The organism is Cytobacillus firmus (assembly GCF_023657595.1).
Lineage (GTDB): Bacteria > Bacillota > Bacilli > Bacillales > Cytobacillaceae > Cytobacillus > Cytobacillus firmus_B.
This window is the reverse complement of record NZ_CP098323.1, coordinates 2,472,031-2,587,373: the sequence shown is the minus strand read 5'-3', so window position 1 is coordinate 2,587,373 and position 115,343 is coordinate 2,472,031. Positions and strand designations below refer to the sequence as shown.

Here is a 115,343-nt window from a genome sequence, read left to right as displayed (position 1 = left end):
GAGGGGCATGCAGCTGCCCTTTCGCGGCTGAAGGAGAAGGGGCATGAAGTTATTTTAATTTCATCCGGAGCCGTTGCTGCAGGGTTTGCGGATCTTGGCTATCCTTCACGCCCGGTGACCATAGCCGGAAAACAGGCAGCCGCCGCAGTGGGCCAGGGGTTATTAATGCAGGGATATACGGAAGCATTCAAAAAGCATGGCATCGTTGCAGCGCAGTTGCTGCTGACTAGGCAAAACTTCCTTCACAAGGAGCAATATCAAAATGCACATGCCACATTGTCTGAACTATTGAAGCGGAATGTACTTCCGATCATTAACGAAAATGATTCTGTATCAATTGAGGAGCTGGCCTTTGGTGATAACGATATGCTGTCAGCACTTGTCTGCGGGCTGGTACAGGCACACCGCCTGATCATCCTGACAGATGTGAATGGAATTTATGATTCCAATCCCCGCACAAATTCAGAAGCAAAAAAGTTCAATTTTATTTCAGAAATAACCGAGGAATTGATGAATGCTGCTGCAGGGTCAGGCTCAAAGGTGGGAACCGGCGGAATGGTGACAAAGCTTGCGGCGGCAAGGACAGCTCTTGCACTGGGTGTGCAGGTTTTCATAGGTGTGGGGCATGGTGAGGAAAAGCTGATTGAGATCCTTGAAGGCAAAGGGGATGGGACTTATATCGGTACGGGGTCACAGCCGAGTGTCAAAACCTCCAAGCAGTGGCTTGCGCTGCATTCTGTTCCGAATGGGAAAATTGAAGTGGATCACGGTGCTGCACAGGCCATAGTAACTCAGGGAAAAAGCCTTCTGCCTGCAGGTGTGACCAGCATAACAGGCCATTTTCATATTCAGGATGTAGTGGAAGTGATTGGCCCAAAAGGGGATTTGATCGGCAAGGGGCAGGTTAACTTCTCATCCGATGAGCTTCGGGCCATTAAAGGGCTATCCAGTGCGGAAGCCATGCAGCTGGCCGGGAGTGACAGCCGGGTTGTCATTCACCGGGATCACTGGGTAACCCAGAAAAGAAAGGAGAAAAGTTCATGGAGTTAATTCATAAAGGCCAAAAAGCGAAAAAGGCAGCGGCAGAGCTGGCGAAAAAGACAACACAGCAAAAAAATCGTGCGCTCGAACTGATCTCAGGACAGCTGATGCAGGAAAAGAATTTTATTTTAACAGAAAATAATAAGGACCTGGACGAAGGAAGGAAAAATGGAATGAGCGATGCTTTATTGGACCGTCTGCGGTTAAATGAAGCCCGCATTGAGGATATGGCAGACGCACTTCTCCAGCTTGCCCGGCTGGAAGATCCAGTTGGGGAGATTATTTCCGATTGGGAACGCCCGAACGGGCTTGAGATAACACAGGTCCGGGTCCCGCTTGGAGTTGTCGGCATGATCTATGAAGCGCGTCCCAATGTAACGGTCGATGCATCCAGCTTATGCTTGAAGACAGGCAATGCTGTTATGCTGCGAGGAAGTTCTACTGCTATTCATTCCAATAAAGCGATTGTGCAAGTGATTCATCATGCTTTGGATAAGAGTGACCTGCCGCGTGAAGCGGTTCAGCTTATTGAAGATACAAGCCGGGAAACTGCATCAGCTATGTTCAGGCTGAACGATTACCTGGATGTCCTGATCCCGCGGGGAGGAGCAAAGCTGATTCAGACAGTTGTTGAACAGTCCACAGTCCCGGTGCTTGAAACTGGTGCCGGCAATTGCCATATCTATATTGATGAAAGTGCTGCTAAGGAAATGGCGGTTAGCATAGCGGTTAATGCCAAAACGCAGCGTCCGTCCGTTTGCAATGCCTGCGAAACAATCCTTGTTCACAGAGAGTGGGAGGGGCTGACCGATCTTGTGAATGCACTAATGGAAAAAGGGGTTGTGATTCATGGGGGGGAAGGTGTCAGCGGGGAAGGAATTATCCCGGCCGTGGAAGAGGATTGGGCCGCTGAATATTTAGGGTTGGAAGTCGCAATGAAAGTGACGGAAAGCTTGGACGAGGCCATTACTCATATCAACCGCTTTGGGACAAAACATTCTGAAGCGATTATTTCATCAAACCCGGAAAATGTGCAAAAATTCCTGAATGAAGTCGATGCAGCGGCAGTTTACCATAATGCATCCATCCGTTTCACAGATGGCTTCGAGTTTGGGTTCGGAGCTGAAATCGGCATCAGCACCCAAAAGCTCCATGCCCGTGGTCCGATGGGGCTGCCGGCACTGACATCGACGAAATATATTGTGAAAGGGAATGGGCAGGTGAAGAAATAAGCTGCCATAACTTTTTAAAACTCTTGACCTATTTTCCTATTTATTGGTGCCGCTTAGAAATGAATGGTAAGATACATTTAGGTGAATGCGATGAAAATAAAGACATTATTTATTGCTCCTTATCCTGCTATGCTTCCATTAATTGAGGAATGCAGGAAAGAGGAAAAAGAACTGGACATTAAAATAGCAACTGGAAATCTGGGGCAGGCACTCCCCCATGTGTATAATGCCGAATCTGAAGGTATTGATATGATCATCAGCAGAGGTGGAACCGCAAAGCTGATCCAACAGGAAACAAATATCCCTGTTATCGATATTCAGGTATCCGGGTATGATATGCTTCGGGTGTTAACCCTTGCCAATGATTTTCCAGGTAAGAAAGCGATTGTGGGCTTTTCCAACCTAACGCTTGGCGCCAAAACGATTACTGACATATTGGATATAGGTATAGAGGTTTTTACGATTCAAAAGGAAGAGGAAGTAGAAACCCTTGTCCTGGAACTGAAATTCAAGGGCTTTGAATTGATCATGGGTGACGTTGTAACCATGGAAGCTGCCGCTAAAGCAGGTCTCGAGGGAATCCTGATACAATCCGGCCGTGAAGCAATCTTTGATTCGTTCCAAAAAGTGAAATCCGTGTATCATTCTTTTCGCAGAAAACAGCAGGAAAACGACCTGCTTCGGGCAATCATAAAGAAGAATACTGATAATATTATCATTTTGGACAGTAATGCTGAATGTGTCTTTGAACAATGGAATACTTTTTCCTCTCCTCCCATTCTCGTAAGTGATATACAGAGTCTTGTACACCGGAAGGGAAATGCAGAGTCTGTTGAAATGATAGAAGGTATTAAGGGAGATATGCTTAAAGTTCAGGTTTCGAACCTTGAAATTGCGAATGAAATCTATACTCAATTCATTATTAAAGAGCTTAATCATATGAAGAGTTCTTCAGAAGATCTTAACGTGGAAACAGTGTCACAGCTGCCGATGATCATCAATGAGAGTGAAGCAATGAAAGATTGTCTGGCTGCTATTTCTGCAGGAATAAACCGAAATTTATGGCTTTTAATTGGTGCTGCCGGCACTGGAAAAGGATTATTAGCGCGCTATATCCATTACTTAAAGCATCAGGGGGCCGGTTTGCTGCTTTCTATACATGCAAAGGAAACAAGAAGAGGTTTGGATTCCTATGATGACGACGTCCGATCTATATATGTTTACGGCGCTGAGGACATATCAGCAGAAGAGAAGCCCCATCTGTTAAAGCAGTGTCAAAGCTGGGCAGAATCAGGGAAAGAAGTAATTCTGTCCCTGCCCAGTGAAATGCAGGAGTACTATTCCCTTCTTTATAACGAAGAAGCTGTTCGCATCTATATCCCCTCTTTATTAGAACGCAAGGATGATATAAGAGCTTTAACAGCTTACTTTATTGCCCATTTTCATCAGCAGTATGGAACCTCTGCTGTGAAAATCAGGGAGGATGCGATGGAGCTGCTGGAGCAATATAAATGGCCTGGAAATACGGCTGAGCTGAAATCATTCCTTTTTGATGTCTTAGCAGCTGAGAAAGGTTATACCATCAGTAAAGAGACTGTTTCAAGACAGCTGAATCTGAAGCACAGGCCAGTTCAAATTGAAGACAGTCTGTTAAATGGAACATTGGATCAGATTGAAAAACGAATTATCGAAGCAGTTATGGAAGAGGAAAACCAAAATCAAACAAAGGTGTCCAAACGGTTAGGCATTAATCGGTCGACATTGTGGAGGAAGCTGAAGCAGTAGTATTCAGCTTCTTTTTTTATTATCAAGTGTTTAAAAATGCAACAAATAATATAAATCTAGAAAATACCAAACTATTTTTCTGTAAAAAATGTTGTATTTTGCAGTGAAAGCGTTTAATATAAACCTGTAATCGTTTTCATTTGTGTTTAAAATTGAAACATATATAAAGGGGATGTTAAAATTATGAAGATCAAAGCAACTCTTGAACGAATTCCAGGCGGGATGATGGTAGTTCCGTTGCTAATTGCAGCAATACTTAATACTTTTGCGCCTGATTTACTCCGTATCGGAAATTTTACTCAAGCATTGTTTGTTGACGGTGCATCAGCTTTAATCGCTTTATTCCTGCTATGTACAGGTGCTCAAATTAACGTAAAATCATTTGGTGTTTCAATAGGAAAAGGGGCAACCCTTTTAGCTACGAAGTGGGTAGTAGGTGCGGCATTCGGGTTAATCGCTTACATGTTTGCAGGTGAAAATGGCCTTTGGCTGGGTTTGGCTCCAATTGCAATTATTGCAGCTATGACGAACAGTAATGGCGGCCTATTCGTCGCACTTGTCGGCCAGTATGGGAGCAAGGAAGACCGTGCAGCTTATTCATTGCTGGCACTAAATGACGGTCCGTTTCTAACAATGGTGGCCCTATCCATATTTGGTGCTATGGGCTTTGTTGATGGCATGTTCTCACTGCAATCCTTCATTGCCGTACTGCTTCCAATCCTGGTTGGTATGGTATTGGGTAACCTGGATGAAGAAATGCGCGGATTCCTTGATAATGGAAGCTCCATGCTCATTCCATTTTTCGCTTTCGCCCTTGGAATGGGGATTGACTTCGGTGCCATTGTAGAAGGTGGTCTATCAGGTATTATCCTTGGCCTGTTAACAGTATTCGTAACGGGTACAGCTGGGTATCTAGTGTTCAAAGCCTTTAAGTGGAATCCAATTGTAGGTGCTGCTGAAGGTTCAACGGCCGGAAATGCTGTAGCAACACCAGCTGCCATTGCAGCCGCAAGCGCCGGGTTTGCGCAGTATGCTGAATTGGCGACAGTTCAGGTTGCTGCATCTACTGTGACAACCGCAATTCTGCTTCCGCTCTATATAGCGTTTTTGGTTAAGCGTCTAGAGAGAAAAGGTTATGAGTTTAATGAAGGAAAACTGAAGAAAGTTAATGGTTAAGGATGTGGTTCTTGTGTCTGAAAAAATTGGCATTATCGCGGATGATTTGACTGGCGCTAATGATTCAGGAGTGCAGCTGGCGAAAAAAGGGCTGACTGCCACTGTTATGATGGATCTTACCGGGAAAAACATTCAATCTGACCCTGATGTCTTAATTGTGGATACGGACAGCCGTGCAAAAACACAAGAAGAAGCATATGAAGCAGTAGAAAAAGCTGCTTCTCTTCTTTTTGAAAAAGGCTATGCTCATGTCTATAAAAAAGTGGATTCAACTTTGAGAGGAAATATATCAGCTGAACTGGCAGCGCTTGAAAAGGTATATCAGCCGGAAATCGTTGTTATTGCCCCAGCATTTCCCAAAATGAATCGTACAACGGTATCTGGACATCATTATGTAAATGGTGAACTGATCACAGAAACAGAGTTTGGAAGGGATCCAAAGACACCTGTAACGGAAAGCTTTCTTCCTCACATGTTAAAAAAGGATGCAGGAATGGATATTGCATTGCTTGATCTGGCTTTGATCCGCGGGGACAAAGCAAAACTCCTTAAATTCATTGAAGAAGTTTTAGCGGCGGGTAAGAACTGGATTGTATGCGACAGTGAAAGAGAAGAGGATCTGCAGGTAATTGCCGAGATTTTCACAAGCCTTCAGAAAAAAACGGTTTGGACTGGTTCTGGTGCTCTAGTTGAATATTTACCCGAAGCATTAAAGCTTAAATCTCATAATGAAAATGCTCATGAGGAAAATAACATCAGGAAAACACTCACAGTTTCAGGGAGTCTGTCACAGGTTACAAGAAAACAGCTTTCCCGGATTAGAGAAATTGATCAATCTTATTTCGCAGAAATCAATCCTATCCAATTGGTTGATCAGTCAATAGATTTTGAAGAAGTCATTGAGAAAATTGGACAAAATCAGGATAATACCCATTTTGTTGTTTATGTAGATTCTTCCGATCAGAATCGGGATGCAGCCCGTATAGCGGGAGAGGCAATAGGATTATCAGGGAATGAGATTGGCGAACGGATTGCCATGGGACTGGGGAAAATTGCAAACAGACTTGTAAATAAGTTCCCGGAACTCGACGGCTTGATTTTAACAGGCGGGGACATTGCAAAAGCTGCTTGTTCAGAATTGGGTATACAGGAAATGGAGCTCTATGCAGAAATAGAGCCGGGTCTCCCTTTTGGCCGGCTGCGCAGCAGGAAAAAAGGCTATTGGGCTGTAACAAAAGCAGGGGGATTCGGCAATGAGCAATCCCTGGTGAATGCAATACATTATATGACAAGAAAGGTTGAGTGCAATGAGTCAAACTAAACCAGTAGTAGGCATTACAATGGGGGATGCAGCGGGGGTAGGACCGGAAATAATTTTAAAAAGCCTTGCCGATGCTGAAATGTATGAAATAAGCAACCCGCTTGTCATTGGTGATAAAAAAATTTTAGAGCGGGCCAAATCATTTGTTAACAGCGGGCTTGTTATTGAAGCGGTAAGCGCAGAGCAATTACGCGAGATCCCATATAAGCATGGGGTAGTACATTGCCTTGATTTGGACCTTCTGCCGGAAGACCTCCCAATTGGGCAGGTGTCTCCGGAGGCTGGGAACGCAGCATTTCAATACTTAGCCAAAGCGATCGAAATGGCAAAAGAAAATCGGATTGATGCGATCTGTACTGCACCTTTAAACAAGGAAGCATTACAAAAGGGCGGCCATATGTATCCAGGCCATACAGAGATTTTAGCGGATTTGACCAATACGAAAGATTATTCCATGATGTTATCCGCACCAAACTTAAGAGTTATCCACGTGACAACACATGTCGGAATTATTGATGCAGTAAAAATGATCAACCCGGAAAGAGTGTATCACGTACTGAAGCTGGCTCATGACACATTGAAAAAAGCCGGCATCGAATCACCTAAAATCGCTGTTTGCGGAATCAATCCTCATGCAGGCGAAAATGGATTATTCGGATATGGCGAAGAGGAAGAAAAAGTCGTTCCTGGAGTAGAGAAAGCACAGGCAGAGGGGATTAATGCTATAGGGCCGCTGCCGGCTGACACATTATTTTTCAGAGCTGTGCGAGGCGACTTTGATATTGTCGTAGCCATGTATCATGATCAGGGGCATGGGCCAGTTAAGGTATTAGGGCTGGATGCCGGGGTTAATATCACAGTCGGCCTTCCCATCATCCGTACAAGCGTTGATCATGGTACAGCCTTTGATATTGCCGGAAAAGGCATAGCTGACGAGAAAAGCTTAATGGAGGCAATGCGTCAGGCAGTAGAGCTTGCTCCAAAGAATAAATAGGCTTAATTTAACCTGCCCGGGGATTATCAGGCTTCCCTAGGCAGGTTTTTTTAATCGAATAATGCTGATTCTATTATTAATAAATTTTAAAAATTGATATCGTTACCCTCCCGCTTAATGCTAAAATAATAGAAAAACACAAAAATGAGGACTATATGAGTAAACGGACAGGTCAAATTTCACTTGTGATTATTTCGGTTCTATTTACCTCTTATCAAACCATTTTCTCGCATGAAACGTTTTTTACTTTTGATTTTTTTCTATTTACAGGTATTGCCTGGTTTGTAGGCTGGCAGTTTGACAAAAGCAGGTACTATGCAGAAAAAGCGCGGGCCAGCGAGGAAAGCTATAAAATGCTTCTGGAATCACTTCCCGTTTCCGTGCTCATACATAAGGACTTTGAGATCTTGTATGCAAACTCCGCTGCAGTCACCGAATTGTCGGCAACAAATAAAGCTGCATTAATTGGCAGGTCGCTACTTGATTTTATTGAGATGGACTATAAAGGCCGTTTGCAGGAACGTTATCAGTACATAAAGGCAGAGAAGCAGCTTTTAAACAATATAGAATATAAAATAAAACGTTTTGATGGAACCACTAGATTTTTCGAGATTTCATCGCTTTGTGTCGGATTTGAAGGAAAAGAGGCCGTACTTTCGATAGGAACAGATATTTCGGATAAAAAAGAAGAACAGGAAAAGCTCCTGCGAAAATCAGAAAAATTGGCACTTCTGGGGCAAATGGCAGCCGGAATCGCACATGAAATCCGTAATCCTCTTACCTCGATCAAAGGGTTTGTTCAGCTTTTTAAATCCAGCAGCCAAAAAGAAGAGTATTTTGATATTGTGCTTTCGGAACTGGATCGCATTAATGGAATTGTCGGTGAATTTTTAGTGCTGGCCAAGCCGACTGCAGACATTTTTGAAAAGCAGGACCTGACAAAATTAATCAGTGAAGTGATTCTCCTGAGCAATACCCAGTCTATATTAAATAACGTCGAGATAATAGTAGAAAATAATTTTCATGCCCCAATGATTTATTGTGAAAAAAACCAATTGAAGCAGGTATTCCTGAATATTATTAAGAATGCGATTGAAGCAATGCCAGACGGCGGCCAATTAAGGATTAAAGTCATGAAAAAGACCGGCAATACAATTTCCGTTCAATTCATAGATCAAGGGGTAGGCATTTCGGAAGACCGGATTCCAAGCCTCGGGGAACCCTTCTATACAACAAAGGAAAAAGGAACCGGGCTGGGTCTAATGATTTGCTATAAAATTATCGAAAACCATAATGGCCGCTTAACCATCGAAAGCAAAGTTGGGGAAGGCACGAAGATTGAGATAGAACTCCCATATGAGGGGGATTCGATACAGGCAGAAGGTAATCAAAACCGGAACAGCGTTTTGATTTAAATAGTTGAGCGGGGGCTGACAGTGCATGGAAATGCGCTGTTTTTTTTATCCCCACCGAAAGGGTCACTTGCATAAGATGTTATAATTATAATAAATTCATTTTAACGGTGATTATAGTGTTTTATTTAATTTTGCTCGGCCTTCTGTTTATCGGGGCTGTTTTGGTTATCATTCGCAAAAAAGTTAATATCCATACGGCTGCAATGGCGGCTGTGATGGCGCTTGGCATTGTAACACAGGGAGTTTTGCTGAATTTCTTCGGTTTGTCCTTCTTTTTGGGAAGCTTCGGCAAGATTTTGAGTATAGCAGATTTAGCCTTATGGATGGCCATTCTGGTATCGATCGGAATGACCATTTATAGAGGAGAGTTTAAGAAGCTGCATTACACTAATCCCATTAACCGTTTTGGCATTGGTACCTGGGTGGCAGGAACGTCGATTTGTGGAATCATGTTCTTCAAGCAATTTGGAGCTGGTGCGGAAGCCCAGGCGCTGGCCATTCTCAATGCGGGATTATGGATCATATATATTTGGATTAGTTTAATAGGCTTCAAGGAGCTCAAGGATATATCCTTTGGACAGCAGTCACATGGAGTTTTGCTGCTGCCGACGGTCAGCACACAATCTCTTGTGCTTCTATTCAATACTGTCTTTGCAGATGTACCTGGCATTCTGAATGTTGCTCTTATTTTTTTCGGGCTGCTTTTTTATTCCGTCAGTGCGTGGTTTATTCTTAAACGTTATGCCGTTCGCGGCTGGAACATTGCGAAGGATTGGAATAATACCAATTGCATTTTTCACGGTGCCCTGTCCATCAGCGGGCTCGCCATGTATAAATCCGGCGTTGTAGCCCATCAGGCGGCTGCCTGGTTTTGGCTTGCCGTTTTCCTGGTCTTTATTGTGGTGGAGACAATAGAAATAGTAAGACTGGTAAGTCGCATTCGAATATATGGCTTGAAGGAAGGCATCTTCACATATGATGTGACACAGTGGAGCCGAATCTTCACTTTTGCGATGTTCTTTACGTTTACCTTTTTCATAGAAAGCCCGGTGCAGGCAGTAATCTTAAATACAGGCATTTGGATCATTTTAATGTTATTGATTGTTGAATTATATTTAAGTGCTGATTCATTAAGAAGGAAACATGTGAAGGTTCCGCTGGCACTTGGAAAAGAAAGTTCGGGATAAGTGCTAAACGCACATAAATTTTTCTATCCGCAAGTAAAAATCGCTTATCCGCAAATAAATTTAGCTATCCGCAAGTAAATTTGGAAAGCATATATAAATTCAAGCTTTGCACAAATAAATCTGAATAAAACGCGCATAAAAGTGGGGAATTTTTGAGGATAGCTTAAGAAAATAGGGGATTTTCACAAAAAAGAGCCAGTCACATGCAATTTTGCAATGCGGCTGGCTCTTTTTAGGCCTTTTGGACGGATTTTCAAATGGGCACTTATCCTGAGTATAGGACAAGTTTGGTTCCGGGAAGGCTGAAGATAAGGAGGCGATGTATAAATGGGTACCTTTGAAGTGTTGTCTTTGATGATCAGTTTCGGTATGTTTGTTATCGCCATGCTCCAGTTCACAGATAGAGACAGGGATTCATGAACACGCTCTCAAGCGTGTTTTTTTTGTCTTTAGTTGGAAAGCTCCTCAAATTCTTTCTTTATGTCTTCTGCAGTTGTATCGATTTCTTCTCCCCAATGGTCATTGACCTTATTGAGCACAATTTTGCCTTTTGCATCCATAATTGCATAGCCTCTGTAGGCAGTGTCGCCATTTTTCATGCCAGCCTGTTCAATGAGCTTCATATCCGGATCAGAAATAAAAGGGAGGCTTTGGCCCATCTTTTCCTCCAGAGCCTGATAAAGCTCAAGCTGCTGCTCAGGCTGATCATTGCTGACGATGTACATATTCGCATCCAGATCTTCTAATTTATCCATATTCTGATGCAGCTCGACCAGCTGCTGCTGACAGAGTCCTCAGGTGTATGTTGTGATAAAGAAGAAGACACTTGGCTTGTCCTGCGGGAAGGCAACTTCATTGCCGCTTTGGTCCTTTAAAGTAATCGGTTCCTGTGCCTGATCTTTACCGCAGGCTGTCAGAACAAGAAGTACGATTGCTAATAGGAACATGAACTTTTTCTTCATATGATCTCCATTTCTTGTAGTTATTATCTTTTCATTATGGCGGACTTTTTCGTTTTTCTCAATAAAAATGCACGATTGAGCGTTTAATCATAAAACAAACACACTCCTTTTTACAAGAGTGTGCGTTTTTTTGAAATATGGAGGGTTGTTCTAATGGATGAGCTTGCTTCGCTGCACTTTATAGATGAGCTTATCGAGCTCTTCTGAGTACATGAGCGTTTCAGGGTGTGACAATCCCTTGTTTTTTCCAACAGAAATCATCTTTTTGCGCAGGACATCGATGTCGTTGTGAAGTTTTTTTATAGCAGTCGAAGGTGTGTTCATTGATTCGGCTCCTAATCCGGGGATGAAATATTATATTCTATTATCGACAAATTAACCGGCAAATAAACAGATTCGACAAAACTTATAAAAAGATTACAAGTTTCTACAATGGTGAATGTGACCCATTCAGAAAGGCTTGTATTAATATTCCTGTAATCTATTATTCTCCCAGGTTTTACATAATATTAGAACAGGGTTAATATTTCGTCACTATTCTTAATGTGTAAACCATTATAGATAGGGGACGGAGACATTGAAGAAGAAAATGATTTCGGTTATTGGTGCGGCAGTTATTGGGCTAAATGCGTTTGGAGGAGGTGCGGCGCTGGCTAAAGACATGCATAGGGACATTGTAAATGTGTCACATCGCGGGGCTTCTGCTTATGCACCTGAGCATACAATCGCTGCATATGACATGGGCGAGAAAATGCATGGGGATTATATTGAATTGGATTTGCAGATGACAAAGGATGGGCATCTCATTGCGATGCACGACGTGACGCTAGACCGGACGACAGATGGAACAGGATCCGTAAAGGATTATACTTTAAACGAAATAAAGCAGCTTGATGCAGGCAGCTGGTTTAACGAGAAGTACCCGTATGCTTCAAAAGCGGAATACGAAGGCTTAAAGGTGCCGACACTTGAAGAGGTTTTCAAGAAGTTTGGAAAAAACAACAGCTATTACATTGAAACAAAATCACCGGATGTTTATCCCGGCATGGAAAAAGAACTGCTCCGTCTGGTTGAAAAGTATAAGATTAATAAAGATAAACTGCTCGTCCAGTCATTCAGCCCTCAAAGTCTTAAAGTGATGAATGAATTGGACCCTGCTATTAAACTTGTACAATTAATTTCATATAAAGCAAACGCAGAAATAACTGATGAAGAGATTATGGAAATAAAGCAGTACGCGATGGGCATTGGTCCTAACCATACGTATTTAAATGAGGAATATGTTCAAAAGGTTGTGAACAGCGGTCTTGAACTGCATCCGTATACTGTCAACGACAAGGAAAGAATGAAGCAGCTGATTAATTGGGGAGTAACCGGTATGTTCACAAACCATCCGGATTTGCTTCATGATGTGAAAAAAGGGAGATAAATAGAAGAACACCGGGACCTGCTATTAGTATTTAAACCAACACCAGCATAGTGAAAAATTGCTAAAAGGGCTTGAACATGTTATTTCAAAGTGATATGATTTTTATTAGTTCAAAAATCTGTCACATTTTGATTTGAGATAGCGAACCTGTCGTCGGTTAAAATGCCATCAGATTCTATTAGATTAACAGTTGGTCCTTTAAGCAGCGCATCCTGCTTGATACTAACCGTCAATCCTTCTTCAGCATACCCCAATACGGGAATGCGGGAGAGATTGGCGGTTTTTTTGTTTCAGGAAACCATCTTGAAACCGCTTTACAAAGGTACAAGTATTACGAGGGGGAAAAAGAGTGAAAAAGACAAAAAATCGGTGGCTGATTGCCGCCTCGGCCGTAGGGATTCATATCTCCATCGGTTCGGTTTACGCCTGGAGCAACTTTACCAATCCATTGATTGAGCAGTTTGGCTGGTCATCAAAGGAAGTACAGCTGACCTTCAGTTTGGCGATTCTATTTCTGGGATTGTCAGCAGCATTTCTTGGCCACTTTGTTGAAAAGCATGGACCAAAAAAGGCTGGTCTTCTGGCAGCAGGATTTTTCGGGGCCGGCATGCTTGGAGCCGGATTGGCCGTAAATCTGGGTTCATTGCCATTTTTGTACATAACCTATGGCGTTCTTGGGGGAATTGGTTTAGGGGTAGGCTATATTGCACCTGTATCCACACTGGTAAAATGGTTCCCTGACCGCCGCGGATTTGCAACTGGCCTGGCCATCATGGGATTTGGCTTTGCTGCAGCGGTAGCGAGCCCTGTCATGGATGGTCTGATTAAATCTGTTGGTACTGCTAACACGTTCTTTATTTTAGGTGCAGCATACTTGATTATTATGACATTATCATCTTTATACCTAGAAAAGCCGCCTGAAGGCTGGGCACCTGAAGGCATGAAGGAAAAAGCTGCAGCCGGAAAAATCAAAATTAAACAGGATTTAGCACAGTTAACGGCGAATGAAGCAGTAAAGACAACCCGATTCTATTATTTATGGTTCATGCTGTTCATTAATGTAACGTGCGGAATTGCGATTTTATCTGCTGCAAAGCCGCTGGCACAGGAAAGCATAGGCCTGACAACGGCAGAAGCAGCCACTCTTGTCGGAGTGCTTGGCATCTTTAATGGACTGGGCCGTCTTGCATGGGCATCCATTTCTGACTATATTGGCCGCCCGAACACGTATACGATTTTCTTCGTATCACAGATCGCCCTATTCCTTTTGCTGCCGATCACAAAAGAAGCGATTCTTTTCCAGATTATGCTTGCTGTTGTGTACACCATGTATGGCGGAGGATTCTCATCCATCCCGGCATTTATCGGCGACGTTTTTGGAACGAAGCAGCTTGGCGCCATTCACGGCTACATCCTTACAGCCTGGGCAGCAGCTGGTCTTGCAGGCCCGATGTTTGCAGCATGGATGAAGGATTCAACAGGAAGCTATGCTTCAAGTCTGACAAGCTTTGCCGGACTTTTTGTGTTGGCACTCATTGTGTCTATCCTAATCCGTTTTGATATGAAAAAATTGCGCAGGCAAAATGAAGCAAATGATCGTTTGGCAAGTTAAATTTTAATAATAACAGCATTCAAGATAGATAGTGTCTAGCTCCAGCGCCTAGCCCCTCGGGTCATAAGCCAAATCACTCCAGAAATCAGGACAAGGAACGCTTCGTCAGCGATACATCGCCCGACCCAAGCTTGCTTAGGGAGGTTTCCTGCGTGATTCGTCTTATGCCTGTCGGACTTGTACAGGATGTGCTGGCTTCAACGTTCGCCACAGGACGTGGCGGTTTTTAGTTGAAGTTCATCTCAGCAAGGCGCTTCCGCTTTTCTATTGGTATGGCACTTGGCAGCGACCCTGCTAAAGACTAACCGCCGCAGAAATCAGCATCTAGTATTTAGAGGCTTTTTGCGGCGGTTTTTTATGAAAAAAGGGAAAATTTAATCCATTTACCCATATACAATAATAAATGCAACTTAACCATTGAGAATTAAGAGATTCAGGATCTCTATTAAATAGAAAAAGATAAAGGAGTGTTTCAGATGGGAAAAACAAAACATCCAGGACCTCAGAATAAAAAGGCCATGCCGGATCCAAAGCATTGGGTGAGTCCGATTCCGTTCGGGCTTGGCAAAATAAAGCCAAAGCATATGAGGGATACAGCAAAAATCCTATGGGAAAACAAAGATAATATTGGCTATGCCACAAATATACTGACAAAGGGTGTCTGCGACGGCTGTGCGCTTGGCGTTTCCGGCCTTTATGACCAGACGCTTAAAGGACCTCATGTTTGTACAACACGTTTAAATGTTCTTCGTTTAAACACAGCCGGTGCGATTAAACCGGACATTTTGCATGCTGATATTGATGAGCTTCGCAAATATGACAGCACGGAGCTTCGCAAGCTCGGCCGCATCCCTTATCCGATGATCCGCAGAAAAGGGGAGCGCAAATTCTCCCGGATCACTTGGGATGATGCGATGAACATGATTGCTGAAAAAATGAAGGTGCTCGATCCAAAGCAGTATGCGTTCTACCTGACGAGCCGTGGAATTACGAATGAATCCTATTATGTGGCCGGCAAAGCAGCCCGCTTCCTGGGAACGAATCATATCGATAATGCAAGCCGCATTTGCCATTCTCCTTCTAAAACCGCGTTAAAGCGTTCTATTGGAGTAGGTGCTTCCACAGCCAACTACCTTGACTGGATCGGAACGGATGTCCTTTTATTCTGGGGAAGCGTAGCATCCAACAGCTCACCAGTATCATCCAAATATATGCTTGAAGCGAAAAAGAACGGCACAAAAATTATCGTCGTTAATCCATATAAAGAGCCGGCGATGGACAAATACTGGATTCCATCAAACCCTGAATCAGCTTTATTCGGCACAAAAATCGCTGATGACTTTTATCAGGTCAACATCGGCGGAGACATTGCTTTTATGCACGGCATCATGAAGCATTGGTTCGACATGGAGAAAGCGGAGCGCGGTTCTGCCATCAACCATAATTTTGTAAACGAGCATGTGAATGGCTACGAGGATTTGAAAAAGAAAGTGAAAGAGCAGTCATGGGAAGATATTATTAAATCTTCCGGTGTAACGAAAGATCGTATCATTGAGCTTGCGGAACTGCTTGCGAACAGCAAAAATGCTGTCTATGCATGGGCTCTTGGCCTGACCATGCATTCCTTTGCGACAGATAATATCTCACAGGTTGCGAATCTTGCGCTGCTTCGCGGCCATCTGGGCCGAAAGCATAATGGTTTGATGCCATTCCGCGGCCATTCATCTGTACAGGGAAGCGGTGAAATGGGTGCCGATCCATTCGTATTGCCTGGCGGTGACTTTTATGGAGACAATTTTACCCGCATTCAAAATCTTTGGGGCTTTGAGCTTGAGAAATGGCAGGGTGATATTGTCGGGGTGACACTGGAGAATATTCTGCTGCCTGAAGACCATGAACGGAAAATCAAGCTTTACTATCTATCAGGCGGTAACTTCCTTGAGACAATGCCAGATCCTGATTTTATCGAAAAAGCTCTTTCTGAACTGGATATCCGCGTTCACCAGGATATTATTTTAAATACGTCTACCCTTGTTGATGCAAAAGAAGCGGTAATCGTGCTGCCTGCTAAAACAAGGTACGAGCAGGAGGGCGGCGGTACCTCCACTTCAACGGAGAGAATGGTGTACTTCAGTCCTGAAATTGAAGGAAATAAAAACAAGATTGAAGAGGCACGCGAAGAGTGGAAAATTTATATCGATCTGGCGAAACGCGTTAAGCCTGAAACTGCCCATCTTGTTGATTTTAAAGATGCACAGGAAATCCGGGATGAAATTGCAGTGGCGAATCCTAATTATGATGGCATCCAGCATCTGAAAAAAGCAGGGGATGTCTTCCAATGGGGCGGAGCATGGCTTTGCGAGGACGGCATTTGCCCGACTCCGGATGGAAAAGGCACACTGATTACGGTCGATATTCCTGACCTTGGCAAAAAAGAAGGCCAGTTCATCGTCACATCCCGCCGCGGCAAGCAGTTCAATTCCATGGTCTACAAAGAAGTGGACCCGCTGAATGGTGCCGGTAGATATGATGTATTAATGAATGCTGAAGATGGAAAAGACTTAAGTATTGCAGAAGGTGAAGGCATCGTCCTTTACAACGGATTCGGTGTCTTCCAGGGCAGAGCTAAATTCGTCGATATCGCCCGCGGCAACGTCGAAGTCCATTTTCCTGAAGGAAACTTCCTATTACCAAGAGGCCGCTACGAAAAATTCGCTGGTATCCCTGACTATAACATCACAGTTACCCTCGAAAAAGCGGACCGCTACAATGCCCGCAAAGACGTGGAATATAACGAAAAACACATCGCTGAAGATGAAATTGATGCACCAGCATAAAAGGAGGGAGATGGCTTTTGGGCCATCTCTTTTCTATGATTGAAAGAGTGATTTTGAGAGGATATGGGGATTAACGGCCAAATTGAATATCATTCAACGAAATTAGGATTGAATCCGGATGAATAACGCCGAAAAGAGACCTGTCTCAGGAAGAATGGTAGTTAATCAGAAGGAATAATACCGAAAAGAGCGTGGTCTCTGAGAAAATGGTAGTTAATTAGAGGGAATAACGCCGAAAATGAGCGAGCCACCAGGAAAATGGGAGTTAATCTGAAGGAATAAAGCCGAAAATGAGCGAGCCACCAGGAAAATGGGAGTTAATCCAAAGGAATAAAGCCGAAAATGAGCGAGCCACCAGGAAAATGGGAGTTAATCCGAAGGAATAAAGCCGAAAATGAGCGAGCCACCAGGAAAATGGTAGTTAATCCGAAGGAATAAAGCCGAAAATGAGCGAGCCACTAGGAAAATAGGAGTTAATCCGAAAAGTGAACAGCCCCAAGAAACGTCTGCCCAATTTCTAAAATAGGCTCGTCCCTCTGCGACATCCATTATTTCCCTTCGTCATATATAATGAGGTGAAAATAATGAAGAAAATTAAACAGGCAATTGCAGCAGGCGTCATATCTCTGGCAGTTATTTTTTCAGGGGGATCAGTTTTAGCGGACCACAGCGGAGATAAAGAAATAGCTGTGGTGAAAAAAGGGGATACAATCTATTCCCTGTCTAAGAAGCATCATCTGAATGTGACGCAGATTAAGGAGCTGAATGATTTAACAGGTACGACCATCTATCCCGGTCAGCGTCTCATTTTATCCGGGGAGGAAGCTGGATACCATAAGATTATTGCCGGTTCTTTCAGTAAAAAAGAGAATGCGGAAAAGCGGGCAGCATTGCTGAAGAAAAAAGAAATCCCTGCCGCAATTAGCACGGCTGTCATTGATGGCAAAACCTATTACCGTGTGCAGGCAGGTGCTTTTAAGGACAGGAGGAATGCTGTGAATGGGCTGGAGACAGTCAAAAAAGAAGGAATTAAAGATGCCTTCATTCTTTCCAGCGGTGAGCTTCAAATTTTTGGCTTAAAGCCTGGAGATGCCTATGATGACATCATTTCGAGAATGGGAAAGCCAAAAAAGACTGAGACTCAGCTCAATATTAAAACGCTTTACTACCAGGCTGATGGTGGAGGTGTAAGGGCAACCTTAAATATGAAGGATGGTACAATTGGCAGTCTTGCTGTATATCCGGAATATTTAAGCCCGCGTATGTTACCTGCTCTTCCCTTTACGAAGGCCGAAGTTGTTAAAATGTATGGAGATGCTAACAAGACAAAAACGGTCACTTGTTACGAATCAGCCAAGTGTGAAGAGTTAACCTACCAGCTTGATCATTTCGAACTCAAAGTACGGATTGACAGGGATCAAACCACTGTTCAGTTTCTTGAAATAACCGATCTATCTTATCGATAATTCTATTTGGAGGCCTCCTGAGCCTCCGTTCTTTTTTTGAAGGAATATTCTTCCTTTTGAAGAATACCTATATATCTGGGTATTATTTACCAAATCAGGAGGGAAGGTTATGGAACAAAGAAAATGGATACCGATAAAGGAAATGGACGGATCAAATACGCTTGTTTGGGGTGATAAGCCGGAAGTGATGCCTGAACAGGCATTTATCTCACTGACAAGAGGGGAAGGATTAAATCTCATTCAATTGTTTATTAATCAGGTGCTGACATTATTGGTAATGAATCAGATGAAAAAAACCCCGGGTCTACTCTATGCTGAACTGAATGGAGAACTAAAGAAATGGAAGGGAACCGGGCATACCATGACCGTATGGGACGGAAAGCTGATGCCGAAATTCCGTAATCACAATACACATGGTTTTGCGATGAAATTTTTTACTTGGATCATCCATCGGAAAAATACAAAAAACTACTATCTTACATATTCTGCAAATGAGACAATCCCCACCGTTCCTGAGGTGAGAGAAATCTTAAGAAAATACGGCAAGTTTTATGATGGAGGTGTTCTTGCCAGGAAGGCTTGACCGCCAAAATTTGAGAAAGATAAGAAGTCTTCATAAAGAAACCAGCTCCAATTATTGTTTTGGAGCCGGAATTTTTTGCTTTTCTGAAGAATTACTAATCAATCCCATTATTCCGCGCGTCATCAGGAAAGTCGCCAATATAGATACGAAGCTATAATAGGAATTCCATGATTTCTTATATTTGATTAACTGTGTGTGTTTTTCAAGAAAATGCTCTGCGATTGCCGATGGAACACTAAAAATCAGGGATTTCAGCAGGATGCCCTTTAGTCCGCTATTTTGGGTCTGCTGATTAAAATAAACACACGTGACAGGAAAAATGATATAGCTGAATAGTACACTGACATCAAACGTTTTAAACAGATTAACCGGGTACTTGAGATAGCCTTTTCGCACTAAGAGATTATCTAAGAAGGTGGCAATATAGCTTTTCAAAAAGAACACGATAAGCCAGTCTTTTATAGGAGGCTTTCTGACCAGATGAAAAAAAGCCCCAATTCCGAAAATAAACAGGCTGCGCAGCAGATTTCGTTCAAACTTTCGTCCCAATTGCAATTTCTCCTTTGTAACCTGGTGTAACTAAAAAATCAGGTTAAGGCTTTAGTATAACTTTAATGCATTCCTCTGTTTTCGGATCAAATGCTTCCTAACCATGCTTTCAGCATCTCATGTGTTTCCATTGTTTCATGGTAGCCAAGGCCTAACTCGTCCATAATTACGCCCTCCTTTTAACTGTTAATGTTTCTTCTTTCAGCTGCTTTATGCGTAATTCACAGTGCCTGGCAGAAGAAATAAATACCACAGGTTTCGAAAGTGGGAAATGAGCAAAATGAGTATATAAATGTATGGGAGGATTATTTATGATGAGTGAAATGGGTTTGCATGAAACATTGGAGCTTCATGAGCTTCTGGTTTTTAAAAACCTGTGTCTCATTAAATCGGTAGCTATGGGCGGAATGTCTGATCAGGTAATTGCAACGGATTTTTTCTCCGCGAAAGCGGGCATCCGGAATATTGCATTTGCCCTTACAGGTAGAAACTCATGAAAAAATAACTAATTACATGATCAGCAGGGGACCTATTATCCGCATAATTTGAAAAAAAAGCTGGAAACGGATATGAAAATTACTGAACGGCATTGAAGCTAAGTGAAAAGAGTTAATAGGTCCAGACAGGAAAAAACTTCTATTGAATCGTCGTGTAAATTATATTATTATAATAAAACAAGCTGCATTGTACGTAATCATACTAAAGTTTTAACCTTTAAGCTGAAATAGGGAGTTTAACATCGGAACAGGAATGACAAGCCTCTGTCTATAAGACAAGGAGGACAGGCAGGAATGTTTCTGCGAACACCCACTTTGAGGAGTGGTGGTTTAAAACTTTCTTATCACAGTTACGGCAAAAGCGGCTACATACTTATGTTATCAAACCAGTTTCCAATCGGGGGCTGGTTTTTTTACATATTTAAATTATAATTACTCTGTAACTAAAGCATCAGGAGGAAAAATGAAAAAACTGCTTAAAATTATTTTATGGATAATCTTGCTATTAGGAATTGCCTTTTTGCTCTTTGAAGTATCGAAGTCCAGGAACTTTCAGTTTTTCGGCGGCCTTGTTAATAAAGCAGAAACTGAGGACAAAGTCGCAGCCATGACTTTTGATGATGGGCCTGGCGTTAATACCGATGAAATCTTAACGATTTTACGGGAAGAGGATGTTAAAGCCACTTTCTATTTAACAGGAAAAGAGATTGAACAACATATGGAAGATGCGAAAAAAATTGTGGGAGAAGGGCATGAAATCGGCAATCATTCCTACTCTCATTCCCGTATGGTATTAAAATCTCCCACTTTTATCAAAGAGGAAATTGAGAAAACAGATGATTTAATCAGGCAGACAGGCTATGAAGGAGAAATTCATTTTCGCCCTCCATACGGGAAAAAGTTATTTCTCCTGCCTTACTACTTGTCTAAACAGGAGCGAAAGACGGTTTTGTGGAATATCGAGCCTGAAAGTTTTCCGGACATAGAAGGGGATGCAGATAAAATCACGGAGTATGTGGCGGAAAATATAGAACCAGGCTCCATCATTCTTCTTCATGTCATGTATGAAAGCCGGGAAGAGTCTCTGAAATCTGTTAAGAAAATAATTGCTTCATTAAAAGAGCAAGGATACCAAATGACCACCGTTTCGGACTTGCTGAAACATCAAAAATAGAGCTGTCTATACAGCTCTATCTCCCTTTTACCCCATACAGAATGCAGCCAACCCCGCAAAGCACCCATAAGATCTTGCTTAATGAAACTTTATCCGCCATTCCGGTCAATCCAATGACTGTCGTCAAGAGAAGCACAGGCGGTCCAATAAGGGCCAGTGAACTATTCATAACTAATGCTTTTTCGATATCATTCATTTTTAAGATTAATAGTGCAACAAAAATTTCAATGCTCCCGGAAATAAGGCGCAGAATGGCCATACCTAGAATCGCTTTATCAAGAAAAAGAAACATCACGTACCTCCTAAACCTTCTTGTCGTCATTATATGAGAGCTGACCGAAATGAAGGACAAGTTTTCAAAAGAAAATATTTCATAAGTATTACAAATATTACGAATCGCGATGATTGGATGTTTTTCCAGAATCCTCAGAATGCTCCTGGAAGTATTTCTCTTTGCTTTAAGACTTAGGTATTTCTTAGACTATAAAACTTAAAAATACCCCCTTGCAGGATTTCTAGATGGAAGAATAATGCAAAATCAGCTGATCGTTTTTACTTAAATAATCTATTCTTAACGCAGCTGTAATCCTTTTCCATAAGGGATTCAGTAAAATAAAAGTAAGGGGGAATGGCTATGGAAAAAGCTATTTTAAATCATATTGACTTATTGGAAATGCTGGATGGATTGTTAAGAGAACCAAAATTATTCTGGGAAAATTTCTACGAAGACCGGGATAAAGAGATTCCATTTTTCAAAGTGAAAGGGCCGGATGAAAATCTGTCTGAGTATATTCAAAATGGCCTGCAGGCGGGGAAGGCACTCGAAATTGGATGCGGCCCAGGAAGGAATGCCATTTTTCTGGCGAAGAATGGGGTACAGGTGGATGCTATCGATTTTTCCGAAAGGGCGGTCAAATGGGCAGGTGAAAGAGCAAATGAAGCACAGGTAAAAATTAATTTTGAATGTGTATCTCTATTCGACTTTCATTTTGAACCTCAAAGCTATGATTTTATTTATGACAGCGGCATGTTTCATCACCTTCCGCCCCACAGAAGGCTTACATACCTGGAAATAATCAAAGCGGCACTCAATCCTGGTGGAAAATTTGGATTGGTATGTTTTAATCCGGATGGAGCACTTCCCACGCAGGACTGGGAGGTGTATCGTATCGGCAGCCTAAAGGGAGGCATCGGATACACGGAGGAACGATTGAAAGAGATCTTTCAAGATGACTTTCATTTTCTGGAGCTTAGAACGATGAAAAAAATACAGCAGCCCAGTGATCTATTTGGGGAAGATTTTTTATGGACGTGTTTGATGAGCTTAAAATAAATTCAGGAGGAGAACATGACAAGGAAAGTGACTGTTACCTGCTATAATCCTGATTGGAAATTTAAATTTCAAAGTGAGTCAGAGTTAATCAAGACCATTTTTCAAGAAGAAATTCTGGCCATTCACCATATTGGGAGCACATCGGTTCCTGGTCTGGCAGCTAAGCCCGTCATTGATATATTGCCTGTCGTAATAGATATTGAGAGGGTTGACCGCTTTAATACGGAAATGATTTCACTGGGTTTTGAGCCCCGTGGAGAAAACGGACTGCCTGGCCGGCGGTATTTTCAGAAAGGGGGAAATCTGCGGACACACCATGTCCATATCTATGAAAAAGGGAGTCCTGAAATCACGCGCCATCTTGCTTTTCGTGATTACCTAAGAGCAAACGGAGAAGACGCAAAACAATATGGAACCTTAAAATTGGAGTTAGCGAAACAGTTTCCCTTTGACATAGATTCCTATATAAAAGGGAAGGAAGCACTTGTGCAGGAAATTGAGATGAAGGCAATGGAGTGGTATAAAAAGAGGCATTCATTCTAGGTTGAATAGTTAATTTTATACTTTCTTTGGACTGAAAGAGGTAATTTGTTTTTAATAGATTGCAGACCCGGGGCAACTTTGGACTCAGGAAAAGGAAATCGTCCCCTTAGAGTCCGAACCAAGGTCAACTTCGGACACAGAAAAGGGAAAACGCACACGTAGAGTCCCAACCCGGGTCAGCTTCGGACACAGAAAAGGGAAAACGCACACGTAGAGTCCGAACCAAGGTCAACTCCGGACACAGAAAAGGGAAAACGCACACGTAGAGTCCGAACCCGGGGCAACTTCGGACACAGAAAAGGAAAAATGTGCCCGTAGAGTCCGAACCCGGGACAACTTCGGACACAAAAAAGGAAAAGGGCCCCGCAGAGTCCGAACCCAGGTCAACTTCGGACTCTAAAAAGAGAAAACGCCCTCTTAGAGTCCGAACCCGGGACAACTTCAGACACAAAAAAGGAAATCGCCTTCATAGAGTCCGAACCCGCCGCTGCAAAAACCAGAAGAAGCAAAAATCTACCCCCTAGCCCTAATCCCAGGTAACAGCACCATAGTGCAGCCCCAACCTAAGCAGCTAGCATTAACAATCCCTTATTCATAATTCCGTTCAATAATAAAATGAGCATAATCCCCGCGGAACATCGTTTTGGAATACTCGATTAAGCTTCCGTCTTCAATATGGGCATAGGTCTCAAGAGAGAAACACGGTGTTTCAGGTTTGATGTTTAGCAGTTCACTAATTTCTTTTTCAGGGAACCCTATTTCTAAATGCTCCACTGTCTTTTGGATTTTTAATCTGTATTGATTCTGCAGCAAATGGTATAAGGATTTTTCACAGGCCTCCCGGTTCAAGCTGGGGGTCTTTTTCCACGGCAGGAAGGCTTTTTCATATTGAAGTGGCTCTTCATCAGCAAACCTGATTCGTTCGAGAACATTAACCGGGTCGCCTTCTGACAGGTCAAAGACTTCTGCTAAGAAGGAGTCGGCAGGGATGACTTCCAGGTTTATGACTTTTATGAGCGGGTTCTTTCCCTGCATCGCCATTTGCTTTGAAAAGTTTTCCACTGTAGAGGTCAGGCGCTGCTTCACTTTATTGCTTGATACAAATGTGCCTCTGCCTTGCTGGCGATAAATATGGCCTTCTATGCTCAGCTGCTGGAGTGCTGTTCTAATAGTCGTCCGGCTGACTCCGTATTTTTCACAAAACTCCGCTTCTGTCGGCAATTTGGTATCCGGTTTGTATTCACCGTTTCTGATAAGTTCAAGAATGCTTTCTTTAACCTTTAAGTGCAGGGCACTTTCCTCGGCAAAACCGTCTTTCATTCCCGTTCCTCCTACTCTGTTCTTCTATCTATTATTCCATAGAATATATTGTCATATCAATTATAAAATAATTTGTAATAACAAATTTTAAAAATGTATTGAAAAATAGAATATTTGTAATTACAATTAATTTCAAGCATAAGGTATTAAAAGGAGGTGATGACTTCAAAAAAGAAATATCTTTGTATTAAATTGACTGAATAATCTGTTTTATTGATGGTACTATTAAGTTAAGCAATTATTTTATTTTTTTGAGATCGCTTACAGAAAAAAAAGGGGGGTAATCATGAATATTTTGTTGTGCTGTTCGGCTGGAATGTCTACAAGTCTCCTGGTGACAAAGATGAAAGCTAGCGCTGAAAGCCAGGGGATCGACTGTAAAATCTGGGCTGTTGGCAACGGGGAGGTTCAAAGCCATATTGATTCGGCAGATGTCCTGCTGCTGGGACCGCAGATTCGGTTTATGACCGAGCAATTAAAGAAGGAGGCAGGAGGCAGAATTCCTGTAGCTCCCATAAACCCGATGCATTACGGCTTATGTAATGGCGAGGAAGTATTAAAGCAGGCTATCTCATTGATAAAGGGTGAATAGTGATGATGACGTTTATTGAGAAATATATCATGCCTTATGCTGTGAAATTCGGCAATAACAGGCATTTGCTTGCTATCCGGGATGCCTTGATCGGTATGATCGCCATCACAATGGTGGGATCGTTTGCTGTTCTATTTAATAATTTGGGGGAAATCATTAAGCCGTACGGCAGACTCATGGAAAGTATTTTCGGCGAATCCTGGAAAACACTTGGCGGAGATATCTGGTGGGGCACCTTTGCCTTCTTAACCATATTCGCTGTATTTGGCATATCCCACAGGCTTGCCAAATCGTATGGGGATGATGGATTCGAGGCGATGCTGGTTGCCGCAGCCTGCTTCTTCCTCTTAATCCCTCAAGTAGGCCAGGTCCCGGATACGGAAGGTGCCTGGGGCTTCATTGGCTATGGATACTTTAATGCAACGGCTTTATTTACAGGAATTGTAGTGGCACTTCTTGCGACCGAATTATTTATCCGTTTGACCAGGGTAAAAGCCTTCATTATCAAACTGCCGGACGGAGTTCCACCAGCCGTTGCAGGGGCTTTTGCCAAACTGGTGCCGGGCATGCTGACGATTTTCCTATTTGGAGTGGCAGGCCTTCTGTTCAGAAAAATGACAAATGGTGAATTTTTGAATGACTGGCTGAATACAACCCTTGTAGCACCTTTGACAAATGCTGCCGATTCACTGCCATTTGCGATCCTTATAGTCTTTCTGGTCCATGGTTTTTGGTCGGTTGGCCTTCATGGACCAAATATTCTTGGGGGTGTTACAACGCCTTTATTTACATCTCTCGGAACCAAAAATACAGATTTATATGCTCAGGGAGTGACGGATCTTGATAAGTATGCAATTCTCGCAGGGCCATTTCTGGATGCCTTCGTATATCTGGGCGGCTCAGGAGCAACTCTCGGACTTATCATTTCCATGTTTATTGCAGGACGTAAGCGGCATAAGCAGCTGCTTGCATTAGGAACGCCGCCTGGTATTTTTCAAATCAATGAACCATTATTATTCGGGCTTCCAATTGTGTTAAATCCAATCTGGCTGATTCCGTTTATTTCAGCACCAGTCATCATGACGGCAGTGGCGTATCTGGCTATTAAATGGGGCCTTGTTTATCCAGTGGTTGTGGCAAGCATCCCTTGGGTGACGCCTGCAGGAATTGGCGGCTATCTTGCAACAGGAGGACATATCTCCGGTGCAGTGCTGGCACTTGTGAATTTAGCCATTTCCATTGTCATTTACCTGCCATTTGTCTATATAACAGGGAAAATGGATGAAAAGAAACTGAAGCAGGTGCAGCCGGAACAAACACCAACAATTCAAGGTTAGGCGGGTTAAAGAATGGAGAAAGAAAAGCTTTATCAAATTTCATTTCAGCTTATTTTGCACAGCGGGAATGCCAGAAGTCTCGCTATGGAATCCATCCGGGAAGCAAAGGCAGGCAAGTTCGATGCGGCGGAAGCTAAAATCCGGGAAGCCGAGGAGGAATTTGTGCTGGCACACAGACATCAAACGGAGTTAATTCAGGGCGAAGCTTCCGGAGCTCAATTCGATCTGCCCATCATTCTTGTCCATGCCCAGGATCATTTGATGAATGCACTCACTGTCAAAGACATGGCACAGGAATTCATCGACCTATACAAGAAACTAGACTAAGAGAGGTAACAGAATGGCACAGCAACCAGATAGTATAAAGATTGCCGTGATCGGCGGAGGTTCAAGCTATACACCTGAATTAATTGAAGGATTTATCAAAAGACATCAGGAATTGCCTGTCAGGGAAATTTGGCTTGTGGATGTGGAGGAAGGACGAAATAAGCTCGAGATTGTAGGGCAATTAGCGAAACGGATGGTTGAAAAAGCCGGTGTTCCCATAGAGATTCAGCTTACATTGGATAGGAAAAAAGCGCTTAAGGGTGCAGACTTTGTTACAACCCAATTCCGTGTAGGACTTTTGGCTGCAAGAGCGAAGGACGAGAGAATTCCGCTGAAATATGGAGTGCTGGGCCAGGAAACCAATGGACCGGGGGGGTTTTTCAAGGCCCTCCGAACCATTCCAGTCATTATGGAGATCTGCCGTGAAATGGAAGAGTTGTGTCCAAATGCATGGCTCATCAATTTTACCAATCCAGCAGGGATAATTACAGAAGCAGTCTTGCGATATAGCAGCATCAAAAAAGTGGTTGGTTTATGCAATGTGCCGATTGGAATGGAGATGGGGGCAGCACAGTTAATGAATGTGGACCACAGCAGAGTAAGGATTGATTTTGCCGGACTCAATCACCTTGTCTATGGACTTGATGTCTATGTCGATGGAGTGAGCGTCAAGGAAGAGCTGCTGAAAAAGCTTACAGACAAAGAAAAATCAATCACAATGAAGAACATCCATGCGATGGGATGGGAACCGGAATTCCTGCAGGCATTAAATGTGCTTCCTTGTCCTTACCATAATTACTACTATAAGACCCGTGAAATGGTGGAAGAAGAAATTAAAGCAGCTTCAGAAGGCGGTACACGGGCTGAAGTGGTTAAAATGCTGGAGGATGAGCTGTTTCAGTTATATCAGAATCCAGATCTTGCTGAAAAGCCTTCCCAGCTTGAAAAAAGGGGAGGCGCTTATTATAGTGATGCGGCATGCAGACTCATTCATTCGATATATACAGATAAAAGGGATATACAGCCGGTTAACACCCGGAATAATGGTGCTATTGCAGGCCTTCCGTCAGATTCAGCCGTGGAAGTCAGCTGCATTATAACGAAGGATGGGCCAAAGCCGTTAGCGATCGGAGAACTTCCAGTTTCAGTCAGGGGACTGGTTCAATCTATTAAATCCTTTGAAAGGGTGACCATAGAAGCGGCCTTGACTGGTGATTATAATACTGCTCTGCTGGCACTGACAATAAATCCTCTGGTGAGTTCCGACAAGATAGCGAAAAAAATACTTGATGAAATGCTCGAAGCCCATCGTTTCTATTTGCCGCAATTTCAATAAAATTTTGCAGGGCAGCATTATTTTCAGGCTGCCTTGCATCTATTTAACCGGAGGCCTCTAAATATGATAAAACTCATCGTCAATGCAGATGATTTTGGATATAGTCCCGGCGTGAATTATGGAATTTTGCACAGCTATTTATATGGAATTGTCAATTCCGCCACCATGATGATGAACATGGCCGGAACCAGGCAGGCCCTGGCTATGGCTAAACAATTTCCGGGGTTACGAACTGGCGTTCATTTAGTCCTCACAAGCGGGAAGCCGTTATTAACAGATTTAGTGACCTTAACTAATAAAGATGGGTACTTTAGATCTCAGGGGGATTTAGAGGGAATCTCTCTTGAAGAATTGGAACTGGAGTGGTCTGCACAAATTGACCGTTTTATCGGGGCTGGTCTTACGCCTTCCCATTTGGATAGCCATCATCACGTTCATACACGCGAAGAGTTTCTCCCAGTAGTTCAGAGCCTGTCCAATAAATACGGTCTCCCCTTCAGAGTCAATGGCAATTTTGCGCTTGAAGGGGTCAAAAGCCATACGGACAGGTGCTTATTCGATTTTTACGGAGATGGCATTCAGGAAGACTATTTCAGCACGCTGGCAGAAAAGGCTGAAGACGGGGAAACAGTGGAAGTCATGTGCCATCCGGCATTTGCAGATCAATTGCTTATGGAGGGGTCTTCTTATAATTTAATGCGCTTACAGGAACTCGGAATACTATGCTCTGCAAAACTTCCGCCTAATATAAAGCTGATATATTAAAAAAACAGTGTCCGTCTCGGGACACTGTTTTTTAGTCAATTACTTCTTTATTTTCTTCATCTCATCTGCAACAAACTCAACGTCTGTTCCAACAATGATCTGCAGATTCGTTTTGCTTAATTTCATGATTCCTTTAGCACCATGTGCCTTCAGTGCGCTTTCCTTCACTTTTTCCATATCCGCAATGTTTAAGCGCAGGCGTGTCGCACAGTTATCAATAGAAGTAATGTTGTCAGCACCGCCAATATCTTTAATAAAATGGCTTGCCATAACTTCATACTTGCTGTTGCCTGTTGAGACTGGTTCATCTTCATCTTCCACGATATCTTCGTCCTCTTCACGGCCTGGCGTTTTCAGGTCTAATGCTTTAATTAGTGCATAGAAGATAACGAAGTACAGAATAGCGTAGATGACGCCAATTCCCAACAGCAGCAGCGGCTTTTCAGCGATATTAAAGTTCAGTGCAAAATCGAGTGCGCCTGCTGAGAATGTGAAGCCATCTCGTATGCCCAGTAAGGATGTTACCCACATGGAAACCCCGGTTAAGATGGCATGCACTCCATATAAAAGAGGTGCGATGAACATAAAGGAGAACTCGATCGGCTCTGTAATACCAGTCAGGAATGAAGTCAGCGCAAGACCGATGAACATTCCGGATACCGCTTTTCTTTTTTCAGGCTTAGCAGTTGCAATGATCGCAAAAGCTGCAGCCGGCAGACCGAACATCATCACAGGGAAGAATCCAGTCATGTAAGCTCCTGCTGAGGGATCTCCTGCAAAGAAGCGGGCAATATCTCCATTAACTCCTTCAAATTCGCCGAACTGGAACCAGAATAAACTGTTCAATACATGGTGCAGACCCAAAGGTATTAAAAGACGGTTCATAAAGCCGAATAGTCCTGAACCTAAAGCGCCAAGACCAATAATCCAATTGCCCAGTGCATCGATTGCGCCCTGGATAGGAGGCCAGGCAAAACCAGCAATTGCAGCCAGAAGAATCATAGTGACGGAAGTGATAATCGGAACGAAGCGTCGTCCGCTAAAGAATCCGAGCCAGTCCGGAAGCTTAATATCATGGAAGCGGTTATACAATAAACCAGCAATAATACCGGCAATAATTCCGCCCAGTACTCCCATATTTATATTTTCATCGATGGCAATTGCACCCTCGGTCAGCACCAGAAAACCGATGGCGCCGGAAAGGGCAGCAGCCCCATTATTATCCTTCGCAAATCCCATCGCAACCCCAATGGCAAAAATAAGTGCCAGGTTCGCGAAAATAGCATTGCCGGCATTCGCGATGAACGGAATACCCAATAAATCATCCTGTCCAAAGCGAAGCAATAGACCAGCGGCAGGCAGGACGGCAATCGGAAGCATTAATGCCTTACCAATTCTCTGTAGGAATCCTAACATATTGATCTCTCCTTAATAAAAATAAATGAGTAAGAAAGCGTTTTACTAAACTGTCGTAATCATACCAAAATATAAATATAGTTGTCTATACCATTTTTAAAAGAAAAAATTTATATGCTTTTTAAAAATTAGGTTTAACAGAGACTAAATTGGTATAGACAACTATACTTTAAGGTGTTACGATATGAAGTATAAATGGGTTTATTTTATTCCAATATTTTGCCTTCTATAGTGCAAATATATACTTAATCAGCTTATTGCAGGGAGGAACTCATGATGGAGATTATTAAAGTAAACAACTATGAAGAAATGAGTAAAACCGCAGCAGAATACATCACCAGGAAGGTATGCCAATTTCCTGAAGCTACACTCGGATTGGCAACCGGGAGTACACCTGTGGGAACATATAAACGTTTGATTGAAGATCACCGGGATAACGGAACATCATATAAAAAGGTGACAACCTTTAATTTGGATGAGTATATCGGCCTTTCTGGAGAAAACCCGCAAAGCTACCGATATTTTATGGATTCTCAATTGTTTAACCATCTCGATATTCTTAAGAAAAACACTTTTGTCCCAAGCGGTACGGCCGAGGATATGGAAGCAGAATGCCGAAATTATGAAAGTAAGCTTAAAAACCATGGCGGCATTGATTTGCAAATTTTGGGCATCGGCAATAATGGGCACATTGGCTTTAATGAGCCAGGCACGCCGTTTTCATCTAAAACTCATATTGTTGATTTAGCAGATTCCACTATTAAAGCCAATGCAAGGTTTTTTAATACGATCGGAGAGGTGCCGACCCAAGCCATTACCATGGGAATCGCTACGATCTTACAGAGCAGGGAGATCCTCCTGCTTGCTTCAGGTGAAGCTAAAGCCGATGCGATTGGGCAGCTTCTTGGAAATGGACTTAATGAGCAGTTTCCTGCATCAGTATTAAGGAATCATCCGAATGTAAAAGTGATTGCAGATGAAGCAGCACTAAGCGCATCCAAAGTCAGGGTATAAATGGGGTAGGAAGTATGCTGGAGAATTATCTGAATGACATAAAAGATTTATTGTCCCTTGTGGAAAAAGAGGAGGGACAAAAACTGAAGAAAGCAGCCCGTGCAGTGGCTGAATGTATCCAAAACCATGGAATTATTCACGTGTTTGGCTGCGGGCATTCTCATATGCTCGGAGAAGAGCTGTTTTACCGTGCAGGGGGTCTTGCCCCCATTAAACCCATTTTTGTGGAGGACTTAATGCTGCATAAGGGTGCAGTCCGTTCTTCTTCCTTGGAAAAGGAAAATGATTATGCCGGGGGATTTATGGAGAATGCTGATATCCGGCCGAATGATGTTGTGATTGTGGCATCCACTTCAGGCCGGAATCCAGTACCGGTGGATGTAGCTGAAATTTCAAAAGCCAGCGGGGCATTCGTGATAGGAATTACTTCCCCGCGCTATGCTGAAACTCAATTCTCCCGCCATAAACACGGAAAGTATCTGTTTTCATCAGTGGACCTGGCGATTGACAACCATATCGAGCCAGGAGACGCATTGATGCAGCATTCATCAATGGGGATAAGTTTCGGCTCCGCCTCATCTATTATTGGCTTTGCGATTGTAAACAGCCTGATGGTGGAAGCAGTGGAAGTGATGGTTGAAAGCGGGTTCGAACCGCCTATTTTTAAAAGTGGAAATGTAGATGGAGCAGATCAGCATAACCGCGAGCTGGTGAAAAGATATAAATCCCGAATTCCGCTTCTGGAAGGATAACGGAATGGATTTAACAAAGGCGATTGAACTGACCAGGCAGGCAATGATTCAAAGCATATATTCTAAGGGGCTAACTGATGTAGATACTTTGAAATTAAGCCAGGAACTGGATAAGTTAATTGTTGAATCACAGCGATTGAAACGAGAGGCTAAAAAATTGGACCCTTATGAGGTTATTTGCAAATAGATATGAAGAAATTGCAAATAAATAAGATAATTTGCAAACAGCCTGGGCAAACCTGCAAATAGAATGGAAAACTTGCAAATAGAATGGGAAGACTGCAAATAAAAAGAAATTCTAAAAACAAGCAGAGACCATTTTGCAACTAAATGCTGTAATTTGCAAATAAACTAGGAAAACTTGCAAATAGACGCAGAAAACCCGCAAATAGCCTCTGCCAATCGATAACGAAGCCAAACTCCAACACATAAAAACCGCTCAGGCCATCATACCTGAGCGGTTTTTCCTTCCTATAGTGCATCTTTTATCACTTTTTTCGAATAGATCACAGACAAAATTCCGAAAATCGAATAAAGAACGGTGTAAAGCGCCATTACCAGGATCATCGGCATCCAAAGCTCGCTGCCGAAGAAGAACCATCCGGATTTTACAGCAAAATAGCTGTGGATAAGGCCGACCACCAGCGGAATTCCAAAGTTGAATGCCATTTTGGATCGTATTCCGCGCAGCAGGTCTCCCTGTGTAAAACCTAGTTTCCGCAGGATTGTGTAATTTGGCTTTTCATCCTCACTCTGATCCATTTGCTTGAAATAAAGGATGCAGCCCGAAGTGACCAAGAAGGTCAAGCCAAGAAAACCGACAATAAACATAACAAGCCCCATATTCATTTTCTGCCTTGTGCTCATCTCTTGCTGCGAATCGGCTCTGCCGCTGAACTCCATCTCATTAAAGAGTGTATTAGCTTTTTCAATATCGCTTTCATTCTTCATATCCACCCCTATTAAAAGCGAATCCTCCAGCTGAATTTCAGGATCAAGGTCAGCTTTTAGCACTTCATACACATTCTCATCCACAATGGCCACGGGCAATCCGCCTGATGTAAAATAAAACGGGATGACAAAGTCTTTATTCAATCCTAAATATTTTTGTTCAATGGTTTTTGTTTTTCCTTTGAACTCAAGCTTTCCTGAGTCCTTGAGCGTCATGAACTTCTGCAATGCATCGTTATATCCTGTCAGAACAGTTTCTTTCGGGGAAAGCTCCACGCCGGAAATGGCCTTTTCGCTTACAACAGGCAGATGCATGTTTGGGGAATCAAAACCCATTTCGTCCAGATTAACATCCAGGATGTCCTTCATATCGGCTTCCACCTGTAATACTTCAATGGTTTGATCCTTATAGTCTAATCCATTTTCTTCAAGCCTATCCGCAAACTTATCTGCATCCTCCCGGCTTGTAAATGAAAAGTGGGAAGGAAGACTGTCCTGTGCTGATTTTTCCGCTGAGTAGTAGGAAATATAGCTTAATGACAGCAGCCCGATCGCAAGGGCGGATACAGTTGTAATTATCGTTAAAAGCAGGGCACTCGACTTCATGCGGAACATGATGGAGGACAATGAAAGAACTTCATTAACATTCAGGTATCCATCTTTCCTTTTGCGGATCAGGCTCGCGATAAAGCTTACCGATCCTTTGTAGAAAAGATAGGTTCCAATGATAACGGAAGCAAGAATGACCACCATCGCGAAGAACAGCTCGTTCATGGAGGTGAAATCCCCGCCAAATAATAGGGAAGAGATGTAATAGCCGGCAATGATCAAGGCTAAACCAAGCACCCCCATGATCATTTCCCAAATGGACAGCTTTTTCACTTTTCCCTCGGCAACCGAAACCACTCTGAATAAAGATAGAATGGTTTGCCTCTTGATAAAAACAAAGTTCATCAGCATGATGAAAATATAAATAACCGTAAAGACGATGACAGTCTGCAAAAGCGCCTCACTTGAAAAGTGCAAGGAAGCAATTCCTTCAACACCTGTCAATTTAAAAAGGACCATCAGTATTAACTTCGAAACCGAAAAGCCAACAAAGATCCCAATGATCAAGGACCCAAAATACAGCATAAGATTTTCCAGGCTAAGCAATCTGAAAATCTCATTCTTGGTCATTCCGATCAGCTGAAACAGCCCGATTTCCTTGCTTCGCCTTTTAATAAAAATCGTGTTGGCGTACAGAAGAAAGATAGAAACAATCGCCACAAGCAGGATGGAGGCCGTTTTGATGGCAGCCGCACCTTTAATCGAACCCTTTGCTTCAGACATGGATGGATCATATTGCAGTGTGACAAAGGCAAAATAGAGCGCGACACTGAAAATGAGCGCGAAAACATAGAGATAATAATGTTTCAGGTTCTTTTTCAGATTGCGGAGGATGATGGTATTAATGCTCATGCTGCACACCGCCTAAAACGCCTTGTGTCTTCATAATATCATTGAAAAAAGCCTGTCTTGATTGATCACCTTTATTCAGCTGCGTATAAACCTGGCCATCCTTGATGAAAATAACACGGCTGCAGAAGCTTGCTGCTACAGGATCATGGGTGACCATGATAATCGTTGCTTTCCTTTTCTGATTTAAATCACTTAGCTTATTTAATAAGTCTGAGGCTGACTTTGAATCCAGCGCACCTGTCGGCTCATCAGCGAAAATAATGCTTGGCTCATGAATAAACGCACGAGCTGCAGAAGTCCGCTGCTTTTGCCCGCCGGAAATTTCGTTCGGATATTTATCCTTTAACTCTAAAATACCAAGCTCAGCCGCAACAGCTGCAAACTTCCCATCTGCCTCTTTTTTGGGTGTTTTGCTGATGGAAAGCGGAAGAAGGATATTTTCCTTCACTGTCAATGTATCCAGGAGATTATATTCCTGAAAAATAAATCCGAGATGCTTCTTGCGGAACTCAGCGAGCTGTTTTTCCTTCAGTCTTGTCATTTCCTTTCCTTCAATGTTTATTTCTCCTCCGCTTGCACTGTCAATAGACGAGAGCACATTGAGAAGTGTGGTCTTCCCTGAACCGGAAGCGCCCATAATGCTTACAAATTCACCTGTTTCAATTTTCATATCAATTCCTTTTAATACTTCCTGCCTATTAAATTTATTGCCGTAGCTTTTATGGATTTTTTTTGCTTCAAGTACTGTCATGTGTAACCATCCTTTCTTTGATAGCTATATTATAGAAGGTTACGTTTATGTAATTCCTTCGATTGAACGAACAAACAGCAAAAGCATGTGACATTTTTGTCACATGCCTGTTATGCTGACGAAATCATTTCTGGTAGGGAAGACAAGGGTCATGATGGTGCCTTTGCCTAAAACAGACTCCACAAGGAATTTTATTTTCAGCTGGTCTGCGGCTTTTTTGGCTAAATACAACCCCATGCCTGTTGCTGCGTTTTCATGATGATTGGCAGTAGAAGTGAACCCCTTCTCAAAGATCCTCGGCAAGTCCCTCTGATCAATGCCTCTGCCAAAATCCTGAATCCTCAAGGATATTTTACCGTCAGATCTGGAGCTTGAAATCATAATATCTGATTCCTCACTATACTTCACAGCATTGGTTAAAAGCTGGCGAATGATAAAGCTCAGCCATTTCGCGTCGCTCAGAGCTTCTGTTTCTTCCATTTCCATTTCAAAGCCAAGGCCTTTTTGCATGCACCAGGACTGAAGAACTTTAATCTCATTGAAGAGGATATCTTCAAGATTAACTATTTCAATATACAGGTCATTTTCCATAAAAGGAATCCGCTTTTGATGCAGCTGCTGATCCAGAAGAAGGTGGATGCGCAGCCATTCATATGTAAGGGCAGATTTAAGATTTTGATCCTCGATCCGGTCAATCATAAGATGCATGGCCGTCAAGGGTGTTTTAACTTCATGAATCCAGGAGAGCAATTCATCTTTTTCCTGCTCGAGCTGTGTCCAGTTCTGGGTGTACTCCTGTTTAAACCGCTCGGTTTGGCTGACCAGGCCTGACTCTATTATTTTTTCAAAAGGACTTTCAGACTCCGGTATGCTCGACAGATCTAAATTATCTTCCCGCTCAGCTATTTCTCTGTAAAACTTTGTTTCCTTTTGATAACGAATTAAAAAGAATCCAGTAAAAATGATCAAAGACAAGAAGACGTAATAAAGGAAAGGTTTTAGGGACAGGGCTGAATCGATATATACTACAAAGGCAGCAAGCACCTGAAGGAAGCCAAACAGCAGGATCCAGCTTAACCGTTCCCTGATATATTTCCTAAACATGCGAGGCATCCTCTTCAATTGCTATATATCCCTGGCCGACCTTTGTTTCAATCCTTGAGCCAAGCCCAAGTTCATCAAGCTTTTTCCGCAGTCTGTTAACATTGACTGTCAGAGTATTGTCACTAATGAACCGTTTGTCATCCCATAGGCTATTAATGATCTCATCCCTGCTGACTATTTGATTTTTTCTTTCTATCAGAAGCTTTAATATGTAGATTTCATTTTTCGTTAATTCTATAGAACCACTCTCATTTGAAACGGTATTCTTTTCGAAATCAACTGCCGCACCGCACCAGGTCTTGAGATTATTCTGAACGGCACTATAGTTATAGACCCGCCTCAGGATTGCCTGTATTTTGGCAATCAGGACTTCGAAGTGAAAGGGTTTTTGGACAAAATCGTCCGCGCCAAGCTGCATGGACATGACCATATCTGTTGGGTGATCGCGGGATGACAGGAAAATGATCGGCACATTCGAATGTGAACGGATCATCCGGCACCAATGAAACCCGTCGAACTTAGGAAGCTGGATATCAATAATGACCAAATCTGGCTGAATGCCGGCAAATTCCTTCATAACATCACTGAAATCCTGAATTCCATGAACTTCATAAGACCACTGGGAAAGCCGGTCTTTGATTTCAGTAAAAAGGGAGGCATCATCCTCAATTAAAAGCACTTTAAACAATCAACTCACCACACTTTTGCATTTTCCTTCCATTATTGTATAGGAAAAGGACAAGGTCTGCCAGAATAATTCCGAGCTGTGTTAAAATAAGGTAAAAAGCAGGTTTTTTGCATGGAAATCTTTATTTACATCCTCATTATTTTAATTGCATCCATTTTACAGACAAGCACGGGATTTGGCTTCTCAATCCTGGCCACACCGTTTTTGCTTCTTCTTTTTGAACCTAAAGAAGCCATTCAAATCAATTTAATTTTATCTTTAATTATTTCTGCTGCCTTATTTTCAAAAATCAAGAAGGATACAGACTTTGGAGTTCTGAAAAGGTTCGCAATTGGCAGTGCAGCAGGGCTGCCTATCGGTATTGGAATTTTTTTATTTTTGGACATTTCCCGGCTGAAATTAGCTGTCAGTTTCATTATTTTGCTTTTAACACTCCTTTTGATGGCGAACTTCCGTGTGAAAGTAACAAGCTGGAGGGATTATTCAGTGGGGGGATTGTCAGGAATCATGACAACCAGCATTGGCATGCCCGGCCCGCCGCTCCTGTTGTATTTTTCAGGAACGGATACTGAAAAAGAGCGGCTTAGGGGAACTACTTTGGCTTTTTACTTGTTTATCTACTCGGCCAGTTTGGTAATTCAGATTATCTTTGCAGGGACCAATAAAACAATTTGGCTTTCAAGCTTGTATGCTTTGCCGCTGGTGCTGCTGGGTCTATACCTGGGACAAATTTTATTTGTTAAAATCAATCAGCGTTTTTTTAAGATTTTTACATATATTATATTGATTTTCACGGGGGTTTACCTGCTGGCTGCGAGTGTGGAGTAGGAAGTAAACATGAAAAAAAGTCGGGCTAATTAGTATTAATCAAATCACGAAAAGGGTGTCTGCTCTTGAGTAAAAAAATGATCTTTTGGATCCTGTGCTTCCTGTTTTCATTCTTTGGTTTTTACCTTATAGAACATGTTTTTACGGTAAAGCCGCATGTGATTTCCGGCAATGGAAATTTAGGCATCCTCGTAATTTTACTTTTTACACCTGTCTTTATTTTCAGTTGGATCTATACTTTTAAACTGGTAAAAGCAAAAATTGTGATAGATAGTAAAATGACTATAGGTATTTTACTTTTTGCACTTGCCGGCTGTGCTTTGCTGATTTTTGCAATTAATCATTACACAAATGAGCTGATCATGGCTCTTGGAGGTACGCCTGATAATCCTGCCTCAAGAATTTACCGTTTTGGCTGGTTCAATCAATACACGAATAGTCTTTATTTTAATGTTTATACCTTTTTCTTATCGCATATCATAACCGTCATGTTAGGCATCCTGTCAGCTATGAAGAGGACAAAGAAATATTAGAAAAACTCACCACAGCAGTCATGTGGCGAGTTTCTCTTTATTTTAAAAGGTCATTTTATTGAACACCAACAGCATCATATGCTGCCATGACGGCCTTTACCTCAGCTGAAGTCTGTCCGTTTCGATCCGGATGCAGGTCTCTTGCTGCCTGGATTGCTGCCTGGCGCATTTGGCTGAAGTCGGAGCTTGCTGTCAGGTAATGAGTAAGAGCTCTGAAGAAAATCTTCTCGGCTTTTGTTTTTCCGATGCCTGTAACCGAAACACCGTAATGAGTGCCTCCATCTGTAATCAGGTGGGCAGCTTTGTTGTTGATGCTGCTGTTGATATGGACACCGCCTTTATCAAGCTCTCCTATATAACGTTTGCTGTAGTGATCAGGGTAGTAGCCTGATTCTGTATAGCCGCCAATATAGACGGAACCCGGGTCACTCATAGAACGAAGACCGTCACCTGGTGTATTTGGCGTCCAAATATCTTCACCTAATAACCAAAGATCTTCGCCTGTTTTATTTTCAGCGAAAGCCCCTAAAATATCTGCAATGGATTCATTGATCGCACCGGATTCATTTTCATAAATTAAATCTGCCGTATTGGTGATCACACCGTGTGTCATTTCATGCCCGATCACATCAAGACCGCCAGAGAGCGATATCATGCGAGTCCCGTCACCATCACCGTATAGCATCTGCTTGCCATTCCATGCAGCATTATTCCACTTCGAACCGATATGGACAGTTGAAACTAATTTCATCCCTTCGCCATCAAGGGAATCCCGGCCATGAACCTTTTTATAATAGTCATAAACTTTTCCTGCGTTCACATGGGCAGACACTGCAGAAGGATCATAGAAGAAGTTGTTTCTGCTTTCCACCTCGAATCCTGTCATTCCAAGCAGTCCTGAAAGGATAATAAACGCGTTTTCAGGCATGCGGTTCGCTTTGAATGTATGGACACCTTCAGATCTTGTCCCATCGAATAAATAGTGCGTTCCTGTTTCCGGGTCTTTAACCGCCTGGAATGATTGCAGTGTCCCGAAAATATCCATTCCTCTTGCCTGAACAGGTTCTGAAACATTCGGAAGTGCTTTCGGTGCAGGCTGAGAAGAAGCCGTCTGCTGTGCCTCAGGTTGTTCAGGTGAAGATGGAGTCAGTTCTGCGATGGCATTATAGCTATGAATAATGTTTCCAGTTGCAGCATCTACAAAATAATGCCAATACCCCGGTGCAGGTGCTGAGGTGGATGCTGTTACATAATAAGCCAGAAGCTTTTGCCCATTATGCGGATAAATAACAAGTTCTCCTTCTATACCATCATAGCTCTTTACTTCTCCGATTTTATCTTCAATGCTTTCCTTTACCTTTTCCAGTGCTTCATCTTCGGCCAGTTTTGCATCAGTTGGAATAATGGAACGTGCCAGATTTGGTGTAACCTTACCGAAGAAGGCTGTCACATTATTACTTTCGTCCAAAGCAATGGTCTGCTGTGATCCGTATACAGGTATTCCGTTGTATTGCTCTACTGTTCTGAAATGGTGTGTGTTCGTTTGCTTATCATTAAATTGATCCATGATTTTGAATTGGTCCTTGGCCTCGTAGCCCGCATTTTTAAATAAGTTTGCCTTTGATTGAAGGAACTCATATACAGCTTCTTCCTTACTAAGTCCTTCAGGAGCTTGCCAGGTCCCAATTATGTAGGAAGGCGTCTTTAATTCCTGATGATACTTAACGATTTCTTCATTTGCCAGCACATTTTTTGCTGGCAGTGATAGTCCCGAGATGGCAAACGAAGCTGCCAGAACAGCAGGGAGGACTTTCTTTTTTAGCTGATTTCTTTTCAAACTGATCACCTCTTAGTTTGGATTGGTATTTCAAGGTCTATTATTCTGAAAATTCCACAAATGGTCAATTGGGATATAGGGATCAGCGATATGGCTGTCTTTCGTGAATTCGGAAATCAAAATAGCCTGTATTTTACCTTGGAATAGCGCAAAATAACCCAATTTACTTTGCACATGGCCTCTCGTATGCTTGTTCCACAGACACCTTTTCGAGAGGAGAGCAGGGGATGAAGAAGGGATTGAATAAACTCATTTTGCCTTGTCTATGCTGTCTGAGTTTTTATACGGGCACTCAGCTTGTCGGGAAAACAGAAGCTGCCTTTACAAGCCAGGCAGAGGCAAAGCCTATTATAATCTCCACTGCTTTTGTTTTCCCATCCTATATTCACGGGCTTGAAGAGAAAGCGAGGATAAGCAGTGATCAAATAGTAAAAGAGCAGGCGGATTTAGAAACATCTGTGAAGAACGGGCTCTTAAATGGGACCGCAGATCCGCCCTCTGAATTTTTGAGAAAAAAAGAACAGATCACAGCCAGCTTGGAGGAACTTCATAGAATAAGAGATGAACTGGAAAAACTGGACCGGCATGCAGAAAAAAAGGAAGGATATGAGTTTGTAAGTGAAGGTTTTCTAAAAGTAGACAAGCTTCTTATGAGAATGAATGATTCTCTTTATCTTCAGGAGCTGGAACAGCTTTTTAACCAAAAATGGCAAGAGCTGAAAAAAGAGCAGCAAGAAGAGGATCATAAAACAATCAAAATGGGTGAGGGTGGAAAAATAGAAATGACTATCAGCGAGTTGGAAAAACAGAAAATTGAACACAAACAGCCATTGGAGGAAAAAGCCAATCCAGCGGAAGAACAGACTGTCAGCAAGGACAAAACGCAGAAGGTTGATGAGGAGGAAACAGCCATTGAAGAAAACCCTGAAAATACTGAGTAAATGTATCAGTGCAGCAGGATTGATGCTCCTGTGCCTGCTTGCTGTTTGGGTAATATCCTCAAAAGCATCCGGAGGAGAACCGTCCCTTATTGGTTATCAGGCAAAAGCTGTTTTATCGGGATCGATGGAACCGACTTTCATGACAGGATCCATCATTGTAGTGAAACAGCCGGACAGTAAAGAACATTTAAAAACGGAAGATATTATTACATTTAAATCAGGAGATAAATTAATTACCCATAGAATTGTCGAAGTAAAGAAAACGAAAGCCGGGGTTTTATATCAAACGAAAGGCGACAACAATGACGCACCGGATATGGAATATGTGCAGCATGAAAATATAACCGGTAAATATGCGGGTTTTACCATCCCATATGCAGGCTATGCGGCTGAATTTGCAGCATCCAAGGAAGGAGCCGCACTCCTGCTGTTTATCCCGGGACTGCTCCTGCTGCTATCTGCAGGGAGGACTATTTTTCTGGCTCTTAAAGAATACGAAACTAAAAACGCTTAATATTTCGGTTATGCCTCTTATCTGCCACAGGTAAATAAGAGTTAAATAAATTTATAGTATTCAAAGGAGGAAGTAACACATGGGATTTGCAAAAAAGGTAAGTAAAGGACTTTTGACAGCTGCTTTAGGTTTTTCATTAATGGGTGGGGGTACATACGCTTATTTCAGCGATACCGAGGTTACAAATAACACGTTTGCAGCAGGTACACTCGATTTGGCGGTAAACCCTGAAACAATCGTCAATATTGGCGATTTAAAACCAGGTGACGAGGTTTCACGTGAATTTACCATTACAAATAGCGGGACTCTTGATATTTTCAAGATCTTGCTGCATACAAACTATCAGGTGGAAGATGCAAAATTAAATGGGGCTGCAAATGCAGATGATTTCGGCAAGCATATTAAAGTCACAATCTTATACAATCAGGCTAACGCAACCGTACAGGTTGCAGAGACGACTTTACATGACCTTCAGACACAAACTCCGGATTTAACAGCCATTGATAATTTTGTAGGCGGTGGAACAGTGCCGGATGGCCTGGCCCCTGGGGAAACCGATAAAATTATAGTGCTGTTCGAATTTGTGGATAACGGAGAGGACCAAAACGAATTCCAGGGAGATGCACTGCAGGTGGAATGGAAATTCAATGCAGAACAGGCTGAAGGAACAGTAAAATAGAAAGGACGGAAAATCCCTTGAAGGAAGATTCAAGGGATTTTTCTACACATTAATTAATTCTTTGCCTTCAAGCTGCCTGTTCAGATGAATGGCTTTTTCATGATTTCCTGTCTCGATGTAATATTCATAAAGCTTTTTGCCATACCTGCGCATGAGAATCATATGCTTAATTTTAATAAATTCAGGAAAGGCCTTTTCTTCCAAATACTTAAAATATTTCTCACGCTGGTGGTAAAGCTGATACTTAGAAAGTTTAAATAATGATAAGTATAAAGTGCTTTTAAGCTCCTTTGACACCTGAATTCCTTTACAAGCTTTTTTAAGAAGGGCTGTTTTACCGGATAATTTGCCTTCTATACAGGAATTAAGGTAAGAATATAATCGCTGAAGATAAATGATTGTATTCCTGTCAGCTAAACGCAGGGCCTGTTTGTAGCAATCCTTTGCCTCCGCATATTGTTCCCTATTGAAATACTCAAATCCTAAATTATTGTATAACAGGCCTTTAAAATCATGAAAACCAATTCGTTCACAGTCCCAAATTAGTTGATTATATCGTTCTGCCAGTTTATCCATGTCGGTCAAGATATCACTGCTGATCTGCAGGAGGATAATGGATTCCGCTTTTATCGCCATCGTGTAGTTGTTCGTGTTTTTGAAATGCTGCAATGATTTTTCCGCTAACATGTAAGCCATGATTTTTGAATCGATATAATGATAGGCAATTGCCAGGTGATAAAAGTATTCTTCATTGCCATATTCATCAATATCGATGTTTTTTAATACCTGAAGCGCTTTTTGCTGATCCGGATTATCAGGTTTTATTGCTTGGTTAATATAATACATCCCTTGAACATGGAAAAATAAATTTCTCTCAAAAGGGGAGAGGTTTGGAAACTCATTGCTTATTTTCTTAATGATCCGGGATGTTTCCTCTAATTCCTGATGCAGTAAATGATATCTTGCCTTTAAAAGAAGATAGTGGGCTGCATATTTAGAAGATTGAATAAAAGGCGAGCTTTCCAATTCATTTTTGATTTCCTCCGCCCTGGCTACTCTATACATGATGATGGCTTTATGCCATTCCTGCAGGCGCTTGTCCAGATCCCGGAAGTATTCAATTTCCTTTTGAATGTCAATATTTAAAACGGCAGAGAAAAGTGAAATAATTTCCGGTGAATACGCAGTTTTCCCTCTTTCAATTTTGCTTACATGGGTAGGAGTACAAATTCCTTCACCTAACATGGCTTGTGTGAGCCCTGATTTTTCCCGGTAGTATCTAATAATTTCCCCTTCAAGCATGTGATCCTCTCCTTATCTATTAATAATCCAGGTGAATATGCCAGGCAGCTGTCTCTTGAATACTTAATTGTCTTTAATCTAAGATTTTCCTTTTTGGGGGAATTTTTAGGGTCAGAAGACATAGCTCCTTTTGGGGGGTGAACCAAAAATAAGGCCAAAAGGCTTAACTGTGAAAGAGCGGAAAAATAGGACAAAAAGAAAAATCTTCTATGGGATTATAGAAGAATTTCCTCTCGCAATAATGTTTAATGAACTTGGGGTTCGAAGTATTTGGCTGCAAGTCCGCTTGCTTTTTCATGCTGTGACGACTTCCTGTAATAATGAAACAGTTCTTTTTCATAGAGAGTGATTAATGTGCTATTCCCTAATTCATAAAGGTGGGGAAGGAATGTGTTTTCTAAAAAGAAATAGTAATCATTTATGTCTTTATCTTCTAAAAGGATATCGAGCATATAAAAAACATATTGATAGGTTTTATTTTGAAATTGTTCAGCTAGCCTGCGGCCATCGTCCAGCAAGGATCTGAGATTTTGTTTATTATAATGATCCAAATTAAGGCAGCTATGAACATAACCTCTTATAGCACTTAATTTTAAAGGCGGGTTTGGATTAACCTCCCATTGTTCCAATAGCTTTTTGTATACTTCGCTTGCTTCTGAATAAAAGCCTTTTGCAAAGTATTCAACGGCAAGATTATGCCAAAGGTTCATTTCCCTGGCTTCTTCTTTATGAGTCCGGCAGGATTTGATTAATGTATGATACTGCTTTACGGTTTCTTCAAATTGGCAAAGGTCGTATGTACCCATTTGTATCAGTAAAACGGTTTCTGTATCAAGAATTCTTTTAAAATTATTGGTTTCCCGAAAATGGGATAGTGCAAGAGTACCATAGTGATAGGCTTTTACTTTGTCATTCATCAAATGGGAAGAGGTTGCGAGGTGAAAATAAAATTCATGGTTATTATAATCTTTAGGATTAATATTCTTTAAGTGGGCGATGGCTTCTTTGCAATTCTGTAAGTTAAGAAAATAAATGCTCCAAGTATGTTCTAGAAGATTCCGTTCAAAACGATCAAGAGTGTTCCAAGCTTTTTGGCAGCTGTCTAACAGCGATTTGCCTTTATCGTGCTCTCCTTGCATGAGGTGGTAGCGAGCCAAAAGGATTGAGTGAAAAGATTTTGTTTCCGAAAAATGCAGGTAAGGATTTTGGGCTAATTCCTCTTTAATCAATTCTATATCTTCTTTTTGCTGTTTAACCATGGCATCCAGCCATTCATGAAGTTTAGTCTCCAGCATATTAAACTTTTCAAGCTCACTTATAAGATCTATATTCAGCCGTTTACAGATCAGATTTGTGATTTCAGACGAATATTGTGTATGCCCCCGCTCTATTTTGCTTATATGAGTCACTGAACAAATCCCTTCGCCCAGCTGCGTTTGGGTCAATCCAGCCCGTTCCCGGTAATATTTTATAATTAAACCTTCCTTCAAAACAGCATCCCCCCTGTGGTTCTGAATAGTATCGTAGCATACCTTATCAGTTAGAAAAAGATAGCCAGGAAATGTCAGATGTCTGTTTTTTCCAATGTCTAATGGGATTTTATTCCTAAAAGGTTTTTAAAGATTTCAGTTTGGGGTAATTCGAAAAAGCCTTTTTTACCAGAAAGTGAGAAAGCTAATTGAAAATAGGTTAGGGAACATGTCTTTTGTGCTATTTTAATAAGAGTAGATCCTGAGATCTGGATATAAAGTTCTGAAATTAAACAGTTGCTCTTTTTAAATTCCCCCAATTTACATCTCTCAGCCCCGGTCCTACAATTAATTATGTGAAAAGTTAAAAAATATAGACTTTTCATTAGGAAAGGGCGGTAGAGAGAAATGAAAGTGAAAAAAGGGGTACCCTATAAGGTGCTGGCTTCTGCATTGGCAGCAGCAATGCTATTCGGGGGAACTGTCTCGGCACAAGGAGCTCAGGATGATGAGATCAAGGCTCCAAGTGTTGAGGACATTGTCAAACAGGGGCAGAAAATATTTTTGGACCAGCAATACCAGGCTGAAGCAAATGCAGTGGACAAGCTGGGATATAAAGATCTGAAAGAAAAAGGGTTAACGAAACCATATGAGCCTAATGAAGTTTTACGTGTAATTGTTGAAGTCGAACAGCCGGCTGATATTGAAAAAACGAAACAAAGCAAAAAAAGTAAAATGAAAGCAAAACAAGACGAGGTAATTTCAGCCCTTTCCAAGAAAAAATCCTTCAAGAAAGTGAAGCATCGCTTTTTTGAAGGGTTTAATGGGTTCAGTTTGGAAACCGAGTTTCGCAATGTAAAAGAAATTCAGGATATTCCTGGTGTCACCAACGTACATATCGCGAGAACATTCCAGCCATCCATGGGTGCCAGCAAGGAATTAGTACAGGCACAGAAAGTCTGGGAGCGGCATGGCTATGAAGGAGAAGGGCTGCTTGTTGCTGTCGTTGACTCAGGATTGGATTATACTCACCGGGATATGACATTGACGGATGAAGGGAAAGACCAGCAGAAATGGTCTGAGGGAGGAATCCAGGCAAAACTCTCTGAAACGGCAATTAATGATGTTTGGTATAGTGACAAAGTGCCGACAGGCTATGACTGGGCCGATGAGGATACGGATGTCATCCCCCGCGGACAATATGGAAGCCCGCATGGCATGCATGTCGCCGGTACAGTAGGTGCTAATGGCAATGAAGAAAATGATGGGGTCAAGGGGATTGCTCCCGGTGTCCAGTTATTAGCTGAAAAAGTCTTTTCCGATAACGGCGGGGGAGCTTATGAAGATGATATTATTGCCGGAATTGAACACGCTGTTACTATGGGGGCAGATGTCATTAACATGAGTCTTGGGTCAGATGCCGGCTTTGTTGGAGAAGAAAATGACCCCATCCAAAAGTCAATCCGGGAAGCAACTGAGCAGGGTACCCTGGTAGTAGTAGCTGGAGGAAATTCTTCTTACAGTACTAAAAATAATATTTTGGAGTCCTCTGCTAAGCCATATGCGGAAAATCCGGATATTGGCACAGTCGGCGAACCTTCTGTCAGCCCGTTTGCGCTATCTGTTGCTTCCTATGAAAATAGTAAACTGTATAGGAACGTCCTTTCGGATGAAAATGGTTTCAAGCTTCCATACCAGGATCAGACCCATGTGGATTTAAAGCTTTCAAAGGTATTAACTCCTGGTGAGAGCTATGAATTTGTGTATGTGGGGGAAGGCAAAAGAGAAGATTTTACAGGCAAAGATGTAGCAGGGAAAATTGTTATAGCAAAACCAACACTTAACTATTTTTCCTATTCACATGTTCAATCTGAAGCAGGAAAAAATGGAGCCAAGGCAGTTATCCTTGTTCCTCCGCCTGAAAAAGCGGACTATTCTTTCTTGTATTTTAGTCCTTACTTTATCCCTGCAGCAACAACCGGCAAAGAGGCAGGGGAGGCCTTAATTTCCAAGCTTACAGAGGGACAAACAGTAAAAATGCAGATGAGCAAAGGTATTTGGCTGGAAAATGCGGAAAAGGATAACATGTCAGACTTTTCTTCCTTTGGAACACCGCACACGCTGGACTTCAAACCTGAGCTTTCCGCACCTGGCGGCGGAATTTATTCGACTGTTCCCGGCAATGAATATGAAATCATGAGCGGAACATCCATGGCAGCACCCCATGTTGCAGGAGGGTCAGCACTGCTGCTTCAGGCACTATATGAAAAAGGATTAGCACAATCAAAAGAAACAGCTCTAAAAGCAAAAATTGCCTTAATGAATACATCAAAAGTCGTCGAGGATCCTCGTACAAATAACCAGGTTCCATACTCACCGCGAGTTCAGGGGTCCGGCTTAATGCAAATACAAAATGCGATTAATACGCCTGTACTCGTAACAAATAAAAATGCTCCTTTGGAACAGGGAGGAGCGGTTGCTCTCAAAGAGATTACTGGCAATAAAGCACATTTCAAACTGAATGTTGAAGCATTGCGTGATTCTGATGTTAAAGATTTGGAATACACCGTATACGTTGATGTCTTGACAGACAACAGCGAAACAAAAGAGTATGATCTCGACAATGACGGCAAGTTAGATTCTAAAGAATATTTAACGATGACAAGCAAGAGAATATCAGGTGCTGCTGCCATCGTTAACGGTGATAAAGTAACGGAATCCAAAGGAAAAAAGCTGAAAATTAAGCCAGGACAAATCAAGAGTTTGGATGTACAGATTCAATTGCCGAATAATGTAAAGAAGGGCTCATTTGTAGAAGGCTTTGTCCGTCTTGTGCCATCCGGTAAAAATAGCGATGAAGCTGTTCCGCTAACCGTGCCTTATATGGGTTACTATGGAGAATGGGACAAGCCGCAAAACCTGGATCCTGCTGCATGGGAGAAAGATGCATTCTTAGGATATACCGTGCTTTGGAACGATGAAGGCGCACGTTTTCCAATGGGATATGACCCGTATACCGGAACCTTTAATATGGACCGCATTGTGATTTCTCCTAATGCTGTTTTGCCGGGTGTTTTCCCAACTTTTACAGCTCTCCGCAACTTGCAAAAAACAGAAATGTACGTGGAGAATGATAAAGGGGAAATGATCAACTATTTAGGCGACTTTAGTGAATATACCGGCAAGCCATGGAAGTTCAGAAAAAACATTATGGCATTCGGAGATTATATGATTAACGGATATTTATGGGATGTAAAGAATCAAAATGGGCAATTCGTTGAGGATGGAACCTATCAGTATGTAATCAAAACAACACTTGATTACAAGGATAGCAAGCCTCAGGAAGTAAGGCTTCCGGTTCATGTAGATTCAGTGGCACCAATCGTCTCGGATATTCAAGTACAGCCAAAGGAAGGCCAATATGAGATTTCCTTCAAGTCAGAAGATAACAAAGGGGGAAGCGGCTATAATGGTGCAATCATCTGGTACAACGGGAAGTATATGCCACTCGAACCTGGAAAAACTTCAGCACTTGTAAAAGAAGAACCAGAGAGCGTTGTCGTAATGGGTGTCGACCATGCCTTTAACCAGAGCTATGCTGTATGGGGGGATCCTTCCTATATTAATGAAGGAATGCTGGTAAGCTACTTCAGTGTTTATCCTAATAAAAATGTGAATGCAAACACACCTGCCGGCATCAATGCATTTGCAAATAACCGCGTAAACTGGAAAGTGAACATTAAAGATGAAGCTGGGAAAACCGTTGATACAATCACTGTGGAAAATGAACATGAAATTCATTTAAAGTGGACTCCGGACGCAGAATTGCCGAACGGGACTTACACCATTAGTGCGGATGTAACAAATAAACAGGGCTTTAAAGTGAGCACAAGTCCTAAAACGGTTACAGTATTTCAGAATTAAACGATTAAAAGCCATGGGCGGCAAGGCTCCATGGCTTTTAATTATTTTGATTTAAGCTGAAACAGATGTGTTTATCTTCTTTAAAGCTGCAGATTCCTTCTTCCCATGCAGGAAATAATATAAAATAGCTGACAATAATACAAACACGGCCATCATTCCATAGAGTTTGCCATAGCCTGTAACCGGAATAATGAACCCAAGCAAATAGGGCCCAAATCCCAGGCCTGCATCAAGAAAAATGAAGAACGTTGACGTTGCCAATCCCATCCGATGTGCCGGTGTCAGCTTGACGGCCACGGCCTGGGTGCAGGACTGCATGTTTCCAAAGCCAAGCCCAATAAGCGCACCAGCCAAAAGCAGTGTGAAACTGCTGTTCGCCATGCTGAGCACAAACATGCCTGCCGCAAAAAAGATAAAAGCGGGGTACATCACATAATTTGCTCCTTTAAGATCCATCAGCCGCCCGGTAAATGGACGTGAAACCAGGACTGCGGCAGAGTATATCAGAAAGAAAAAGCTTGCAGCCTTTACTAAATCGACCTCTATCGCGTAAAAGTTGATAAAAGAGAGGACGCCGGAATAAGCAAATGCAATCGCGAGCGTGATAAATGCGATCTTAATCGCTTTTGGCTCAATAAAGCTGGAAAGCTGAAAACCGGGCTTCTTTCCATCTGAGGTTTCAACGTTCGGAACATATAAAAAGAAGGATGTTATTAGGGCAATTATGCCGATGGCCAGGCAGAAGGCAAAAATCACTTGGAAAGAAACTTTTTGCATCATCAATAAGCCAATAAATGGCCCAACAGCTGTCGCCAGTGTTGTACTCATGCTGAAGTAGCCAATTCCTTCCCCCTTGCGTGCTGCAGGAATAATTTGTGCCGCAATGGTTCCAGTCGCGGTGCTTGCCACTCCTAAAGCAATGCCGTGTATAAACCTGGTAATCAGCAGAAAAGCAATTCCAATGTTTACGAAATACAAAAGAGTCGTCAGCGTAAAAAAGATCAACCCGATAAAAAGTGTTTTCTTGCGTCCAATTTTATCAATGGCCCTCCCGATATAAAGCCTGCCAATGAGCGTTCCAATAATAAAGATGCCCGTAACAAGCCCGGCCTGGCTGGTTGTGGCACTATAGTAATCCACTGCAAAGACAGCAATGGTCACCATCAGCAGATAGAAAATCAATGTTAAGAAAAAATTAACCGATGAAACAATAATAAAATCCTTTGTCCAAAGCTTCGAATTCAATTTATAACTCTCCCTGCATTAAATTTTTGCGGATTAGGCTCATCATACGAATTCCCTCCAGCTGTTCCTCCTCTGAAATTCCTTTTAAAATTTCCTGTTCGAATTCATCGATTGTGGCTCGGACTTCCTGATAAACCTTTCTGCCGGCATCGGTCAGCTGCATTCTTTTTTCCCGTTTGTCTTTAGTCGGAACAGGTTCTAAATAGCCCATTTCCTCCAATTTTGCAATCGTCCTTGTCACCGTTGGTTTTTCAACACCAAGGTAATGGGAAAGCTCCACCAATGTAACGGAACCATCATTATACATGTAATACATGATGGACCATTGAGCCCGGTATAATTGATGCTTGCTTAACTCAGTATTCAGCCTATTTTCAAATGGTCGATACAATAGTACAAGCTGATGAAAAAAACGCTGGAATGTTTCGATCTTAATAACCTCCTAAATAGTTACTTTGAGTAATAGTTATCTAGAGTAACTAATTATCTATCCATTATACAGCTCAAAGTGATGACATGTAAATAGGCTGAGCTTTGTTTCTAAAAGAGCTATCCATTAATTCAAAAGAAGGCAAATTTGTGACATTGTGTCATATCCGGTTGACGTATGACACGATGTCATATACAATTCAATTGTAATGATGACACATTGTCACATCGAGGTGAAAGCATTGTCCAAAATTCAATTGCTTATTGCTGAATTGCAGAAACAGGGAGTAAATGCATCAATGTGCAAAAAGCCATCCAATATTAAGCCTCTGAAAAATAAGGCGAAAATTCAAAGGAGCCCATATGGTCACCAATATGCCTGAGCAAATCTCACTAAAAGAACTAAGGACAGATTTAGTGCGTTTTATGATGTCCTACAAGTTCGCATTGGAAGAAATAAACACCAAAATAAATATCCTGAAAGAAGAATTTCAGTATGTGCATGACTATAATCCGATTGAGCATGTAAAATCACGAATTAAATCACCAGAAAGTATGTTTAAAAAGCTGCAAAGAAAAAAATTGGAGATTTCCTTAGAATCCATTCAGCAAAATATTCGGGATATTGCGGGCGTCCGCATTACATGTTCGTTTGTGTCCGATATCTATAAAATCAAAGCCATGCTTGAAAGCCAGAAAGATATAACCGTGCTCGAATGCAGGGATTATATTCAGCATCCTAAGCCAAATGGCTACCAAAGCCTTCATCTGATTGTCCAGATCCCCATTTTTATGTCTGACAGGGAAGAGCTGGTTCCTGTGGAGATTCAAATACGGACGATTGCGATGGATTTCTGGGCGAGCCTCGAGCACAAGATTTACTACAAGTACAATAAAGAAATTCCGCAAAGAATAGTGATAGAACTGAAAGAGGCAGCTGACACAGCTTCACGCCTCGATCGGAAAATGGAGAATCTCCATGATGAAATGATTGCTTTAAAACAGCTTGATGATGACGAAGCCATGACTTTTTCGCCTGAAAGCCTGCAATTTCTTCTGGGCCATAAAGGGATTAAAACTTAAAGGAGACGAAATAAATGCAAGTGTGGACAGATATGCCGAATTTCGTAAAAAGAGAGCTTGAGCAGCTTGAAGAAATAGTATCTCCCATCATGAAAAAAGCTTCCAGATATATTTTTTGGTCTACACCCTTGATTATTCTGTCACTAATCAATCTCATGACCTTGTTTTTCACCGTTCAGGATGAGAAAACATCGCCGGCAGCCATTCTGATTTACGCGATTATTGGTGCGCTCGGTTTCGCACTTTCTAAAGAAGGGAAGCATCAGCAGCTGGAAATTCAAAAACTGAGCTTACAGTACATGAAAGAACGGATTTCTAAAAGCCAGTGGGCTTCTGACCCTATTAAAACGAGATATCAAGCATTGATCAATGAGAACCCCAGAAAGGCTGTCCCTTATTTTATCCAATTCTTAAAGGAGGAAAAAAGAGACTGGCAATAAGGAGGAACAAAATTTGCCGAAAATTACTTTTTTCAATTTGCCTGAAGACAAACGGGAAAACTTAGTTCTAGCGGCCAAAAAGGAATTTGCCCGCGTCCCGCTTTATCAGGCATCCATATCCAATATCATAAAAGATGCCAAAATCCCGCGTGGCAGCTTTTACCAGTATTTTGACGACAAAGAAGATGCGTTTTTCTACTTATTAAATAGCCATGTGTCTGCTTATAAGATGCACTTTCTTGAAATGCTCCAAAAAAATAATGGTAATATTTTTGATGCGATGATTGATTTTTATACAGCCATTATTACAGAAGAAAAAGAAAATCTGCAGTTTTTGAGGAATTTGTTTCTTAATATGACGCACCGGATCGAAAATGTTATGGCAAGAAGCTTCGGGGAAAATGACCTGAATGAAAATTTTAAGAAAATCAGCAATCTGATTAATAAGGATCGGCTGAATATTCAGGACGAGCAGGAGCTTTTTCATATGATGCAGATTATTTCTTCTGTAACGTTTCATAATATCGTTAAAAAATTTGCGGGGGAGCTGCCATTCGACGAAGCTGTCCAAAATTACAAAAAAGAAATCTATTTACTGAAAAAAGGGTTCGTATCAGAATGATTTTCAGAAAGCCTGTCTCTAAAAGGATTAGAGACAGGCTTTTTTGGGAAGGTAAAAAATAGCATGGAGCTTATTCCTTATTAGGGGAATAAATAAAACAATATTCAGGGAAAGGGGTTATTTATGACGAACAAGAACAGATGGCTGATTGCCCTTTCAGCCGTCGCCATTCATTTATCAATTGGTTCGGTCTATGCATACAGCGTTTATCAAAATCCATTGAAAGAAACGCTAGGCTGGGAAAAGACCGATATCTCACTGGCATTTACCATTGCCATTTTTATTCTGGGAATTGCGGCAGCCTTTTTTGGCCGGTTTGTAGAAAAGCGGGGGCCAAGAGTGTCAGCAATGATTGCTGCTGTCTTCTTTGGAATTGGGATTATTGGATCCGGGTTTGCCATTCAATTGGAGAACTATATCCTATTCCTGATTTTCTTCGGTGTCATTGGGGGGCTGGGTCTCGGCTTTGGCTATATTGCACCTGTCTCTACACTGGTAAAATGGTTTCCTGACAGAAGGGGACTTGCCACAGGGATGGCAGTTATGGGCTTCGGTGCAGGGGCCCTCATTACAAGCCCGATTGCCAGCAGATTAATGATTGCCACATCAATTCCGACAACCTTCTACATCCTTGGAATCAGTTATTTTGTACTGATGATTTTAGGAGCGCTTTACATCGCTAAGCCGCCTGAAGGATGGGCACCTGAAGGAATGGAAGAGAACAAGGAAGAGAGGCCGGTAAAAGCGGACCTGGCACAGATGACTGCCAATGAAGCAATTAAGACGAAGCGTTTCTGGCTGCTTTGGTTTATGATGTTCATCAATATTTCTGCAGGCATCATGATTCTCTCCGTTGCCGCACCAATGGCACAGGAAATCACTGGAGCCAGCGCCATCACCGCAGCTAGCATTGTAGGCATTATGGGCCTCTTTAATGGAGGCGGAAGAATTGGCTGGGCGTCTGCATCCGATTATCTTGGAAGAGGAAATACATATATGACCTTCTTCCTGATCCAGGTTGCTGCATTCTTCATTCTTCCATTCATCACAAACTCGTTTGTCTTTTCTGTTTTCCTCTATATCATTGTTTCATGCTATGGGGGCGGATTTGCATCGCTTCCGGCCTTTATCGGAGACCTGTTTGGAACCAAACAGCTTGGCGCGATTCATGGCTATCTGCTTACATCGTGGTCGATCGCCGGTGTGGTCGGACCTATGCTTGTCTCGAGCATCTATGAAAATACGCAAAGCTATACGATTACCTTCTATGTATTTGGCACCATGCTTGCCATCGGCTTCATTGTTTCCCTGCTGATGAAGCGCGACATCAAGAAAATCAGAACGGCTAAGAAAGAAAAAAGAACAAGCGGCCAGCTTGTGACTGAATAAAGAGAAAAGCTCCTGCCGGGTCAGCTGGCAGGAGTTCTTTTTTATTTTTCGAATGAAAATGGATGAACGCGGTCATTAGAGCAATCCGGGCAGATAACCAGCATATCAAGACTGTATTCCTCTTCTTCCGTTTCCTCTATGTGCCCGCAGATTTCACAGACCTTTGCCAAAGTAAAACCCCCTTAATCATCACTTGATAGAATATTATATCCGCAGTCTTTAATAGCCTGTTCAAAATCCATGAAGGAAGCAGCATCTTCATCAAATGAAATAACTGCTTCACCACTCATGGAATTCAGCTTAATCTTCCGTACACCCCAGACATCATACAGAGCTTTGCTTAGTTTTTCTTCATCCGTCTGATTCATGTTTTCAATAGATACTGTTCGAGTAATCATTAAAAATCACTCTCCTGTTTTATAATGACTGTGCTCTTTGCCCATTTCCCTGCCCATCCCTTTGAGAAAACCGAGCATAGAATTGATGGCCAGATTAATATCAGGATCACGCAGCGCTTTCATAAGCCCGAGCACACCGGTCTTTTCATTCCTTTTCATCACTTCTGCCGATTCATCAAGGCCTTTTGTGACAGCACTCATCATGATATTCATCTGCTGCGGATCGAGGGAGCCCAGAAAATCGACGGTATTAAAACCGTTGCGGATGATATTGTGCATGTTCGGCTGGTTAACCTGGTCAATCGCAATGGCAGCCACTTTTTCTTTCGAATGCAGAAATCCCTGGATAATATCAAGTATTCCAGACTTTTGCAGCTGTCCGATGATATCGATGGCACTTGAGAGGGCCTCACGATTCTGGCTGAGCTGTGTTAAAAGACCCGCTATATCCTGTGTTTGCTCTTCCTCGGCTGAAGGCTGAACCAGTTCAATTTGCTTGATCGCTTTCGCCATCGTAGATACCCTCCTTTTTCAGCATTTCCGGAATGGAGATGAAGTCGTCCCGGCTCCATTTTTTCTCTGTTTCGACGCCAATATGCGGCTGCGGGTTGCCAAACCTGAAGTTGTGATGAGGAAGCGGTGAATCGCCGTCCCGTTCCAGCACTTCCATTTTCACCTGCATTTCCTTGTAGTTCGGCGTATGGGTAATTTTGTCATGATAGCTGCTGGTTAGCTTGTTGACTGCTCCCATTCCTTCAGTTGAATGCATCGGCAAATACAGTTCTTTCCCCTTAACCTGATCTGTCACCCATACTTTTACTTTGACATGGCCGTAAGGGGAGGTGAGTCGCACAAGACTGCCGGTTTTGATGTTCCGCTCGTCTGCCAGTTCAGGAGAAACCTCCAGCCATAGCTCCGGCACCTTATAGGAAATTCCTTCGGATTGATAGGTCATATTGCCTTCATGGAAATGCTCCAGGATTCTTCCATTGTTCAAATGAAGGTCATATTCCTCTCCGGCTTCAAAAGGAGGAGTCCAATCCACAGTAATTAAGCGGGCTTTTCCATCCGGAAAATGAAATTGATCCTTGTAGAGTAAAGGTGTATCCGTTCCATCCGGAGCAACAGGCCAAACAAGACTTTCCCAGTTTTCAAGTCGCTTGTAGCTGACACCGGCAAAAACAGGCGAAAGCTTAGCGGCTTCATCCATAATTTCACCTGGATCGTTATAATGCCAGTTTGCCCCAAGCTTGTTGGCCAGCTCCTGAAAAATGAGCCAATCCGGTTTGCTGTCTCCGAGCGGCTCGAAAACTTTATTAAATCGCTGGATCCGCCGCTCTGTATTCGTGAAGGTGCCGTCTTTTTCAAGGCTTGGCGCTGCCGGCAGAATCACATCCGCAAATTGGGCCGTCTTGGAAAAGAAAATATCCTGCACGACAAAGAAATCCAGTTTTTCAAAGGCTTGGTGAACATAATTGATATTCGAATCCACAAGGCCCATTTCTTCGCCAAAAAGATACATTGCCTTTACTTTGCCAGCCTGGATGGCTTCTACAATCTGATGATTGTTGAGACCAGGGTTTATTGGAAGTTCTGTGCCCCAGGCTTGTTCAAAGCGGGTGCGTATTTCGTCATTTTCTATTGGCTGATATCCCGGAAGCCAGGTAGGCATTGTCCCAAAATCACTCGCACCCTGCACGTTATTGTGGCCGCGCAGAGGGTAGGCGCCCGCACCCGGCTTGCCAAAATTGCCTGTAACTAAAAGCAGGTTGCAAATCGCGGTGCTTGTATCCGTGCCGCCTAAGTGCTGGGTAACACCCATGGCCCATAAAATGCATGTGCCTTTAGCATCATGAATCATTTCAGCCATTTTGATTAGTGTTTCTTTTGCGATCCCGGTTGTTTCTTCCGCATAATCCAGCGTGAATTTTTCAAGGGACTTTTTGTATTCATCCACTTGATTCACACGCGTGTTAAGAAATTCACGGTCTTCCCATCCCTGGTCAAAAAAGTATTTCGTTACAGCTGAAAGCCATACAAGATCCGTGCCCGGTTTCGGATGGATATGCAAATCAGCCCGGTCCGCCAGATCATTTTTCCGAAGGTCAGCTACAATCAGCTTCTGGTCTGCCAATTTATGCGACCGTTTGATTCGGGTTGCCAGAACAGGATGTGATTCTGCCGGGTTCGCCCCGACAACAATAATTAAATCCGAGCTGGCAATATCCTTCATCGTACCTGAGTCCCCGCCAATGCCAACTGTGCGGATGAGCCCCATCGAGGCAGGTGTCTGACAGTATCTTGAACAATTATCGATGTTATTCGTTTTAAAAATGGCCCTGGCAAGCTTCTGGAACAGATAGTTTTCCTCGTTGGAACACTTGGAAGATGCGATAAAGCCGAGGGCATCCGGCCCAGTTTCTTCTTTGATGCCTGTGAATTTCTCCGCAATTAAAGAAAGAGCCTCATCCCATGTCGCTTCATAGAATTTTTCGCCTTTTCTGATTAGGGGCTTGGTGAGGCGCTCTTTGCTGTTTACAAAGCTCCAGCCGAATTTTCCCTTCACACAAGTTGAAATCCCATTAACAGGGGCTTCAGGTGAAGGCTGGATTTTGAGAATCTCCCGGTCTTTCGTCCAAACCTCGAAGCTGCAGCCGACTCCGCAATAGGTGCAGACTGTTTTGGTGCGCTTAATACGGGCTTCCCGCATTGCTGCCTCTACATTGGATATAGCAAAAATCTCTTTATAGCCTGGCTCAACTTCTTTTGTTAAATCAATCATCGGCTCAAGAAGCGGCTTTGGAATATTCGTAAGATAGCCTGCTTTGCCGAGCATCGATTTCTCCATTAATGCATTGCATGGGCACACCGTCACACAATGCCCGCAGGATACACAAGAGGATTCATTAATCGGCACATCATTATCCCAAATCACACGCGGCTGCTCCCGGTCCCAGGCAATGCTCAGCACCTCGCTCACCTGCAGATCCTGGCACGCTTCCACACAAAGACCGCAAAGAATGCATTGATCAGGCTCATAGCGGTAAAAAGGATTCGAATTATCCTGCGGGTACGGCTTTGGCTTAAATTCATATTTCTGATGCTCAATCTTAAAATGCTCGGCAGTGTTATGCACCACACAGTTTCCATTATTGTTATCACAAACCGTGCAGTATAGCTCATGATTTTTTAATATGCGGGACATTCCTTCAAGCTGTGCTTCCTTTGCCAGCTCCGACACCGAACTTACTCCTAGATCCGGTTCGGCTTTAGTCGCACAGGACCTTCTCAATTCGCCATCAATCTCCACGTAGCAGGTATCGCACGTCTGAATGACGCCAACCCCTAAATCCGGCTGGGAAGAACAAATCCCCGGGAGAAAGTGTTTATGATCCCGCGCCGCCTCAAAAATCGACTGTCCCGGCTTTGCTTGGATTTCTTTTTCATCCAGGTAAAAGGTGAATTTTTCTCCGTCCATAATACACCACCGCCTATTCATTTCGTTCTATTTAAAAAGTATTTGTTAAAAGTGGGAAATGTATTACAAAATGGGCTGAATTGGCAGTGGGATATACTTATGTAGAACACTATTGAAGAGTGAGGAGAAAACGGTCGCTATAGAGGATTTATGTCGACCAATATAGGAGAGGCAAGGAGGAAATGGTCGTTCTAGAGAGATTATGACGTCCAAAATAGGAGAGACGCAGATAAAATGGTCGCTACAGAGGGTTCATGACGCCCAAATTAGGAAGACGAATACAAAATGGACATCATAGAGCAATCATGACGCCTAAAATAGGAGCGCTGCGTAGGAAACGGTCGCCATAGAGGAGTTATGACGTCCAAAATAGGAGAGGCGAGGAGAAAATAGTCGTCCTAGAGCAGTCATGAAGCCCAAAAAGAGTAAGACCCGGAAAAAACGCTCCCCAAAAGGATTAATACAGCACTAAGCAGAAACAAAACTAAAATACACATCTGCTTTTCAGTTATTATTTAGGAGTTCTCTAAGGGCTTGGCCATTTTTTTTGTCTAAGGTTCCTAATGTATTTTTTTCTCTGTGAAAAATTGCTGCAGATCCGTCTTTCTCACTGAACCATATGGAATACTCAGTCAATCTCTCTGGCATATTTTTATCATAAGTAAAGAATACAGTGGCTATCATATCTTCTTTTTCAGCCATCTGGGGCTTTATGTCCCGCTCCCATTCAATTCTTGAGATTATCTTTCTTAGGGATATAATCTTCTCTTTTTCTGTAATGATGAATTCTTTTTCACTTTTTTCTTCTGAAATATCAACTCTAGTCAGCTGCTTCAGGTCAAATTCATTGGAGGCATCTTTAGAACATCCGATTAATAGTAAGATGGTCATAATAGATAAAATAATTGGGTTTTGTTTCATTTAATATCCTTCGTTCAACAATAATTTCTTAACCCCTTTTCATACAATAAAAAACCTGAGCATGCCCATTGAAAAATTACTCCGTATCCGTTAATATATAAATACAAGCTGCATTGTGCGTAATCATAATAAAGTTTTAACCTTTAAGCTGTAATAGGGAGTTTTACATTGAAACGGGAATGACAGGCCTCCGTCTATAAGACAAGGAGGACAGGCAGGAATGTTTCTGCGAACACCCACTTTGAGGAGTGGTGGTTTAAAACTTTCTTATCATTATTTACGGCAATGGCGGCTGTACATACTGTAATCAAACCAGTTCCCAATGGGAGCTGGTTTTTTTTTGCGTTTAGAAATTAAAATTATGGTTAAACCAAGATAAAGTGAAACTTCACTCAGTGGGGGTTTTCCTTATTCCCCACTGAGTGTTAGTTGAACCAATCGGGCCTTTACGGGCAGTTTGACCCCCACTTATCCTCTTTTAATTCCTCTGAGTCTTGAAGTGGGGGTCTTACTGCCCGTTAGACTGCGATAAACGGCACATGAACAGGAGATGGAATAATGAAGGAAGTTACGGAAAAAAGATATTGCGAAGTCTGCGGGAAAGAAACGGTCCACATCGCCAGGGAAGATGCACTGGAAATCGAATACATCTGCAAGGAATGCAATCATGAGGAAGACATTATTAAATCCTTTTTCTAAGGCCCCAGGTAATATTGACACCAGCAATATACCGTGATAAAGTAAAATTATCTCGAATTAAAGATATTTTATTTTAAGATAGATAACAAAGGGGAGGAAGTCCACTTGAATCAATTAAAAGGCATTCACCATGTTACAGCCATCACCAGCAGTGCAGAAAAAAATTATGAGTTTTTCACATATACATTAGGAATGCGTTTAGTAAAGAAGACCGTCAATCAGGATGATATTCAAACCTATCACTTATTTTTTGCAGATGATACAGGAAGTCCCGGAACGGATATGACATTTTTTGATTTTCCAGGGATTCCGAAGGGCTCTCACGGAACAGATGAAATATCGAAAACGTCCTTCCGGGTTCCGACAGATGAAGCGCTCGATTATTGGGTAAAGCGATTTGACCGCTTAGAGGTTCCCCATTCCGGCATCCAGGAGCAGTTCGGTAAGAAGACTCTGTCATTCACAGATTTTGATGATCAAAAATATCAATTGATCTCGGATGAAGCCAATAAAGGAGTACCATCAGGAACGCCATGGCAGAAAGGGCCAATCCCGCTGGAGTACGCGATCACAGGTCTGGGGCCGCTTTTTGTAAGGGTTGCTCAATTTGATTATTTTAAGGAAATGATGGAAAAAGTGCTGCACTTTAAGGAAATCGCTGAAGAAGGAGATTTCCATTTGTTTGAAGTTGGCGAAGGCGGAAATGGGGCACAGGTGGTTGTGGAATATAATCCATCTCTTCCGCAAGCACGCCAGGGTTACGGAACCGTCCATCATGCTGCATTCCGCGTGGAAGATAAATCTGTTCTTGAGGAATGGGATCAGCATTTGAGAGGCTTTGGTTTCCAGACTTCAGGTTTTGTCGACCGCTTCTTCTTCGGTTCTTTATATTCCCGGGTTGCTCCGCAGATTTTATTTGAATTCGCAACGGATGGACCTGGGTTCATGGGGGACGAGCCTTATGAAACACTTGGTGAAAAGCTGTCACTGCCGCCATTCCTTGAGCCGAAAAGGGACCAGATCGAAAGCTATGTCCGTCCGATCGATACAGTAAGAAGCACGAAGGATTTTGTAAAAGAATAACCAGGCCAAAGGCACCTGTCAGTCCACCGCTTTAACGCAGTGGGGGACAGCTGCCTTTTTTTAGGGTATAATGGAGGGTATTCTTTATAAAATTAGGAGCAGAGTGAAGTGGAGAAACATAACAGCAAATACAGGTGGCTCGTCTTTGGCGCGGTTTTATTTGCATACTTTTTGATCGTGAGCCAAAGGACAGCCCCTGGTTTAATTACTGATCAATTAATGAAGGAATTTGGCGTGACAGCTGCGGCCATTGGGCTTCTGACGAGCATCCAATTTTTTGCCTATGCCAGCCTCCAGGTTCCGATTGGGATATTATCCGACCGTTTTGGCCCTAATGTATTTTTAATCGCCGGAACTCTTCTGAATGGAATAGGGACGTTATTTTTCAGCTTTGCCGCAAATGAGTACATTCTCTTCGCGGCAAGGATGCTGGTTGGAATAGGTGATGCAACGATTTGGATTAATATTGTCATCATTTTAGGCAGATGGTTTAAGGTAAATGAATTTGTGAAGCTGCTTGGCTTTGCAGGCATGTCGGGCAGCTTTGGATTTTTGCTCGCGACTGTCCCATTTTCCATTTGGATTTCAATATGGGGCTGGCGTATTCCGTTTTTGGCAGTCGGCATTATTTTGACCATTCTTGCCGTATTGCTGTATATCATATTAATCTGGCAGCCTTCCCGAATGGGCATAGAGCGTAAAAAACCTAAAGATAAGAAACAGCCAAAAGAAAAAACAGCAAGCATATTAAAGAGAATTTTTTCTGATCGCCAGGCATGGGCCACGTTCTTCTGCCATTTTGGCCTGGTCGGCACTTATGTCGGTTTCATCGGGTCGTGGGCTGTTCCGTATGGCATGGACATGTATAATCTGAGCCGTTCCGATTCCAGCCAGCTGGTTATGATCGGATTGTTTGGTGCCATCATTGGTGCACCGTTAATGAGCTTTCTATCAGGCCGGATGGGCAGCATCAAACGTCCTTATCTTTTTGCCCACACAATCGCCGTCCTTGGCTGGGCAACTTTTCTGTTATTTCAGGGTAAGCCTCCATATCCGCTCCTGATCGTTCTTTTCCTGATTATGGGTTATGGTAATGGGGCAAGTACGCTGACGTTTGCGATTGTCAGAAAATCATTTGACATTCGGGATGTAGGTGTCGTTTCAGGATTTGCCAACACCGGCGGATTTCTGAGCGCAGTTCTGCTGCCATTTATCTTCGGAAAGGTTTTGGATACATTTGAAGCAGGCTACCAGTATGGATTTATTATACCGGTCATCTTCTCACTGATGGGACTGATGGGCGCTGGGTTAATAAAGGAAAAAGTACGCCAATTGGCTAAAGGATAAAATAAGGGGACAAATTGTTACAGAATAATTATAGTTTATGCTTATCAAAAAATTCGCTGTATAGGCTTATTTAACTATCATGGTAGTAATCTGCAAACAGTTTGTTGAATAATTCTGTGAAGAGCACATGATCTCAAGGAGGTATTAGATATGAAGATTAATAGAATAGATCATGTCAGTATAAACGTAAATGATCTTTCAGAGGCTAAAGCGTTTTTTCTTGATTTAGGACTTGAAGTACAAGCGGAATGGGAATTGGATGGAAAACAGTTGGACAGAATAGTTGGGCTTAATGAAGTTAAAACGGCATGTGTTGGATTAGGGATGCCGGATGGTCAGGCATGGATAGAGTTGGTCAAATTTTATACGCCTTCAGATGAAAGAGATATTCAGCAGCCTTTTGCAAATACGCTGGGTATCCGACATATTTGCTTTGCTGTTGAAGATATTGAAGCTATTGTTGCAAAACTAAAACAGAAGGGCACGGAAACCTTTAGTGAGATACAGCAATATGAAGAAAGTTATAAGTTATGCTACGTTCGTGGTCCAGAGGGAATTATTTTAGAGTTGGCGGAGAAAATTAAATAGACAGACGATATACTGACATATATAGAGAAACACTTTCACTTATCTAAACACGCTGAAATTTCAGATGGGACGACTGTCTTTTTAGAAACAGTCGTTCTGTCTCCTAGTTGGACAAACGGGGGCATTAGCTGAAAAAAAAGGGAACCTCGACAAATGATGGTTCCCCAAATTTATTACATATTAATCAACATCTGAATTTAACAGAACCATTTAAAAAAGTAATCAATGGGCTATACTGCTGTCTTTGAAGGACAGCTGAAACATCCCATGGAAGCTGACAAATCCGTCAGCCTCTTATTCTTTATTTCAAAAATGGTTTCATATTTGATTTCTTCGGATCAATGGTAAAACGGTATATCGGCAATTCCTTCCCAACTTCAGAAGGGATATAGCCAAATGTCGTATAACTGTCTACAGATTCAGGCTCGAGCGAGAGGGAAAGCAGATTGGTTTGAGGCTGAGCAGTTAAAAATACATAGCTGCCTTTCGGAAATGTGACGTCCTTCTTCGTCAGCTCAGTTTCAACTTCTGCCAGATTCCTGCCTTCATATTCCCCTGCACCTTCCTTGGAAGTAACTGTAAAGGCTTCAGCAGGAAGGCTGACATTTTTCGGAAGTTTAAAGGCCTTTAACCCTTGAGCCTTTAATTTTTCAGCTACATCCTCATATCCTGGCATTATTAGATAAGCAGTAGGTCTTTCCCTTACCAATGTTGGTTCAGCATCGGTAGCACTTAAGTAATTTACAGGAATATCCTGAACAGTGCCGGTTGCGATGTCTACCATTTCAAGTGTTTCATTCTCCAGTTCTTTGTTTTCACTATCAATGATGATTGGATCATTGTCATTTGGCAGTAAGCCTTTTTTGATCAGATTAAGTCTTTCAAATGCGACCAGATTTTCTATTTGTTTTGCATGACTTGCCGTTTGCTTAAGAATACTCTCGTGAGTGGCGATTTGGGCGCTCACTCTGCGCTCAAAATCCTCACGTCCAATGCCAATGCCCCTGCTTTCTACGAGGAAGGAGAATGCAGGCTGAAGTCCGAATGCATTGCGGCCAATCCTTGGTTCAGTGGAGCCCTCGATAATTTCAATTTTACCCTGGTCATCCAGGCCGGCTGTATAGTAAATTTCCGCGGAGATGCCGTTATTCTCTAGCTCTTCCATGGTTGGTCCCACGAATAAACTGTCGGAAGCCTGACGGATTTTTTCCGGAATATTGAGGTTTCGGCCTGACTGGATCAGAATATCGTGGTACTTCAACGCTCCCTGTTCTCCAACTTGATTAAAAGCGCTGCTGTACACGGAATATTCATGAGCATCAATCACGACCTCCGGTAAATACTTATTGAATTCCTTATGAATGGCCTGGACCTCAGGTGATTCAAGTTTGATATGATCCCGGTTACCGTCCAGGCCGTTGGCAAGCTGCCGTTTAAAATCAAAGGAGCCATCAGGATTTACCCTTGGAATGACGATAATATTGATATCATCCAGCAGCTCTTTGCCCAAATCACCTGTAAGCCTATTGGCCAGGGCCAGGATGGATTCACCGCTGGCAGGCTCGTTGCCATGGATCTGGCTCTGAACCCATACAATCGGCTTTTTTGATAAATAGCCTGACCTGATCTGCTTGTCCTTTGTAAAATAAAGAGCTGGTATTTCACGGCCTTCCTGGGATGTTCCGATTGTTTTAACAGTGAGGTAAGGACTTTTAGCTTCGAGCTGTTTTATGTAAGACATCATTTCTTCTTGAGAAGTAAACGCTGCTTCACCTTCCCTTGAAAAGGCAGGAGTATTGTCCTTCACTTCAATGGCAGGAAAAAGGTGTCTGACTTGTTCAGGCTGGCTGTAGGATTTCCCGTAGTAGGGAGTTTCAGCCTGAACGGCAGGTGCAGCCAGCAAGGCTACAGACAGAATTACCGGTATAGTGCGTTTCTTTACTAGTTTTTTCATCTGCTAAGTTCCTCCTCATCTAATTTCAAATCAATAATAGAGTAAGAGAGTTGAATGTGTCAAAAAATTTAGAATAGTATAAATTGAGGAGTTTAAAGTTGGAAAAGCTGAAAAAGAAGTCATTGTAGGACTAAAGTAGTTCGGGGAGCGAACTAGAATAATAGGAGACTAGCAAAAAAAAAAAAATAAATTTTCAGAAAATTAGTTGATTAATTTCAGAGATTGTTTATACTAAACTTGTAACATACCGACCGGTCAGTTAGTGGAGGAGGGACAGGAATTTGGATTTCTCATACTCACCAAAAGTTCAGGAGCTCATAGGGAAATTAAATGTGTTTATGGAAGAGAACGTTTATCCGAACGAAGCTTCATATGAACAGCAATTGAATGAACAGGAAAATCGATGGAGTGCTATTCCGCCGATTATGGAAGAGCTGAAACGCAAGGCGAAAGCTGCAGGGTTATGGAACTTATTTTTACCGGAGAGCGAGTATGGCGCAGGACTCACGAACGTGGAATATGCCCCGCTTTGTGAGATTATGGGGCGATCAATGATTGCACCGGAAATCTTCAACTGCAATGCACCTGATACCGGCAACATGGAAGTGCTCGCAAGATACGGCACGGAGCAGCAGAAGAATGATTGGTTAAAGCCGCTGTTAGAAGGGGACATCCGATCCTGCTTTTCGATGACAGAGCCGGATGTGGCCTCCTCTGATGCCACAAATATTGAAGCGCGGATTGAAAAGCAGGGTACAGAATATGTCATCAATGGACGGAAGTGGTGGTCTTCAGGTGCGGGAGATCCGAGGTGCCGTATAGCGATCTTTATGGGAAAAACCGATCCGGACGCAAACCGTCATGAACAGCAATCCATGATTCTTGTTCCTATGGATACCCCCGGAGTAAAAATAGAGAGGATGCTTCCGGTGTTTGGCTATGATCACGCTCCACATGGCCATGCTGAAATTACATACGACAATGTCAGAGTTCCTGCTGAAAATATCATTTGGGGTGAAGGGAAAGGGTTCGCCATTGCACAGGGCAGGCTGGGTCCGGGACGCATCCATCATTGCATGAGGCTGATCGGGGCAGCAGAGCGCGCTCTTGAGGAATTATGTAAGCGTGTACAAAATCGAACTGCTTTTGGCAAAACGCTCGCAAGCCAGGGTGTCATCCGTGAATGGATAGCGGATTCCCGGATTGAAATTGAGCAGGCAAGACTATTAACGCTTAAAGCTGCCCATATGATGGATACTGCCGGCAACAAAGTGGCGAAAACCGAGATTGCTATGATCAAGGTCGTGGCGCCATCCATGGCCCTTAAGGTAATTGACCGGGCAATCCAGGCGTTTGGAGCAGCTGGAGTGAGTGAGGATGTCCCGCTTGCCGCACTGTGGGCAAATGCCAGAACGCTGAGATTGGCAGACGGTCCAGATGAAGTCCACCGGGCACAGATTGCTAAGCTTGAATTGAAAAATTACCAATAGGAGCTGAAAAATCATGAAGGTAATGGAACTATTTGACCTAACCGGAAAGACTGCACTGATTACTGGAGGCGGGCGAGGGCTGGGTGCTCAGATTGCCGAAGGATTAGCCGAAGCAGGGGCAAATGTTGTGCTTTGTTCAAGAAAAGTGGAGGCATGTCAGGAAACCGCTGACCGCCTTGCAGCACTTGGTGTGAACACATTAGCGCTTTCCTGTGACATCAGTATACAGGAGGATGTCCAAAAAGTGGTTGAAGAGACGGTTCAGGAATTTGGGGCTATCGATATTCTGGTCAACAACAGCGGGGCTACCTGGGGAGCTCCCGCGGAAGAAATGCCGCTTGAAGCCTGGCAAAAAGTCATCAATGTAAATGTGACAGGGACATTTTTAATGAGCCAGGCTGCAGGCAAGGTCATGATCGAACAGGGATCAGGAAAAATCATTAATATTGCCTCTGTTGCCGGCCTTGGAGGCACGGACCCCAGGGTGATGGATACAATCGGCTATAACACCAGCAAAGGGGCAGTCATTACGATGACAAAGGACCTGGCTGTAAAATGGGGCAGGTATGGCATCAATGTGAATGCCATTGCTCCAGGTTTTTTCCCTACAAAAATGTCCTCGGCGATTATGGAGCAGGGACGAAACCCCATCCTGGACGCAACACCGCTCAGTCGCTTCGGCTCTGAGGATGATTTGAAAGGCGCCGCATTGTTCCTGGCTTCCAATGCTTCAAATTATGTGACGGGAGACGTATTAATTGTTGATGGCGGAACACATGCAATGTAAAATGGCAAATTATGTTGGAGGGATTTCAAATGACCGATAAGAAAACCTGGCATGCACACTATCCTGAATCCATTGCAGCTGAAGTAACCATTCCAAGTAAATCGATGCCTGAGATGCTTCAGGAAGTGACAGCGATGTATCCGCAGAATATGGCACTATCTTTTTATGGACGAAAGATGAATTACGCGGAACTTCAAAAAGCCGTCTATGGATTTGCCGCATCCCTGCAGAAAAATGGTGTTCAAAAAGGCGACCGTGTTGCCATCATGCTTCCTAATTGCCCGCAATATGTGATTGCTTATTATGGAATACTTGCAGCAGGAGCGATTGTTACTCAAGTAAACCCGATGCTGGTTGAGCGCGAGATCGAGCATATCATGAATGACTCTGGTTCTGAAACTCTTGTCGTGTTTGATGCCCTATATCCCCGGGTTAAGGGTGTTCAAGACAGAACGAAGGTTAGAAATATAGTCATTGTCAGTCTGCAGCCAACAGAAGCAGATTTTTCACCTGACAAAACATTCGAAGGTTTTATACAGGAAGCCAGTGGACAATACACCCCGGTCAACATTGAGCCCCAGCAGGATATTGCCGTTCTTCAATATACGGGCGGAACAACCGGACGGTCAAAAGGAGCCATGCTGACTCATTACAATGTTCTCGCAAATGTGGTACAGTCTTATGAATTTTTTAAAGATAGAACGGAAATAGGCGGGGAAAAATTCTTAACCGTCATTCCGCTGTTCCATGTTTTTGGCATGACTGCCTGCATGAACTTTGCCATTTATACGGCCAATGAATCGATTTTATTGCCGCGCTTTGATGTGGAGGAAGTGTTAAATACAATTAAAAATGAGCAGCCATCTGTATTTCCTGGTGTTCCAACTATGTATGTGGCCATCACCAATCATCCGCATGCAGAGGAATATGGCATTGACAGCATTGAAACCTGCAATAGCGGCAGCGCGCCTATGCCTGTCGAACTGCTGCGGGATTTTGAAAAAAAGACGGGAGCAAAAATTCTTGAAGGTTATGGTTTATCAGAAGCTTCCCCGGTAACACACTGCAATCCGCCATTTTCAGAAAGAAAGCCTGGAAGCGTCGGAATCGGTTTTCCTTCAACTGATTATAAAGTAGTCGATTTGGCCACAGGAACAGAAGAAGTTCCGAATGGAGAACTCGGTGAGGTCATCATAAAGGGACCGCAGATCATGAAAGGATATTGGAATATGCCTGAGGAGACGGCCGTTACATTACGGGATGGATGGCTCTACACCGGTGATATTGCGAGAATGGATGATGACGGCTTCCTTTATATTGTCGACCGTAAGAAAGACCTGATCATTGCGAGCGGGTATAATATTTATCCTCGCGATATTGAGGAAGTGCTCTATGAGCATCCTGCAGTTCAGGAGGCTGTCGTCATTGGTGTCCCGGATCCTTACCGGGGTGAAACAGTTAAAGCTTTCGTCGTGCTGAAAGCCGGTAAAACGGCGGCCCAAGAAGAAATCATTTCATACTGCAGGCAGAACCTGGCTGCCTATAAAATTCCATCGGCTGTAGAATTCCGAGAGGAGCTTCCAAAAACCAATGTCGGAAAAATCCTTCGAAGAGCTCTGCGGGATGAAGTCCGGAGTTAATCGTTTTGTGATATAATGCTGTCGATATTTTCTAACAGAAGCGGGGACTGACATTGAAAGAAAAAATTACTGAAAAGAGCATCCGGCTATTTGATCAGAAAGGTTTCAGCGAAACATCGATTCAGGATATCGTCGACAGCCTCGGTGTCACGAAAGGCACGTTTTATTACTATTTCTCGAGCAAAGAACAACTGCTGATGGACATCCATCTTCGCTATATAGATGACATGCTGGCCAATCAGCAGGAAATCCTCGGGGAAGAGTCAAAATCCTGCAAAGACAAACTCCTTTCGATTGTCCAAATGCTGCTGGGCAATATCAAAACCCAGGGAGCGAGCGCGAAAGTCTTTTTCAGGGAAATGCGCAACCTTAGTGAAGAAAGCTTATCGGAAATCATTCCAAAAAGGGATCAGTTCAGGCTGAATATCGAAAAATTAATAGAAGAAGGCAAGCAGAACGGAGAGTTCCGTGCAAACCTCCACTCTCCGATTATCGCCTTTGGAATCTTAGGCGTCACCAACTGGAGCTACCAGTGGTTCAATCCGGAGGGAAGCATATCCGACAGGGAAGTGGCAGAGATCTTTACGGAAATGATATTAAAGGGGATAGAGATGTAGCTAGATATTGGTGAGTTTTTCAATTTATCGGCGAAAATTTAATATTTATCAGCGAATTTTTAAATAAATCGGCGAAAATTTAATATTTATCAGCGAATTTTTAAATATATCGGCGAAATTTAAATTTTATCAGCGAATTCTTGAAAAACCTGAGAAATTTTGATTTTCCCGCAAAACATACCAACTGGTCAGTATAAGGAGGATAAACGATGAATGCAAAGGATGTTAAGCAAATTACCGTTATAGGTGCCGGACAAATGGGCCACCAGATCGGAATGCTCTGTGCTCTTGGAGGCTATGAGACGATTATCCAGGATTTGAGCGAAGCCGCATTGCAGGATGCCGAGGCTAAGCTGCAGATGATTATGTCAAAATGGGTTGCCAAGGGGAAGCTGGATGAAGATGCGAAAGCCGCTGCTTTCGGAAAGCTTCGTTTCTCCAGCAGCCTTCAGGAAAGTGTCCTAAACTCCGACTTAATCATTGAAGCCGTAACGGAAAAGCTTGATGTGAAAAAAGAGGTATTCAGAAAACTGGAAGAGTACGCGCCTCCTCATGCCATCTTTGCAACCAATAGCTCCACAATCGTTAATAGTTTAATAGCCGGTGAAACTGAGCGGCCTGAAAAAGTCGTTAATATGCATTTCTTCTTTCCACCTCTTGTGATGGACTGTGTGGAAGTAGTCATGAGTGAACAGACGTCTGAAGAAACCGCACAAATAGCGATGGAAGTCTGTGAAAAGATTAATAGAACAGCTGTCCTTTTGAAAAAAGAAATTTCCGGCTTCGTCGCAAACCGCATTCTCGGTGCACTCCAAAAAGAGGCAGTGGCTCTGTATGAACAGGGGATTGCCGACTATAAAGATATCGATATCATCTGCCGGAAAGCCTTGAACCACCCAATCGGCCCGTTTGAACTCATGGATTTATCCGGACTTGATGTGGCCTATTATGTAATGGATCAGCGTTATCGGGAGACAGGAGATCCTGCAGATAAGCCATTTGACTGTGTTGCCGAAAAAGTGGCAAAGGGAGAATTGGGGAGAAAGACAGGTAAGGGCTGGTATGAGTATTCTTCCAATAAGGTGAAGAGTTAAGGGGTGCCATCATGCATGAAATGCAGGTAACAGTAAGGTTTTGCGAAACTGATGCTCTTGGCCATATCAACAATACAAGTTATTTTATTTACCTTGAAGAAGCACGGGTGAAATACTTCGAGACACTTGGCTACAGCATGGATGTGAAAAAATGGAGTTTTATCCTGGCCTCCACAAAATGCGACTTTCTAAGCCAGGGATATTTTAACCAAATCCTAACGGTGAAAACCTGGGTATCAAGGATTGGCAGCAAAAGCTTTCAGCTCGATCATGAAATTGTATGCACTCAGACAGGAAACCTTATTGCCAAAGGGAGCGCCGTAATCGTCTATTTTAATTTCGCCAAACAGGAAAGTGCTGTTATACCTGATCTTCTAAGGGAAGGTCTAAACCAAAATGTAAGAGAAACATAATTTAATTTTCCTTTAAAAAGGAGGACCACATGCCGAAGCAAATGAGCCAGGATACCATTCCCGTTAGAAAAGGAGAGCAATTGAATACCGCTGAATTGGAAAAATTCCTGCGGAACGAGATGGCTAATCTTCCAAATCAACCGCTTAAGATTCTTCAGTTCCATGCTGGGCACTCCAATCTTACCTATCAGCTGAAAATGGGAGAGTGGGAAGCCGTGCTGCGCAGGCCTCCGCTTGGACCTGTCGCACCAAAAGCTCATGACATGGAGAGGGAATACAGGGTGATTTCTGAGATACACCCCTTTTTCAAAGAAGCCCCGAAGCCGATCCTGTTTACGAATAATAGTGAAATCACAGGAGCACCATTTTTCATTATGGAACGGCGGCATGGAATTGTTTTAGATACCTCATTCCCTGAAGGAATGGAACGGGACGAGGAAATTTGCAGAAGACTGTCTCAAATTATGGTTGATAAGCTGGCAGAACTTCATTCCATTGACTATAAAAGGACAGGTCTAGCGGAAATCAGCAATCCCGATGGATTTATGAAAAGGCAGGTGCATGGCTGGATTGGCCGGTATGAGCGGGCAAAGACAGATGAAGTTTCTGAAGCGGATACGCTGAAAAAGTGGATGACCCATCATATCCCGGTTAGCCCTGAGCCATCCGTCATCCATTATGATTACAAGCTGAACAATGTAATGTTCAATGAGGATTTAACAGAAATGACGGGCCTTTTCGACTGGGAGATGGCAACGGCAGGTGATCCGCTGGCAGATCTTGGTGCCGCGATGAGCTATTGGATTCAGGGAGACGATCCCGATCTGCTCAAGTTTGGATTAGGAAAACCCCCGGTAACAGTTCTAAATGGCTTTTACTCCCGCAGAGAATTTATGGAGGCCTATGCTGGAAAAACAGGCCGTGATCTCAGCAGAATGAATTTTTATTTAACATTTGCCTATTTTAAGCTGGCCGTCATTTGCCAGCAAATCTATTACCGCTACAAGAAAGGCCAAACAGCAGATCCGCGGTTTTCACAATTCAATAGATTCGTTAAAGTGCTTCTGAAACATGCTGTACAGGCGGCAGATGAAAAAATCTGAGATGAAGAAATGCTGAGGAGAGTGAATCCGTAAATGGAAAAAGTAAACACAGCCAATCGCGGTGCGAGTTTCTTGTTCACAAAGCTAAATCCTGAAACACTTTTCACACCCGAGAATTTTTCAGATGAGCATATCTTAATCGGAAGAACAGCTAAACAATTTACTGAAAAAATGGTTCACCCTGAAAAGGACCGGATCGAAAACCAGGAATTCGAGCTGGTAACGGATTTACTTAGGAAGGCGGGCGAACTGGGCTTGCTTGCCCATAGCATTCCCGAAAATTATGGCGGCCTTGGCCTGGATAAAATCAGCAAGGGGATCGTCGGAGAAAACATTGCCTCATCAGGCGGTTACGGGGTAGCCCACTCGAACCATACTTGCATTGCAACCCTGCCGATCACTTACTTCGGAACTCCTGAGCAAAAAGAAAAGTACTTGCCGAAGCTTGCTTCAGGGGAGTACATAGGCGCTTACTGCCTGACAGAGCCGAACGCAGGATCTGATGCTCTATCCTCCCAGACTACCGCCGTTTTGAATGAGGATGGGACCCATTACATTTTAGATGGCACGAAAATTTATATTACGAATGCTGTATTTTCAGATACATTCATTGTATATGCCAAAGTGGACGGCCGGCATTTTACCGCATTTATCGTCGAACGGGACACACCAGGATTATCCCTTGGCCCGGAAGAAAATAAGATGGGCATTAAAGGATCGTCAACCAGATCGGTCATTTTTGAGGATTGTCCTGTGCCAGCAGAAAATCTGCTTGGGGAAGTGGGCAAAGGCCATATCATTGCTTTGAACGTCTTGAATTTGGGCCGTTTCAATTTAGGTTCAGCCTGCATGGGGGCAGCAAAAACCGGCTTGAAGAAAACACTCCAATTTACAGGGGAAAGAAAGCAGTTTGGGAAGTCGATCGCTGATTTTCCGGCTACCAAGGAAAAAACGGCGAAGATGGCAGGAAGAATCTACGCCGCTGAATCACTGCAATACCGCACCGCAAGCCTGCTGGAGGAATCATTGGGAGACTTATATGAATCAACTGATGTAAAACTTATTGGAAAAAGAATGAGCGAATATGCCACAGAATGTGCGATCTGCAAGGTGTTTGGCTCGGAAACACTGGATTATACGGCAGATGAAGCACTGCAGCTTCATGGCGGAGCGGGATTCATCAAGGAATACGGTGTGGAACAAATGTATCGGGATTCCCGCATTAACCGTATTTTTGAAGGTACAAATGAGATTAATAGATTGCTGATTCCTACTCACCTTTTCCGAAAAGCGCTGAAGGGTGAAATCGATTTAGCAGCAAGAGTGGAGGAAGCGATTGTTCGCTTGAGCAAACCTGCACCAATCGGGCAGGCGATTTTTGAGAAAGAGAGAGCAGCGGTTGATACTATAAGAAACCTATTCCTGCTGAATGCCGGACTCGCCTATGAAGCATTTGGCGATACCCTTGTTCATGAACAGGAAGCCCTAATGAAGCTTGCGGATCTCGCCATTGCCCTGTATGCAGCAGAATCAGCAGTTTATCGGACATACAAAGCCATTCAGAAAAATGGTGAAGAAAAAGAAGAATTGAAGATTCACCTGACCAGGACTTTTCTGGAAGGTGCAATATGGGAAGCTGAAAGGCTATCCCGCCAATTAGTGTCCGAATTGTCTTCAGATGAGAAAAAGGATGCGCTGATCGGATTAATCATCCGGGAATGCAGCAGGTTCAGCTCCTTTGGGAAAGAAAGTGCAAGGAACCGGAGAATAGCTGAGCTCATGTATGAAAAAGGCGAATATTGCTGCTAGAAATATAGAAAAGGAGTGTTTGAAAATGAAAGCCATTCAATTCAAAGAATATGGGGGACCTGAAGTCCTTGATGTAATCGAACTGGATCGGCCGCAGCCGACCGGACGGGAAGTTTTAATCGAAGTGCATGCGATCGGAGTGAACTATGCCGATACCGCAAGAAGAGAAGGGCAATATGTTGTGCCGACACCTCTGCCGTTCATTCCCGGTGCAGAGGTGGCAGGTGTTGTCGCAGCCGCGGGTGAAGAGGCGAGTATTCCGGTTGGCACAAGAGTGGTGACGCTAATAGAATCAGGAGGCTACTCAGAGTATGTCACAGCCGATGAAAGGGGTTTGATTCCGCTGCCGGAAGGACTGGATTTCAATCTTGCTGCGGCACTGCCCCTGCAAGGACTGAGTGCCTATCATATTTTGAAAACGATGGGCCGGCTTGAAGCGGGTGAAAGCGTCCTGGTCCATGCAGCTGCGGGAGGAGTGGGAACACTTGCCGTTCAGCTTGCAAAATTATTCGGGGCCGGGACTGTCATTGCTACCGCCAGCACTGCTGAAAAACTGCAGCTTGCAAAAGAAATGGGAGCCGATGTCCTCGTCAACTATACAAATGAAGGCTGGGAAAATGAAGTACTCGAAGCAACAGGCGGAAAAGGTGTAAATGTGGCACTCGAAATGGCAGGCGGCGAAATTTTTAATAAAACCCTGAAATGCCTTGCCACCTTTGGCCGCCTTGTTATTTATGGTGTGGCAAGCGGGGAGCAGAGCCGGTTTTATCCTTCTTCCTTAATGGGGCGGAATCAATCGGTCATCGGATTTTTCCTGCCGCAAATAATGAGGAAACCGGAATTGCTGCAGCCGAGCATGAAGGAATTATTATCCTATACAGCCCAAGGGAAGCTGAAGCTGACTATTGGTGAAGTCCATCCTCTTGAGGACGCTGCCAAAGTACATGAGCGAATGCAGTCTAGGCAAACAAAAGGGAAGCTAATTCTTGTGCCTGCCAGATAAACAGCAGCCTGCCATTTCACCAAGTGGCAGGCTCTTTTTCTATTAATCTGACAGGATTATAGGGATTTGTATAGAAACTAAATAGTATAGGTGAATTTTTGATGGTGGTGATTACATATGGAAAAGGAAGAAATAAAAAAAAAGGTACAAAATACATTCGGTAAAAACGCAGAAAAATATGTGACAAGCAAAATTCATGGAGATGCGGCAGAATTACATCAGCTTGTTCAAACCCTGAATCCGCAGAAGGATTGGGTGGTGCTGGATATCGCGACAGGCGGCGGGCATGTGGCCAAAAGTCTGGCACCCTTTGTTTCCCAGGTCTTCGCAGCTGATTTGACAAAAGAAATGCTGGCGAATACCGCACGCCATCTGGAAAGCTATAAAAATATCTGGTATATCGTTGCAGACGCGGAAACTTTGCCTTTTCTGGATGAGTCCTTTGATGCTGTCACGTGCCGGATCGCGCCACACCATTTTCCCCATCCGGAAAAGTTCATTGCTGAAGCTGGCAGGGTTTTAAAATCAGGGGGAAGATTTCTGTTAGTTGATAATGTATCACCCGATGAAAAAGAGCTCGCAGACTATATGAACACAGTTGAGAAAATGCGGGATGACAGCCATTACCGGTGTTTGTCAACGGCAGAGTGGAGAAAGCTATTTGCTGCTTCCGGACTAAATGAAACAAACGCAAAGAGCAGGAAGAAAACCTTCGAATTCCCTTCCTGGGTGAGACGAACGGCTGAAAGTGAAGAACAGATTAAGGCAGTCGAAGAGTATATTCTGCAGGCTGATCAGGCTGCTGCGGATTATTTTCAAATTGAACTACATGAAGGCAAGGTCCAATCCTTTAAAGTGGATGAATGGATGGCGCTTTGCGTTAAAAAATAGGAGGAAACGATCATGGATTTAAAACTGAAAAATAAAAAAGCGCTTGTCGTGGCTTCAAGCCAGGGCCTCGGAAAAGCCATTGCAGCACAGCTTGCAAAAGAAGGCACCAAGGTCATGATAACAAGCAGGGACGAAGCAAAACTAAAGAGCGTTCAAAAGGAATTCCGTGACCAATTCAATGCCGATGTTGAGTATTACCGCGCAGATGTTACGGACCCTGAGGATATAAAGAACCTGATTCAGCATACAGCTGAAACCCTTGGGGGAATTGATATATTAATCAATAACGCCGGAGGGCCACCCGGGGGGACGTTTGAAAACCTGACAGATGAAGACTGGGAAAAAGCGTTTCAGCTAAATCTATTAAGCCATGTCAGGCTGATCCGCGAGGCACTTCCTGAATTAAAGAAAAATGGCGGCAGGATCATTAATATAGCATCATCAAGCATAAAGCAGCCGATTCCGGGCCTGCTCTTATCCAATACATTCCGGCTTGGGATTGTCGGACTGACCAAAACACTCTCAGAGGAATTGGCAGCTTATAATATCTTAATTAATACAGTAGCTCCGGGAAGAATTGCGACCGACCGCGTTGATTATCTGGATCAGCATAACGCAGACCGGCAGAATATCACCAAAGAAGAAGTTGCTGAAAGAGCCAAAAGCAAAATTCCGCTGGGCAGATACGGAACCCCGGAAGAATTTGCGAACGTCGTCACCTTCCTTGCATCTGATGCCAGCAGCTACGTGACCGGAAGCTCCATTTTAGTCGATGGCGGGATGGTGAAAGCTTTATAAGAGGAATTACTGTTCCGGCAGTTAGAGTATGAGATCGAATTTGGTGCAGCTTCGGACAGAGAAATTGGAAAAACTAAAGTGTAAGGCCGAAACTGGCGCAACTTCGGACACAAAAAGCAGAGAAACCATGATCTGAGTCCGAATTCGGTGCAACTTCGGGCAGAGAAAGCAGAGAAACCATGATTTGAGTCCGAATACGGGTCAACTTCGGACAGAGAAGTCGGAAAGCCAGTAGTGTAAGTCCGAACCTGGTGTAACTTCGGACACAAAAAGCAGAGAAACCATGATCTGAGTCCGAACCCAGCCCAACTTCGGACACTGACCGCGAAAATCACAAGCTCAAAGTCCGAACCCACCGCACCACCTGAAAACTCACCCAAAATAAAAAGACGATTTTCCGCATCTCCCGGAAAATCGTCTTTCGCATTAACCCCTTTTTGTCACCAGAATCCAGATATACAGTAGAATTGAAATCACTACCGATCCGGCTGCTGTCAAATAAATGGTGCTATACCCAAACAAATGAGCGATCTGCCCAAACACGATGGCGCCAATCCCTACTCCAAGGTCAAAGAAGGAAAAGAACGTAGCATTGGCCATCCCGCGCCGATTGGCAGGCGCTTCTTTTACAGACCAGGCTTGAAGGGCAGGCTGGACTGAACCAAATCCGAGACCATAAAGAATCGCAGCTATATACATAATCATGCTGCTCGGAAGCCACGCCAGCAGGAACATGGCTGCCAAAATCAGCACCGCTCCTGGTAAGAATACAGCCTGGTGACCTCTTTGATCATATAATCTGCCGGCAAAAGCCCGGGAAAGCATTAAAGCTATGGCAAACAGCAGAAAGTACCAGTGGATGCCGCCTATCCCTTTTTGGGCTGAATATATAGGAAGAAATGATGCGATGCCCCCGAAGGTGACGGTGATGAAAAATAAAAGAAATGAAGGCCTTAAAGCACTTTTTTCATAGATGTCCCAGCGCTTCTGGGGAACAGTTTGTTTTTCAGCCTGCTTGTAGTTGATCCTCGATGACAACACCAGTGCGGCTAAACCCAGCAGAGCACAAATTAAGAATAAGAGTTTGAAAGAGATGACTCCGGCGAGCGCCAGTCCGAGGGTGGGGCCGAATGCAAGGGCAATGTTCCCGGAAAGCCCGAAATATCCCATTCCTTCTCCCCGCCGCTTTGCAGGAATTAAATCCGTGGCAATGGTTCCCGAGGCTGTAGTGGAGAAACCCCAGCCAAATCCCTGGATAATCCTTAAAACAAATAAGAAGATTAAACTATTAATAAAACCAAATGACCCAACCGAGAGCACGAAAATTGCCAGGCCTGTTAAATAGACAAAGCGCCTGCCTTTGGTCTCCAGCGTATGCCCTGCATAAGGACGCAATAGCAGAGCCGAAAATGTAAAGATCCCGACCACTATCCCGATCAGCTGGTCATTCCCGCCCAATTTTTCCACAAAAAGAGGGATCGTGGGCAATGTCATTTGAAATCCGAGAAAAATAAAAAAGTTGGAAATCAAGATCAGAACAAAATCCCTGGACCATATCTTTTCGGAACCTGCAGTCTGTTTTTTTGCTTCTCCTGATAAAGTATCAGCCATATAATTCCTCCCAGAATGGTGTAAAATGATTAGGTAATCTAAATATTTTACTATTATAAAGGAAAACAAAGGGAAATTCTATTTTAAGGAGCGTCAAGATGAAGATTAGAGAAAGAGGAGTAACAATTGGAACACTGAGACCTGGAAAAAAGAATTGCATTACAGATATAGATGGAGTCATGGCAGGCCACATCACTCTGGACTATCCTCTGGATAATGACCAATATGTCTGTACGGGCGTAACGGCCGTTTTACCGCATGGAGGAAATCTCTTTCGTGAAAAAGTCCCGGCAGCCTCCTATGTCATCAATGGCTTTGGTAAAACGACGGGTCTGGTGCAGGTGGAAGAACTGGGTATGATTGAATCTCCAATTATGCTGACAAATACATTTGGGGTGCCGTCAGTCACACAGGGAACGCTGGAATACCTGCTAAAAACCACGCCGGAAATTGGAGACACAACCGGAACCGTTAATATCGTCACAGGGGAATGCAACGACGGGTATTTAAATTCCATTCGGACACTCCCTGTAAAACCGGAACATGCAATAGAAGCCATTCAAAATGCCAAACCGGAAAAGGTGGAAGAAGGTGCGGTCGGAGCTGGTACAGGCATGGTGTGTTGTGGGTATAAAGGGGGCGTGGGTGCTTCTTCACGGGTAATCACTGTAGAACAAAGCACAAATGAATACAAAATCGGATGTCTGGTGGTCACGAACTTTGGCAATAGAGACGAATTTCCGTTCATTAAATACGGACTGTCAGAAATTCAGCCGAAAACAAAGGACACGCCTGATGGCTCAATCATGATTATCCTGGCTACAGACGCACCTGTCAGTGACAGGCAGCTGAAAAGGCTCGCGAAGAGATGCGGCATAGGCCTAGGACGCACAGGAAGCCATTTCAGCAACGGCAGCGGTGACATTGTTATCGCTTTTTCCACCGCAAACAAGAGCTTTCATGAAAGCAGCAATATGATCGAAGCTGCCTATTTTATCAGAGATGATCATCCCATCATGAATCAGCTTTTTCAAGGTGCGGCCGAGGCTGCAGAGGAAGCGATTCTTAATTCGCTGTCACAGGCAAAGACCACAAATGGGCGGAACGGAAGAGTGGTGGAGGGGATGTTTTCATAAAAAAGTGTCAGATCATATAATCAAAAAAGTCTATCTTTTCAGTTAACTGCTTGGTATAATGATAAAAAAGTGAAAATATCAGGTGAAGACGCCTTAATAGGTAAGCTGTTAATCAGCTTATGCTATTATGGCGTCTTTTTGTTTGGAGCAGCTTGTAATCGCTTTCTCTATCGTTGCCGACTGCTTTTTATACTCGAAGGGAGGCTATTTATGTATACATGTACGTTAAAAAATCAAACTTATCAGTTCCGTTCTATTGCGGATGTATTGGCAAAAGCCAGTGAGGAGAAGTCCGGGGATAAAATGGCAGGCATTTCTGCAGGATCCTCTATTGAACGAATGGCAGCCAAAGTGGTGTTAAGTGAAATCAAGCTAAAAGAAATTTACGAGAATCCCGTCATTCCGTACGAAAAGGATGAAGTAACACGTATTATCTATGATGACCTAAATCTTTTTATCTATAAAGAAATTGCAAATTGGTCTGTTGGGGAATTGCGAGATTATATTTTGTCCCACCAAACACGCACATCGGATTTGTTTAGAATCAGCAAAGGCCTGACAAGTGAAATGATTTCTGCTGCAGCAAAGCTTATGTCGAGCATCGATTTGGTCATGGCTTCACAGAAAATCCGGCCGACTGCCCATTGCAACACAACGATAGGCGAGGCTGGACGTCTGGCATTCAGGTGCCAGCCCAACCATCCCATTGACCATCCCGATGGCATTCTTGCCTCCATGAAAGAAGGCCTTTCCTATGGATCAGGGGATGCTGTTATTGGTGTGAACCCTAACAATGATTCTGTTGAATCAGTATCGAGAATTCTTCATATGACTCATGATTTTATACAAAAGTGGGAAATTCCAACACAGAACTGTGTGCTTGCTCACATCACAACACAAATGCAGGCTCTCAAAAAAGGTGCTCCAATCGCTTTAATGTTCCAGAGTCTTGCAGGTACACAGGCTGCAAATGAAGACTTTGGGGTTTCAAAAGAGATGCTGGATGAAGCGTTTCAGCTGATGGCTAAGCATGGGACCTCAACTGGCCCTAATCAGCTTTATTTCGAAACTGGCCAGGGATCTGAAGTTTCTCTGGATGCCCACCTTGGCATTGATATGCAGACACTCGAAGCACGCACCTATGGATATGCACGTCATTGGAAACCGTTCATGGTTAATAATGTTTCGGGTTTTATCGGGCCTGAGACCATTTACGACGGAAAACAAGTTATCCGTGCAGACTTGGAAGACCTTTTTATGGGGAAAATGCATGGGCTTCCAATGGGGATTGCTCCTACTTATACCAATCATATGCAGGCAGATCAAAATGACCAGGAAATCGCCGGTATGCTTACCGCACTTGCAGGAGCAAATTTTTATATGGGCGTGCCTGGAGGAGACGATGTCATGCTAAGTTACCAGGATACCAGCTATCATGATGATGCCAGCTTAAGAGAAATGCTGGGGCTTCGTCCTCTTCGTGAATTCGAGATATGGCTTGAGAATATGGGCATAATGGAGAATGGAAGATTGACAGAACGAGCGGGAGATCTATCAATTTTCAAATAGGAAAGGGGGAGCATTTAGTGGATATTCAGACAATTGTAAAACAGGTAATGGAAGAACTTCAGAAAGAAGGACAAATAAAAAGCGGAGATAAACCAGCAAACGATGCCGTACATACAAAGGAATCCAGTGTCCGCACTATCATTTACGAAAAAGTGAAACAATCAGGTGTAGATCTGCCGGCCGATCTGCAAGAGATAGAGAAGGTACAAGCCATCACACCTGCGAGAATTGGGATTGGGCGGACAGGAACACGAATGAAAACAAGGAATTACCTCGATTTCAGAATAGATCACGCGGCAGCCCAGGACGCCGTTTTTAAAGACGTCTCTGAGAAATTACTGAACGAATTAAAGCTGCCGGTGCTCCATTCAAAAGCTGAAACGATGGATCAATACTTAATGGACCTGGACAGCGGACGAAAGCTCCATGATTCATCAAGGCAATGGGCAGAAGAAAATCTTCCGAAAAATAAAGAAGTGCAAATCATTGTATCGGATGGGCTGAGCTCAACAGGTGTTGAAGCAAATATAAGAGATTTGCTTCCTGCGCTGGTCCAGGGGCTTCAATCAAAAAGTATTTCCCTTGGAGAACCTGTCTTTATTAAGCGGAGCAGGGTTTGGATTCAAGATGATCTTGCTTCTATTGTGAATTGTGATTGTGTCATTTCACTTATCGGAGAACGCCCTGGATTGGCAACTGCTAAAAGCATTAGTGCCTACCTGATCTATCAGCCAAATGAGGATACAGTTGAAGCCGATCGCACGGTAATCAGCAATATTCACGAAGGGGGGGTTCCCCCGGTTGAAGCAGGAGCCCATCTGGCAGATTTAATAGAGGACATATTAAAACACAAAGCAAGCGGTGTAAAATTATCTCAGCTCAAATAGTTGAAGAAGGCAGCAGGAATGAACTTTTCTCATGGCTGCCTCTTTTCAATATCCAGTATAATCTCAAAACTGAATCAAATTCCCTATCAAACTATTAAAAAGCATGTTGACAATCTACTATATTCCCTATAATATTTTTATATATTCTGACATTTCCAACTATAGATTCGGGAGAACACACCCTATGACAAACCTCTCAGCAGAAGAGCTATGCACTCTTCATACAAGTCTATCAAAAATAGAAGTCAAAAAAATTAAAGAGGTCTCTGCCAATCTTTCATTAATTGCAGACCTGAACCAGGCAAATGTTTTTGTAGACTGTCTTACTAAAGAAGGAAAACATGCGATTGTGGTTGCTGAAGCAGCCCCAAGTACCGCTAATTCTGTTTACCAGAAGCCAGTCGCAGGCAAGTTCGCTTATGAAGCATTTGAACCCGCCGTTTTGTATACCCTGAGGACCGGGAAAAATATGTTTCTCAATCGGGCACTGACCCAGGAAGGCAAGACGGTTGAACAAAGTGTTGTGCCGATTATGGGATCGGAGGATCGGGTTATAGGTGCACTGATTATGGAAAAGGACATCAGTGAGAAGCTTCAGCGGCAGCGGAAATTGGAAGCGCTATCAGAAGCAACAAAAACTTTAAGCGGGATACTCATTGGAATGGCAGAAGATCGGCCGATTATTCCAGAGGTGATTGAGGAAGCATTGTTCTTTATTGATCATGAAAATAAGGTAGTCTATAACAATCCATCGGCTACGAATCTCATTCACGAAATCGGGAAGGAAGATTGCAGGCCGGGCATACCTCTTATTGATTGCTTTCCATGCATTCAAAAGATATTGAACGAACCGGAAGAACTTCTTGTTAGAGAACTGAAAATGATGAATAAGGTTTTCCGCGTAAAAAAAATTCGTCTTCAAGTAGAAGGTAAATCGAATGGAGCCTTTATCATCCTTAAAGATCTGACTGAACTCAGGGAAAAAGAACGTGAAATTGCCGTTAAATCTGTTGCCATACGGGAAATCCATCACCGAGTTAAAAATAACCTGCAGACAGTTGCCAGCCTTTTGAGGCTTCAGATGAGAAGGGGTGTGCCGGAAGAAAGCAGGGTGCACTTCGTGGAAAGCCTAAACCGCATCTCAAGTATTGCTTCGGTGTATGAAATTATTCTTTCAAGCTCAAGTGTGGATGAAGTGGATATTTACAGCTTAATAGAGAAAATTGGCAATATGCTCGTCCATGAAGCAAAACACGAGCAAAAAAAGATACATATTCAATACAGGGGACCAAAACTTTTGATCGACTCTGAAAAAGCGGTTTCTCTGTCTCTGGTAATCAATGAACTTATACAGAATTGTGTAAAGCACGCATTTAAACATATGCATGAAGGGATAGTCGATGTCTGTTTTGAATATTCCAATGATGAAATCAAGGTTGAAGTCATTGATAACGGTGAAGGGTATTCCCCGGAAGCAAAACCTTCTCTAGGCTTGGATATTGTGAAAATGATGGTCGAGCACGATCTATCCGGCCATTTTTTAATCGAACGGGCTGAAACAGGGACCATTGCAGCTGTGCAATTTCCCTTTGAAAGGAAGGCGGAATAGCCGTGAAAAAAAGAATTATGGTTGTGGAGGATGAATCAATCTTCCGCATGGACTTAAGCTTGATGCTAAAGGATGCCGGCTACGAAGTAGTTGCAGAGGCAGGCGATGGTGAAAGGGCGGTTGAGCTAGCTTTTTCATTAAAACCTGATTTAATTCTTATGGATATCAAGATGCCTAATCTCAATGGACTTAAAGCAAGTGAAATCATTTCCAATAAAATCAATACGCCCATCCTGCTCCTTACAGCATATAGTCAGCGGGAATATATCGATAAAGCCAAAAAGGCAAATATACTCGGCTACCTTGTTAAGCCGGTTAATGAAGCCAGTCTGATTCCAGCGGTTGAGATCGCGCTCAGACAGGCAGAGAATGCCAAGGCAATCCGGGAACAAGTGGAAACCATGAATCAGAAGTTAAATGATAGAAAAATAGTGGAAAAAGCAAAAGGCATTTTAATGCAAAAGTTTAATATGCCGGAAGAAGATGCCTTTAGGAAAATGCGTAAGATCAGCATGAATAAACAGGTTACACTGGAAAATGTGGCAAAGCGTATAATTGTAAAATATAACGCTTAATATTCTTTTACAAGTGGATAGAACGGGCAAAGGTGCCATGCGTCTGCAAATAGCTGACGTACGGCACCTTTTTGTCTTTTTACTTATTCTTATACTATCGAACTCCTATTTTATCCTATTTTCTTGTAAAAAAGCTGCAGGATTCCGTTAACATATAAAAACTTTTAGGGAGGGATCTATGATGGAAATGGTAGGTAAAGTTGTTATTTACATTATCATGGCTTGTGCCGTAGCTGGGGCCTTTGCTGCCATCCGCAACAGTGATGAAGGATTAGGAAAACAATTTATGGAGGGGCTTCATGCAGTCGGCCATATCTTTGTTCCGGCTGCCGGCATAATGGCATCCATTCCGTATTTATCGTGGTTTATTGATAAGGTCTGCGGTCCATTTTTTGCTGCGATCGGGGCAGATCCTGCCATAGCTGCAACTGCCATATTGGCAACCGATATGGGCGGCTACCAGTTAGCTGAAGTGTTAAAGCAAACACAGGAAGGCTGGATCATGGCGATGATTGTCGGTTTTATGGCGGGTGCAACCATTGTTTTCTCCATACCGATGGGCCTGGCTATGCTTGATAAGAGAGACCATAAATATATGGCTCTTGGTGTGATGTCAGGCGTTCTGACCATTCCAATCGGCGCTTTCATTTCAAGTGTGATTATTGCGGTTTCAAGCTCAAGTTTCAGGGATTTCATTTCCACGTCAGGGGAGGCAAAATATCAGTTCGCACTCGGATTAGGACAAATTTTATTGAATTTAAGTCCGCTTTTAATCTTTGTAGTGTTGATTGCACTGGGTTTATATTTCCTGCCCGATTTAATGATCAATGGGTTTATGTGGTTTGGACGTATTTTAGATGCGGGCATTAAGCTTGTTTTAGTCTTTTCCATCGTGGAAATTTTTACCGGATTGTTCTCAACTGTATTTGGAGGCTGGGGCTTCCACCCTATCATGGCGGATTCGGAGGATCAATTCCGGGCACTTGAGACTGCAGGTTATATTGGGATCATGCTTGCCGGTGCATTTCCGATGGTTTATCTTCTCCAAAAGTATGCCGGCGGACCGCTGGAGGCTCTAGGCCGTAAAGTCGGGTTAAGCAAGGAAGGCAGCGCAGGGATAGTTGCTACAATAGCGAACATCCTTGCCATGTTTAAATTGGTCAGAACAATGCCGCCTAAAGATAAAGTCATTAATATTTCCTTTGCAGTCTGTGCGGCCTTTTTGCTTGGCGATCATTTATCTTTTACAGCAAATTTCCAGCCTACATTAATTCTGCCTATTATAGCCGGAAAAATTTCTGCTGGAGTCATAGGGATTGGATTAGCGTACTGGTTATCTGTACCAAAAGCTCTGGAATTGGAGAAAAAAGACCGCGAAGCTGGCATTATCGGAAAAGATGAATATTTAACGAAAGAAGAAAAAGTAAAAAAAGCAATCTAAGCAGCAGTCACCTGGGAGGCCAAAGCAATGAATGAGGAAAAACAACGATTTATACAGGAATTTGTGCCGGGAAAGCAAGTAACACTCAGCCATTTAATCGCAAATCCTGATCCGGATATGTTTGAAAAACTGGGGATCCAGCAGGCAGGAGCGTTGGGGATTTTAACACTGACACCAAGTGAAACGGTTATTATTGCAGGAGATTTGGCGACAAAAGCTGCAGACGTGCAGATCGGGTTCCTGGACCGGTTCACTGGCAGTCTTGTCATTGTAGGAACCGTATCGGCTGTGCAAATGGCCATGGAGGAAATCAACCGCTTTTTATCTGAAACACTGAGGTACACTCCTTCGGAAATAACTAAATCATAAGGAGCTGTATAGAATGTCCAAAATGAACAGAGCAATGCTAATCGGTTCAATCGGGGCTGGAAAGTCGACTCTAACAAATGCCCTTCTAGGCCGCAAAGCGGAAGCGGTTAAAACACAGGCACTGAACTATTATGACTGGATTGTGGATACACCGGGGGAATACACAGAAAATCCATTTTTCTATAAAAATATCATGGCTACGGCACTCGAAGTGACCCATGTACTATATTTGCAGGATTCTACAAAGCGGAAAACTATTTTTCCGCCAGGTTTCAGCAATGGGTTTAATAAGCTTGCAATTGGAGTCGTGACAAAAAGCGATTCTGATCAATCGGATGTAAACTCGGCAATCAGGCAGCTTAGAATTGCAGTCCCAAATGGACCTATTGTGATTACCTCCTCTATTTCCGGAAAAGGAATAGAAGAAATACGCTGCCTGGTGAAATGCCATTCTCTTCAAGAAATGAAAGATTATGCAGATTCATTGCCGGAAAATGTCGTAATTTTCAAATGAAACCCTTTACAAAATTAAGATAATAGAATATATTCTAATTATACAAAAGAATAAATCAGGCAAAGGCGCCTTGTATGAACAATCAATTCATGATTGCTCATATAGGGTGCCTTTTTTTATTTACCTGCAAATCAGATAATTTGTTTTAGTAAGGCGGGGATCATGTTGAAGCGTTACGATCCACAAAAAGAGAATATCATCAGCGCTGGAATTGACATCGGAACGAGTACGACAAAACTCGTCATCAGCAGATTTTCTCTCATGAATATGGCAGGCGGAACCCATATGCCGCGAATCGAGATAATAGAAAAAGATGTGCTCTACCAAAGCCCGATTTACCGGACTCCTCTCCTGACTGCCTCATCTATTGATATCGAAGCTGTAGAGAGGCTTGTAAGAGCAGAATATGAATCTGCGGGAATTGTGCCGGGTGATATTAAAACAGGAGCTGTCATTATTACAGGTGAAACGGCCACAAAACAAAATGCAGAAGAAATGGTCCATTACTTATCTGACCACGCCGGAGATTTTCTGGTGGCAACAGCGGGCCCGGATTTGGAAGGAATCATCGCTGCAAAAGGATCAGGGGCTTATGAATTTTCAAAAAGGACAGGAAAAACGATAGCTAATATTGATATTGGCGGAGGCACTGCCAATGCAGCAGTCTATCGTTCCGGAAGGCTATGCGGGACATGTACCCTGCATATCGGCGGGAGATTGATTGAATTTGCTGATGGCAAGATAAAAAGTATTTCTCCTCCCGTTCAAAAAATACTTCGTCAATGGGGTGCTGATTTAAAAATAGGGGACACCCGAAATGACCCGATCATTAAAAAACTGACAAACTACATGGCTGAAGTAATAGGACGAATGCTAAGGAGAGAGCTTCGGGAGAATGATATGCCTCTGCTTCTGGGACATGAGCCGAATTGGATAGAGAATATCGAATTCATCATGTTTTCTGGCGGAATCAGTGAATGCCTGTACAAATATGAAAAAGCAGGTTCCTCACCTGCACAGTATGAAGATATAGGCGAAGTGCTGGCCCAGTCACTGAGGAATTGCGGGGATCTGGCATTCTGGAGTTGGGAGGAACCGGAAGAAACGGTCAGGGCAACAGTACTCGGAGCAGGCACACAAACGACTGAAATCAGCGGGGCTACCATTCATGTTGAAGGTCATGAGTTGCCCATTCGCAACTTGCCAGTATATCAGATCAATTTTAATCACGATTTGGAAAAGGGACTCCATCTGATTCAAGAGTCAGTTAAAAAGGCGGTTGAAATGTATGACCCCCAGAAGGAGGGACAGAATTTTGCGCTGTATTTAACTGCACTTCCCTATTTGGGTTTTCGTGATATTCAAGAGTTATCTTCAGTCTTGCTGAAATCCATACAAGCAAAGCCTAAACCAGAACAGCCGCTTATTGTGGTATTAGAAAGTGACCATGCCAAAGTCCTTGGCCAGACGATAAAAGTTCAGGAATCAAAGCAAAGTATCGTATGCATTGACCAAATTATGGTAGAGCATGGCGATTACATAGATATCGGCAGCCTTCTTCAAACCAATGTAGTACCTGTTGTCATTAAAACATTGACATTCCATCAATAAGGAAGGAGGGATTGTAAATGAAACTAAAAACCAGTCATTTAGGAAATGTATACCAGTTTCATAATCTGAAAGATTTATTCGCTAAAGCAAATGAAGAAAAGTCAGGGGACCGCCTCGCGGGAATTGCAGCGGAAACCGTCCAGGAAAGAATCGCAGCAAAATTGGTTCTAAGTCATTTAACTCTATCTGATATCCGCGAAAATCCTATGCTTTCGCCTGAAGAGGATGAGGTTTCGAGAATTATAGAAGGCGGGATGAATGAACCCGTCTATCAGAGCATAAAAAATTGGTCCGTTGCTGAACTTCGTGAATATATCCTGGACGAAGACACGACAGGTGAAGATTTAAAAAGAATCAGCAGGGGATTAAACAGTGAAATGATTGCTGCCGCCGCAAAAATCATGTCTAATCTTGATCTTGTTCATGCGGCCAATAAAATCGAAATCCTAACGAAATGCAATATAACGATTGGATATAAAGGAACCCTGGCTTCCCGTCTGCAGCCTAATCATCCAACCGATAATGTGGATGGCATGATCGCTTCTTTAAAAGAAGGTTTATCCTACGGCATAGGGGATGCAGTGATTGGAATTAATCCTGTGGACGATTCGGTTGAGAGTGTAAAGAGGTTGCTCCATGCCACACATTCTTTTATTAAGGACTGGGAAATACCAACACAAAACTGTGTGCTTGCGCATGTAACAGCTCAAATGAAGGCAATCGAACAGGGTGCACCTGCTGATATGATCTTCCAAAGCATAGCTGGAACAGAGGCTGCCAACCGGTCATTCGGAATTACGGCCTCACTGCTTGAGGAAGCAAATGACATGGCAAAAACTCTCGGCACCGGCACCGGGCCTCAGCGTTTATATTTTGAAACGGGCCAAGGTTCAGAGCTTTCCGCTGAAGCCCATTTTGGAATGGATCAGATGACACTTGAATCGAGAAATTACGGCTTTGCCCGGCATTATGACCCTTACATAGTAAATACAGTGGTAGGTTTCATTGGTCCCGAGTATTTGTACAATAATAAACAGGTCATCAGGGCTGGGCTTGAGGACCATTTTATGGGGAAAATGCACGGCATCCCAATGGGTGTTGACATCTGCTACACAAACCATATTAAGGCCGATCAAAATGATATCGAAGACCTTGGCGTGCTGCTGACAGCAGCTGGAGTGAATTTTATTATTGCTGCCCCAATGGGGGATGATTGCATGCTCAATTACCAATCCATGAGCTATCATGACGTTGCCACCCTTAGGCAGACAATGAATAAGCAGCCATCTCCGATATTCAGGGATTGGCTTGAGAAAATGGGAATCTTCGAAAATGGAAAGCTGAGCAAAATCGCAGGCGATCCGACCATTTTTTCACGATAGGAGTTGAAAATAATGAATCCTGAACTGATTGAAAAAGTAACACGCCTAGTGGTGGAAAAACTTCAATCCCAGCATGATGCTGTTGACCAAGCACAATACAGCAGCACAGGAGTGAAGTTTTGGGACCATACTTCTAATCAAAGCAAAGAAAAATCCATGTCGCCAAGCGTGATAGTTGAAACGGACAAACAGGATGCAGGCGAACTTATAAAAATTAAAAGCTATCAGAGAACGAAAGATTCAAAAAAGGCTCCGTCGCATCAATCCAGTCAATTTAAAGTGGACCCCTTTAGTGAAAGGAGCGGGATTGACAATCCTGCTGATCCAGTTGAACTGCAGTCCCTAATCAGCAAAACACCAGCTAGAATCGGGGTGGGAAGAGCAGGTTCAAGACCGAAGACAGACACATGGCTGAAATTCCGCTTCGACCATGCAGCGGCAGTCGATGCTGTCTATGGAGATGTAAATGACGAGCTTATAACCCGTCTCGGACTTTTTAAAGTCAACACAATGGTGAATGAAAAAGAAGTTTACATCCGCAGGCCAGATTATGGCAGAAAGCTATCAGAAGAAGCCAAGAAAATCATTCTAACTAAATGTGAAAAGGAACCGGCTGTTCAAATCATTCTGTCTGACGGACTGAGCTCAAGTGCCATTGAAGAAAATGCAGAGGATGTGTATTTATCCCTTAAGCAATCTCTAAAAAGTTTAGGACTCGATATGGGAACCCCTTTTTATATTGAAAAGGGAAGGGTGGCTGTTATGGATGAAGTAGGGGAGCTTCTAAAACCCAAAGTGGTTGTGCTATTAATAGGCGAACGTCCTGGTCTGGTCAGTGCTGAATCACTGAGTGCCTACCTATGCTATGAACCCCGAAAAGGAACGATTGAAGCTGACCGGATGGTAATTTCCAATATACATAAAGGCGGAATTCCTCCCGCAGAGGCTGGAGCCTATCTCGGGACGGTTATCCAAAAAGTTATTAAATATGAAGCAAGTGGTGTATCGCTGGTAAAAAAAGAAGGGTAGGAGGCGAAAGGAATGGGATTAGAACGCATTCACGCTGATATAGTGGCTGTCAGGGTCATCCCTAATGTGGATCCGGATCTTGCAAAGCAATTTGATCTGAAGCCTCACCATAGAAGTTTGGCGATATTCACCTCTACCATCGATGATGTGGGATATACAGCACTTGATGAAGCTACTAAAAGAGCAGATGTGGAAGTCGTTTATGCGAGGTCTTTTTATGCCGGTGCCGCTCATGCTTCCGGACCGCTGTCTGGTGAAATGATTGGTATCATCGCCGGACCGTCTCCAGATGAAGTTAAAAGCGGCATGGAAGCTGTTTTCCAGACTGCAGAATCAGACGCTTTTTTTGAAGCACTTGATCAGGAAAAATCTCATGCCATTTACGCACATGTTGTTTCCAGAACAGGCTCCTATTTGTCAAAAGAAGCAGGCATCAATATCGGAGAGCCTATTGCCTATCTGATAGCCCCTCCATTGGAAGCCGTTTATGGACTTGACGCTGCTCTAAAGGCAGCGGATGTGGAAATGGTTAAATTCTTTGGTCCGCCTTCGGAAACCAATTTTGGCGGAGGCCTTTTGAGCGGCTCTCAATCAGCCTGCCAGGCAGCTGCTGATGCTTTCCGGGATGCCATTTTGGAAATTTCTCAGAACCCAATTAAATACTAAGTCTTTCAAAATATCCTGAAAGGAGTGTGGGAATCTTGCAATTTGATCATGATCTTCAATCCATGCAGGAAATGCGGAATGCTGTAAAGCTGGCCAAAGAAGCGCAGTTAAAGTATATGGCCTTTACACAGGAGCAGGTCGACGAAATCGTCAAAAAAGCCGCTGATGCTGCTTATGCAAAGTCACTTTATCTTGCCCGGATGGCGGTAGAGGAAACAGGTATGGGCATAGTCGAGCACAAAAAAATAAAAAACGAAGTCGGCTCCAAGGCTGTCTATGAATCAATCAAAGATGAAAAGACAGTGGGCATTATAAGTGAAGACCGTGTAAATAAAGTAACGGACATTGCCTATCCTTACGGTGTCATTGCAGGCATAATTCCAACAACCAACCCTACTTCAACAGCCATATTTAAAGCACTGATTGCTCTAAAAACAAGAAATGCCATTGTTGTGAGCCCTCATCCAAGGGCTGTAAAATGCACAGTTGAAGCGCTGAAAATCGTCAATGATGCAGCCATACAAGCTGGTGCACCTGCAGGGTTGATTGGATGGATTTCAACGCCGTCGATGGGTGCAACAAATGATTTAATGAAGCATCGTGATATCAATCTCATATTAGCAACAGGTGGCGGCGGACTGGTCAGGGCGGCGTACAGTTCAGGCAAGCCAGCATATGGAGTAGGACCCGGAAATGTGCCTTGCTATATTGAAAAGACTGCTAAAGTGGCCCAATCGGTGAAGATGATTATTGACAGTAAATCTTTTGATAATGGAACGATTTGCGCTACTGAACAATCAATCGTCGTTGATCGCAACATCAAAGAAATGACTATGAGAGAGCTCAGGAATAATGGGGCTTATCTATTAAATAAGCATGAAAAAGCTGCGTTGGAAAAAGTCATTTCACCTTCACTTGGAAAGCTGAATCCGGATATCGTCGGTCAAAGTGCTGTTAAAATCGCATCCATGGCGGGGATTCAAGTCCCTGAAGATACGAGGGTATTAATTGCTGAAGAAACTGAGATAGGCAAAGACATACCATTTTCTATTGAAAAATTATCTCCGGTCTTTGCACTTTATACTGCGGAAAGCTTGCAGGAGGCAAAAGACATATGCCTGCAGCTGCTCAATTTGGGCGGAAGAGGACATAGCCTTTCCATCCATACAAATGACGACGCAGTGGCCAGGGATTTTGCCTTGGAAATGCCTGTTTCGAGAATGATGGTTAACACGCTTTCATCCATTGGGGCCGTGGGGGCGACAACCGGTTTGATGCCTTCTCTGACTCTGGGATGCGGTTCATTCGGCGGCAACATTACCTCTGATAATGTAACAGCACGCCACCTGATCAATATTAAAAGAATGGCTTATGGAACGAAAGAAGTCACCATCCCAAAACCGGCAGCATCCTCTTCTATAGATGAAAAAAAACAAGCCGGCAGCTGGGATGTTGATCATATTGTCAGCCAGGTGCTTCAGCAAGTATCGCCTGATGGCAATGTGGATGCAAGCATGATTGCTGAAATGGTCAATCAAGTAATGAAAAAATATCAAACTAACTAATTAGGAGGAAATAAAAATGGCTAGAGAATTAACTGCATTAGGAATGATTGAAACTAAAGGTTTGGTTGCTTCAGTGGAAGCAGCTGATGCCATGGTAAAGGCTGCGAATGTTCATTTAGTTGGTAAGGTGCATGTTGGAGGCGGAATTGTAACGGTTCTTGTCAGGGGAGATGTAGGTGCAGTTAAAGCAGCAACTGATGCGGGTGCTGCAGCAGCACAGCGTGTTGGAGAATTGAAATCTGTTCATGTCATTCCACGTCCTCATAACGAATTGGAAAGCATTCTTCCAAAAATTGATGTTGAGCTTTAATACAAGAATACTACGTTAGGAGCATAAACCATGAACGAGCAAGCCATTCATTCGATTGTCGAGGAAATAGTCTTAAGGCTTAAGGGGTCCTCAGTAAAAAAACATTCAATTCCAATGGCTGTCTCTGCCCGGCATTGTCACTTAAGTCAAAGTGATCTGGAAGTTCTTTTTGGAACAGGCTATCAGCTTACCAAAAAAGCTGAATTATCTCAGCCTGGCCAATTTGCTGCTAATGAAATCATTACCATCGCAGGACCTAGAGGAAGCATTGAAAAAGTGCGCATTCTAGGTCCTGCGCGCCATATAACCCAGGTAGAAGTCAGCCGTACAGATTCGATCAAGCTCGGGTTGAAGCCTCCGCTTCGCGAATCCGGGAATATAGAAGGTTCTTCTCCCGTTACTCTGATAGGGCCAAAGGGGAGCCTATACAAAAAAGAAGGTTTAATTATTGCACAGGCACACATTCATATGACTCCAGAAGATGCTAAAGCTTTCGGAGTGAAAAATGGGGAATGCGTCAAAGTTGAGGCAGCGGGAGAACGTCCAATATCCTTTGGAAATGTGTTAATTAGAATCTCTCCCCGGTACAGGCTTGAAATGCATATTGATACTGATGAAGCCAATGCAGGGCTGATTGCCGGGAAAACAGCCGGCAGGCTGGTAAGGCAAGAGGATAGCTTATGATTGACAGGCATATGATTGAACAAATTGTAGAAGAAGTTGTGAAAAATCTATTGGGTGCCACATCAGCTCCCAATCCTAAAATGAAGCATAATCTGCTGGCTGTAGGGGATTTGAATCGAATTGACCCAGCTTTATTAGAAGTGTTAGAAGCGAATTGGAATATCCTTCCCTATGACTCCAGTGAAAATCCCCAGCTGCATACTGTTATGAAAGTTATTTTTCTTGGTGCTTCCCAGGACTTGTTTGTCAAAGGGGCACTGGGCATTTGCGATACACCGGAAAGCGAGCTTCTCTCAGCCTGTATTATTGATTATGTCCCTGTTACCTTAATTCCGAAAACAAATCTCTATAAAATCCTCAATGGAGAGAAAAAAACAAATGGGGAGTATTTTTTAAGTTTAATGGAGTATAAAGAAAAGCTGTTAAAGTTCGGGGTTGAAATCAACAGTCTGGACGACTTTGCTGCGCCAAAGCCTTTCAGTTCAGATCAGCCAGACGTAAAGAAGCTGATAACTCAAAGAGATGTTCAAGAATGCAAAAAGAATGAAATCCTGGTAGATAAAGAGACCATTATAACACCTTTGGCACGTGATGCTGCACGCGAATTGGGAAAAAGCATTGTTGTAATGGATACAAAAGGGGCTGAAAGCACATGGAAATGGGAACGGTAATCGGCAATGTATGGGCCACAAGAAAAGAGGATAATTTAACTGGCCTGAAATTTTTGGTTGTCGAGCCTCATGGAATTTCAGCAGAAAAATCATTCGTTGCAGTTGATCGAATTGGCGCGGGAGTCGGTGATCAGGTTCTCGTTACACGTGGAAGTTCGGCTTCAAACATGTCCGGGGATTTCAAATTGCCAATTGATGCATTGATTATCGGAATCATTGATTCTGTTGACGTTGAAAAGAAAGAGGTGAAATAGTATGGCAAGAGCACTCGGCATGATTGAAACAAGAGGGCTGATTGGGTCCATTGAAGCAGCAGATGCGATGCTGAAAGCTGCCGATGTTATGCTGGTGAAGCAGGAAAAAGTGGACGCCGCCCTAGTAACGGTTTTGGTTCAAGGTGATGTAAGTGCTGTTCAGGCTGCTGTGGATGCAGGAAAGGAAGCAGCTGCCAGAGTGGGTGAACTTGTGTCAGCGCATGTTATACCTCATCCTGATGAAGAAATCAAGAAAGCTTTGTTGGATGACAGGAAACCAAAGGAAATGAGACAAGAGGCAGTTCCTGAACCACCCCCCGTAAAAAAGGGAGGAAGCAAAAAGAAACAGATACCAGCTGCGGAGCAAGATAACCGTGAAGATCAATAATGTACTCCAACTGGATGATGAAATGGAGGAACAGCGATGACTTTTAAGAGAAGAAAGATTGCCGTTATCGGGTCAGGCTTTACTGGTGCGACGGCAGCACTGATGCTCGCCCAAAAAGAATTGGGAGACATAATCTTAGTTGACATACCTTCACAGACAAACCCAACAAAAGGCAAGGCCCTTGATATGCTGGAAGCTGGACCGGTTCAGCGCTTTAATGCCAGCATAACCGGAACTTCAAGCTATGAAGACATTCAAGATGCAGATTTAGTTTTGATTACAGCAGGAATGCCAAGAAAACCGGGAATGAGCCGGGATGATCTGGTTGCTGTAAATGAGAAGATAATGATTGAGGTTTCTCAAAATATAAAAACATACGCCCCGGCAAGCTATATTATTGTATTAAGCAATCCTGTTGATGCCATGACCTATGTTTGCTACAAAACGACCGGTTTTCCGAAAAATAGGGTAATCGGCCAATCAGGAGTTTTGGATACAGCCCGATTCAATACGTTTGTGGCGCAAGAGCTGGGAGTTTCGATTGAAGATATTTCAGGTTTTGTCCTGGGTGGTCATGGAGATGACATGGTTCCTCTCGTTAGATATTCATATGCTGGCGGTATTCCTCTGGAGAAAATTCTCCCTGCAGACCGAATCGAAGCGATTGTGAAAAGAACCAGAAAAGGCGGAGGAGAAATTGTCAATCTGCTTGGTCAGGGAAGTGCCTATTATGCTCCTGCAGCTTCAATGGTTGAGATGGCTGAAGCGATTCTGAAAGATAAAAAACGCATCCTTCCTTCAATTGCCTATTTGGAAGGTGAGTATGGATACAGTAACATCTACTTGGGAGTTCCAACAATTCTGGGCGGAAATGGAATAGAAAGTGTCATTGAAATTCCATTGACTGCCGATGAGAAGGAAGCACTCGATCAATCTGTTAAGTCTGTACAAAATGTAATGAGCATACTTGAAACGGCCAAAGCATAAGAGGGCTGACTTGTGAGGGAATAACCCTTCTCATGAGTCAGCTTTTTTGTATATTGTTTAAACGGTTTCAATATCGGGTACATTGTAGTTAACAAGCTTAGCAGCTGCTAACAAAATTTCCAGCAAATAATGATTTGAATAATCTGAAAATTTCTGTTACAATAGAAAAAAGGTCAAGGGGTTGATTGCAAATGGAAAAACGTCTACTTAACTCGCCGCAACAGTCTGAGGAAAACGTGTCATTGTTAGCAGAACAAGTCCTAAATCAAGCTCTTAAGGAATATCGAATTGAAAAGCTTCGCGAAAAAATTGATGAAGCTCTCACTAGCCGGAACCAAAAAGAATTCATGCGCCTTACGGATGAATTAAAAAAAATCTCTTAAGCAAAGCAAATAATACTTATGTTAAAAAGGCAGCCTGTTCGAAAGAACGGGGCTGTCTTTTGTTGTTTGAAAAATCATATGCTCGACTTGCAGCCAAAAACCAAGTGGATCAAAACAAAAATCGTTGTCATAGAAGCCTCATAATCCCGAAATCCAGAAAGCCAAAGAAAATAGTCGCCAATAAAGGCTTCATGAAGACCAAAATCCAGTGAAGTGGAAAGGAATTGTCCTCATAGAAGCTTCATAAAACCCAAAATCCAGGGCAGCCAAAGAAACCGTCGTCATAGAGGCTCCAAAAAGCCCAAAACCTCGGGCAAAAAAAGAAAATAGTCGTCATAAAAGGCTTCACAAAGCCAACAACCTCGAGCAGCCAAAAAAACCGCCTTCATAACTCCTAATCCCAATTCAACACCTTTCCGCTATCCGCCACAATCTGTTTCATCAATTTGTTCCATTTCGTTTCATAACGAAACACTGAAACACTCCCCAAACAACAAAACCTTTGTACAAAAGGCAATCAACCTTGGCACAAAAATTGCAAAATAATTCATTAGCAAGATATAAATCGAAACGATAAGGGGAGGAAGCTATGTTTGAAGAAAAATTGGATTTAAGATTGCCGGGACCAGTTCAGGTTCCAAAAGAAATACAGCGTGCCATGCTAAGGAGTTTCGATCATCCCATGATGGATTACCGGAATCCAGCCTTCCAGGATGTACTTCAGGAAACGACTGAAAAGTCTAAAATGATATTCCAGACTGAAAACCTGGTGATCCCACTTACCTCAAGCGGAGCATCCGCTCTTGAAACAGCTATTATTAATACGGTTGGTCCCAACGATACGATCATTCTTTGTGTAGTCGGCTATTTTGGTGAGTACCTTCAGGGAATTACAGACCATATCGGCTGCAAAACCGTCCGCGTCGATGCTGAATGGGGAAATATTGTCGATCCTGAAGATGTGAGAAAAGCATTGAAGGAAAATCCTGAGGCAAAAGCTGTTTTTGCGACACACTGTGAAACATCCACCTCTGCAATCAACAACATTCAAGAGATTGCAGCAGTTGTAAAAGAATCAGATGCCATATTCCTCGTTGATGCGGTCAGCTCGATTGTCGGCACGCCTCTATACATGGACGAATGGGGCATTGATATTGTGGCAACCGGAGGTCAGAAAGCATTAATGCTGCCGCCTGGCCTTGCGTTAATTACATTAAGTGAAAAAGCCTGGAACACTGTGAATAAGCATCAGTGCCCATCCTTTTACTTTGACCTTAAGCTCTATAAAAAAGGATTGGAATCAGGGGCCGGCACACCTTATACACCGAATATATCACTTGTTTGCGGGCTTCTTGAAGCCTGCAATATGATAGAAAAAAGCGGAGGAATAGAAGCTGAATTCAAAAGGCATGCTGCACTTCGGGATATGACTAGAGCTGGAGTGCGGGCATTAGGTCTAGAATTGCTGGTGGATGATTCGGCAGCCAGCCCAACCCTGACAGCTGTAAAATTAAAAAATGCCGATGAATTCAGAAGGATGATGCGGGAAGAATTTCATATCGCATTGGGTGGCGGTCTCGGAAAGGTGAAGAATCAGATTCTGCGCCTGGGACATATGGGATATACAGATGCTGCTGACATGCTGAAAATGTTTGCTGCGATGGAGCTTGCTTTAAAGAAGACCGGATACGAAGTGGAACTAGGTGCTGGAGTTTCTGCGGCACAGCGGCATTGGCTCGAAAATCCGAACTGTTAAATTACTGGTTCAAAGGAGACGTGAGCCAGAGTGAATATTATTGAAAAGCGAATCGCCGAAGTGGCAAATCTTCCTTCAGTTTCTCCTGGAGATAAAATTGAATTGACACCGGATTGGAAACTCATCAGCGGGAAAAGTTCACATTCTGTCTTTAAAGCATATTGGAACCAAGGCTATGAAAAAGTGACAAATCCAGCCAAAACCTTCTTTTCAGTTACGGGAACAGAAGAGGAAACCACCCTTAAATTCTGTAAAGAAAAAGGCATCAAGTTAATAGATTGTGAGCCTGAAGATTATTTTCGAAAAGAAGGCTTCAAGCAGAATGGTACAGTACTTGCGGGGATTGACCAGCAAATTAAGTGCATGGGAGGAAACGGAGCCATCGCAATTGTGATTTCACCAGCTGCGATGGCGGATTGTCTGGCAACTTCATCATTTAGCCTGGTTATACCCGACACCATGTATATTGAAATTAACGGACCATTAAGTAAGCAATATACCGGGGAAACACTCTGCAGTTATCTGCTCGATTCATTTAATGACAGCTTAATAGGCAATGCAGTGATTTTAGGAGGAGTGGTTCTAGATCAGTTAAATATTCAGGATCGAAAGAATCTATCATACTTTTTTCAGCTGTCCGGCGCTGCAGTTGGGTTAATCTCGGCAGAAGGGCCATTGGGCCAGGTTGAAAGCGCGATTAAAATAAAATTGTAACCAGGACCAAAAAACTGATGATTATGAAAATTCACCGAAATTTCTCTTGGCATTTGTTAAGATTAATTTAAAATAAAATTAAAATTGTCCAAGAGAAAAAGCTATATGAGGTGATGTGATGTCTGAAATTGCAATTCTGACTCCAATTGACGGGCTGATACAGGTTTCAAGGGAAGCCGCGAAAAAAACAGGAGAAGAAGTTACAGTAAAGAAAGTGAGTTTTCGGAATGCGGTCGAAGCGGCAAAGGAATTTGAAAAAAACGGTACAGAAGTAATCATTAGCAGAGGGACCTTGGGATTAAAGCTGTTAGAATCTGACATCAATTTACCTGTTGTACAGATTCCCATAACTGGATATGACTTGCTTCGAACAATCAAGGAAGCACAGAAGCTCGGAGAAAAAATTGGGATTGCAGACAACGAAGAAATCTTACAGGGAATCGAAACAATTGAATCTGTGCTGGGCTTATCGATTGAAAAGCACTGTGTATCAATGCCGGAGGAAGCTGAAGCAGCTGTGGAGTCACTCTGCAAAAAACAAATAGATGTGCTGATAGGCAAAAGCATTTTTACCAACAAAGTAAAAAAAGAAACGATTAGAACAGTCATATTAACGTCCGGTGTGGAATCGGTCATTCAGGCAATCAACGAGGCAAGAAGCCTAATCAATGTGAGGCGCTCAGAAATAAAAAGAACAAAGGAACTTCAGGCAATTCTTGATTTTATTGCAGATGGTGTGATAGCAGTGGATGAAAAAGGGGTGATCACAGTTTGCAATCCTTCCGTCTACAGCATACTAAACCTTCCCTATGATTCAGTAATCGGCAAGTCCATAGATGATATTCTCGTGCATTCGCGAATGAGCAAAGTTCTTTCGACTGGCAAGGAAGAGCTGAACCGCATCCAGGATGAAAATGGGGTGAAAGTAGTCGCAAACCGAATTCCCATTCGGCACGAGCAAAAGGTGCTTGGAGCAGTCTGTACATTTCAGGAGATTAATAGAATTCAGCAGCAGGAACAGGAGATCCGCAAAAAGCTGCTTCACCGGGGCCATGTAACGAAATATAGTTTACATAATATCGTCGGTGAGAGTGACATGTACAAAAAAGCGATTCAAAAGGTGAAGAAGTACTCACAAGTGGATTCGACCATTCTCCTTACAGGGGAAACGGGTGTGGGAAAAGAGGTGTTTGCCCATTTGATCCACAGCTTCAGCAAGCGGTCGGAAGGGCCATTTGTTGCAGTGAACTGTGCAGCTATCCCTGAAAACTTACTGGAAAGCGAATTATTCGGGTATGTTGAAGGAGCCTTCACCGGGGCTAAAAAGGGCGGGAAAACGGGTTTGTTCGAATTAGCACACCAGGGGACCATTTTCCTGGATGAAATCGGCGAACTGGCTGAATCTCTTCAGGCTCAGCTTCTGAGGGTCCTTCAGGAGGGAGAGGTGATGCGGCTCGGAGATGAAAGGGTCATCCCTATTAATATACGTGTGATCGCTGCTTCAAACCGGGATTTCGAAAAGATGGTAGAAGAAGGACGTTTCCGGGCCGATTTGTACTATCGCCTTAATATCCTTGATATTCCTATCCCGTCATTGCGTGAACGGATTGCTGATATACCGCTGTTATGCAATTTTTTTATAGAAGAACTGGAGCCTGGAATCCGGAGAAATATTAGAGGATTTACTGCTGATGCGATGAAAATCCTGCAAAACTATCATTGGCCAGGAAATATCCGTCAGCTCAGAAACATTGTTGAAAGAGCTATGATTCTTTCTCCCGATAAGGTGATTGATTCTGATACTGTTTTAGCTGCTGGGGGAAAAGACTTTCTAGGTATGCAAGAACTCAAGGCACATCATGAAAAAGATGATGAAGGTGATGAAACAAAGCTTTATCACCTTGAGAAAGAATATATTTTGAATGTGCTCAAACAGGTAAACGGCAATAAAACAGAAGCGGCAAAGATACTTGGGATCGGCAGGACGACCCTATGGCGAAAAATTAATAGTATGTGAGGAGGAGATAAAATGAATGAAACAAAGGCGCCCCCTCCGTTGGATGAAAACATCATATCTCAATTAAGGGATATCTTCGGAGAAGACCGGATTTTAACCAATAACACCGACATGATGACATATTCTTATGATGCTTCCTTTGAAACACAGATTAGTCCAAAACAGCCTCAAGTGGCTGTGATTGCCTTATCCACTGAAGAGGTAAGTTCTTGTGTTAAGCTTGCCAATAAATACAGCATCCCTTTATATCCAAGAGGAGCAGCAACTGGCCAGACAGGCGGAGCTGTTCCGGTTAAAGGCGGCATCATGATGGATTTATCAAAAATGAACCGAATCCTGGATATTGACCATCGGAATATGCAGGTCATTATAGAGCCAGGTGTAATCCAAAATGATCTAAATGAGGCTTTAAAACCTTATGGATTGAGGTTTCCGCCTGATCCTGGCAGCGCAAATATGTGCACAGTTGGAGGAATGGTATCGAACAATTCGAGCGGTCTAAGGGCAGTCAAATATGGAGTCACCCGCCATTATGTACTCGGCATGGAAGTTGTGCTCCCTACTGGTGAAGTAATTGTTACTGGCGGAGCTAAATCGAAAGCACTTAAGTCGGTTTCTGGCTATGATCTCGCTCATTTAATGATAGGATCTGAGGGAACCCTTGGTATTATCACCCGTCTTCGCCTGAAATTATTGCCTCTGCCAGTTACAAGAGGGATTGTTTTATGTTCATTTGAACGGCTGGAAGAAGCCGGTGAGGCTGTTAATGCCGTTTTCTCTTCTGGCCTGCAGCCATCTGCCATCGAAATTATGGACTTTAACTGTACAAAAGCTGTCAATATGATGAAGCCCGAGCTTCGTCTTCCGCTGGATAATGAAGCTATTCTCGTGTTTGAAGTGGATGGAGCCAAGGAGGAGGTTACCTCACAAGTTAACCGATTAAAAACTGTGGTTGAAAAGTATACAAATTATATAAAGTTTAGCGATGAACCGGAGGAATGCGAAAAGCTCTGGCAGGCCAGAAAGCTTGTTGGTGCCGCTGTCGGCCTATTAAAACATGGCGGGTTCAGGGTATATGGCGGAGAAGATATATGTGTGCCAATTTCAAGGCTTCCGGAAACTTTGCGGGAAATTCATAATATTGCTGATCGATATGACATCATCTGCGGAATATATGGCCATGTGGGCGATGGGAATATGCACACAGGTCCAGTAGTTAATATGAATAATCAAATTGAAATGGAAAATGTGCAAAAAATGATCGACGATATCCATGAGCTTGCAATCAAAATGGAAGGAACAACGACAGCGGAACATGGAGTAGGAATTGTCAGGGCAAAGTATATGGATGTTGAACACGGACCCGCAATGGAAGTAATGAGGGCGATTAAACGGACTCTGGATCCAAACAATATATTGAATCCAGGCAAAATGGCACTGCCAAACTAGGATGGAGGTGACGAGTAGTTGAAACTTCTTACCGCGGAAGAATCTATGCGAACGTGTGTGCGATGCGGAGCCTGCCGCAATGTATGCCCAACATTAAATATCACGGGAAGGGAAGCTGACGGCCCAAGGGGAAGAGTATTAATGGCAAGGAGTCTGCTTGAAGGAGATATTCCTGTAAACCAGGAGATTAAAGATCAGCTGGATCGATGCCTGCTTTGCTCTGCATGTGTGGATGCATGCCCTATAGATGTTCAGGTCCCGGATATTGTCATGCTCGCCAAGGAGCGAATAGCAGCAGCTGTTGAAACACCTGTGCAGGCTGCGCCGCCTGTTCAAACGGATATTAAAAAACAAGCCTATACGGCACGCACTTTTAAGGACTACTTTTTTGATCATATTCTCGCGAATCAAAAAAGGCTTAATTCGGTGGGCAATCTACTTTGGTTTTATCAAAAAAGCGGACTTCAATCCCTTACAAGGGGGCTGGGCATATTAAAATTTTTCCCTGAACAGATGAGCCAGATGGAACGAATTACACCTGCGATTTTGCCTCCTTCAAAGCGTAAATATCATCAGGAGTTTACACCAAGCGCATATGAAGAAAAGAAGGCCAAAGGACGTGTAGCCTTTTTCCATGGATGCATCATGGATGTTATGTTCAGAGAAACCAATGATAATTCTATTAAACTGCTGTCAAAGGCCGGGTTTGATGTTGTCACTCCCAGAGCTCAGATGTGCTGCGGAGCCCTGCATCATCATAGCGGGAAAAAAGACAAAACCATCGAATTGGCAAAGGCGAATATACAGGCTTTTGAAGAAGCAGCTGTGGACTATATTATTACAAATGCGGGCGGCTGCGGTGCTGCACTTGCTGAATATGCAGACTTGTTTCGTGATGATCCAGATTGGCTGGAACGGGCAAAAACCTTCTCCGCCAAAATAAAAGATATCAGTGAAATCATTTATGAAAAAGGTGAAATGCCTGCCGTGTCAGGAAGAGGAGAAAGAGTAACCTATCAGCCTTCCTGCCATCTGCAATATGTGATGAAAGTTAAGGATGCACCTGCGAAATTGGTTAAACAAATTCCGAACTCGGAATATGTAGAGCTTCCTGAGAAAAAATATTGCTGCGGTTCTGCCGGTATTTATAATTTATTGCAGCCGAAGCTTGCTAATGAAATATTGGATAAAAAAATGAAGAAGGTGAAAGAAACTGAATCAGCTGTGCTAATTACAGCCAATCCAGGGTGCTATCTTCAAATGAAACTTGGTGTTTACCGGGAAGGCATGGAAGAAGAGATTGAAACAAAACATGTGGTTGACTACCTGATGGATTCCATTGAAAGGGCAGAAGCTGAAGCTGCAAATAAATAGTTTCAAAATGGAACGGGATAGATGGATATTTTGTTTCAAAATAGAACTAAAAACAAATGAACCACTATTCAAAATGTAATGGTGTTCCAAACCAAATAAAACAATGTATGTACGAGTTTCTTTGAAAAGGCTTACATTCAATTGGTTTAAAGAGAAAATTTCACAATTTCTTAGTGCATTTTTAGCCATTCGGCACAAAAATTGCATCTTTGAAATATGAAACATGACACATACAGGGGGGTGACAATACTGCTGCAGCGGTGTAAGAGAATAGGAAGGGTTCCATAACCTATTTGTTGTGTAAAAGTGAATACTTACTAGTAAGATTAATTTTCAGAAATTTTAAAATTTTTCTTAATATGGGGGAAAATTAAGATGAAATTAAAGAGGTTTTCGTTTTTGTCTCTTGTAATTGCATTAGTATTCATTTTGCAGGCATGTAGTTCTTCACCTCAAGAAGCAAGCTCGGAAGAAAAGAAAAGCGGCAGTAATTATCCTGAAAGGCAAATTGAAATTGTTGTAGGATTTGGTGCAGGCGGAGGCAGTGATAATTTTGCAAGAGCCATAGCCAAAGAGCTTAAAGACATACTAGGCGTGAATATTAATGTTGTGAACATGCCTGGAGCATCTGGGATCAACTCTGCTGACCATGTAGCAAGACAGCCGGCTGATGGCTACACAATATGGTCTGCTACATCCAATCACCCGGTAAATATTGCGGCAGGTGCTGAAAAAAATGACTTGAGCAAATTAACTGCGGTTGGCAGGGTTCAAAATGACACCATGACGCTTCAAGTTAAAAGCGACGGGAAGTTTAAAGACATCGAAGACTTAATTGCGCAGGCGAAAGAAAAGCCTGGAGAAATAACGATTGGCGGTACAGGTTCTGCAGGCTTTGATGAACTGGTGATCAAACAATTTGAAAAAGCAACTGGAACCAAATTCAATTATATCTCTTTTGAAGGTTCCGGGGAAATGACAGCAGCCCTTCTCGGTGGACATATTGATGTAATTGCAGAGGAGCCGGGACCTTCCATTGCCCAGCTGGAGAGCGGAGATATCAAGATGCTTATTGCATTTACCGAAGAAAAGGTGGAAGGTTTTGAAGATGTTCCAATTTCAACTGAGATGGGAATCGATGTAACGGATGGCCAGGGAAGGGGATTCATGGTTCATGCGGATACGCCTCCTGAAATAATAGAGGTGCTGGAAAATGCGCTTAAAGAGGCAAAAGACCAGGCAGGTTATAAAGAATATGAAAAAGCAAGTTACTTGCATCTGCGTGATGGCTGGTTAAATGCGGAGGACTATAATGCTGAATTTGAAAATCTGATTGATACTTACGGTACTCTTTTAAAAGATATGAAGTAATCATAAAAGCAGAAAGGCAGGAAATTTTGCCTTTCTGTCTATTTTTATTGGAATTTACATGCTTAGGCTGAACGGCATTGTGTCGAATTTTGACTAGTTTTACATAACTGTGAAAAATTTATTTAAAATATTGACACTTTTCAGAATATTAATTATTATCAACATAGACACTGTATACTGGATACAGCATTCAGCATTCAACCCCGTTGTGATATTTACGGAGTTAGAAAGGAGGAAAAGAATTATGGTGCAAAGCCTGCAATTTTCACAGCCGCTTTATCAGCAAATATATGACATTATCAAAAGTTCAATCCTGGCAGGTGAATTGAAACCAGGAGAGAAAGTCAATGTTTCACAGTTAGCAGAGAAGTATAACATCAGCCGGACCCCGTTAAGAGAAGCTCTGCGCCAGCTGCAAATTGAGGGGTTACTGGTCCAGGATCATCTGGGGCTAAGTGTCGTCAAGCTGGAAGAAACTGATTTTAAGGATTTATACGAATGCCGGCTGATGCTGGAGCCCAAAATCATGGGCCTAATTTTGAAAACGGTCGCAAATGAGGAATTGGAGGAGATTGAGAAGGTACTCCTGAAAGCAGAGAGCGCATTTAAAGAGGGAAATCTTCTGCAATTATTAGAGCTTAATGCACAATTCCATGATTGGCTTTTGGAAGCCAGTCCGAATAAACGGGCATTACACTTGCTTCAGCAGGTACGTTCATTTCTATTGCTTTACCGGGCCAATATCCTGAAAAATAATGAGCATAACAGAGAGATCCTTAAGGAACATCGCCAAATCCTTAATGCTCTAAAAGCTCGCGACGAGGCAGCGGTTATACAAAACGTGGAAAATCATCTTCGGAATGATTTGGAACGTGGAACCAATATGATTCGTGAATAAAAAAAAGGGGAACATCTCCACTCGCCAAAATAGAAATGTTCCACCCTTAATAAATAAATCGACCTTAATTATACCATATAAAGATAAAAATTGTATAGAAATGAACAACTGCCGGTATGATCGGGCTCGCTTCTGACACACAAATTTTAGATGGGGTGTTTGAAATGGGACCTTTACAAGGAATGAAAGTCCTTGATGCTTCTCAAATAATGGCTGGGCCATATTGTACGATGGTTTTAGCTGATTTAGGCGCAGATGTAATGAAAGTTGAAAAAGTCAACGGCGGTGATGACTCCCGGCAAATGGGACCATATGTGAATGGGGAATCCACTTGTTTCTTTCAAATTAACCGAAACAAACAAAGCATTGCCCTTAATCTTAAAAATGAAGAAGGCAAGGAGATTTTCTATAAGCTCGCAAAGGAAGCGGATGTAGTTGTAGAAAACTACCGTCCCGGGGTGACTAAATCGCTCGGGATCGATTATGAAAGCTTAAAGAAAATCAATCCTGGTCTTGTCTATTGCTCAATATCAGGCTATGGACAGACTGGTCCATATTCTCATAAAGGCGGTTTCGATCTTGTTGCCCAGGGAATGACAGGCTTAATGAGCATGACAGGGGAAAAAGGGATGAGGCCAATGAAATCAGGCATTGCAGTTTATGATATTGGTGCAGGCATCACAGCTGCTTACTCCATTCTTGCTGCTTATATTCATAAAATGAAAACAGGTGATGGACAGCATTTGGATATCGCTCTTGCAGAAATTGGACTGCCTTGGTTTACATGGGAAGCAGGTGCCTATTTTGCAGAAGGGACGATTCCGCAGGCAACTGGCTGGCGCCATAGAGTTTCCGCTCCCTATCAGGCTGTTAAAACAAAATCAGGTTATATGATGCTCGGATGCGCAAATCAAAGAACATGGGAAAGGTTTTGCACTGAAGTTATCGAAAAGCCTGAATGGATTACTGATCCGCGATATGAAACAAACTTATTAAGAAATAAGCATGTTATTGAACTCGAAGAAGATATTGAAGATGTATTAATGCTTCACGAAACAAAGTTTTGGATTGATCGCTGCGAAAAAGCAGGAGTTCCTGCCGGGCCAATCAATAATTTTGCGGAAGCTGTGCAGGACCCACACTATCAGGCAAGAGGGATGATCGAAGAAGTTGAGCATCCTGTTATTGGAAAAATGAAAATGATCGGCATACCAACTAAATTCTCTAAAACACCAGGTAAAGTAAGAACTGCCTCTCCGCTTTTCGGACAGGATACCGCGGCCGTGCTGAAAAACCTGGGCTACGATCAGGAATATATTGCAAAGCTTTCAGAATCAGGTGCGGTGAAAGCTTTGGAAGAAAGTAATTTATTGAAGAAAAATTAAGAGAAAGGTTGAGAAATAATGTCTAAAAATCTTGAAGCAATAAATGATGAAAAAACTTGCCGCGATCCGGTTTTTTTGGAAAGAGCAGGTGAAATCGCATACATTTGCTTTAACCGTCCGGAAAAACGGAATGCCCTAAGCTATGATATTTGGACGAAAATTCCTGAACTTATAGAAGAATGTGAACTCGACTCCAAAATAAAAGTGATCATCTTTAAAGGGGAAGGATCAGTTGCCTTTTCTGCAGGAGCAGATATCAGTGAATTTAAGACGCTTAGATATACCGCTGAAGGTGCCGAAAAATACAACGAAGCTACAATGGTAGCAGAAAAAGCCATAATGAATGCCTCCAAGCCAACTATTGCCATGATTCAAGGATTTTGTGTAGGTGGAGGCTGCGAAATTGCTGTTGCCTGTGATTTCAGATTCTCAGATGAGAATGGGAAGTTTGGAATTACCCCTGCGAAGCTCGGACTTGTATACAATACACCAGGAACCAAAAATGTTGTAGACCTATTAGGACCATCTAAAGCAAAGGATATTCTTTTTACCGGACGATTGCTGGATACTGAAGAAGCTTTTCGGATCGGTCTCATTGACCGGATTATCCCGGCGGTTTCCATTAAAGAAGAAACTCTGGCGTATGCTGAGTTAATTTGCAAGAATGCTCAAGCCTCAGTCAGAGGATCCAAGAAAATTATAAATGAAGTACTGTCAGGGGCCGAGGAGGATTCACCCGAAGCATCAAAGCTTATCATCGAATCCTTCCTCTCAGACGATTATAAAGAAGGTGTCCATTCTTTCCTGGAAAAACGGAAACCAAATTTCAAATATTCATAGAAAAGCAACCCTTTACTTTCTGTGAGGTGCATCAAGTCATAAGGGCGGCGTAAGACATTTATTGAGGAACTACCATTGTTTCCTACTAATAAAAAAGGACGGAGAATAAATGAAATTTAACAAGTTCTCACTATTATCGCTGCTAATCATACTGCTTTTGGTCCTGCAAGGCTGCAGTTCCGGGACAAGTGCAAAATCAGATTCAAAGAATGGCGCAGGCAGTTATCCCGAAAGAGATATTGAAATCGTTGTTGGATGGGGTGCTGGAGGAGGTACAGATACCTTTGCCCGTTCAATCGCCAAAGAAATGAGCGATACATTAGGTGTTAACATTAATGTGGTCAATTTACCTGGTGCCTCCGGTGCAAATGCAGGAGACCATACAGCCAGACAGCCTGCAGATGGTTATACGATCTGGGCGATTTCATCTAACTATCCCATTAACGTTGCACGTAATACCACTCCGCATGATTTGAGCAAATATACAGCGATTGGAAGGGTGCAGCAGGATACCATGTCCCTTCAAGTTCTTAAAGGGAAAAAATTCACTGACTATGAAGATTTTATAAAACAGGCTAAAGATAACCCAGGCAAAATATCTGTAGGAGGCACTGGGGCTGTAGGCTTTGATGAATTAGTCCTCCGACAATTTGAAGAAAAGGCCGGAATCAAGCTTAATTATATTTCCTATGAAGATGCCGGTGAAATGCATGCAGCCCTGTTAGGCGGACATATTGATGGCATGCTAGAAGAAATCGGTCCTAGCATTGCCCAAATTGAAGACGGCTCCGTTGAGATGCTCCTGGCATTCACAGACAAGAAATTGGAAGGTTTCGAAGAGACTCCGATTTCAACTGAAGAAGGAATTGATCTGACTGATGGACAGGAACGAGGATTGCTGGTGCACGCCGACACACCTGATGAAATCGTTGAGGCTCTCCAGAAGGCATTGGAGAAAGCGAAAGACAGTGAAGAGTATAAGAGGTATGAGAAAGACAGTTATCTTCATTTACGTGACGGCTGGCTGAGCGGGGAGGACTTCAAAAAGAATCTTGAGAAGAACATTAAAACGTACCAATCAATTGTTGAAGGCCTTTAGTATAACAAGTCATCGGGAGAATTCTTTCTCTCGATGATTTTATAAAAGTCAGGGGGGTAAAAGATGCTTCTGGAACGTAATCTTTCGATCATAATGATTGTATTTTCTTCTTTTTTTCTGGTCATGTCCTTACAAATTGAAAATAGGACAGGAAATATTATTGCACCGGGAACCTGGCCTGCTGCTCTTATGATATTAATGCTCATTTTATCTGTCTTCTTATTGATTAGGACATTTAAGAACAAAAATAGTCAGAATTTACAGAATAAAGGGCCGGAAAGTGATGCAAGTGAAGCGGATGAGGAAAAACTGGTTTACCCAAAAAGGTTTATCCTGCTGCTGGGGACTTTAGCCATCTATACATTCATTCTGGGATATGTTGGTTTTATTGCTGCTACTATTCTCGGGATTTTTGTTCTGGCATTTCTCTTTGGCATGAAGAGCTGGGTGCGTGCACTTTTAACTGGCATATTATCAACAGCCGGGTCTATTGTATTATTCCCTATTCTGTTGAACTTGCCCTTCCCAAGGGGAGTAGGAATTTTCCAGATGTTCAGTTTACTGTTTTATTAATAGCCAATTCTAATAAAAGAGGTGAAACACATTGATTGAAGGACTTTTCGGCGGTTTTGGGAATCTTTTTGAACCATTCAATATGTTCGTATTATTGGTCGGTGTCCTGCTTGGATTTATTGGCGGAGGTATACCGGGAATAAGCGGAACCATGCTGGTCATTATTCTTCTGCCGGTTAGCTATGCGATGGACCCGACAGCTGCCTTCTTGCTGTTAACTTCCATATATGCTACCTCGGTATTTTCCGGTTCCATCAGCGCCATTTTATTCCGGACCCCTGGGACACCTGAAGCTGTGGCCACCATATTTGACGGATATCCCATGGCCAGAAAAGGGGAAGGGGGAAAAGCACTCGGTATATCCATATTCAGCTCTGCTACTGGAGGTGTATTTGGAACTATTGTCTTAATTTTTTTAACACCTCTTCTCGCATCTTTTGCGCTTAAGTTCTCTTCTCCCGAGTACTTTGCTCTGGCGCTTATGGGGCTTACCGTTGTGGCTTCGCTGAGTGCTGGAAATCTTGTAAAAGGGTTCATTGGCGTTTCATTTGGTTTATTTATTGCTACGATCGGAATCGATACAATGACAGGGGTTCCGCGATTTACCTTCGGCTCAGGCCAATTAATGTCAGGAATAGATTTCATTCCTGTCCTGATAGGATTATTCGCCATTTCTGAAGTATTGCGACGGGTTCAGCAAGTCCACAAGGTGAATTCAAAACAAAAAGTAAGGTCTGAGCTGCCAAACTGGAATGTTATGAAACGAATTTCAGGTGTCATTGGCCGTTCATCATTATTAGGTGTATTCATCGGAATATTGCCGGGTATTGGTGCAACGACTGCTGCCATGCTCAGCTACAGTGAAGCTGCACGCTGGTCAAAAAATTCCAAGGAATTTGGAACTGGCATTCCAGAGGGGATTGCAGCACCTGAATCAGCCAATAATGCAGCTGCTATGGGCGCCATGGTTCCATTGCTGTCTCTTGGTATCCCTGGGAGTGCTACAACCGCCATCTTGCTGGGTGCTTTTATTCTTCACGGAATACAGCCAGGACCTCTAATGTTCTCGACGCAGGGATCCTTGATTTACACAATTTTAATGGGACTTCTTGTCGCCAATCTATTAATCATTGTTATTGCAAAACCGTTTATATCTGTCTTCTCTAAGATTCTCCAGGTTCCATATACAGTGATTGGCCCGTTAATTGTGCTCTTTTGTATTGTGGGAACCTTTGCTGTTCGAAACTCCATCTTTGATGTTGGCATGATGCTTTTGTTTGGCATTATTGGCTACTACTTGGAAAATGCTAAATTCCCTTTGGCTCCAATTGTTTTAGGAGTGGTACTTGGCCCGATTGCCGAAGATCAATTTAGAAGAGCGATGCAAATGTCCAACAATGATATTTCGATCTTCTTCACAAGGCCTATCGCATTAACCTTTATCATCCTTTCAATCATCAGTATTTTGTACCCGCTTCTAAATAAATGGATTAAGAACAGGAAAAACCGATTAAATAACTCCGGCAATACAATCGCCTCATAAATAGAATAGGAGATGTTCTAATTGATATATAATTTTGAAGGCATGACGCCTGCTGTCCATGAATCGGTATTTTTAGCACCAAATACGTATGTGATTGGAAATGTTAAGCTGGAAGCTGATGTATCCATATGGTTCAATACAGTACTTAGAGGGGATAATGACTCTATTAAAATTGGAAGCGGTACAAATGTTCAGGAGGGAACCATGATTCATGTTGATGAAGGGTATCCCGTCAGCATAGGCAAAAACGTAACGATCGGACATAACTGTGTTATTCATGGGTGCACAATTGACGATGGAGCTCTTATAGGCATGGGAGCCATTGTCTTAAACGGAGCACATATTAAAGAAGGTGCTGTTGTCGCCGCTGGTGCTGTTGTAGGAGAAAATAAAGTAATCGAAAAAAATACACTTGCTGCGGGTGTCCCTGCAAAGCCATTAAAGCCAGTTAATGAGGAACTGAAAGTACGCATCATGGAAGGGGCAAAATTTTACCAGAAAAACGGGGTAAAATTCCGCCGAAACGGCATCGTTTCTGAGCTCACCAGCTCTGTTTAGACAGATAATTCGCTGAAATCTGAAAATATTGAGCTGAGACACAGGATTTCCTTCATCCCTTATGGAAATCAATTTATAGTGTCTTCAGCTCTCTTTTGATTTAAGACTATTAGATAGATTCATTTTATAACAAAAGGAGAATCATGATGAGTCATATACAATGCAGCAGTGTCATCTCTCTGGATCAAATTATCTGGAAAAGAAATGGAAAGAAAATTCTGGATCATGTATCCTGGGATGTACAAAAAGGGGAGCATTGGGCCCTCCTAGGATTAAACGGATCTGGAAAAACAACAATTCTTAATATGATTACCGGCTATAAATGGCCTAACGGGGGACATGTTTCGGTATTGGGAAATGTCTTCGGCAAAACCAATATTCCTGATCTTAGAAGGTCTATTGGATGGGTCAGCACCTCCCTGGATGATAAATTTCAGTTTCGTCCTGCTGATACGGCGCTTGAGATTGTATTAAGCGGTAAATTTGCATCTATTGGTTTGTACGAGGACATTACGCAGCATGATTTAGATCACGCAAAAGACTTAATGAAGCAATTTGGCATCAGCCATGTAGAAAACCAGACACTTACATCGCTTTCTCAGGGCGAGAAACGAAAGGCAATGATTGCGAGGGCGCTAATGTCTTCACCGCGGCTACTAATATTGGATGAACCATGTAATGGACTTGACATATTTTCCAAAGAAGAATTGCTGGCATCTATTGAAAAGATGATGGCCATTCCAGATGGTCCTACCATCATATATGTGACCCATTATATTGAAGAAATTGTTCCATCCATTTCCCATGTAATGCTTCTGAAGTCCGGAAAAGTTGTTGCACAAGGAGAGAAAAAAACAATCGTTACAGACAGGAGACTGGAAGAAACATTTTGTGTTCCTTTGTCTGTGGAGTGGGAAAATAGCCGTCCCTGGATTCGCGTAAAATCATCGCAATCAATCATAGGCGCAGGCAAGTAATCAGCATAAGGAGGAAATATACCTTGGAAATCAAATTGGCATATGGGAAAGAAGGACTTCTTGTCAATCTTCCCGAGCATACAGCAGTCATAGAACCTGTCCATATTCCTGGCCTGGATGACGAAAAGCAAAAAGCATTTGAAGCCATGAGGAATCCAATTGGGACAAAGCCATTAAAAGAAATGGTGAAAAGCACGGATACTGTTTCGATTGTCATTAGCGATATGACAAGACCCACCCCAAATCATAAGTTGGTTCCATGGATTATGGAGGAGTTAAAACATGTTCCGGCAGAGCAATTTATCATCATTAATGGCACTGGCAGCCACCGTGATAACACGAGAGAAGAGCTTATTCAAATGCTTGGAGAGGACATTGTAAACCAAGTCCGGGTCATTAATAATAATGCATTTGACCAATCCACTCAGACCTACTTGGGGACAACCTCGTATGGGGGTGAGGTTTACCTTAATAAGGAATATTGCCAAAGTGATTTTAAAATTGTTACAGGATTTATTGAACCGCACTTTTTTGCAGGGTTCAGCGGCGGACCCAAGGGAATCATGCCTGGAATAGCCGGGATTGATACAATAATGCATTTTCATAATGCCAGAATGATTGGAGATAAAGACAGTACATGGGGAAAAATTGAAGGCAACCCGGTTCAGGGAGAAGCTACAGAAGCAGCTCTTATGGCAAAACCGGATTTTATGCTGAATGTAACTCTTAACGGAGACAAAGAGATTACAAACTTTTTTGCAGGCGATGTCATTTTGGCGCACAGAACTGGTTGTGAATATGTCAGAGAACATTCGATGGTCGCGTGTGAAGAGCCATTCGATATAGTTATTACAAGCAACAGCGGATATCCTTTAGACCAGAATCTGTATCAGGCTGTTAAGGGGATGAGCGCTGCACAAAAAATTGTGAAAAAAGGCGGTGCCATTATTTGCGCGTCAGAATGCAGTGACGGCCTGCCCAACCATGGCAATTACGCTGAAATACTAAAAATGAAAGCAACACCGCAAGAAATATTAGACATGATCGAGGATCCCGCCTTTTCCATTTTTGATCAATGGCAAGTACAAAAACAGGCAATCATTCAGGTATGGGCTGACGTATATGTATATTCAAGCCTAGCGGACGAAGACGTTAAAAATGCCATGTTCCTTCCTTCTTCCTCTATCGAAAAAACAGTGGAAGAGCTGCAGCAAAAGCACGGAAGAGATTTAAGGATTGCCGTTATGCCTCTTGGGCCATTAACCATCCCATACACTAAGGAATCTGTTAAAAGCTGAATTTGAAAAATTATTAAACAAACCTAGGGGAGACAAAATGATTCTAATTGCAGATGTTTTTAAGAGAGCAAAAACTGATAGACATCTTTTATTCACTCATCCAAATAAAAGAATATCATCATTCAGCTATTAGTTATCGTATTAATGAACGAAATATAATATTTCAAGCAGAAGAAAATCAGGACGAGCAGCTGGATGATGAATGGGTGCAGGGCTTATTATTGGACGACTAATTTGTAGGCAACTGGGAAGAACTCTTGGCTGCGACCTCAATTGTTTCTTGGCTTAATCATCACCATTCGATAAAATTGTAGAGTTTTCCTCATGAGGTTCCACTCACGGTTTTAAAGGAGAACCTACGATTAGATTCGCTGGAGCGGTCATTTACAAATGAACCATACGAAATAGAAAGAGCTTCATTAATATTCTAAATTCACTAATATGAATCAATTAATCAAATACATAGAGTAACAATGGAAGTCAGGGAAATTACAGACTTCCATTTTTATTTCTTGCTTTTTCTTTCATTTTCCTTAAAAATGAGAGAATAATTATCCCACAATAGAAACTGGAGGAAATGATTTTGGTTCGTTTTGGCGTTGTAGGCACTAACTGGATTACAGAAAGATTTTTAAAAGCAGCACTGCAGGCTGAAGATTTTCAGCTGACGGCTGTTTATTCCCGCACCGAGGAAAAAGCAAAAGAATTTGCAGGCAAATATGGTGTGAAGAGGACTTTTACTGATTTACAGATGATGGCCGCAAGCGGCGAAATCGACGCTGTTTATATTGCAAGCCCGAATTCCCTGCATGCAGAGCAGTCCATCCTTTTTATGAAAAATAATGTTCATGTTTTATGCGAAAAGCCTATTGCTTCTAATACAAAGGAGCTTACATCTATGATAGCTGCGGCCAGGGAAAACAATGTTCTTCTTATGGAAGCCCTTAAGTCTCCTTTTATGCCTAATTTTTTGGCTGTAAAAGAAAATCTTCATAAAATTGGAAAGGTGCGCAGATATTTTGCAAGCTATTGCCAATACTCTTCCCGTTATGATGCCTACAGGCAGGGAACCGTGCTGAATGCATTCAATCCGGATTTTTCGAATGGTTCACTAATGGATATCGGAATTTACTGTGTTTATCCGCTTGTGGCCCTATTCGGTAAACCTGAGGAGATTAAAGCAGCAGGCTATATGCTGGAATCAGGAGTTGATGGGGAAGGAAGCATGGTCCTTAAATACCCTGACATGGATGCGGTCATCATGTACAGTAAAATAACCGATTCCAGTCTTCCTGCAGAAATTCAAGGGGAAGAGGGAAATATCGTTATAGATAGAATAAGTGCACCTGAGAAAGTTGAATTGCATTATCGGAACGGGGAGAGGGAGGACCTCACTCAGGACCAATTAAGTGATTCTATGTATTACGAAGCCAAAGAATTCATCCGTTTGGTTCAGGCTGGAAAAACTGAATCTGATTTCAACTCCCACGCTAACTCGATGATAACAATGGAAATCATTGAAGAAGCCCGAAGGCAAATAGGTGTAATCTAC

110 protein-coding genes, 2 other RNA genes and 1 pseudogene (2 of these 113 only partly in view) are annotated in these 115,343 nt (G+C 42.8%); 90 read left to right on the top strand and 23 right to left on the bottom strand.

All coding sequences use genetic code 11. The features are described from left to right. The 9 genes from proB to NAF01_RS25070 form a co-directional block, all read left to right on the top strand. Positions 1-1,050, top strand: the 3' portion of a protein-coding gene (proB, locus tag NAF01_RS13115) for a glutamate 5-kinase (RefSeq protein ID WP_222500607.1). Its footprint begins 81 nt before the window's first position; the window shows 1,050 of its 1,131 coding nt (coding positions 82-1,131); its start codon lies off the left edge, out of view; it ends in the stop codon at positions 1,048-1,050. Beyond that, entirely contained in the window at positions 1,041-2,273 is a 1,233-nt protein-coding gene (locus NAF01_RS13110) for a glutamate-5-semialdehyde dehydrogenase (protein WP_250800398.1), read from the top strand. Before proB ends, NAF01_RS13110 begins: the two co-directional genes overlap by 10 nt. A gap of 90 nt (positions 2,274-2,363) precedes the next feature. Further along, positions 2,364-4,058, top strand: coding sequence for a sigma-54-dependent Fis family transcriptional regulator (locus tag NAF01_RS13105; RefSeq protein WP_250800397.1), 1,695 nt, complete (start codon positions 2,364-2,366; stop codon positions 4,056-4,058). Positions 4,059-4,241: 183 nt separating this feature from the next. Then, positions 4,242-5,234, top strand: a complete 993-nt coding sequence (locus tag NAF01_RS13100) for a 2-keto-3-deoxygluconate permease (protein ID WP_163145203.1) — start codon at positions 4,242-4,244, stop codon at positions 5,232-5,234. A 13-nt stretch (positions 5,235-5,247) separates the two neighbouring features. Continuing rightward, a complete protein-coding gene (locus NAF01_RS13095; RefSeq protein ID WP_250800396.1) occupies positions 5,248-6,555 on the top strand; it encodes a four-carbon acid sugar kinase family protein in 1,308 nt (435 codons plus the stop codon). Further along, positions 6,542-7,549, top strand: coding sequence for a 4-hydroxythreonine-4-phosphate dehydrogenase PdxA (pdxA, locus tag NAF01_RS13090; protein ID WP_197215589.1), 1,008 nt, complete (start codon positions 6,542-6,544; stop codon positions 7,547-7,549). The genes NAF01_RS13095 and pdxA overlap by 14 nt, the downstream gene beginning before the upstream one ends. Before the next feature lie 155 nt (positions 7,550-7,704). Further along, a complete protein-coding gene (locus NAF01_RS13085) occupies positions 7,705-8,964 on the top strand; it encodes an ATP-binding protein (protein WP_250800394.1) in 1,260 nt (419 codons plus the stop codon). 116 nt (positions 8,965-9,080) lie between these two features. Beyond that, positions 9,081-10,151: a TDT family transporter gene (locus NAF01_RS13080; protein WP_250800393.1), complete on the top strand. Its 1,071-nt coding sequence runs from the start codon at positions 9,081-9,083 to the stop codon at positions 10,149-10,151. Positions 10,152-10,478: 327 nt separating this feature from the next. Continuing rightward, positions 10,479-10,571 (top strand): putative holin-like toxin, encoded by a 93-nt coding sequence (locus NAF01_RS25070; RefSeq protein WP_222500599.1) that lies wholly within the window; start codon positions 10,479-10,481, stop codon positions 10,569-10,571. A gap of 29 nt (positions 10,572-10,600) precedes the next feature. On the opposite strand, the pseudogene NAF01_RS13075 reads toward NAF01_RS25070, so the two are convergent. The 3 genes and pseudogenes from NAF01_RS13075 to NAF01_RS13065 form a co-directional block, all read right to left on the bottom strand. Continuing rightward, a pseudogene (locus tag NAF01_RS13075) lies at positions 10,601-10,930 on the bottom strand (redoxin domain-containing protein); the annotation flags it as partial. Positions 10,931-10,945: 15 nt separating this feature from the next. Next, positions 10,946-11,113, bottom strand: coding sequence for a hypothetical protein (locus NAF01_RS13070; protein ID WP_197087752.1), 168 nt, complete (start codon positions 11,111-11,113; stop codon positions 10,946-10,948). A 150-nt stretch (positions 11,114-11,263) separates the two neighbouring features. Then, the gene (locus NAF01_RS13065; RefSeq protein WP_082139027.1) at positions 11,264-11,437 is read right to left on the bottom strand and encodes an aspartyl-phosphate phosphatase Spo0E family protein; all 174 of its coding nucleotides are present in this window, start codon (positions 11,435-11,437) and stop codon (positions 11,264-11,266) included. A gap of 253 nt (positions 11,438-11,690) precedes the next feature. Between NAF01_RS13065 and NAF01_RS13060 the strand changes: the two genes are divergently transcribed. The 5 genes from NAF01_RS13060 to NAF01_RS13040 all read left to right on the top strand — a co-directional run bounded on the left by NAF01_RS13060 (position 11,691) and on the right by NAF01_RS13040 (position 19,040). Further along, a complete protein-coding gene (locus NAF01_RS13060; RefSeq protein WP_248347551.1) occupies positions 11,691-12,542 on the top strand; it encodes a glycerophosphodiester phosphodiesterase in 852 nt (283 codons plus the stop codon). A gap of 349 nt (positions 12,543-12,891) precedes the next feature. Continuing rightward, positions 12,892-14,154, top strand: a complete 1,263-nt coding sequence (locus NAF01_RS13055; protein ID WP_222500593.1) for an L-lactate MFS transporter — start codon at positions 12,892-12,894, stop codon at positions 14,152-14,154. A 476-nt stretch (positions 14,155-14,630) separates the two neighbouring features. Further along, positions 14,631-16,991, top strand: a complete 2,361-nt coding sequence (locus tag NAF01_RS13050) for an FdhF/YdeP family oxidoreductase (RefSeq protein ID WP_197249797.1) — start codon at positions 14,631-14,633, stop codon at positions 16,989-16,991. Positions 16,992-17,575: 584 nt separating this feature from the next. After that, complete coding sequence (locus NAF01_RS13045; RefSeq protein ID WP_250800389.1) at positions 17,576-18,457, top strand: LysM peptidoglycan-binding domain-containing protein; 882 nt, start codon at positions 17,576-17,578, stop codon at positions 18,455-18,457. A gap of 109 nt (positions 18,458-18,566) precedes the next feature. Further along, entirely contained in the window at positions 18,567-19,040 is a 474-nt protein-coding gene (locus tag NAF01_RS13040) for a hypothetical protein (RefSeq protein WP_250800388.1), read from the top strand. A 51-nt stretch (positions 19,041-19,091) separates the two neighbouring features. On the opposite strand, the gene NAF01_RS13035 is transcribed toward NAF01_RS13040, so the two are convergent. Then, the gene (locus NAF01_RS13035; protein ID WP_250800386.1) at positions 19,092-19,589 is read right to left on the bottom strand and encodes a CBO0543 family protein; all 498 of its coding nucleotides are present in this window, start codon (positions 19,587-19,589) and stop codon (positions 19,092-19,094) included. Positions 19,590-19,900: 311 nt separating this feature from the next. On the opposite strand from NAF01_RS13035, the gene NAF01_RS13030 reads away from it, so the two are divergent. The 3 genes from NAF01_RS13030 (at position 19,901) to NAF01_RS13020 (ending at position 21,260) form a co-directional block, all read left to right on the top strand. After that, positions 19,901-20,086, top strand: coding sequence for a hypothetical protein (locus tag NAF01_RS13030; protein ID WP_248347540.1), 186 nt, complete (start codon positions 19,901-19,903; stop codon positions 20,084-20,086). 176 nt (positions 20,087-20,262) lie between these two features. Next, a non-coding RNA gene (gene ssrS / locus NAF01_RS13025) (6S RNA) lies at positions 20,263-20,458 on the top strand. Positions 20,459-20,549: 91 nt separating this feature from the next. Beyond that, on the top strand, positions 20,550-21,260 hold the full coding sequence (locus NAF01_RS13020; RefSeq protein WP_248347539.1) for a polysaccharide deacetylase family protein: 711 nt from the start codon (positions 20,550-20,552) through the stop codon (positions 21,258-21,260). Between the two features lie 16 nt (positions 21,261-21,276). Here the strand turns inward: NAF01_RS13020 and NAF01_RS13015 are convergent, their stop codons facing one another. Next, positions 21,277-21,552 (bottom strand): YqhV family protein, encoded by a 276-nt coding sequence (locus NAF01_RS13015; protein ID WP_197249802.1) that lies wholly within the window; start codon positions 21,550-21,552, stop codon positions 21,277-21,279. Between the two features lie 342 nt (positions 21,553-21,894). On the opposite strand from NAF01_RS13015, the gene NAF01_RS13010 reads away from it, so the two are divergent. Continuing rightward, positions 21,895-22,593, top strand: coding sequence for a class I SAM-dependent methyltransferase (locus NAF01_RS13010; protein WP_250800384.1), 699 nt, complete (start codon positions 21,895-21,897; stop codon positions 22,591-22,593). 15 nt (positions 22,594-22,608) lie between these two features. Continuing rightward, the gene (locus NAF01_RS13005) at positions 22,609-23,136 is read left to right on the top strand and encodes a GrpB family protein (RefSeq protein WP_250800382.1); all 528 of its coding nucleotides are present in this window, start codon (positions 22,609-22,611) and stop codon (positions 23,134-23,136) included. A gap of 588 nt (positions 23,137-23,724) precedes the next feature. Here NAF01_RS13005 and NAF01_RS13000 read toward each other — a convergent pair. Continuing rightward, positions 23,725-24,456 carry a GntR family transcriptional regulator gene (locus NAF01_RS13000; RefSeq protein WP_226618128.1) on the bottom strand — a complete coding sequence of 244 codons (732 nt, stop codon included), beginning with the start codon at positions 24,454-24,456 and terminating at the stop codon, positions 23,725-23,727. A 286-nt stretch (positions 24,457-24,742) separates the two neighbouring features. On the opposite strand from NAF01_RS13000, the gene NAF01_RS12995 reads away from it, so the two are divergent. The 5 genes from NAF01_RS12995 to chbG all read left to right on the top strand — a co-directional run bounded on the left by NAF01_RS12995 (position 24,743) and on the right by chbG (position 28,813). After that, positions 24,743-25,048, top strand: a complete 306-nt coding sequence (locus NAF01_RS12995) for a PTS sugar transporter subunit IIB (RefSeq protein WP_250800380.1) — start codon at positions 24,743-24,745, stop codon at positions 25,046-25,048. 2 nt (positions 25,049-25,050) lie between these two features. Continuing rightward, positions 25,051-26,385 (top strand): PTS sugar transporter subunit IIC, encoded by a 1,335-nt coding sequence (locus tag NAF01_RS12990; RefSeq protein ID WP_250800379.1) that lies wholly within the window; start codon positions 25,051-25,053, stop codon positions 26,383-26,385. 12 nt (positions 26,386-26,397) lie between these two features. Next, complete coding sequence (locus NAF01_RS12985; protein WP_250800378.1) at positions 26,398-26,712, top strand: PTS sugar transporter subunit IIA; 315 nt, start codon at positions 26,398-26,400, stop codon at positions 26,710-26,712. A 13-nt stretch (positions 26,713-26,725) separates the two neighbouring features. Further along, positions 26,726-28,048, top strand: a complete 1,323-nt coding sequence (locus NAF01_RS12980) for a 6-phospho-beta-glucosidase (RefSeq protein ID WP_250800376.1) — start codon at positions 26,726-26,728, stop codon at positions 28,046-28,048. A gap of 63 nt (positions 28,049-28,111) precedes the next feature. Continuing rightward, positions 28,112-28,813 (top strand): chitin disaccharide deacetylase, encoded by a 702-nt coding sequence (gene chbG, locus NAF01_RS12975; RefSeq protein ID WP_250800374.1) that lies wholly within the window; start codon positions 28,112-28,114, stop codon positions 28,811-28,813. 39 nt (positions 28,814-28,852) lie between these two features. Here chbG and nagE read toward each other — a convergent pair whose 3' ends face one another. Then, positions 28,853-30,229, bottom strand: coding sequence for an N-acetylglucosamine-specific PTS transporter subunit IIBC (gene nagE / locus NAF01_RS12970; RefSeq protein ID WP_163145218.1), 1,377 nt, complete (start codon positions 30,227-30,229; stop codon positions 28,853-28,855). 276 nt (positions 30,230-30,505) lie between these two features. Here nagE and nagB point away from each other — a divergent pair, with 276 nt between their 5' ends. From nagB to NAF01_RS12955, 3 genes are read left to right on the top strand one after another with little or no spacing between them, the layout of a single operon-like run. Further along, positions 30,506-31,243: a glucosamine-6-phosphate deaminase gene (gene nagB / locus NAF01_RS12965; protein ID WP_226618194.1), complete on the top strand. Its 738-nt coding sequence runs from the start codon at positions 30,506-30,508 to the stop codon at positions 31,241-31,243. A 14-nt stretch (positions 31,244-31,257) separates the two neighbouring features. Continuing rightward, entirely contained in the window at positions 31,258-31,995 is a 738-nt protein-coding gene (locus NAF01_RS12960; RefSeq protein WP_250800372.1) for an SIS domain-containing protein, read from the top strand. A 4-nt stretch (positions 31,996-31,999) separates the two neighbouring features. Beyond that, positions 32,000-32,182 (top strand): aspartyl-phosphate phosphatase Spo0E family protein, encoded by a 183-nt coding sequence (locus tag NAF01_RS12955; RefSeq protein WP_226618133.1) that lies wholly within the window; start codon positions 32,000-32,002, stop codon positions 32,180-32,182. 284 nt (positions 32,183-32,466) lie between these two features. On the opposite strand, the gene NAF01_RS12950 is transcribed toward NAF01_RS12955, so the two are convergent. The 4 genes from NAF01_RS12950 to NAF01_RS12935 all read right to left on the bottom strand — a co-directional run bounded on the left by NAF01_RS12950 (position 32,467) and on the right by NAF01_RS12935 (position 36,950). Next, the gene (locus tag NAF01_RS12950) at positions 32,467-34,407 is read right to left on the bottom strand and encodes an ABC transporter permease (protein WP_250800370.1); all 1,941 of its coding nucleotides are present in this window, start codon (positions 34,405-34,407) and stop codon (positions 32,467-32,469) included. Then, on the bottom strand, positions 34,397-35,158 hold the full coding sequence (locus NAF01_RS12945) for an ABC transporter ATP-binding protein (RefSeq protein WP_250800368.1): 762 nt from the start codon (positions 35,156-35,158) through the stop codon (positions 34,397-34,399). The genes NAF01_RS12950 and NAF01_RS12945 overlap by 11 nt, the downstream gene beginning before the upstream one ends. A gap of 99 nt (positions 35,159-35,257) precedes the next feature. Beyond that, a complete protein-coding gene (locus NAF01_RS12940; protein WP_250800366.1) occupies positions 35,258-36,262 on the bottom strand; it encodes a sensor histidine kinase in 1,005 nt (334 codons plus the stop codon). Continuing rightward, a complete protein-coding gene (locus NAF01_RS12935; protein ID WP_250800364.1) occupies positions 36,255-36,950 on the bottom strand; it encodes a response regulator transcription factor in 696 nt (231 codons plus the stop codon). The genes NAF01_RS12940 and NAF01_RS12935 overlap by 8 nt, the downstream gene beginning before the upstream one ends. Before the next feature lie 111 nt (positions 36,951-37,061). Here NAF01_RS12935 and NAF01_RS12930 point away from each other — a divergent pair, with 111 nt between their 5' ends. Further along, positions 37,062-37,778, top strand: a complete 717-nt coding sequence (locus NAF01_RS12930) for a sulfite exporter TauE/SafE family protein (RefSeq protein ID WP_226618137.1) — start codon at positions 37,062-37,064, stop codon at positions 37,776-37,778. A gap of 65 nt (positions 37,779-37,843) precedes the next feature. After that, complete coding sequence (locus NAF01_RS12925) at positions 37,844-38,311, top strand: hypothetical protein (RefSeq protein ID WP_226618138.1); 468 nt, start codon at positions 37,844-37,846, stop codon at positions 38,309-38,311. A 55-nt stretch (positions 38,312-38,366) separates the two neighbouring features. Here the strand turns inward: NAF01_RS12925 and NAF01_RS12920 are convergent, their stop codons facing one another. Continuing rightward, positions 38,367-40,148 (bottom strand): M4 family metallopeptidase, encoded by a 1,782-nt coding sequence (locus NAF01_RS12920; RefSeq protein WP_226618139.1) that lies wholly within the window; start codon positions 40,146-40,148, stop codon positions 38,367-38,369. A gap of 227 nt (positions 40,149-40,375) precedes the next feature. Between NAF01_RS12920 and NAF01_RS12915 the strand changes: the two genes are divergently transcribed. The 3 genes from NAF01_RS12915 to NAF01_RS12905 all read left to right on the top strand — a co-directional run bounded on the left by NAF01_RS12915 (position 40,376) and on the right by NAF01_RS12905 (position 42,282). Continuing rightward, a complete protein-coding gene (locus NAF01_RS12915; protein WP_226618140.1) occupies positions 40,376-41,089 on the top strand; it encodes a DUF4047 domain-containing protein in 714 nt (237 codons plus the stop codon). Further along, positions 41,061-41,603 (top strand): signal peptidase I SipW, encoded by a 543-nt coding sequence (sipW, locus tag NAF01_RS12910; RefSeq protein WP_226618141.1) that lies wholly within the window; start codon positions 41,061-41,063, stop codon positions 41,601-41,603. Before NAF01_RS12915 ends, sipW begins: the two co-directional genes overlap by 29 nt. Before the next feature lie 79 nt (positions 41,604-41,682). Beyond that, positions 41,683-42,282 (top strand): TasA family protein, encoded by a 600-nt coding sequence (locus tag NAF01_RS12905; protein WP_226618142.1) that lies wholly within the window; start codon positions 41,683-41,685, stop codon positions 42,280-42,282. Between the two features lie 42 nt (positions 42,283-42,324). On the opposite strand, the gene NAF01_RS12900 is transcribed toward NAF01_RS12905, so the two are convergent. Together NAF01_RS12900 and NAF01_RS12895 are read right to left on the bottom strand one after the other, a co-directional pair. Then, positions 42,325-43,584, bottom strand: a complete 1,260-nt coding sequence (locus tag NAF01_RS12900; protein ID WP_226618143.1) for a helix-turn-helix domain-containing protein — start codon at positions 43,582-43,584, stop codon at positions 42,325-42,327. A 245-nt stretch (positions 43,585-43,829) separates the two neighbouring features. Next, entirely contained in the window at positions 43,830-45,074 is a 1,245-nt protein-coding gene (locus tag NAF01_RS12895; protein WP_226618144.1) for a helix-turn-helix domain-containing protein, read from the bottom strand. 387 nt (positions 45,075-45,461) lie between these two features. Between NAF01_RS12895 and NAF01_RS12890 the strand changes: the two genes are divergently transcribed. After that, entirely contained in the window at positions 45,462-48,977 is a 3,516-nt protein-coding gene (locus tag NAF01_RS12890) for a S8 family serine peptidase (RefSeq protein ID WP_250800362.1), read from the top strand. Between the two features lie 51 nt (positions 48,978-49,028). Here the strand turns inward: NAF01_RS12890 and NAF01_RS12885 are convergent, their stop codons facing one another. Both NAF01_RS12885 and NAF01_RS12880 read right to left on the bottom strand, forming a co-directional pair. Next, positions 49,029-50,222 (bottom strand): MFS transporter, encoded by a 1,194-nt coding sequence (locus NAF01_RS12885; protein WP_226618146.1) that lies wholly within the window; start codon positions 50,220-50,222, stop codon positions 49,029-49,031. A 1-nt stretch (position 50,223) separates the two neighbouring features. Further along, positions 50,224-50,613, bottom strand: coding sequence for a MarR family winged helix-turn-helix transcriptional regulator (locus NAF01_RS12880; protein WP_226618147.1), 390 nt, complete (start codon positions 50,611-50,613; stop codon positions 50,224-50,226). A 401-nt stretch (positions 50,614-51,014) separates the two neighbouring features. On the opposite strand from NAF01_RS12880, the gene NAF01_RS12875 reads away from it, so the two are divergent. From NAF01_RS12875 to NAF01_RS12860, 4 genes are all read left to right on the top strand, one after another. After that, positions 51,015-51,734 (top strand): GTP pyrophosphokinase, encoded by a 720-nt coding sequence (locus tag NAF01_RS12875; RefSeq protein ID WP_226618148.1) that lies wholly within the window; start codon positions 51,015-51,017, stop codon positions 51,732-51,734. A gap of 14 nt (positions 51,735-51,748) precedes the next feature. After that, positions 51,749-52,174, top strand: a complete 426-nt coding sequence (locus NAF01_RS12870) for a DUF5392 family protein (protein WP_048011292.1) — start codon at positions 51,749-51,751, stop codon at positions 52,172-52,174. A 13-nt stretch (positions 52,175-52,187) separates the two neighbouring features. Further along, positions 52,188-52,796: a TetR/AcrR family transcriptional regulator gene (locus NAF01_RS12865; protein WP_250800360.1), complete on the top strand. Its 609-nt coding sequence runs from the start codon at positions 52,188-52,190 to the stop codon at positions 52,794-52,796. Positions 52,797-52,919: 123 nt separating this feature from the next. Further along, positions 52,920-54,185: an L-lactate MFS transporter gene (locus NAF01_RS12860; protein ID WP_250800358.1), complete on the top strand. Its 1,266-nt coding sequence runs from the start codon at positions 52,920-52,922 to the stop codon at positions 54,183-54,185. Positions 54,186-54,226: 41 nt separating this feature from the next. Here the strand turns inward: NAF01_RS12860 and NAF01_RS24985 are convergent, their stop codons facing one another. The 5 genes from NAF01_RS24985 to NAF01_RS12840 all read right to left on the bottom strand — a co-directional run bounded on the left by NAF01_RS24985 (position 54,227) and on the right by NAF01_RS12840 (position 58,982). Beyond that, complete coding sequence (locus tag NAF01_RS24985) at positions 54,227-54,355, bottom strand: zinc ribbon-containing protein (protein WP_258750365.1); 129 nt, start codon at positions 54,353-54,355, stop codon at positions 54,227-54,229. 12 nt (positions 54,356-54,367) lie between these two features. Then, positions 54,368-54,583, bottom strand: coding sequence for a heavy-metal-associated domain-containing protein (locus tag NAF01_RS12855; protein WP_197249829.1), 216 nt, complete (start codon positions 54,581-54,583; stop codon positions 54,368-54,370). A 6-nt stretch (positions 54,584-54,589) separates the two neighbouring features. Next, a complete protein-coding gene (locus NAF01_RS12850; protein ID WP_250800356.1) occupies positions 54,590-55,096 on the bottom strand; it encodes a helical membrane plugin domain-containing protein in 507 nt (168 codons plus the stop codon). After that, a complete protein-coding gene (gene fdhF / locus NAF01_RS12845) occupies positions 55,071-58,061 on the bottom strand; it encodes a formate dehydrogenase subunit alpha (protein WP_250800355.1) in 2,991 nt (996 codons plus the stop codon). Before fdhF ends, NAF01_RS12850 begins: the two co-directional genes overlap by 26 nt. Before the next feature lie 504 nt (positions 58,062-58,565). Next, entirely contained in the window at positions 58,566-58,982 is a 417-nt protein-coding gene (locus NAF01_RS12840) for a YhfM domain-containing protein (protein ID WP_250800353.1), read from the bottom strand. 102 nt (positions 58,983-59,084) lie between these two features. On the opposite strand from NAF01_RS12840, the gene ssrS (NAF01_RS12835) reads away from it, so the two are divergent. From ssrS (NAF01_RS12835) to NAF01_RS12815, 5 genes are all read left to right on the top strand, one after another. Beyond that, positions 59,085-59,281, top strand: a non-coding RNA gene (ssrS, locus tag NAF01_RS12835) — 6S RNA. Positions 59,282-59,540: 259 nt separating this feature from the next. Further along, positions 59,541-59,681 (top strand): hypothetical protein, encoded by a 141-nt coding sequence (locus NAF01_RS12830; protein ID WP_175609081.1) that lies wholly within the window; start codon positions 59,541-59,543, stop codon positions 59,679-59,681. A 105-nt stretch (positions 59,682-59,786) separates the two neighbouring features. Continuing rightward, a complete protein-coding gene (locus NAF01_RS12825; RefSeq protein ID WP_250800351.1) occupies positions 59,787-60,764 on the top strand; it encodes a ring-cleaving dioxygenase in 978 nt (325 codons plus the stop codon). A gap of 108 nt (positions 60,765-60,872) precedes the next feature. Then, the gene (locus tag NAF01_RS12820) at positions 60,873-62,111 is read left to right on the top strand and encodes an MFS transporter (protein ID WP_250800349.1); all 1,239 of its coding nucleotides are present in this window, start codon (positions 60,873-60,875) and stop codon (positions 62,109-62,111) included. 150 nt (positions 62,112-62,261) lie between these two features. Then, positions 62,262-62,699, top strand: a complete 438-nt coding sequence (locus NAF01_RS12815; RefSeq protein ID WP_250800347.1) for a VOC family protein — start codon at positions 62,262-62,264, stop codon at positions 62,697-62,699. A gap of 301 nt (positions 62,700-63,000) precedes the next feature. On the opposite strand, the gene NAF01_RS12810 is transcribed toward NAF01_RS12815, so the two are convergent. After that, a complete protein-coding gene (locus NAF01_RS12810) occupies positions 63,001-64,653 on the bottom strand; it encodes a M14 family metallopeptidase (RefSeq protein ID WP_250800346.1) in 1,653 nt (550 codons plus the stop codon). Between the two features lie 281 nt (positions 64,654-64,934). Here NAF01_RS12810 and NAF01_RS12805 point away from each other — a divergent pair, with 281 nt between their 5' ends. The 11 genes from NAF01_RS12805 (at position 64,935) to NAF01_RS12755 (ending at position 76,298) form a co-directional block, all read left to right on the top strand. After that, complete coding sequence (locus tag NAF01_RS12805; RefSeq protein ID WP_250800344.1) at positions 64,935-66,143, top strand: acyl-CoA dehydrogenase; 1,209 nt, start codon at positions 64,935-64,937, stop codon at positions 66,141-66,143. A gap of 13 nt (positions 66,144-66,156) precedes the next feature. Continuing rightward, entirely contained in the window at positions 66,157-66,930 is a 774-nt protein-coding gene (locus tag NAF01_RS12800; protein ID WP_250800343.1) for an SDR family oxidoreductase, read from the top strand. Positions 66,931-66,959: 29 nt separating this feature from the next. Further along, on the top strand, positions 66,960-68,570 hold the full coding sequence (locus NAF01_RS12795; protein ID WP_250800341.1) for a long-chain-fatty-acid--CoA ligase: 1,611 nt from the start codon (positions 66,960-66,962) through the stop codon (positions 68,568-68,570). 53 nt (positions 68,571-68,623) lie between these two features. Next, on the top strand, positions 68,624-69,187 hold the full coding sequence (locus NAF01_RS12790) for a TetR/AcrR family transcriptional regulator (protein ID WP_250800340.1): 564 nt from the start codon (positions 68,624-68,626) through the stop codon (positions 69,185-69,187). Between the two features lie 209 nt (positions 69,188-69,396). Further along, positions 69,397-70,281 carry a 3-hydroxyacyl-CoA dehydrogenase family protein gene (locus NAF01_RS12785; protein WP_250800338.1) on the top strand — a complete coding sequence of 295 codons (885 nt, stop codon included), beginning with the start codon at positions 69,397-69,399 and terminating at the stop codon, positions 70,279-70,281. Between the two features lie 11 nt (positions 70,282-70,292). Beyond that, a complete protein-coding gene (locus NAF01_RS12780; protein ID WP_197249837.1) occupies positions 70,293-70,694 on the top strand; it encodes an acyl-CoA thioesterase in 402 nt (133 codons plus the stop codon). A gap of 29 nt (positions 70,695-70,723) precedes the next feature. After that, entirely contained in the window at positions 70,724-71,797 is a 1,074-nt protein-coding gene (locus NAF01_RS12775; RefSeq protein ID WP_250800337.1) for a phosphotransferase family protein, read from the top strand. A 33-nt stretch (positions 71,798-71,830) separates the two neighbouring features. Continuing rightward, a complete protein-coding gene (locus tag NAF01_RS12770; RefSeq protein ID WP_250800335.1) occupies positions 71,831-73,606 on the top strand; it encodes an acyl-CoA dehydrogenase family protein in 1,776 nt (591 codons plus the stop codon). Between the two features lie 25 nt (positions 73,607-73,631). Beyond that, a complete protein-coding gene (locus NAF01_RS12765; RefSeq protein ID WP_197215455.1) occupies positions 73,632-74,609 on the top strand; it encodes a quinone oxidoreductase family protein in 978 nt (325 codons plus the stop codon). A gap of 117 nt (positions 74,610-74,726) precedes the next feature. Next, positions 74,727-75,500 (top strand): class I SAM-dependent methyltransferase, encoded by a 774-nt coding sequence (locus tag NAF01_RS12760; RefSeq protein ID WP_226620381.1) that lies wholly within the window; start codon positions 74,727-74,729, stop codon positions 75,498-75,500. Between the two features lie 12 nt (positions 75,501-75,512). Beyond that, positions 75,513-76,298 (top strand): SDR family oxidoreductase, encoded by a 786-nt coding sequence (locus NAF01_RS12755; RefSeq protein ID WP_250800334.1) that lies wholly within the window; start codon positions 75,513-75,515, stop codon positions 76,296-76,298. Between the two features lie 426 nt (positions 76,299-76,724). Here the strand turns inward: NAF01_RS12755 and NAF01_RS12750 are convergent, their stop codons facing one another. Continuing rightward, positions 76,725-77,909, bottom strand: a complete 1,185-nt coding sequence (locus NAF01_RS12750; RefSeq protein ID WP_250800332.1) for an MFS transporter — start codon at positions 77,907-77,909, stop codon at positions 76,725-76,727. Positions 77,910-78,007: 98 nt separating this feature from the next. On the opposite strand from NAF01_RS12750, the gene NAF01_RS12745 reads away from it, so the two are divergent. From NAF01_RS12745 to NAF01_RS12565, 37 genes are all read left to right on the top strand, one after another. Continuing rightward, positions 78,008-79,045: a DmpA family aminopeptidase gene (locus NAF01_RS12745; protein WP_226620378.1), complete on the top strand. Its 1,038-nt coding sequence runs from the start codon at positions 78,008-78,010 to the stop codon at positions 79,043-79,045. 210 nt (positions 79,046-79,255) lie between these two features. After that, a complete protein-coding gene (locus NAF01_RS12740) occupies positions 79,256-80,614 on the top strand; it encodes an ethanolamine ammonia-lyase subunit EutB (protein WP_250800330.1) in 1,359 nt (452 codons plus the stop codon). Between the two features lie 17 nt (positions 80,615-80,631). Further along, a complete protein-coding gene (eutC, locus tag NAF01_RS12735) occupies positions 80,632-81,501 on the top strand; it encodes an ethanolamine ammonia-lyase subunit EutC (RefSeq protein ID WP_250800328.1) in 870 nt (289 codons plus the stop codon). Between the two features lie 184 nt (positions 81,502-81,685). After that, entirely contained in the window at positions 81,686-83,110 is a 1,425-nt protein-coding gene (locus tag NAF01_RS12730; protein ID WP_250800327.1) for a sensor histidine kinase, read from the top strand. Between the two features lie 2 nt (positions 83,111-83,112). After that, positions 83,113-83,685, top strand: a complete 573-nt coding sequence (locus NAF01_RS12725) for an ANTAR domain-containing response regulator (protein ID WP_048011268.1) — start codon at positions 83,113-83,115, stop codon at positions 83,683-83,685. 181 nt (positions 83,686-83,866) lie between these two features. Continuing rightward, complete coding sequence (gene eutH, locus NAF01_RS12720) at positions 83,867-85,126, top strand: ethanolamine utilization protein EutH (protein WP_250802453.1); 1,260 nt, start codon at positions 83,867-83,869, stop codon at positions 85,124-85,126. A gap of 27 nt (positions 85,127-85,153) precedes the next feature. After that, positions 85,154-85,495, top strand: coding sequence for an ethanolamine utilization microcompartment protein EutS (gene eutS / locus NAF01_RS12715; RefSeq protein WP_048011266.1), 342 nt, complete (start codon positions 85,154-85,156; stop codon positions 85,493-85,495). Between the two features lie 13 nt (positions 85,496-85,508). Continuing rightward, positions 85,509-86,009 carry a EutP/PduV family microcompartment system protein gene (locus NAF01_RS12710; RefSeq protein WP_250800325.1) on the top strand — a complete coding sequence of 167 codons (501 nt, stop codon included), beginning with the start codon at positions 85,509-85,511 and terminating at the stop codon, positions 86,007-86,009. A gap of 162 nt (positions 86,010-86,171) precedes the next feature. After that, entirely contained in the window at positions 86,172-87,620 is a 1,449-nt protein-coding gene (locus NAF01_RS12705) for an ethanolamine ammonia-lyase reactivating factor EutA (protein WP_250800324.1), read from the top strand. A gap of 17 nt (positions 87,621-87,637) precedes the next feature. Then, positions 87,638-89,002, top strand: a complete 1,365-nt coding sequence (locus tag NAF01_RS12700) for an ethanolamine ammonia-lyase subunit EutB (protein ID WP_250800322.1) — start codon at positions 87,638-87,640, stop codon at positions 89,000-89,002. 12 nt (positions 89,003-89,014) lie between these two features. Further along, the gene (eutC, locus tag NAF01_RS12695; protein WP_163144767.1) at positions 89,015-90,031 is read left to right on the top strand and encodes an ethanolamine ammonia-lyase subunit EutC; all 1,017 of its coding nucleotides are present in this window, start codon (positions 89,015-89,017) and stop codon (positions 90,029-90,031) included. Between the two features lie 12 nt (positions 90,032-90,043). Then, on the top strand, positions 90,044-90,697 hold the full coding sequence (gene eutL, locus NAF01_RS12690) for an ethanolamine utilization microcompartment protein EutL (RefSeq protein WP_222501833.1): 654 nt from the start codon (positions 90,044-90,046) through the stop codon (positions 90,695-90,697). 35 nt (positions 90,698-90,732) lie between these two features. Further along, complete coding sequence (locus NAF01_RS12685; RefSeq protein WP_250800320.1) at positions 90,733-92,262, top strand: acetaldehyde dehydrogenase (acetylating); 1,530 nt, start codon at positions 90,733-90,735, stop codon at positions 92,260-92,262. 16 nt (positions 92,263-92,278) lie between these two features. Then, positions 92,279-92,572, top strand: coding sequence for a BMC domain-containing protein (locus NAF01_RS12680; RefSeq protein ID WP_026582312.1), 294 nt, complete (start codon positions 92,279-92,281; stop codon positions 92,570-92,572). A gap of 30 nt (positions 92,573-92,602) precedes the next feature. Beyond that, complete coding sequence (locus NAF01_RS12675) at positions 92,603-93,256, top strand: phosphate propanoyltransferase (protein WP_048011260.1); 654 nt, start codon at positions 92,603-92,605, stop codon at positions 93,254-93,256. Continuing rightward, positions 93,253-93,927: a hypothetical protein gene (locus tag NAF01_RS12670; protein ID WP_250800318.1), complete on the top strand. Its 675-nt coding sequence runs from the start codon at positions 93,253-93,255 to the stop codon at positions 93,925-93,927. The genes NAF01_RS12675 and NAF01_RS12670 overlap by 4 nt, the downstream gene beginning before the upstream one ends. Beyond that, positions 93,909-94,181 (top strand): EutN/CcmL family microcompartment protein, encoded by a 273-nt coding sequence (locus NAF01_RS12665; protein WP_048011258.1) that lies wholly within the window; start codon positions 93,909-93,911, stop codon positions 94,179-94,181. The genes NAF01_RS12670 and NAF01_RS12665 overlap by 19 nt, the downstream gene beginning before the upstream one ends. A gap of 1 nt (position 94,182) precedes the next feature. Beyond that, positions 94,183-94,569, top strand: coding sequence for a BMC domain-containing protein (locus NAF01_RS12660; protein ID WP_226620368.1), 387 nt, complete (start codon positions 94,183-94,185; stop codon positions 94,567-94,569). Between the two features lie 36 nt (positions 94,570-94,605). After that, positions 94,606-95,556, top strand: a complete 951-nt coding sequence (mdh, locus tag NAF01_RS12655) for a malate dehydrogenase (protein ID WP_250800317.1) — start codon at positions 94,606-94,608, stop codon at positions 95,554-95,556. A gap of 191 nt (positions 95,557-95,747) precedes the next feature. Further along, the gene (locus NAF01_RS12650; RefSeq protein ID WP_048011255.1) at positions 95,748-95,939 is read left to right on the top strand and encodes an IDEAL domain-containing protein; all 192 of its coding nucleotides are present in this window, start codon (positions 95,748-95,750) and stop codon (positions 95,937-95,939) included. Between the two features lie 589 nt (positions 95,940-96,528). Beyond that, the gene (locus NAF01_RS12645) at positions 96,529-97,695 is read left to right on the top strand and encodes a pyridoxal-phosphate-dependent aminotransferase family protein (protein ID WP_250802402.1); all 1,167 of its coding nucleotides are present in this window, start codon (positions 96,529-96,531) and stop codon (positions 97,693-97,695) included. Positions 97,696-97,725: 30 nt separating this feature from the next. Further along, positions 97,726-98,409 (top strand): hypothetical protein, encoded by a 684-nt coding sequence (locus tag NAF01_RS12640; RefSeq protein WP_250802401.1) that lies wholly within the window; start codon positions 97,726-97,728, stop codon positions 98,407-98,409. A 118-nt stretch (positions 98,410-98,527) separates the two neighbouring features. Continuing rightward, a complete protein-coding gene (locus NAF01_RS12635; RefSeq protein WP_250802400.1) occupies positions 98,528-100,426 on the top strand; it encodes a sigma 54-interacting transcriptional regulator in 1,899 nt (632 codons plus the stop codon). A gap of 12 nt (positions 100,427-100,438) precedes the next feature. Then, the gene (locus NAF01_RS12630) at positions 100,439-101,875 is read left to right on the top strand and encodes an FAD-binding oxidoreductase (RefSeq protein ID WP_250802399.1); all 1,437 of its coding nucleotides are present in this window, start codon (positions 100,439-100,441) and stop codon (positions 101,873-101,875) included. A gap of 45 nt (positions 101,876-101,920) precedes the next feature. Next, entirely contained in the window at positions 101,921-103,249 is a 1,329-nt protein-coding gene (locus NAF01_RS12625; protein ID WP_250802452.1) for a (Fe-S)-binding protein, read from the top strand. A 375-nt stretch (positions 103,250-103,624) separates the two neighbouring features. Further along, positions 103,625-104,620: a tripartite tricarboxylate transporter substrate binding protein gene (locus NAF01_RS12620; protein ID WP_250802398.1), complete on the top strand. Its 996-nt coding sequence runs from the start codon at positions 103,625-103,627 to the stop codon at positions 104,618-104,620. A 244-nt stretch (positions 104,621-104,864) separates the two neighbouring features. Beyond that, entirely contained in the window at positions 104,865-105,518 is a 654-nt protein-coding gene (locus tag NAF01_RS12615; protein WP_250802397.1) for a GntR family transcriptional regulator, read from the top strand. Positions 105,519-105,682: 164 nt separating this feature from the next. Next, positions 105,683-106,903: a CaiB/BaiF CoA transferase family protein gene (locus tag NAF01_RS12610; protein WP_197249850.1), complete on the top strand. Its 1,221-nt coding sequence runs from the start codon at positions 105,683-105,685 to the stop codon at positions 106,901-106,903. Between the two features lie 18 nt (positions 106,904-106,921). Continuing rightward, a complete protein-coding gene (locus NAF01_RS12605; protein WP_197215385.1) occupies positions 106,922-107,743 on the top strand; it encodes an enoyl-CoA hydratase-related protein in 822 nt (273 codons plus the stop codon). 109 nt (positions 107,744-107,852) lie between these two features. Beyond that, positions 107,853-108,842: a tripartite tricarboxylate transporter substrate binding protein gene (locus tag NAF01_RS12600; RefSeq protein ID WP_250802396.1), complete on the top strand. Its 990-nt coding sequence runs from the start codon at positions 107,853-107,855 to the stop codon at positions 108,840-108,842. Positions 108,843-108,905: 63 nt separating this feature from the next. Then, positions 108,906-109,415, top strand: a complete 510-nt coding sequence (locus NAF01_RS12595) for a tripartite tricarboxylate transporter TctB family protein (protein WP_048011244.1) — start codon at positions 108,906-108,908, stop codon at positions 109,413-109,415. 31 nt (positions 109,416-109,446) lie between these two features. After that, complete coding sequence (locus NAF01_RS12590; protein WP_048011243.1) at positions 109,447-110,958, top strand: tripartite tricarboxylate transporter permease; 1,512 nt, start codon at positions 109,447-109,449, stop codon at positions 110,956-110,958. A 21-nt stretch (positions 110,959-110,979) separates the two neighbouring features. After that, positions 110,980-111,516: a gamma carbonic anhydrase family protein gene (locus tag NAF01_RS12585; protein ID WP_250802395.1), complete on the top strand. Its 537-nt coding sequence runs from the start codon at positions 110,980-110,982 to the stop codon at positions 111,514-111,516. A 146-nt stretch (positions 111,517-111,662) separates the two neighbouring features. Further along, a complete protein-coding gene (locus NAF01_RS12580; RefSeq protein WP_250802451.1) occupies positions 111,663-112,493 on the top strand; it encodes an ABC transporter ATP-binding protein in 831 nt (276 codons plus the stop codon). A gap of 23 nt (positions 112,494-112,516) precedes the next feature. Continuing rightward, entirely contained in the window at positions 112,517-113,791 is a 1,275-nt protein-coding gene (gene larA / locus NAF01_RS12575) for a nickel-dependent lactate racemase (protein ID WP_250802394.1), read from the top strand. A 47-nt stretch (positions 113,792-113,838) separates the two neighbouring features. Beyond that, a complete protein-coding gene (locus NAF01_RS12570) occupies positions 113,839-114,024 on the top strand; it encodes a hypothetical protein (protein WP_226620359.1) in 186 nt (61 codons plus the stop codon). 350 nt (positions 114,025-114,374) lie between these two features. Continuing rightward, positions 114,375-115,343 carry the 5' portion of a Gfo/Idh/MocA family protein gene (locus NAF01_RS12565; RefSeq protein WP_250802393.1) on the top strand. 18 nt of this gene lie beyond the right edge of the window, so only the first 969 of its 987 coding nucleotides appear in the window; the start codon lies at positions 114,375-114,377; its stop codon lies beyond the right edge, outside the window.

Coding starts and splice junctions, on each gene's coding strand:
- NAF01_RS12850 (WP_250800356.1), bottom strand. CDS start 55,096: ATGGCGAAAGCGATCAAGCAAATTGAACTGGTTCAGCCTTCAGCCGAG.
- NAF01_RS12750 (WP_250800332.1), bottom strand. CDS start 77,909: ATGGCTGATACTTTATCAGGAGAAGCAAAAAAACAGACTGCAGGTTCC.
- NAF01_RS13100 (WP_163145203.1), top strand. CDS start 4,242: ATGAAGATCAAAGCAACTCTTGAACGAATTCCAGGCGGGATGATGGTA.
- NAF01_RS12940 (WP_250800366.1), bottom strand. CDS start 36,262: ATGTTTAGGAAATATATCAGGGAACGGTTAAGCTGGATCCTGCTGTTT.
- NAF01_RS12600 (WP_250802396.1), top strand. CDS start 107,853: ATGAAATTTAACAAGTTCTCACTATTATCGCTGCTAATCATACTGCTT.
- NAF01_RS13000 (WP_226618128.1), bottom strand. CDS start 24,456: ATGAAAGACGGTTTTGCCGAGGAAAGTGCCCTGCACTTAAAGGTTAAA.
- eutC (WP_163144767.1), top strand. CDS start 89,015: ATGAATCCTGAACTGATTGAAAAAGTAACACGCCTAGTGGTGGAAAAA.
- NAF01_RS12705 (WP_250800324.1), top strand. CDS start 86,172: ATGTTGAAGCGTTACGATCCACAAAAAGAGAATATCATCAGCGCTGGA.
- NAF01_RS12770 (WP_250800335.1), top strand. CDS start 71,831: ATGGAAAAAGTAAACACAGCCAATCGCGGTGCGAGTTTCTTGTTCACA.
- NAF01_RS12755 (WP_250800334.1), top strand. CDS start 75,513: ATGGATTTAAAACTGAAAAATAAAAAAGCGCTTGTCGTGGCTTCAAGC.
- NAF01_RS12670 (WP_250800318.1), top strand. CDS start 93,253: ATGATTGACAGGCATATGATTGAACAAATTGTAGAAGAAGTTGTGAAA.
- NAF01_RS12875 (WP_226618148.1), top strand. CDS start 51,015: ATGGTCACCAATATGCCTGAGCAAATCTCACTAAAAGAACTAAGGACA.
- chbG (WP_250800374.1), top strand. CDS start 28,112: ATGATAAAACTCATCGTCAATGCAGATGATTTTGGATATAGTCCCGGC.
- NAF01_RS12915 (WP_226618140.1), top strand. CDS start 40,376: ATGAAGAAGGGATTGAATAAACTCATTTTGCCTTGTCTATGCTGTCTG.
- NAF01_RS12785 (WP_250800338.1), top strand. CDS start 69,397: ATGAATGCAAAGGATGTTAAGCAAATTACCGTTATAGGTGCCGGACAA.
- NAF01_RS12730 (WP_250800327.1), top strand. CDS start 81,686: ATGACAAACCTCTCAGCAGAAGAGCTATGCACTCTTCATACAAGTCTA.
- NAF01_RS12900 (WP_226618143.1), bottom strand. CDS start 43,584: ATGCTTGAAGGGGAAATTATTAGATACTACCGGGAAAAATCAGGGCTC.
- NAF01_RS12810 (WP_250800346.1), bottom strand. CDS start 64,653: ATGAAAAAACTAGTAAAGAAACGCACTATACCGGTAATTCTGTCTGTA.
- nagB (WP_226618194.1), top strand. CDS start 30,506: ATGGAGATTATTAAAGTAAACAACTATGAAGAAATGAGTAAAACCGCA.
- nagE (WP_163145218.1), bottom strand. CDS start 30,229: ATGTTAGGATTCCTACAGAGAATTGGTAAGGCATTAATGCTTCCGATT.
- NAF01_RS13020 (WP_248347539.1), top strand. CDS start 20,550: ATGAAAAAACTGCTTAAAATTATTTTATGGATAATCTTGCTATTAGGA.
- NAF01_RS12635 (WP_250802400.1), top strand. CDS start 98,528: ATGTCTGAAATTGCAATTCTGACTCCAATTGACGGGCTGATACAGGTT.
- NAF01_RS12870 (WP_048011292.1), top strand. CDS start 51,749: ATGCAAGTGTGGACAGATATGCCGAATTTCGTAAAAAGAGAGCTTGAG.
- NAF01_RS12580 (WP_250802451.1), top strand. CDS start 111,663: ATGAGTCATATACAATGCAGCAGTGTCATCTCTCTGGATCAAATTATC.
- NAF01_RS12760 (WP_226620381.1), top strand. CDS start 74,727: ATGGAAAAGGAAGAAATAAAAAAAAAGGTACAAAATACATTCGGTAAA.
- NAF01_RS12645 (WP_250802402.1), top strand. CDS start 96,529: ATGTTTGAAGAAAAATTGGATTTAAGATTGCCGGGACCAGTTCAGGTT.
- NAF01_RS13005 (WP_250800382.1), top strand. CDS start 22,609: ATGACAAGGAAAGTGACTGTTACCTGCTATAATCCTGATTGGAAATTT.
- NAF01_RS12855 (WP_197249829.1), bottom strand. CDS start 54,583: ATGATTACTCGAACAGTATCTATTGAAAACATGAATCAGACGGATGAA.
- NAF01_RS12775 (WP_250800337.1), top strand. CDS start 70,724: ATGCCGAAGCAAATGAGCCAGGATACCATTCCCGTTAGAAAAGGAGAG.
- NAF01_RS13105 (WP_250800397.1), top strand. CDS start 2,364: ATGAAAATAAAGACATTATTTATTGCTCCTTATCCTGCTATGCTTCCA.
- NAF01_RS13070 (WP_197087752.1), bottom strand. CDS start 11,113: ATGAAGAAAAAGTTCATGTTCCTATTAGCAATCGTACTTCTTGTTCTG.
- NAF01_RS13085 (WP_250800394.1), top strand. CDS start 7,705: ATGAGTAAACGGACAGGTCAAATTTCACTTGTGATTATTTCGGTTCTA.
- NAF01_RS12930 (WP_226618137.1), top strand. CDS start 37,062: ATGGAAATCTTTATTTACATCCTCATTATTTTAATTGCATCCATTTTA.
- NAF01_RS13030 (WP_248347540.1), top strand. CDS start 19,901: ATGATGAGTGAAATGGGTTTGCATGAAACATTGGAGCTTCATGAGCTT.
- NAF01_RS12740 (WP_250800330.1), top strand. CDS start 79,256: ATGTATACATGTACGTTAAAAAATCAAACTTATCAGTTCCGTTCTATT.
- NAF01_RS12995 (WP_250800380.1), top strand. CDS start 24,743: ATGAATATTTTGTTGTGCTGTTCGGCTGGAATGTCTACAAGTCTCCTG.
- NAF01_RS12625 (WP_250802452.1), top strand. CDS start 101,921: ATGCGAACGTGTGTGCGATGCGGAGCCTGCCGCAATGTATGCCCAACA.
- NAF01_RS13065 (WP_082139027.1), bottom strand. CDS start 11,437: ATGAACACACCTTCGACTGCTATAAAAAAACTTCACAACGACATCGAT.
- NAF01_RS12990 (WP_250800379.1), top strand. CDS start 25,051: ATGATGACGTTTATTGAGAAATATATCATGCCTTATGCTGTGAAATTC.
- NAF01_RS12665 (WP_048011258.1), top strand. CDS start 93,909: ATGGAAATGGGAACGGTAATCGGCAATGTATGGGCCACAAGAAAAGAG.
- NAF01_RS12780 (WP_197249837.1), top strand. CDS start 70,293: ATGCATGAAATGCAGGTAACAGTAAGGTTTTGCGAAACTGATGCTCTT.
- NAF01_RS12680 (WP_026582312.1), top strand. CDS start 92,279: ATGGCTAGAGAATTAACTGCATTAGGAATGATTGAAACTAAAGGTTTG.
- mdh (WP_250800317.1), top strand. CDS start 94,606: ATGACTTTTAAGAGAAGAAAGATTGCCGTTATCGGGTCAGGCTTTACT.
- NAF01_RS12985 (WP_250800378.1), top strand. CDS start 26,398: ATGGAGAAAGAAAAGCTTTATCAAATTTCATTTCAGCTTATTTTGCAC.
- NAF01_RS13045 (WP_250800389.1), top strand. CDS start 17,576: ATGAAGAAAATTAAACAGGCAATTGCAGCAGGCGTCATATCTCTGGCA.
- NAF01_RS12605 (WP_197215385.1), top strand. CDS start 106,922: ATGTCTAAAAATCTTGAAGCAATAAATGATGAAAAAACTTGCCGCGAT.
- eutL (WP_222501833.1), top strand. CDS start 90,044: ATGGGATTAGAACGCATTCACGCTGATATAGTGGCTGTCAGGGTCATC.
- NAF01_RS12950 (WP_250800370.1), bottom strand. CDS start 34,407: ATGAGCATTAATACCATCATCCTCCGCAATCTGAAAAAGAACCTGAAA.
- NAF01_RS12840 (WP_250800353.1), bottom strand. CDS start 58,982: ATGAAACAAAACCCAATTATTTTATCTATTATGACCATCTTACTATTA.
- NAF01_RS13015 (WP_197249802.1), bottom strand. CDS start 21,552: ATGTTTCTTTTTCTTGATAAAGCGATTCTAGGTATGGCCATTCTGCGC.
- NAF01_RS12675 (WP_048011260.1), top strand. CDS start 92,603: ATGAACGAGCAAGCCATTCATTCGATTGTCGAGGAAATAGTCTTAAGG.
- NAF01_RS12945 (WP_250800368.1), bottom strand. CDS start 35,158: ATGACAGTACTTGAAGCAAAAAAAATCCATAAAAGCTACGGCAATAAA.
- eutS (WP_048011266.1), top strand. CDS start 85,154: ATGAATGAGGAAAAACAACGATTTATACAGGAATTTGTGCCGGGAAAG.
- NAF01_RS12595 (WP_048011244.1), top strand. CDS start 108,906: ATGCTTCTGGAACGTAATCTTTCGATCATAATGATTGTATTTTCTTCT.
- NAF01_RS12960 (WP_250800372.1), top strand. CDS start 31,258: ATGCTGGAGAATTATCTGAATGACATAAAAGATTTATTGTCCCTTGTG.
- NAF01_RS12815 (WP_250800347.1), top strand. CDS start 62,262: ATGAAGATTAATAGAATAGATCATGTCAGTATAAACGTAAATGATCTT.
- NAF01_RS12615 (WP_250802397.1), top strand. CDS start 104,865: ATGGTGCAAAGCCTGCAATTTTCACAGCCGCTTTATCAGCAAATATAT.
- NAF01_RS12890 (WP_250800362.1), top strand. CDS start 45,462: ATGAAAGTGAAAAAAGGGGTACCCTATAAGGTGCTGGCTTCTGCATTG.
- NAF01_RS12660 (WP_226620368.1), top strand. CDS start 94,183: ATGGCAAGAGCACTCGGCATGATTGAAACAAGAGGGCTGATTGGGTCC.
- NAF01_RS12700 (WP_250800322.1), top strand. CDS start 87,638: ATGAAACTAAAAACCAGTCATTTAGGAAATGTATACCAGTTTCATAAT.
- NAF01_RS12745 (WP_226620378.1), top strand. CDS start 78,008: ATGAAGATTAGAGAAAGAGGAGTAACAATTGGAACACTGAGACCTGGA.
- NAF01_RS12710 (WP_250800325.1), top strand. CDS start 85,509: ATGTCCAAAATGAACAGAGCAATGCTAATCGGTTCAATCGGGGCTGGA.
- NAF01_RS25070 (WP_222500599.1), top strand. CDS start 10,479: ATGGGTACCTTTGAAGTGTTGTCTTTGATGATCAGTTTCGGTATGTTT.
- eutH (WP_250802453.1), top strand. CDS start 83,867: ATGGAAATGGTAGGTAAAGTTGTTATTTACATTATCATGGCTTGTGCC.
- NAF01_RS12830 (WP_175609081.1), top strand. CDS start 59,541: ATGAAGGAAGTTACGGAAAAAAGATATTGCGAAGTCTGCGGGAAAGAA.
- NAF01_RS12620 (WP_250802398.1), top strand. CDS start 103,625: ATGAAATTAAAGAGGTTTTCGTTTTTGTCTCTTGTAATTGCATTAGTA.
- NAF01_RS13110 (WP_250800398.1), top strand. CDS start 1,041: ATGGAGTTAATTCATAAAGGCCAAAAAGCGAAAAAGGCAGCGGCAGAG.
- NAF01_RS12795 (WP_250800341.1), top strand. CDS start 66,960: ATGACCGATAAGAAAACCTGGCATGCACACTATCCTGAATCCATTGCA.
- NAF01_RS12650 (WP_048011255.1), top strand. CDS start 95,748: ATGGAAAAACGTCTACTTAACTCGCCGCAACAGTCTGAGGAAAACGTG.
- NAF01_RS12800 (WP_250800343.1), top strand. CDS start 66,157: ATGAAGGTAATGGAACTATTTGACCTAACCGGAAAGACTGCACTGATT.
- NAF01_RS12860 (WP_250800358.1), top strand. CDS start 52,920: ATGACGAACAAGAACAGATGGCTGATTGCCCTTTCAGCCGTCGCCATT.
- NAF01_RS12980 (WP_250800376.1), top strand. CDS start 26,726: ATGGCACAGCAACCAGATAGTATAAAGATTGCCGTGATCGGCGGAGGT.
- NAF01_RS13010 (WP_250800384.1), top strand. CDS start 21,895: ATGGAAAAAGCTATTTTAAATCATATTGACTTATTGGAAATGCTGGAT.
- NAF01_RS12955 (WP_226618133.1), top strand. CDS start 32,000: ATGGATTTAACAAAGGCGATTGAACTGACCAGGCAGGCAATGATTCAA.
- pdxA (WP_197215589.1), top strand. CDS start 6,542: ATGAGTCAAACTAAACCAGTAGTAGGCATTACAATGGGGGATGCAGCG.
- NAF01_RS13040 (WP_250800388.1), top strand. CDS start 18,567: ATGGAACAAAGAAAATGGATACCGATAAAGGAAATGGACGGATCAAAT.
- NAF01_RS12610 (WP_197249850.1), top strand. CDS start 105,683: ATGGGACCTTTACAAGGAATGAAAGTCCTTGATGCTTCTCAAATAATG.
- NAF01_RS12765 (WP_197215455.1), top strand. CDS start 73,632: ATGAAAGCCATTCAATTCAAAGAATATGGGGGACCTGAAGTCCTTGAT.
- NAF01_RS13050 (WP_197249797.1), top strand. CDS start 14,631: ATGGGAAAAACAAAACATCCAGGACCTCAGAATAAAAAGGCCATGCCG.
- fdhF (WP_250800355.1), bottom strand. CDS start 58,061: ATGGACGGAGAAAAATTCACCTTTTACCTGGATGAAAAAGAAATCCAA.
- NAF01_RS12905 (WP_226618142.1), top strand. CDS start 41,683: ATGGGATTTGCAAAAAAGGTAAGTAAAGGACTTTTGACAGCTGCTTTA.
- NAF01_RS12630 (WP_250802399.1), top strand. CDS start 100,439: ATGAATGAAACAAAGGCGCCCCCTCCGTTGGATGAAAACATCATATCT.